The sequence below is a fragment of the Streptomyces sp. NBC_00029 genome (assembly GCF_045160505.1).
GTDB lineage: Bacteria > Actinomycetota > Actinomycetes > Streptomycetales > Streptomycetaceae > Streptomyces.
On sequence record NZ_CP108292.1, the window covers coordinates 8,708,562 to 8,802,311 of the forward strand.

74 protein-coding genes and 9 pseudogenes (1 of these 83 cut by a window edge) are annotated in these 93,750 nt (G+C 70.2%); 45 read left to right on the forward strand and 38 right to left on the reverse strand.

Translation table 11 applies throughout. The features are described 5' to 3' along the window. Positions 1-3, forward strand: the final stretch of a protein-coding gene (locus OG753_RS40110) for a hypothetical protein (RefSeq protein WP_327260086.1). 453 nt of this gene lie to the left of the window's left edge; only the last 3 of its 456 coding nucleotides appear in the window; the start codon falls outside the window, past its left edge; the stop codon is at positions 1-3. Between the two features lie 343 nt (positions 4-346). Here the strand turns inward: OG753_RS40110 and OG753_RS40115 are convergent, their stop codons facing one another. Further along, positions 347-574, reverse strand: coding sequence for a hypothetical protein (locus OG753_RS40115; RefSeq protein WP_405786615.1), 228 nt, complete (start codon positions 572-574; stop codon positions 347-349). Between the two features lie 158 nt (positions 575-732). On the opposite strand from OG753_RS40115, the gene OG753_RS40120 reads away from it, so the two are divergent. After that, positions 733-2,046, forward strand: a complete 1,314-nt coding sequence (locus OG753_RS40120; protein ID WP_405786614.1) for a hypothetical protein — start codon at positions 733-735, stop codon at positions 2,044-2,046. 361 nt (positions 2,047-2,407) lie between these two features. Here the strand turns inward: OG753_RS40120 and OG753_RS40125 are convergent, their stop codons facing one another. Continuing rightward, complete coding sequence (locus tag OG753_RS40125) at positions 2,408-2,863, reverse strand: hypothetical protein (protein ID WP_405786613.1); 456 nt, start codon at positions 2,861-2,863, stop codon at positions 2,408-2,410. A gap of 621 nt (positions 2,864-3,484) precedes the next feature. On the opposite strand from OG753_RS40125, the pseudogene OG753_RS40130 reads away from it, so the two are divergent. Next, a pseudogene (locus OG753_RS40130) lies at positions 3,485-4,056 on the forward strand (snapalysin family zinc-dependent metalloprotease). Between the two features lie 725 nt (positions 4,057-4,781). On the opposite strand, the gene OG753_RS40135 reads toward OG753_RS40130, so the two are convergent. The 4 genes from OG753_RS40135 to OG753_RS40150 form a co-directional block, all read right to left on the reverse strand. Beyond that, the gene (locus OG753_RS40135; RefSeq protein ID WP_405786612.1) at positions 4,782-6,539 is read right to left on the reverse strand and encodes an FG-GAP repeat domain-containing protein; all 1,758 of its coding nucleotides are present in this window, start codon (positions 6,537-6,539) and stop codon (positions 4,782-4,784) included. 1,078 nt (positions 6,540-7,617) lie between these two features. Beyond that, complete coding sequence (locus OG753_RS40140; protein WP_405786611.1) at positions 7,618-9,264, reverse strand: beta-1,3-glucanase family protein; 1,647 nt, start codon at positions 9,262-9,264, stop codon at positions 7,618-7,620. Between the two features lie 134 nt (positions 9,265-9,398). Next, complete coding sequence (locus OG753_RS40145; protein WP_405786610.1) at positions 9,399-10,658, reverse strand: family 16 glycosylhydrolase; 1,260 nt, start codon at positions 10,656-10,658, stop codon at positions 9,399-9,401. A gap of 574 nt (positions 10,659-11,232) precedes the next feature. After that, positions 11,233-12,399: a S1 family peptidase gene (locus OG753_RS40150; protein ID WP_405786609.1), complete on the reverse strand. Its 1,167-nt coding sequence runs from the start codon at positions 12,397-12,399 to the stop codon at positions 11,233-11,235. A gap of 454 nt (positions 12,400-12,853) precedes the next feature. Here OG753_RS40150 and OG753_RS40155 point away from each other — a divergent pair, with 454 nt between their 5' ends. After that, a complete protein-coding gene (locus OG753_RS40155) occupies positions 12,854-13,201 on the forward strand; it encodes a lamin tail domain-containing protein (RefSeq protein WP_405786608.1) in 348 nt (115 codons plus the stop codon). A 422-nt stretch (positions 13,202-13,623) separates the two neighbouring features. Here OG753_RS40155 and OG753_RS40160 read toward each other — a convergent pair whose 3' ends face one another. The 3 genes from OG753_RS40160 to OG753_RS40170 all read right to left on the reverse strand — a co-directional run bounded on the left by OG753_RS40160 (position 13,624) and on the right by OG753_RS40170 (position 17,637). Beyond that, positions 13,624-14,850 carry a PP2C family protein-serine/threonine phosphatase gene (locus OG753_RS40160; RefSeq protein ID WP_405786607.1) on the reverse strand — a complete coding sequence of 409 codons (1,227 nt, stop codon included), beginning with the start codon at positions 14,848-14,850 and terminating at the stop codon, positions 13,624-13,626. Between the two features lie 260 nt (positions 14,851-15,110). Next, positions 15,111-15,653: a hypothetical protein gene (locus tag OG753_RS40165; protein WP_405786606.1), complete on the reverse strand. Its 543-nt coding sequence runs from the start codon at positions 15,651-15,653 to the stop codon at positions 15,111-15,113. 1,252 nt (positions 15,654-16,905) lie between these two features. Beyond that, on the reverse strand, positions 16,906-17,637 hold the full coding sequence (locus tag OG753_RS40170) for a DUF4386 domain-containing protein (protein WP_405786604.1): 732 nt from the start codon (positions 17,635-17,637) through the stop codon (positions 16,906-16,908). 136 nt (positions 17,638-17,773) lie between these two features. Here OG753_RS40170 and OG753_RS40175 point away from each other — a divergent pair, with 136 nt between their 5' ends. Next, on the forward strand, positions 17,774-18,472 hold the full coding sequence (locus OG753_RS40175) for a TetR/AcrR family transcriptional regulator C-terminal domain-containing protein (RefSeq protein WP_405786603.1): 699 nt from the start codon (positions 17,774-17,776) through the stop codon (positions 18,470-18,472). Here OG753_RS40175 and OG753_RS40180 read toward each other — a convergent pair. Both OG753_RS40180 and OG753_RS40185 read right to left on the reverse strand, forming a co-directional pair. After that, the gene (locus OG753_RS40180) at positions 18,469-19,950 is read right to left on the reverse strand and encodes a UDP-N-acetylmuramoyl-L-alanyl-D-glutamate--2,6-diaminopimelate ligase (RefSeq protein WP_405786601.1); all 1,482 of its coding nucleotides are present in this window, start codon (positions 19,948-19,950) and stop codon (positions 18,469-18,471) included. The genes OG753_RS40175 and OG753_RS40180 overlap by 4 nt on opposite strands. Before the next feature lie 120 nt (positions 19,951-20,070). Further along, positions 20,071-20,223: a hypothetical protein gene (locus OG753_RS40185; RefSeq protein WP_327260068.1), complete on the reverse strand. Its 153-nt coding sequence runs from the start codon at positions 20,221-20,223 to the stop codon at positions 20,071-20,073. 181 nt (positions 20,224-20,404) lie between these two features. On the opposite strand from OG753_RS40185, the gene OG753_RS40190 reads away from it, so the two are divergent. Beyond that, positions 20,405-20,527 (forward strand): hypothetical protein, encoded by a 123-nt coding sequence (locus OG753_RS40190; protein ID WP_405786600.1) that lies wholly within the window; start codon positions 20,405-20,407, stop codon positions 20,525-20,527. A 232-nt stretch (positions 20,528-20,759) separates the two neighbouring features. Here OG753_RS40190 and OG753_RS40195 read toward each other — a convergent pair whose 3' ends face one another. Next, positions 20,760-21,497 (reverse strand): dienelactone hydrolase family protein, encoded by a 738-nt coding sequence (locus OG753_RS40195; RefSeq protein WP_405786599.1) that lies wholly within the window; start codon positions 21,495-21,497, stop codon positions 20,760-20,762. A gap of 597 nt (positions 21,498-22,094) precedes the next feature. Between OG753_RS40195 and OG753_RS40200 the strand changes: the two genes are divergently transcribed. The 5 genes from OG753_RS40200 (at position 22,095) to OG753_RS40220 (ending at position 25,929) form a co-directional block, all read left to right on the forward strand. Beyond that, complete coding sequence (locus OG753_RS40200) at positions 22,095-22,397, forward strand: hypothetical protein (RefSeq protein ID WP_405786598.1); 303 nt, start codon at positions 22,095-22,097, stop codon at positions 22,395-22,397. Between the two features lie 140 nt (positions 22,398-22,537). Then, complete coding sequence (locus OG753_RS40205; protein WP_215140860.1) at positions 22,538-22,978, forward strand: hypothetical protein; 441 nt, start codon at positions 22,538-22,540, stop codon at positions 22,976-22,978. A 480-nt stretch (positions 22,979-23,458) separates the two neighbouring features. Further along, positions 23,459-24,121, forward strand: a complete 663-nt coding sequence (locus tag OG753_RS40210; protein WP_405786597.1) for a DedA family protein — start codon at positions 23,459-23,461, stop codon at positions 24,119-24,121. 9 nt (positions 24,122-24,130) lie between these two features. Further along, the gene (locus OG753_RS40215) at positions 24,131-25,294 is read left to right on the forward strand and encodes a sensor histidine kinase (protein WP_405786596.1); all 1,164 of its coding nucleotides are present in this window, start codon (positions 24,131-24,133) and stop codon (positions 25,292-25,294) included. Further along, entirely contained in the window at positions 25,285-25,929 is a 645-nt protein-coding gene (locus OG753_RS40220) for a response regulator (protein ID WP_405786595.1), read from the forward strand. Before OG753_RS40215 ends, OG753_RS40220 begins: the two co-directional genes overlap by 10 nt. 194 nt (positions 25,930-26,123) lie before the next feature. On the opposite strand, the pseudogene OG753_RS40225 reads toward OG753_RS40220, so the two are convergent. Then, positions 26,124-26,732 (reverse strand): annotated as a pseudogene (locus tag OG753_RS40225) (protein kinase domain-containing protein); the annotation flags it as partial. Positions 26,733-27,033: 301 nt separating this feature from the next. On the opposite strand from OG753_RS40225, the gene OG753_RS40230 reads away from it, so the two are divergent. Then, entirely contained in the window at positions 27,034-27,864 is an 831-nt protein-coding gene (locus tag OG753_RS40230; protein ID WP_405786594.1) for a hypothetical protein, read from the forward strand. A gap of 330 nt (positions 27,865-28,194) precedes the next feature. On the opposite strand, the gene OG753_RS40235 is transcribed toward OG753_RS40230, so the two are convergent. The 3 genes and pseudogenes from OG753_RS40235 to OG753_RS40245 all read right to left on the reverse strand — a co-directional run. Then, positions 28,195-28,653 (reverse strand): hypothetical protein, encoded by a 459-nt coding sequence (locus OG753_RS40235; RefSeq protein ID WP_405786593.1) that lies wholly within the window; start codon positions 28,651-28,653, stop codon positions 28,195-28,197. Positions 28,654-28,655: 2 nt separating this feature from the next. Continuing rightward, positions 28,656-29,066, reverse strand: coding sequence for a hypothetical protein (locus OG753_RS40240; protein ID WP_405786592.1), 411 nt, complete (start codon positions 29,064-29,066; stop codon positions 28,656-28,658). Positions 29,067-29,320: 254 nt separating this feature from the next. Next, positions 29,321-29,466: pseudogene (locus tag OG753_RS40245) on the reverse strand (AAA family ATPase); the annotation flags it as partial. Between OG753_RS40245 and OG753_RS40250 the strand changes: the two are divergent. Next, positions 29,432-29,836, forward strand: a complete 405-nt coding sequence (locus OG753_RS40250; protein WP_405786591.1) for an AMP-binding enzyme — start codon at positions 29,432-29,434, stop codon at positions 29,834-29,836. The pseudogene OG753_RS40245 and the gene OG753_RS40250 overlap by 35 nt on opposite strands. A 186-nt stretch (positions 29,837-30,022) precedes the next feature. Here OG753_RS40250 and OG753_RS40255 read toward each other — a convergent pair whose 3' ends face one another. Beyond that, positions 30,023-30,775 carry an ASCH domain-containing protein gene (locus tag OG753_RS40255; protein ID WP_405786590.1) on the reverse strand — a complete coding sequence of 251 codons (753 nt, stop codon included), beginning with the start codon at positions 30,773-30,775 and terminating at the stop codon, positions 30,023-30,025. Positions 30,776-31,441: 666 nt separating this feature from the next. Between OG753_RS40255 and OG753_RS40260 the strand changes: the two genes are divergently transcribed. Further along, positions 31,442-31,834: a hypothetical protein gene (locus OG753_RS40260; protein ID WP_405786589.1), complete on the forward strand. Its 393-nt coding sequence runs from the start codon at positions 31,442-31,444 to the stop codon at positions 31,832-31,834. 280 nt (positions 31,835-32,114) lie between these two features. Here the strand turns inward: OG753_RS40260 and OG753_RS40265 are convergent, their stop codons facing one another. Both OG753_RS40265 and OG753_RS40270 read right to left on the reverse strand, forming a co-directional pair. Further along, on the reverse strand, positions 32,115-32,453 hold the full coding sequence (locus OG753_RS40265) for a hypothetical protein (protein WP_405786587.1): 339 nt from the start codon (positions 32,451-32,453) through the stop codon (positions 32,115-32,117). Between the two features lie 438 nt (positions 32,454-32,891). Then, complete coding sequence (locus OG753_RS40270) at positions 32,892-33,131, reverse strand: tetratricopeptide repeat protein (RefSeq protein ID WP_405786586.1); 240 nt, start codon at positions 33,129-33,131, stop codon at positions 32,892-32,894. Positions 33,132-33,168: 37 nt separating this feature from the next. On the opposite strand from OG753_RS40270, the gene OG753_RS40275 reads away from it, so the two are divergent. The 3 genes and pseudogenes from OG753_RS40275 to OG753_RS40285 form a co-directional block, all read left to right on the forward strand. Continuing rightward, on the forward strand, positions 33,169-33,609 hold the full coding sequence (locus OG753_RS40275; protein ID WP_405786584.1) for a hypothetical protein: 441 nt from the start codon (positions 33,169-33,171) through the stop codon (positions 33,607-33,609). Between the two features lie 108 nt (positions 33,610-33,717). Then, a complete protein-coding gene (locus OG753_RS40280) occupies positions 33,718-34,422 on the forward strand; it encodes a hypothetical protein (protein WP_405786583.1) in 705 nt (234 codons plus the stop codon). Positions 34,423-34,954: 532 nt separating this feature from the next. Then, positions 34,955-35,284 (forward strand): annotated as a pseudogene (locus OG753_RS40285) (serine/threonine-protein phosphatase); the annotation flags it as partial. Between the two features lie 30 nt (positions 35,285-35,314). Here OG753_RS40285 and OG753_RS40290 read toward each other — a convergent pair. Further along, on the reverse strand, positions 35,315-35,491 hold the full coding sequence (locus OG753_RS40290) for a hypothetical protein (RefSeq protein WP_405786582.1): 177 nt from the start codon (positions 35,489-35,491) through the stop codon (positions 35,315-35,317). Between the two features lie 463 nt (positions 35,492-35,954). On the opposite strand from OG753_RS40290, the gene OG753_RS40295 reads away from it, so the two are divergent. The 4 genes and pseudogenes from OG753_RS40295 to OG753_RS40310 all read left to right on the forward strand — a co-directional run. Then, positions 35,955-37,019 (forward strand): helix-turn-helix transcriptional regulator, encoded by a 1,065-nt coding sequence (locus OG753_RS40295; protein WP_405786581.1) that lies wholly within the window; start codon positions 35,955-35,957, stop codon positions 37,017-37,019. 182 nt (positions 37,020-37,201) lie between these two features. Then, positions 37,202-37,333 (forward strand): hypothetical protein, encoded by a 132-nt coding sequence (locus OG753_RS40300; RefSeq protein WP_405786580.1) that lies wholly within the window; start codon positions 37,202-37,204, stop codon positions 37,331-37,333. A gap of 56 nt (positions 37,334-37,389) precedes the next feature. Then, positions 37,390-37,782 (forward strand): hypothetical protein, encoded by a 393-nt coding sequence (locus OG753_RS40305; RefSeq protein ID WP_405786579.1) that lies wholly within the window; start codon positions 37,390-37,392, stop codon positions 37,780-37,782. Between the two features lie 125 nt (positions 37,783-37,907). Continuing rightward, positions 37,908-38,044, forward strand: a pseudogene (locus OG753_RS40310) (IS5/IS1182 family transposase); the annotation flags it as partial. A gap of 760 nt (positions 38,045-38,804) precedes the next feature. Here OG753_RS40310 and OG753_RS40315 read toward each other — a convergent pair. After that, on the reverse strand, positions 38,805-39,113 hold the full coding sequence (locus OG753_RS40315; RefSeq protein ID WP_405792472.1) for an STAS domain-containing protein: 309 nt from the start codon (positions 39,111-39,113) through the stop codon (positions 38,805-38,807). Positions 39,114-40,041: 928 nt separating this feature from the next. Here OG753_RS40315 and OG753_RS40320 point away from each other — a divergent pair. Continuing rightward, the gene (locus tag OG753_RS40320; protein WP_383204160.1) at positions 40,042-40,380 is read left to right on the forward strand and encodes a MerR family transcriptional regulator; all 339 of its coding nucleotides are present in this window, start codon (positions 40,042-40,044) and stop codon (positions 40,378-40,380) included. Positions 40,381-40,841: 461 nt separating this feature from the next. Here the strand turns inward: OG753_RS40320 and OG753_RS40325 are convergent. Further along, positions 40,842-41,359 (reverse strand): annotated as a pseudogene (locus tag OG753_RS40325) (PP2C family protein-serine/threonine phosphatase); the annotation flags it as partial. 565 nt (positions 41,360-41,924) lie between these two features. Between OG753_RS40325 and OG753_RS40330 the strand changes: the two are divergent. The 7 genes and pseudogenes from OG753_RS40330 to OG753_RS40360 form a co-directional block, all read left to right on the forward strand. Next, a complete protein-coding gene (locus OG753_RS40330) occupies positions 41,925-42,353 on the forward strand; it encodes a peptidase inhibitor family I36 protein (RefSeq protein ID WP_405786577.1) in 429 nt (142 codons plus the stop codon). Positions 42,354-42,439: 86 nt separating this feature from the next. Further along, positions 42,440-43,354, forward strand: coding sequence for a hypothetical protein (locus OG753_RS40335; RefSeq protein WP_405786576.1), 915 nt, complete (start codon positions 42,440-42,442; stop codon positions 43,352-43,354). 32 nt (positions 43,355-43,386) lie between these two features. Next, positions 43,387-44,880 carry a peptidoglycan-binding protein gene (locus OG753_RS40340; protein WP_405786574.1) on the forward strand — a complete coding sequence of 498 codons (1,494 nt, stop codon included), beginning with the start codon at positions 43,387-43,389 and terminating at the stop codon, positions 44,878-44,880. Between the two features lie 83 nt (positions 44,881-44,963). Beyond that, a complete protein-coding gene (locus OG753_RS40345) occupies positions 44,964-45,683 on the forward strand; it encodes an ABC transporter ATP-binding protein (protein ID WP_405786573.1) in 720 nt (239 codons plus the stop codon). Further along, the gene (locus tag OG753_RS40350; RefSeq protein ID WP_405786572.1) at positions 45,680-46,924 is read left to right on the forward strand and encodes an ABC transporter permease; all 1,245 of its coding nucleotides are present in this window, start codon (positions 45,680-45,682) and stop codon (positions 46,922-46,924) included. Before OG753_RS40345 ends, OG753_RS40350 begins: the two co-directional genes overlap by 4 nt. A gap of 1,066 nt (positions 46,925-47,990) precedes the next feature. Next, on the forward strand, positions 47,991-48,761 hold the full coding sequence (locus tag OG753_RS40355; protein WP_405786571.1) for a hypothetical protein: 771 nt from the start codon (positions 47,991-47,993) through the stop codon (positions 48,759-48,761). Between the two features lie 404 nt (positions 48,762-49,165). Beyond that, positions 49,166-49,453, forward strand: a pseudogene (locus OG753_RS40360) (HNH endonuclease); the annotation flags it as partial. A 69-nt stretch (positions 49,454-49,522) separates the two neighbouring features. On the opposite strand, the gene OG753_RS40365 reads toward OG753_RS40360, so the two are convergent. Then, the gene (locus OG753_RS40365; RefSeq protein WP_405786570.1) at positions 49,523-51,709 is read right to left on the reverse strand and encodes a HEAT repeat domain-containing protein; all 2,187 of its coding nucleotides are present in this window, start codon (positions 51,707-51,709) and stop codon (positions 49,523-49,525) included. Positions 51,710-51,830: 121 nt separating this feature from the next. Between OG753_RS40365 and OG753_RS40370 the strand changes: the two are divergent. From OG753_RS40370 to OG753_RS40395, 6 genes and pseudogenes are all read left to right on the forward strand, one after another. Continuing rightward, positions 51,831-52,127 (forward strand): annotated as a pseudogene (locus OG753_RS40370) (HNH endonuclease); the annotation flags it as partial. Between the two features lie 385 nt (positions 52,128-52,512). After that, a complete protein-coding gene (locus tag OG753_RS40375; protein ID WP_405786569.1) occupies positions 52,513-53,988 on the forward strand; it encodes an NAD(P)/FAD-dependent oxidoreductase in 1,476 nt (491 codons plus the stop codon). 289 nt (positions 53,989-54,277) lie between these two features. Beyond that, positions 54,278-54,901, forward strand: coding sequence for a TetR/AcrR family transcriptional regulator (locus OG753_RS40380; RefSeq protein WP_405786567.1), 624 nt, complete (start codon positions 54,278-54,280; stop codon positions 54,899-54,901). Positions 54,902-54,919: 18 nt separating this feature from the next. After that, positions 54,920-56,626 (forward strand): PEP-utilizing enzyme, encoded by a 1,707-nt coding sequence (locus OG753_RS40385; protein ID WP_405786565.1) that lies wholly within the window; start codon positions 54,920-54,922, stop codon positions 56,624-56,626. Next, positions 56,623-57,477, forward strand: a complete 855-nt coding sequence (locus OG753_RS40390) for a PEP/pyruvate-binding domain-containing protein (protein ID WP_405786564.1) — start codon at positions 56,623-56,625, stop codon at positions 57,475-57,477. Before OG753_RS40385 ends, OG753_RS40390 begins: the two co-directional genes overlap by 4 nt. Positions 57,478-57,859: 382 nt before the next feature. After that, positions 57,860-59,443, forward strand: coding sequence for an ISL3 family transposase (locus OG753_RS40395; RefSeq protein ID WP_405786562.1), 1,584 nt, complete (start codon positions 57,860-57,862; stop codon positions 59,441-59,443). A 90-nt stretch (positions 59,444-59,533) separates the two neighbouring features. On the opposite strand, the gene OG753_RS40400 is transcribed toward OG753_RS40395, so the two are convergent. Further along, the gene (locus OG753_RS40400) at positions 59,534-59,833 is read right to left on the reverse strand and encodes a hypothetical protein (RefSeq protein WP_405786560.1); all 300 of its coding nucleotides are present in this window, start codon (positions 59,831-59,833) and stop codon (positions 59,534-59,536) included. A 272-nt stretch (positions 59,834-60,105) separates the two neighbouring features. Here OG753_RS40400 and OG753_RS40405 point away from each other — a divergent pair, with 272 nt between their 5' ends. After that, on the forward strand, positions 60,106-60,837 hold the full coding sequence (locus tag OG753_RS40405; RefSeq protein WP_405786558.1) for a DUF6193 family natural product biosynthesis protein: 732 nt from the start codon (positions 60,106-60,108) through the stop codon (positions 60,835-60,837). A 111-nt stretch (positions 60,838-60,948) separates the two neighbouring features. Here OG753_RS40405 and OG753_RS40410 read toward each other — a convergent pair whose 3' ends face one another. The 3 genes from OG753_RS40410 to OG753_RS40420 form a co-directional block, all read right to left on the reverse strand. Next, positions 60,949-62,550, reverse strand: coding sequence for an ISL3 family transposase (locus tag OG753_RS40410; RefSeq protein ID WP_405786557.1), 1,602 nt, complete (start codon positions 62,548-62,550; stop codon positions 60,949-60,951). A gap of 470 nt (positions 62,551-63,020) precedes the next feature. Continuing rightward, a complete protein-coding gene (locus OG753_RS40415; RefSeq protein WP_405786555.1) occupies positions 63,021-67,124 on the reverse strand; it encodes a trypsin-like peptidase domain-containing protein in 4,104 nt (1,367 codons plus the stop codon). 4 nt (positions 67,125-67,128) lie between these two features. After that, positions 67,129-67,473, reverse strand: coding sequence for a CU044_2847 family protein (locus OG753_RS40420; protein WP_405786553.1), 345 nt, complete (start codon positions 67,471-67,473; stop codon positions 67,129-67,131). Between the two features lie 1,855 nt (positions 67,474-69,328). Here OG753_RS40420 and OG753_RS40425 point away from each other — a divergent pair. Continuing rightward, the gene (locus OG753_RS40425) at positions 69,329-70,462 is read left to right on the forward strand and encodes an AAA family ATPase (protein WP_405786552.1); all 1,134 of its coding nucleotides are present in this window, start codon (positions 69,329-69,331) and stop codon (positions 70,460-70,462) included. A gap of 148 nt (positions 70,463-70,610) precedes the next feature. On the opposite strand, the gene OG753_RS40430 is transcribed toward OG753_RS40425, so the two are convergent. Continuing rightward, positions 70,611-72,707, reverse strand: coding sequence for an ATP-dependent nuclease (locus tag OG753_RS40430; protein ID WP_405786551.1), 2,097 nt, complete (start codon positions 72,705-72,707; stop codon positions 70,611-70,613). Between the two features lie 604 nt (positions 72,708-73,311). Between OG753_RS40430 and OG753_RS40435 the strand changes: the two genes are divergently transcribed. From OG753_RS40435 to OG753_RS40450, 4 genes are all read left to right on the forward strand, one after another. Beyond that, positions 73,312-74,904: an acyltransferase gene (locus OG753_RS40435; protein WP_405786549.1), complete on the forward strand. Its 1,593-nt coding sequence runs from the start codon at positions 73,312-73,314 to the stop codon at positions 74,902-74,904. Continuing rightward, positions 74,904-75,500, forward strand: coding sequence for a hypothetical protein (locus OG753_RS40440; protein ID WP_405786548.1), 597 nt, complete (start codon positions 74,904-74,906; stop codon positions 75,498-75,500). Before OG753_RS40435 ends, OG753_RS40440 begins: the two co-directional genes overlap by 1 nt. Before the next feature lie 1,011 nt (positions 75,501-76,511). Next, on the forward strand, positions 76,512-77,858 hold the full coding sequence (locus OG753_RS40445) for a S1 family peptidase (protein ID WP_405786546.1): 1,347 nt from the start codon (positions 76,512-76,514) through the stop codon (positions 77,856-77,858). A gap of 31 nt (positions 77,859-77,889) precedes the next feature. Next, positions 77,890-78,357, forward strand: a complete 468-nt coding sequence (locus OG753_RS40450; RefSeq protein WP_405786545.1) for a hypothetical protein — start codon at positions 77,890-77,892, stop codon at positions 78,355-78,357. Positions 78,358-78,707: 350 nt separating this feature from the next. Here the strand turns inward: OG753_RS40450 and OG753_RS40455 are convergent, their stop codons facing one another. Then, on the reverse strand, positions 78,708-80,195 hold the full coding sequence (locus tag OG753_RS40455; protein ID WP_405786543.1) for a tetratricopeptide repeat protein: 1,488 nt from the start codon (positions 80,193-80,195) through the stop codon (positions 78,708-78,710). Positions 80,196-80,426: 231 nt separating this feature from the next. Here OG753_RS40455 and OG753_RS40460 point away from each other — a divergent pair, with 231 nt between their 5' ends. Further along, a complete protein-coding gene (locus OG753_RS40460; protein WP_328959675.1) occupies positions 80,427-80,567 on the forward strand; it encodes a hypothetical protein in 141 nt (46 codons plus the stop codon). Between the two features lie 224 nt (positions 80,568-80,791). Here the strand turns inward: OG753_RS40460 and OG753_RS40465 are convergent, their stop codons facing one another. After that, entirely contained in the window at positions 80,792-80,941 is a 150-nt protein-coding gene (locus OG753_RS40465; protein WP_405786541.1) for a hypothetical protein, read from the reverse strand. On the opposite strand from OG753_RS40465, the gene OG753_RS40470 reads away from it, so the two are divergent. Continuing rightward, on the forward strand, positions 80,940-81,188 hold the full coding sequence (locus OG753_RS40470; RefSeq protein ID WP_405786540.1) for a hypothetical protein: 249 nt from the start codon (positions 80,940-80,942) through the stop codon (positions 81,186-81,188). The two genes, OG753_RS40465 and OG753_RS40470, sit on opposite strands and share 2 nt — an antisense overlap. A gap of 86 nt (positions 81,189-81,274) precedes the next feature. Here the strand turns inward: OG753_RS40470 and OG753_RS40475 are convergent, their stop codons facing one another. Together OG753_RS40475 and OG753_RS40480 are read right to left on the reverse strand one after the other, a co-directional pair. Beyond that, positions 81,275-83,539 (reverse strand): NACHT domain-containing protein, encoded by a 2,265-nt coding sequence (locus OG753_RS40475; protein WP_405786538.1) that lies wholly within the window; start codon positions 83,537-83,539, stop codon positions 81,275-81,277. Between the two features lie 123 nt (positions 83,540-83,662). Beyond that, entirely contained in the window at positions 83,663-85,192 is a 1,530-nt protein-coding gene (locus OG753_RS40480; RefSeq protein WP_405792474.1) for a hypothetical protein, read from the reverse strand. On the opposite strand from OG753_RS40480, the gene OG753_RS40485 reads away from it, so the two are divergent. Continuing rightward, complete coding sequence (locus OG753_RS40485) at positions 85,181-85,792, forward strand: hypothetical protein (protein ID WP_405792476.1); 612 nt, start codon at positions 85,181-85,183, stop codon at positions 85,790-85,792. The genes OG753_RS40480 and OG753_RS40485 overlap by 12 nt on opposite strands. A gap of 31 nt (positions 85,793-85,823) precedes the next feature. Here OG753_RS40485 and OG753_RS40490 read toward each other — a convergent pair whose 3' ends face one another. Then, positions 85,824-86,081 (reverse strand): DUF6221 family protein, encoded by a 258-nt coding sequence (locus OG753_RS40490; RefSeq protein WP_405786533.1) that lies wholly within the window; start codon positions 86,079-86,081, stop codon positions 85,824-85,826. Positions 86,082-86,114: 33 nt separating this feature from the next. Beyond that, positions 86,115-86,972 (reverse strand): annotated as a pseudogene (locus OG753_RS40495) (IS5 family transposase). Between the two features lie 161 nt (positions 86,973-87,133). Between OG753_RS40495 and OG753_RS40500 the strand changes: the two are divergent. Then, entirely contained in the window at positions 87,134-87,361 is a 228-nt protein-coding gene (locus tag OG753_RS40500) for a hypothetical protein (protein WP_405786531.1), read from the forward strand. Between the two features lie 78 nt (positions 87,362-87,439). Here OG753_RS40500 and OG753_RS40505 read toward each other — a convergent pair whose 3' ends face one another. The 4 genes from OG753_RS40505 to OG753_RS40520 all read right to left on the reverse strand — a co-directional run bounded on the left by OG753_RS40505 (position 87,440) and on the right by OG753_RS40520 (position 93,063). Continuing rightward, entirely contained in the window at positions 87,440-87,829 is a 390-nt protein-coding gene (locus OG753_RS40505; protein WP_405786529.1) for a hypothetical protein, read from the reverse strand. Between the two features lie 1,306 nt (positions 87,830-89,135). After that, positions 89,136-89,840 (reverse strand): hypothetical protein, encoded by a 705-nt coding sequence (locus OG753_RS40510; protein ID WP_405786527.1) that lies wholly within the window; start codon positions 89,838-89,840, stop codon positions 89,136-89,138. A gap of 271 nt (positions 89,841-90,111) precedes the next feature. Continuing rightward, on the reverse strand, positions 90,112-90,579 hold the full coding sequence (locus OG753_RS40515; protein ID WP_405786525.1) for a hypothetical protein: 468 nt from the start codon (positions 90,577-90,579) through the stop codon (positions 90,112-90,114). A gap of 63 nt (positions 90,580-90,642) precedes the next feature. After that, a complete protein-coding gene (locus OG753_RS40520; protein ID WP_405786524.1) occupies positions 90,643-93,063 on the reverse strand; it encodes a hypothetical protein in 2,421 nt (806 codons plus the stop codon). Between the last annotated feature and the right edge of the window lie 687 nt (positions 93,064-93,750).

A 93,750-nucleotide genomic window follows, 5' to 3' on the forward strand; every position in this document is an offset into this window, starting at 1 on the left:
TGACCGGCCGGGCAGGTCAGCCTCGAACAGGTCTCCGGCCCGCCGCTGCCCACCTGTTCCAGAGCGTCACCCCTCACCGGCCGCAGGTCATTTCCCCCCACCCCGCGTGAGCCCGGACCATCCCCGCCGGTGTCGGGCTCGACTGGCGTCGACCCCGACACCGGCGAGTCGACATGGACCGCCACGGCCGGATCAACACCCCGCTGTGAAGGAGGCCGTGCGGTCCTCGTCGTTCATCCTGCCGTCCATGGAGACGGCGGTGCGCAGGATGCGGACGATCTCCTCCGCCGGGATCCCCCGGCTCGGTGGACCTCGTGCATGATCTCGCCGATGCAGGTGGCGGTCTCTACCGTTCGGGTGCGGGCGGGGCTTCGGAAGGGCTCTGCTCGGCGTGCCCGCTCCGGGGGCGGTGGTGCCAGGCCGCGTACAGGCCGGCCAGAGCGGAGGCGTAGCCGGCGAGAGCCTCGGGGGAGACACGGCCGACGAGGACGAGGACGACGCCGGTCACCAGGACCGCCAGGAACACGGCGAGATCTACGGGAAAGCTGCCACGCGGGGGACGACGGCTCGGCACGATGGTTCTCCTCAGTACATGGAAGGTCGCAGGACATCACCGCCGCCGCTCTGCCGCTGAGGCCGTGCCGCGGGGTGTGGTTCGAGCGTCACGTCCCGGCAATGGGTGCGCCAAGGGAAACGATCTTCTTTCCGCAACTGTCAACCGGGAGAACAGGCATGACGGGTGTTGCCGAGGAGGGAACCGGCGGCGAAGCCACCGCAGGCGCAGGGCCCCGGCCCGGCCGCCGACCACTCAACCCGCTGAAACCGGAGGTCTTCAGGAACCGTCCGCACAAGCTGGCGCTCGTCCGGCACCTCCGGTCCCTGATCGACGCCGCGGACCTGGCCAGCAAGAACGTCGCCCCGGGCGCGGCCATGAGCGCCTCGACCCTCTCTAAGAACCTCTCGGGCGACCGGCTTCCCCAGCGCTCCACGGTCGAGGCGATCGTCCAGCTCTGCGGGGCGAGCGACGAGGTCCGGTCCCTGTCGCTGCGCCTGCACACCGCGGCCCTCGGAGAGGTGCACCCGGCCTTCGCCGAGCGCCTGGCGATGGCCGACGCCTACGAGGAGACCGTCCTCCTCCATGACCGGGTCCAGGCCCGCCTGGAGGAGGTCATCGGCGAGCACCGCCGCCGGCAGGCCGCTTACGACGACCTCCTGGTCCGGCACGAAGCGACCGGCCAGGCCCTCACCGCAGCCGAGGACGAACTCCGTACCCGGCAGCATGACCATCAGCAGGAGACCGCCCGCCTGAACGCCCTGCTCCAGGAGGAACAAGAGGCTCGCCGACGGGACCGCACCGCCTTCGACGCCCGCCTCGACCGGGCGCGAGCCGACAGCGCGGAGCAGCTACGGGCCCGGGAAACGAAGGAAGCGCGCCTCGGCCAGGACCTGCTCGCACAGGAGAACGAGATCCAAATCGTCCGCGGGCTGCTGGAGGACTCGGCCGCCGAGGCGACAGCCCTCCGGCAGGAACGCGACCGCCTACGCGTCGAGTCCGCCCGGCTGCGCGAGGACCTGGTGAGCCTCCAGGCGGAACTCGCGGCAGCCGGAGCCGGCCAGGACGAACACGTCGAGGACCTGCCGCTCGCCCCGGCACAGCAGGCCGTCGGCCGGGTCCTCGACCGTCATCCCGCCCCGCGGGAGGACGGCGAAGAGACGGGGCGGCCGCCGGTTGCCCGGGACGCGACCCAGGCCGACGGCGGGGCCGGCATCCCGGTGGCCGCCCATCCGAAGCCGCAGCTGAGAGACCGCGTCGACAGGCTCCAGCTGGCATCCAGGGGCGCCTTCGTGGTCGGCGTGGTGCTCTTCGGCATCGGACTGTTCCAGTACACCGGGCCGGTGCTGGAAGCCCGCCTGACGGCTGCCGGAGGGTGGTTCGTCGGCAGCGGAGCCCTCGTGCTCTTCGTCGGGTTCATCCTCAAGGCTGTACGCGACGCGAGGTACTGCTCCGTCGACCCCACCGACTACGCATACATGTATGACCTATGACTTATGACCTCCTCGAAGGCGTGAGCGGCCCCGGGGTTGGGCCCCGCCCGGGGACGCTGGGGCCGCCCACGGCCGTCGGAGGCTGAGGGTGTTGTTCGGTCTGGTCCACGTCGTCGCGGCACGGGGTGCAGCAGCGGAATTGCCTGTGATCCTTCCCCGGTTCGCGGCTTACCGGTACATCGCCATCGCGGGTGTCGGCAAGCCGCTGGTTCCTGCTCATGCTGAGAGTCGTCCAACAGAAGAACCTCGCGGGCGGCCGGCCGTCGAGGGATCCCGCCCGGACATCGACGCTCGAAGCGCCCTGCCACCACTTCCGGCCCGCCCTGCCCGTACTGACGAACCGCGAAGCCAACCGCCGAGGTCAGTAGGTGTTCATGTACCAGATCGTGCCACCGAAAAAGATCGGAAGAGTGAACGCCATCTGCAGCACCCAGGGCACATCCGGCCCCTCGTCATCAGGCTTGGCCGGGTTCTCCGCACGCCACGTCATGAAGCTGCGCATGGCCTTCCAGTGCCCCACAACCCCCAGCGCGATCCCCAGGGTTATCCCGCAGTAGACGGGAAGTACCTCGCTCAGAGACCACTCTTGCTTGACGCTCGAGGCGGTGAGCACCACGAACCCTGCCACCGGGCCGCATGACACCCAGAGCTTTTGCCGCCAGTTCACCATCCCGGGCAACAGCGCGGCGAGATACACAACCACACTGATCGTGGCGAACAGCCACCACAGGGGAGAAGACTTATCCGGCATCAAAACCCTTTCATCTACCCTCGCGACCGTGGCCCGAAGGTTCCCCACCTCGCCCGCAACGGCCATCTGGCCAACCGGCCCAGCGGCGCAAGATCCACAGGACAACCCTAGTCGCCCGCTGATGACGAAGATCAGGAAACTGCCGGACGGTCTAACCCTTGACCTGCAGCTTCACGTTGGCGGAGCCCACTGGCCAGGCACCCGCCACCGCCTAGACCGCCTTTGATCAGGGCTGTGAGCGCGGCGGCCATGCCGGGCGCGGACCACGGGCGCCGGGCAGCGGAGCGTCGGCGGGCCGGAGGCCGCTCGTCCGGCAGCCCAACAGTGTGGGAGGTGGCCTCGTCCGTCGCGATGGGCTGCTCTTTCCCGGCTCCGCGTTCCCGCAATCGCGGCCCGCGTGCGCCACCGAGTTCACCCACGTCCTGGACAGCCCGGCGGGGCGGATCGGAGCGCCTGTTCGCATCTTGTTCTGGCGGCCGGGCCGCCCGCTGTCCGGGCATCGGCCGGAGGGCCCGCGGGAATTGGCTGGCAGGTGCATGACGGGATAGTGGGATTCGGGACTACCTTCTTAGGGCTCCGGAGGGGCGGCTGTCCGGACTCGCGGGCCACAGGCGGGCGGTGGCGGCGTCTCCAGTGCCCCGGCTCCGCCGAGGGGCCGGGTCCCCCCACGCATGAAGGAAGACGACCATGTCTCTGGGCACCTGGCTGAAAGTCGGCACCTCTGCCGCCGCGCTGGTCCTCGCGGCTGCAACCGCCGCGACCGCGGCACCCGCGCCCATACCGGACGCCACCGCAGCGATAGTGACACTCCGATACGACGACAGCCGAGCCGGCGGCTGGGAAGCGGCCATTGCGGCCGGGTCGCTTCCTGGAACGCGAACGTCAGCAACGTACGGCTGGTGGAGGCCGCGCCCGGGGCCCGGGCCGAGATCGTCATCGTGGCCACCACCGGCTGGCCGCAAGCCACCCTCGGTCCGGTCCGTCCGGGGCGACAGGTCCGAGTCGAACTCGGCGCGCAGGCCGTGAGCCAGGGGTACGACAAGACGCGCATCGCTGCGCACGAGCTGGGCCACAGCCTGGGCCTCCCGGACACCAAACCGGGACCGTGCTCGCAGCTGATGTCCGGGTCCAGCGCCGGGACGGCCTGCACCAACGCCGTGCCCAACGCGACGGAGCGGTCCCGCGTGCAGAACGCCTACGCGAACGGGTTCGCGGCAGCCGTGCCGACCGACGGCCGGGTACTCATCGACGCCCCCTGACCGGCGAGTCGGCGGGTGGGCCGGTGCGGGCTCCGGCTGGGACGGGACTCCCGTAGGGCGGCCGTGCCGGTCCACTGCCACGCCTTCCTCGGGAAGCAGTTTCGGGCGCGGGTACTGCTCAAGCGGTGAACTTCGTGGGCCCCTGCACCCACGGCTCGGAAGGCTCGTGGCCGAGCTGTCGAACTCTCCGGCGCCGGCTCGCTCGATCGCCTCGATCAGAAAGGAGCGGGCCCGACGGACCACCTCCCGTTCGCCCGCGCGCTCGCGCTGGAGCGCGCCGGCGGCGGCGAGGGTCTGCACCATGAACTTTCACCGACGGCAGGGGCGTGCCCCGTCGGTTCCTACCGTTGCCCGTCGCAGCCGCCCGCGAGCAGAAGCCGATGAGCGCCCAACCCGGCGTGAACTGATCCTCGGCGCGGAACAGCTCGGGGCCGGTGCGGACCGCGTCCACCTGGAAGGCCAGGTGGTCCGCGTCTGCCAGGACAGGCATGGCCGACCGTCCCATCGACACCACCGTCGGTCGTGGTGGCACATCACCGTGCGCACAGCCGTCCAACAGCACTGAGCGTCACCGCTCCACGGACGGGCCAGAACCCGGACTCGTGAAGTGCCCTGTTCGTCCCTGGGCGGCCGCACCGGCCGTAGGACACCGGTCCGGCCCGCCGGCTGGTGCCGGTGGACCGGACCCGTGCCGTCGCCGCTTCGCGACCGGGCAGCCTCGGGACTCAGACGATGTTCTTGTAGAGGTTCCAACCGGTACCGAACTTCACCCGGGCGGCGAAGGTCTCGGTACCGGCCTTGCCCGTCGAGGAGTACCGGTACACGACGCCGTTCGGAAGACGGCAGAGCAGGTCGCCCTTGCTGTCGCCGTCGATGTCACCCGGAACGAACAGCTTGTCGTACTGGTCGAAGCCGCTGCCCACCTGCTCCCGGGTGGCGAACGGCGCGGTGGCCGTGCCCGTGCCCTTGAAGAGGAACAGGCGGCCGGAGGCGTCCCGGGCGAGCAGGTCGGGCCGCCCGTCGCCGGAGTAATCGCCCGCGCCGACGAGCGCGTCGTAGCCGTTCCAGCCGGTGCCGACCTTGATGCGCGCGCCGAACCTGGTCACCAGCGCACCGTCGCCGGGATGGAGCCACAGAGTGCCGGCGGAGTCGCGACCGAGGAGGTCGCCCTTGCCGTCGCCGGTGAGGTCACCGGGGCCGACCGTCATGGTGTAGTTCCACGTCGTGCTGACCCGCTCGCCCTGGATGTACAGGTCGCTGCCGATGTTCTGCACGTAGGTCGCGTGGTTGCGGCTGTTGAGACCGGTGGCGTACGTGTTGCGGGAGCCGGGCGTCTCCTTGCCGGCCCAGACCGGTGGCGACCGGTAGTCGCCGTTGGCCAGGGCGCTGTACTTGGCGAGGTCGTCGTCCGCTTCGGTGCCGAGGTTCTGTCCCTTGCCGTAGAGCGGCGTGGTGCCCGCGCCGACGATGAACTTGTTGAATTCATAGCCACTGCCGAAGTACGCGGGTGCGGCGAACTTGCCGCCACCGACCGACTTGAACCAGTACTCCACGCCGTCCCGGTCGCGGGCGAGCAGGTCGCTCAGACCGTCGCCGTCACCGTCGTCCGAGCCGGTGATCACGTTGTACGCGTTCCAGCCGGTGCTGACCTTGACACGGGCCTTGAGCGGGGCGGTGGCGCTGCCGGCTCCCTTGTGGAACCACAACTCACCGCTCAGCGTACGGGTGAGGACGTCGCCCAGGCCGTCGCCGTCGACGTCGTCGGCTCCGACCAGTTGGTCGTAGATCCCCCAGCTGGAGCCGACCTTGACCCGCGTGTTGAAGGGTTTGCTCACGCTTCCGGTGCCGGTGTACAGCCACAGGTCGCCGGCGTGGTCCCGGGCCAGCAAGTCGGGATGGCGGTCTCCGGTCAGGTCGCCGGTGGCCATGACGCGGTTGTAGATCTGCCATCCGCGGCCCGACCAAAGGGGCGCCGACGTGCTCGTCAGGCCGGCTTCGTAGAGCGTGAGGACACCGTCGAAGGAGAGCGAGAGCAGCTCGGCCTTGCTGGTGCCGCCCACGTTGCCCACCGGCAGCAGGTCCTTGAACGAGGCGGAGGGGTCGGGGTCGGTCTTGTAGATCGTGTATTGGCTCCAGGTCGAGATCGACGACAGATAGACGGCCGTGGTCTGGTCGAACTCCATGACGATCATGTCGCTGATGCCGTCGCCGTCGACATCGTGCCGCGGCTTGGCGGCGGTCGGCGCCGCCGGCCGCACGGCGCGGTCGGGCATGACGACGCTCGGGTACTCGCGATCGCTGCCCGGTGCGGCCTCGGGGACCGAATCCGCCGCCGGGCCGGCCGATGGCCGGGCGGCGGCGGATTCGGGTATGCCGGGCTGCGGGGCGGCGCTGCTCGGGGCGGCGGCCAGGGCGCTGACGGCCAGGGCCAGTACGCCGCCGGCGGCCAGTGCACTCAGTCTTCCGCGGTGCGATGAAGTCAAGATCCCCCCTGAGGATCGAGCCGGGACCCGCCCGGACACGTCTCGCTGTTTGCCTGGAGACACACATCCACGCGTGAACGGTTCCCACTTCCAGTCGTGCCGCGCATGCCGTGCCATTGACCACGCCGGTGGACTTTTATGCGCCAATTCCTTTTCACCCAGGTGTAGTTGATGGGGTGAGGGACTCCGACCGGCGGGTCGGCCGCTGCGGCAGCGGCCGCTACCGCAGCGGCGGCTTCGCCGACGAGATCTCCCTGGTTGGCGCGCGCAAACGGACGGCGGGCAGGAATGCCAGGGTGGCCAGGAGGGGCAGAAGATGCCGATCGCGCCGACAGGGCCGAGGGCTACGGTGGCGGCGCTGGCTGTGACTGCCCCGGCGGAGCGTCGGACGGAGGCGGCGGCTGCCATGCGGTCGCCCGACTCAGGACCAGGACCCGCCCCCAGAACCCGTCCGGGCCGAACCGGTCCGCGCTCTGCACGCCGCCCACCGGGCCCTCGCGGCCGTCGTGGCCCCGCTGGAGGACGAGGACTCTTGGCAGCCCACCGGCTGTACGGGCTGGGCCGTCCGGACCTGCTCTTCCGCTGCCTCATGGACTGCCGGCGCGGCCTCGTGGCCCTGCACACCCAGGCCCCCGGACCGGTCGACCGGGACGCCGTCACCTACTGGATCGACTGGCGCCCCGGTACCGAGGGCGCGGCCAACGGCCGACGTCGGGCGCGGGTCAGCGCGGGCATGTTCCTGCGCTTCGACCAGTTGCGCGGGCTGCTCGGCCGCCCGCTCCCGCTCGACCCGCGTCCTTCTCCCTGTTCGGCTGACGGCACCGGTGTTCCTCAGGTCGCCCCGTCCTGTCCGGGAGGCCTGCGGCCGACGCTCGTGGGGCCGGCTTCGAGGAGACCGCGCCCGGTGAGGAACCCTAAGGGCTGTCCCGTAATCCCCGGCGGGCGCACGACGCCAGCTACGGCACCTCGCTGCGTTGTCGGATCGCCCGAATACGCCCGGTATGAGTACGACCCTCCGCCTTGCGATGCACCGCATCTGACGCCGTGCGCTGACCCACCGCGGATTACGGGACAGCCCTTAGGCGAAGGAGAACCAGTTGACGTTGACGAAGTCGGAGGGCTGGCCGCTGTCGAAGGTCAGATAGACGTCGTGGGTTCCGGTGGTGCGGCGGATGTCGGCGGGGACGGTGCGCCAGGCCTGCCAGCCGCCGGTATTGGCGACGGCGAAGCCGCCGACCGGGGTGGCTGTGGGGCTGTCGAGGCGGACCTGGACCAGGCCGCTGACTCCGCCGGCGGCCCCGGAAGCGACTCGGGCGTCGAAGCGGGTGGCGCCGGTGGAGCCGAAGGCGACGGCCGAGAACTTGAGCCAGTCGCCGTTGGACAGATGGCCGACGGCGGATCCGCCGCCGCCGTCGGAGCAGGCCTCGACCTGTGCTCCGGACTGGGCATTGAACGCTTCGGCCTGGATGGTGGTGAAGGCGCTGACCCCGCCGCCCGGGGCGGTGGCGGTGGCGGTCGGCGTCGGGGCCGGTGTGCCGCCGCCGGCCACACCGCCGACCGTGATGGTCCAGCGGCCGGGGGTGCCGGACTGCACCTTGCCCTCGAAGTCGACTCCGTCCGGGTGCACGTCGTCGTAGGGGAAGGCGTACCCGAGATGGTCGGGGGTGGTGTTGTGCAGGATGCGGGAGTAGTGGTTGGTGCGCGGCCGGGTGTAGAAGGCGGCGGGCTTCTCCGCGGTCGGCTGGTGGGGGTTGTCCAGCAGGGTGGTGCGGTTGAAGGCGGCGGCGAGCCGTGCGCTGATATTGCCCATCAGGTCGTTGCCCGTGGTGAAGGGCGCGTCGCTGCAGGAGAAGATCGAAAGGGTGGACGGCTTGGCGAAGCTGCCGACCCCGGGGAAGGCGAGGACGTCGCCGTTCACCCGGCCGGTGACGGTTCCCCAGGTGAACTGGGTGTCGATGCGCAGGTCGGTGGAGCGGTACTTGTTCCACACCTCGTCCACGTAGCCGTCGAAGTAGCCGCGGAACAAGTCGCTGTTGCCGCGTATCGCCAGGTTGGGACTGAGTACGCGCACGTCGCGGCCGCCCGCGGTGACGATCAGCCGGCTCCAGTCGCTGCCGTCGGCGGCGGACTGGGCCCGCAGCGCTGCGGCGACCCGGGACAGTCCGTCGGCGGGCAGCCCGCGCACCGTCTGGGTGCCCTGCCCGGTCTCCAGTTGGAAGGCGATCGGCAGCGAGACCATGTCGACGAACGTGATGTTGGCGTACAACTGGTCGCTGTTGAAGGTGAACTCGCAGAAGTCGTGAGCGATGTTCGCGTTGGGGTCGGTGGGGTTGCTCACCGACGGCAGGGCCAGACCGCCGCCGCGGTTCACCAGGAAGGTGAGCTTCGTGCCGACGGAGAAGTAGATACGGCCGCTGTCCAGGCGCGGCAGCGTCACCCTCCGCGCTCCGGCGCCGGACGCGTTGAGCGGGATGGCACAGTCGGCCCCGAGCGGGGTCTGATCGTTGGCCGGGGCCGGCGGGTGGTACAGGCTGGAGCCGTTGGCCTGGACAAAGGCCCAGGTGCCGCCGGCCGCGGGGTCACGGCCGAGCACATAGGCGTACACCGTGTTGTTGCCGGTGGTGTTCACCAGGTCCAGGGGGAGCGTGGCGGTGGTGGACGCGTTGGCGCTCATCTCGAGCCAGGCTGCCGCGGCGGGCACGGCCAGGGCCAGGCCCGCTGTCACGGCGAGGAGTTTTCTACGGGGCAGGGTTCGCTGGTGGCGAGCCGTCACGGTGGGGGTCCGTTCTTCTTCAGGTCGGGCGGGGGAGCGGTCGGACGCAGGGACGGGGGAGAGGGGAGGGCGGCGGGGCTGGTGGGTCAGCCGACCGTCCACTTCTGGTTGGCGGCGCCGGTGCAGGTCCAGGTCTGCAACCGGGTGCCGTCGGCGGAGGAGTTGCCCTTGGCGTCCAGGCACTTGCCCGCACCGGTGTTGGTGAGGTCACGGGCGGCGGTGTACGTCCACTTCTGGGCGTTGGTGCCGTTGCAGGTGTAGAGCTGGACGACGGCGCCGTCGGCGGTGGAGCCGCCCGCGACGTCCAGGCACTTGCCGAGGGCGCGGACGGTGCCGTCGCCGCCGATGGTCCACTGCTGGGCCGCGCTGCCGGTGCAGTCGTGCAGCTGGATGGGGGTGCGGTCGGCGTCGGAGCCGCCGGCGACGTCGACGCACATGCCGCCGATGCCACGGATCGGGCGTGCGGAGGGGGCGCCGGCGGAGGAGGCGCGGACGTAGTCGACGGTCATCGTCTGCGGGAAGGACGTGGAGGCGTCCGGGCTGCCGGGCCAGTCCCCACCGACCGCCAGGTTGAGGATGATGAAGAACGGGTGGTCGAAGACCCACTTGTTGCCGCCGGTGTCGGCCGGCGTGAGGGTCTTGTACGTGGTGCCGTCCACCGACCAGACGAGGGAGTTCGGGCTCCAGTCGACGGCGAACACGTGGAAGTCGTCGGCGAAGGCGCGGCCGCCGGGCAGGTTGTACGCGGCGCCGAGGCCGCCCGCTCCGGAGTAGCCGGGGCCGTGCACCGTACCGTGCACGGTGTTGGGTTCGCGGCCGATGTTCTCCATGACGTCGATCTCGCCGCTGCCCGGCCAGCCCACGCTGCCGAGGTCGTTGCCGAGCATCCAGAAGGCGGGCCAGATGCCCTGGCCGCGCGGGATTTTGATGCGGGCCTCGAAGCGGCCGTACGCCTGGGTGAAGGTTTTGGCGGTGTTCAGCCGGGCCGAGGTGTATTGGCACTGCCCGTACCAGCAGCCGAGGCCGGCGTCGGTGTTCTTCCGCGCGGTGATGACGAGGTTGCCCTGGCCGTCGAGCGCGGCGTTCGAGGTGCTGTTGGTGTAGTACTGCAGCTCGTGGTTGCCGAAGCCCGAACCGCCGGTCTCGAGCGTCCACTTGGCGGCGTCAGGAGCGCGGCCGGCCGCGCCGTCGAACTCGTCCGACCAGGTCTGCGCGACAACTGCGGCACCCGCGGGCGGGGCCATCGAACGGGTGAAGGACATGAGCACCGCCGCGACCAGGGCGGTGGTCACGAGGAGCACCACTCCGCCGAGAGAGCGGCGACGTGCGCGATGAGCAGCAGCCATGGGCATGGTTCCTTGTCTGAACGGGGGAGGAGGGGGGCGGGCCGGGCGAGCGGTGAAGAGTGACAGGAGGGGTACGAGAGCGCTCTCAAACGTGACGCAATGTCACCCGAGGCAGTGAGTATTACGGAGGGGTAACTGTCATGGCAACGTCAGGCGACACTCCTCGCACGCCTCTGACCTGGGGTTTTCTCTTGTGGCCTTCGGCTTAACGATCTCTTAAGGCTGGCTTGATGCAGAGAGGTGTGAATCGGAGCCTCACGTGATCGCCGGCCGGACGGCCGCCGCGGGTACTCCGTGCGGGCGTCCGGACCGCGTACTCCCGGCCCCGCACCCGGCCCCGGCCGACGGTTCCTCGTCCATGCGCCGGTGCCCGGCACCGCGCAGCCCGGCATTCGGTGCACCGGCGTGCGGTGCACCGGCGTCGGTCCGCGGCACACCGGACAGGTCGACGAGCAGCGCCGCCGGCCCCGTACCGGAAGCCGGGCGCCAGGCCCTTCCGGGTGGGGTGCTCGCGCCCGGAAGGACCTGGTGCCGCGCCGACCTCAGGCGTGCGCAGGGCCAGGCGTGTCCAGCGTCAGGCGGTGTGCAGGGTCAGGCCGTAGCGGCCGAGGATCTCGTTGATCGGCTGGAACCACGTCTGGCCGCCGGACGAGCAGTTGCCCCAGCCGCCGGAGGTGACGCCCTGGGCCTGGTCCCCGCTGAGGAACGAGCCGCCGGAGTCGCCTCCCTCGGCGCACACGCTGGTCTTCGTCATCTGGTGGACGGCGCCCTGGCTGTAGTTGACGGTCTCGTTCTTGGCGAGGACGGTGCCGCAGCGCCAGTGTGTCGTGGACCCCGACCGGCAGATCGAGGCGCCCACAGGTGCCTCGGCGGAGCCGCGTACCAGCTGGTCCGGGATGGTGCCCCAGCCGAGCACCACCGGTACGGTCCACCAGCCGCTGTGGATGCCGACGTACGCGTAGTCGTTGCCGGGGAACGAGGATCCCCGGAAGGTGCCCATCGCGGATCCGTCCCAGCCGCGCACGGCGGCCCCCGCCTGCCCGCAGTGCCCAGCCGTCACGAAGCCGCCGTACACGGAGAAGCCGATCGAACAGCGGACGTTGCCGGTGTAGTACGGGTCGCCGCCGACGGTGCCCGCGGCGTAGGTACGGGGCGCCTGCGCCGTCTCGGCGACGGTGACGGGGCCGCCGGCCCGGGCCCGGTCGACGAACGCCCGTACGGCGGGGGTTTCCCGCTCGGTACGTACGACCGTGACGACGACGCTGTTGGTCCGCGGGTCGACGTGCCAGCCGGCCACCCCGGTGGGGGCGCGCAGCGTGTCCAGGCGCGCTTTGGCGCGGTCCAGCGCGGCGGCGCTGTGCCGGACGAGGCGGGTGTCGGCGCCCAGTGCCCGCGCCTCGGACTCCTTCGCGCGGTCGGTCACCGCGACGACGAGCCGGCCGGTGGAAGGCTCGTACCACGAGCCGCCGTACGCACCCCCCGCGGCCTGCCGTGCGGCCTTCTCCACGGCCGCGGCGGCCTTTTCTGCGCTCAGCCGTTCCTCGGCCTGGGAAGCGGTGAGCCCGAGGTCCCGGCGCATCGCGTCGAGCAGTCCGGCCGAGGCGGACGGCGCTGCGGCGGACGATGCCGCGGCGGCCTCCGGAAGCGGGGCGGCGCTCGCCGCGCCGGCGTGGGCGGCGCCCAGGCCGACGGTCAGGAGCAGGGCGGCGACGGCGGCGCGTAAGGGGGTGGTGTGTTTCACGAGACCTCCTGGTGTGGGGGATTGAACGCTTGAGAGCGCTCTCAGAGAGTGTCGGGCGCTACGCTAGCCGACCCCATTTGTCAGGTCCATACCAAGTTCTGGTTCCGCCGCGGCGGGACCCGCGGGACCACTCGGTCACCGAGGACTGTCCCGGGCGCCGAGGGCCGACTTCGTCACCGGCCTGACCGACGTCGCGGTCGCGGTTGGGGTCCGGGGCCGCGCCGCGATCGCCCTCGGCCACGAAGGCACCGCCCTGCCGATCGCCGACGTCTTCGCCGGCCGGGCCATCGCCCTCAGCGGCAACCAGCCGTCCCTCGGTCTCCTGAACGCGGTGTTCGGCAAGGCCTACACGGCAGCCCTGCGCGGCGACCACCCCACCACCCGCCGGCTCCTCGCCGAAGGCCGGCGCACCCTTTTTCGCTGGTGGGGCACTGTTCTTGAGGGAGCGTCACCCATGTCTTCTGCTTCTTCCTCCGTACGCCGCATCGCCGCCATCGTCCTGGCGGCCGGCGCGATCGTCTCGGCCGCGGCGCTCCCGGCGGCCGCCGCGGACGGTGATGACCGTCACCACCAGCAGCGGCCGCGGGTGGAGATCAGCCGGGTCCAGGCCGACAGCCCCGGACGCGACGACCGCTCCAACCGTTCCCTGAACGGCGAGTGGGTGGAGATCACCAACACCACCCGCACCGACCTCTTCCAGGACCGCCGCGACTACGTCTGGGACAACCGCTCCGACACCGCCACCCTGCGCGACGACCGCGGCCGCACCGTCGACAGCGAAACCTGGGGCCGCCGCCGCTAGGTCGTCTCTTTTGGATCTTGTCGGCCGAGCCCGCGTCGTCCGGTGCCGTGCATCGCAAGGCGGAGGAGTGCCGTTGTACTGGACGTACTGCGGTGCTCCGACAACGCGGCGAGGTGCGGTGCCGGGCGACGCGGGCCTGGGGGCACCTCCCACCGGTAGCTGGGGGAGCAAGATCCGAAAGAGACGACCTAACCCCTCGTCACCCGCCGGGTCCCCCGCACCATGCCGGGGATCCTGCGTGACGGGGCCGCACGGGCCGTCGCCTCACCGGGCGGCGGCCCGCACTGCTGGCCGAGCTGCGGCACCGAAGGCGGATGCCGGTGGTGGCGGTGGCCATGGGGAGATGAGCGCCGGTATCGCTCCCGGGGGCCCGCTTGCCCGTGCCGGTTCGCTGCGAGGGCGGCGGCTCCGGGAGGGGGCGTTCAGTCGAGAACCGCGAGGTGGCCGGCGGCGCCTCCGCGCCATTCGATCATGAAGAGGGTGGCGTCGTCGCTGGTGTGTCCGCCTCGTGCGCTCTTCAGCGTGTGGGAGAGCCGGCGCAGATCTGCCCGCATCCCCTCCGACGGGTTTTCCCCGAGGCGGTTGACGCAGCGGATGAGGCGTTCCTCGCCGAACTGCTCCCCGCCGGCGACGTGTTCTTCGATGATTCCGTCGGTGTAGCAGAGCACGCGGTCGCCCTGCTGGAGGGTGTGCTCTGTGATCCGGGGCTCCTCGCCGCCGAAGCCGACGGGCAGCGTCGTCGCGCTGTCCAGCTGCCGCAGGACCTTGCCGTCGCGGATGAGCAGGGGCGCGGGGTGGCCCGCGTTGACCAGCTCCAGCTCGCCGGTGGTGATGTTCAGGTGCATCAGCTGGGCGGTGACGAAGTGGTCGGGGCCGAACTGCCCGGAGATCGCGTCGTCCATGTACGTGTACTTCTCGGCCAGGCTGACGAACACGCGCCGGGCATGCCGGTAGGCGCCGATCGCGACGGTCGCCATCACGGCGGCGTTCAGGCCATGGCCCATCGCGTCGATCACGGCCACATGCAGGATGTTGTCGTTGAGGGCGTAGTCGAAGCTGTCACCGGCGACGCGGTAGGCGGGCTCCAGCATGCCGGCCACCGCGACCTGAGGCACGGTCATCGTCAGCGGCGGCAGCAGGCCCCACTGGATCTCCGCGGACACGCTCATCGGCTCCCGGCGCCGGGCCAGGAAGAACTGGTCGGTGTAGGCGTTCTTGGTGACCAGCAGATCAGCGACCAGACCGGCGAGCCGGCGCAGCAGCCGCCGGTCGTCCTCGCCGACATCGTCCAGGGTGAGGACCATCACGCCCACCGTGTCACTGCCGTCCAGCAGCGGCAGGTACATCCGCACGCCGCCGCGGGCTTGCGGCACCTCGACAACCTCCCCGCGCAGGAAGGCCCGGCCGGCGGGAGAGTCGATCACCGGCTGGGGCTGGCTGACGTGCAGCTTCCTGCCCGGAAGCGGCACCAGCAGTTCCTGCGCGTAGTCCTGGAGCAGGATGGAGACGTCACGACCTCCGAACCTACCCACCTCCTCAGCGATCAGAGGGGCGATCAGCTGCGGCGGCAGATGCGGCGCCCGGTCCAGCAGCAGGCCGAGCAGCCGCTCACCGAAACCCTCCGACCGGTCCACGCTCGCCTCGTCCATGGCCCGCCTCGCCACCTCGTACGTACCCGCCCACGCCGGTCACCGCCTCGGCACACCGTGCCCCGGGATAGGGCCGGAGCGGCTCATTGCGCCATGCGCGGCATGTCGGCTCACGCCGAACGCGGGGAAGAGCCCTGCACCGTCCTCTCTCGCTGCGGTCTCTGGAAGAGCAGTCCCACAGGGCGAAGGGAGCGAAAGGAGCCGGCAAGCATGCCCCTGCGGCATTGATCGTCAGGCGAGTGCCCCGGTTTCGATGGGTGTCAGGAGCGAGTGCCGGCCTCGCTCCGCTTCATGTAGCCGTCAGGAGGACACCCCGCGTCCGGGTCCTCTGTAGGGCACATGCTGGGATCCTCTGTATCGCCGAAGTCCCCGTAGAGGTAGACCCAAACCGTGCACGTCGGATCCTCGGTGAAGGACAGCCGAAGATCATTGCCGTGTGTGGCGGTCGCGTCGGGGATGTTGAGGCCGTCGCCTTCGGGGCTGGCGTAGAAGGCCCATCGGCCGTTGGACAGCTTCTCGGGGTGGGCGCAGTCAGCCATCGCTTTGACCTTGTCGAATCCCGTTCCAGTGAAGGTGTGTTCCTCCGAGAAGGTCAGGGACGTCCCTGCTGGGCTGGTCCACGTCCCTACCAGCTGCTCCTGCGGAATGTCCGCCGCGTGGATGGCTGCGCCGTACCCGCAAGACGCTGTGAGAACTACCCCAGTCACCGCAAGAACCATCGCCCGCCATCCACGCATGTCCGCCGACCTCTCCCCAGAGATTGGATGTCCGGCCTGTGGCCGCACCTCAGCATATTTGAACATGCTCAAAAAATGCGGCTTCCCTCGGGGTAGCCGCAAGCGACACCTCCCAAACCGGCCGTACGGCGCGGCTTCGACCGGTGGTCAGCGCGGCGGGGCGGTCGGACGGGCTTCGAGGTAAGCCGGTCCAGTCGGTGGAGGCGCGTCGTCGCCAGTGGGCGGCGGTGACGGGGTGGAGGCCGAGCATCGGCCCGAGGTCCGCTGGGGGCAGGTCCTGGGCCAGGGCGACGAGGGCGGTGGCGCGGGCGGGCCGATCGGGGATGTGGTGGGCGGCCAGACGGCGGCCGATGACGGTGGCGGCCTCGGACGCGCAGGTAGTCGACGGTTCGCGGGGCGGCCCGGCCGTCCCCCGCCGTGGCGTCAAGGTCGAGGTGGGTGAGCGGCCGGCCCGTGGCTATGAGGTCGGCGAGCAGACGCGCGGAGCGGGAGTTGCGTAGCCAGTTCAGGACGGTGCCGGGTTCAGGGCACTCGATCAGAGCTGCCCGCATGTGCGCGTACGCACCGCAGCCGTCGTCCGGGACGGTGGAGAACAGCGTGCCAAGACGGTCGCGCACCGCGCATCGGTCGCAGACCCCTTTTACCTGGTAGGAGCGAGGCTCGGCGCAGAAGTACGCCTCGACGTCCTCCGGCGTCCAGTCTGCGGATACGTGCCCGTGAACTCGCCGAACCGACGTACCGGGCTCACGCGATCCACGAGCGTCTTCGTTGCCAGCAGCCGGCTCCGCTGCTGGTCCTGCCACCCGCGCAGCATGGCGTCGAACATGGCGGGCTCCGGGTCCAGCGCACGGACGTTGCCTGCACGGACCAGCCGGATCGCACCCGGCACATCTGCCACACCCACCCCACACCTCCGACGGTTGCACCTCATGCAACATCGGGCGCCGGATGCTCCACCCCAGGTCCAGAACCCCACCCCCTCACCTGGGCGAGTGACACCCCCGTTCTCAGACCGCACCGCGCAGCCTGCGGAAGCGGCGGAATGATGCGGCCAGCCCGACTCCGCCTCCTTCGAGTCCTGCGCTTCGGCCAGGGGCACCATGTGGTCGATGTCCGGCGCGGTGGCGGAGGTGACGTCTGCTCGTCGTCGTACGACCACCGGCCGCGCCCGGTCAGTGTGCACCGCGGGCCGACCGCCGGCGGTTCGACGGCTTCGGCGATCAGGTCCTCGCGGCGGGTGTCGCAGCCGTCGGTGCGGTTCTCGCCGGCCTTCCGGAGCCTGCCGCTGTGGAACGTGGCCCGGATGTCCTGAGAGCGGTCACCCGATGCGGGCACCTTCGCCAACGCGTGCGTCGGCGAAAGTGTCGGCGCGTTCGTCGGCGCCTTCGTCGAAGCCCTTGCGGAGCAGCCGGACGGCCAGGGTCACCTCCCAGGCGAACACGGGCAGGGCGGCCAGCGACCCCGCCACCGAGACCTGCTCGTAGATCCCGAACAGCACGGCCGTCGCCGAGGCGCAGATCATCGCCCCGCCGACCAGCCCGAGGGCCGCGATGTACCGCGGCACGAGCCGCGCGCTGTACATCAGGGCCGCCAGCACCAGGGTGTTGGCGCCCAGCACGAAGTTCGGACCGAACAGGAACGTCCAGTCGTGAAAGGCCACCAGAGCACGGCCGACCGTGACCAGGGAAGCGTCGTCGGCGCCCGCCGCGCCCTCGGCCTGCCTCCTGAGGGTCACGACCGACAGCACGCCGATGATGCCCATGACGATGACGGCGGCCTCCAGCAGGCGGCCGCAGACGTAGCCGACGGCGGCCCCTCCGTTCCGTTTCCGCAGGACGGGATACAGCACGGCCCCGGTGCCCGTGACCGCCAGGACGAGTACGAATTCGCACAACGCCCCCAGGAACACGCGGGTGTCGGCGCCGGGTCCTATGACATACCCGGCGTCGTGCAGGACGGGGCGGTAGAGCGCGAGGCCACCGATCGCGGCGACCTCGGTGACGAGGAACAGCACTCCCGCGACGACCGCGGTTCTCCTGGTTGAGCTCATGCGGAACAGACCCCCCTCAAAAGGTGTACGGCGTACACCTTGCAGCTGCCGCCCACCCTAGGTGTACGCCGTACACTCGTCAAGGCGGGATGCACCCGCGCCGCCGTCCCGGGAACGGATCGAGGGAGAAGCCCACATGCCCGAGCAGCCGCAGGAACCACGCCGGATCCCCTTGAGCCGGGACCGGGTGCTGCGCGCCGCCGTCGCCTTCGCCGACGGCTCCGGCATCGAGGCGCTGAGCATGCGCCGGCTCGCCCAGGAGCTGGGCGTCGTACCGATGGCGCTCTACAAGCACGTGGCCAACAAGGAGGAGTTGCTGGACGGCATGGTGGAGGTCGTCGTCGCCGGGATCGGGGGCCGGGCCCCCGGATCCGACTGGAAGAGCGCGGTCCGCGGGCGGATCCTCGGCGCGCGCGGCGCCCTCCTCGCCCATACCTGGGCGGCCCAGGTGATCCGTTCACGCACCGGCCCGACCCCGGCCGTACTCGCCTACCTGGACTCCGTGATCGCGATGTTCCGGGCCGGCGGCTTCTCCCTCGACCTCACCCACCACGTGATGCACGCCCTCGGCAGCCGGGTGCTGGGCTTCACCGAGGAGCTGTTCGACGACCCGGCGAGCACCGCACCGCAGGACGAGCGGGCGCAGGCGGCCGCGTACGAGGAGATGGCCCGGCGCTACCCCCACGTCACCGAACTGGCCCGGTCGGTGGCCCACGACCGGGGTTCCGTCATCGGCACGGGCTGCGACGACGGGTTCGAGTTCGAATTCGCGCTGGACCTCCTCCTCGAGGGATTCGCACGTCTCCACGCGCAGGGCTGGAGGTCGGCCCCTTAGATCTGGGCCAGCTCGCGCACCGTGGCCATGTCGCTGAAGGGGAGCAGCTTTTCGCCGACGATCTGGTGCGGTTCGCTGCCCTTGCCGGCGATCAGGACCGTGTCGTCGGGGCCCGCCTCGGACAGGGCGAAGGCGATTGCCCGGCGGCGGTCGGTATAGCGCCGGAAGGGGGTGCCGGTCGCCGTGAGGCCGGGGGCCACCTGGTCCAGGATGGCCTCGGGGTCCTCGTTGCGGGGGTTGTCCGAGGTCAGGACGCAGAGGTCGGAATGGGTCCCGGCGATCCGGCCCATCTCGACCCGCTTGGAGGTGTCGCGGTCCCCGCCGCAGCCGAAGACCGTGATCACCCGGGCGCGGGCGAAGCCCCTGATGGTGGTGAGGACCTTGTCCAGGGAGTCCGGCGAGTGGGCATAGTCCACGATCACCGACGTGCCCAGCGGGGTCCGGAAGCGTTCCAGCCGGCCCGGGACCGGCGGCATGCGGTCGAGCGCGTCGACCAGGGCGCCCAGCTCGTGCCCCAGCACGTGGCAGGCCGCCACGGTGGCCAGCGCATTGGCCACCGAGAAGCGGCCGGGGACGGGAATCGAGGCCGGGTAGGCGCGTCCGTCGTGATGGAGGGTGAACCGCGTGCCCGAGGCAGTCACCACGAGGTCGGTGGCCCGGTAGTCGGCCGGACGGTCCAGGGCGTACGTGGTCACCGCCCCCGGCATCATCGACACGATGCCCGCGCCCACCGGGTCGTCGGCATTGACCACCGCACGCCGGCACAGGCCCTGGAAGAGCCGCAGCTTGGCGTCCCGGTAGTTCGCCATCGTCCCGTGGTCGTCCAGATGGTCCTGCGTGAGGTTGGTGAAGACCCCGACGTCGATGAACGTCCGGTCGACCCGGTGCGTCAGCAGTGCCATCGAGGTGGCTTCCAGCACCACGCCGGCGGCCCCGCGGTCGCGCATGTACCCCAGCAGGTACTGCAGGTCGGGAGATTCCGGTGTGGTCAGCACCGATGGCGGCATGGGGATCGGCTCGTCGCCGATCCTGCTTCCGGCGGTTCCGATCACCCCCACGCTGGAGCCCTCGGCGATCCGCAGAACGGACTCGACCATGTACGAGATGGAGGTCTTCCCGTTGGTGCCGGTGATCGCCACCATGTCCATGTGCCGCCCAGGCTCGCCGAAGTAGCGGGAGCTCACCACCGCGGCGGCCGTACGCGTGTCGGGTACCCGGACGGTACAGGTGCCTGGGGGCCATGCCGCGGCCGGCAGGTCGGGTTCACGGCCGTCGACGAGCACGGCGGCGGCGCCCCGGGCCAGCGCGGGCGAGACGGCGCCGGGGCCGCCTTCCCGGTGCCCGGGTACGGCGATGAAGAGCGAGCCCGGCATCACCCGGTCGGCGTCGAAGGTGGTTCCCGCGGTGATCAGCGTCGTGTCCGGATCACCCTGGAGAACGTGGTGCTCCTGCTCGGCCAGCAATGCGCTCAGCTTCACAATGATCCCTTCGAGGGGGCTCGGGCCCGGGCGTGCGGCCGTAGCCAGGCGGCAGCGCCGGCGGCATGCCGGGAAGCTGCTGTGGTGATGTGGAGCGGGGGAGGGCGCAGGCGCGAAGCGCTAGCCGTGGCCGTGCAGGGCCGTACGGCGCGTCTTGGGCGCCACGGCGAGGGCCGTGCCGGCCGGGTCGACGAGGGCCGCAACCCCGGCGGCCGGGCGCATCCCGAAGGCGGCCTGCTGCAGGCACTGCCTCGAGGAACGTGTGCGACCCATGGGCCGAGTGTACGGCCCGCCGGGCGGCCCGGGGATCGCCGCCGGCTCGGCCGACAGGATCCGGAAGGGAAGGCGCGATCGACGGCATCGAGCTGCTGCCCCTGCCCTACGTTGAGCGCCGCCGACGCCTGGAGGTCCTTTCGCGGCCCGCGCACCGGCCGCCCCGTGGACCCTGTGCCCCATGACTACGGACCCGGCCAAGGCCAGGGAGTGGCTGGAGGACTGGACGGACGTCTCCGGGGGCGAGGGCCTGTCGTGGATACGGTTCGGAGTCCCACTGACCGCTGTGTGGCCGTCATGGTGAAGCCTGCTGCGGTGATTTCTGAGCCGGCCAACACGCGGGCCGGTTGAATTCAGCAGGACGCTGGTGCTGGCCTGGGCCTAGGCCTGCGAGCGGCAGAAGGGCACCGGCTGGGAAACCGCTCCGCCCGGCCCCCCCCCGCCGCCGGGTCGGGGCGAGGCCCGGACCAGCCCTGACCACGCGCCCTGTCGGTGCCCGACGCGGACCATGCCTGGCACCGGACTGTCTGCCTGGGTCATGCCCCCAGATCCTCCGTCACGGGCAGGCATTCGGCGAGCAGGCCGACGACGTCGCGCCAGGCTCGTTGTGCGTGCTGTGGGTGGTGGCCGACGCCGGGGACCGTGGGGTGGTCGACCGGCGGGTGGTGGAAGGCGTGCAGGGCGCCGCCGTAGACCGTGAGGCGCCAGTCGATGCCCGCGGCCTGCATCTCGGCGGTGAACGCGTCCCGTTGCGCGGGCGGCATGATCGGGTCTTCCGACCCGACCCCGGCCCACACCGGGCAGCGGATGCGCGCCGCCTCGCCGGGCCGGCCCGTGGTCAGCGCGTTGACTGTCCCGATCGCGCGCAGGCTGACGCCGCCGCGCCCGAGTTCCAGCCCGATGGCGCCCCCGGTGCCGTAACCGACGGCGGCGATCCGGTCGGGGTCGGTCCGCGGTTCGGTGCGCAGCACGTCGAGCGCCGCATGGCCGATGCCCCGCATCCGGTCGGGATCAGCGAGCAGCGGCAGGCAACGGGCCAGCATCTCCTCGGGGTCGCCCAAATAGCGCCCGCCGTGAAGATCGAAGGCCAGTGCTACGTATCCCAGCTCGGCGAGAGCATCGGCCCGGCGCCGCTCGACGTCGCTGAGCCCCATGCCCTCTGGTCCGAGCAGCACCGCGGGCCGGCGGTCGACACCGGCCGGGAGCGCGAGGTGCCCGGTCATCGTCAAACCGTCCGCCGGGTACTCGACCGTGCGCGTCGTAATCGTCGTCATGAGACTGGACCGTAGTGATCATCGAGTCCGGTCCGTCCGGTGTTCTGCCGCTGGCGGAACAGCGTGGGTGTCCCTCTGGAATACGGGGCCGGGCTCAGGGCTTCAAGATCATCCCATTGCCCCTCTGGCACGTATCCCGGTCACACCACGGCGTCAGGCGTCGGCCCGCGGGCCCCTTGGGGCGGGGAAGACTTCCTCGCCCCAAGGGGCGAGGCCGCGGGCGGCGGGCCCCCTTTGGGGAATCACGCGCCCGGCGGGCGCGCGTCCAAGCCTGCGGGCATGGTCCGGAACTGGTCGTGCGATACGCGACGAACGTGGAGCCGCCCCTGCGTTCGTGGTGGTCCGGCCGCCTCCGTCGGCGGGGGATTGTCCTGTGACCACCCCGCCGCCGGCGGACGCCGAGCGGCCGAAGGCCGGCGAGAGCGCCCGGATCCGCGGCTTCGAGGACGCCGTCCACGAGCCGCATTGAACGTGTTCAGAAAATCTGACAGCATGAGCTCCGCAAGGGCCTGCCGGACCGGCGGCTGACGTGAATCCGTCTGCCTTCGGCACGAGTTGGCCATGAGATCCGGAGGTCGGCACGACATGATCATCGCCTTGCTCGTTTTCTTGTTCCTGGGCCTGATAGTGGCCGTCGCGCCGGGTCTGCTCGTCGGGTATGTCTTCGTCGCGGTGAGCGGCAAGCTGCCGCTCACCGCGAGGGTCTTGTTGCTGGTGGTCCTGGCGATGGGTGCGGCGGCGCTGTGGCTCGGACTGGGGGAACCCGCCAACGTCCTGCTGCCGCTGGCCATGTTGGTGTCGTTCCTCGCGACCCTCGCCTCGGGAGCCGCGTTTCTCGGGCTCGAAGCCCGCAAGCGGCGTGCACCCCGCTACCCCGCCCCGACGTGGCAGAGCTGGTAGCCGACCGCCCCCCGTTTCCGTACAAGGAGGGGCCGGGCCGGCTGAGGCCGCCGGGTGAGCGGACGGCGGGGCCGGCCGGTGTTGAGGCCCTGCCGGGGTCCTGGTGCGCGGGTGGCGGCCGGGCAGGCTAGTTTGCTCGGATGAGTCTCCTTGATGATGTGGCCGAGCGCGACGGCTGGCGGTGCTGGGTGTGTGACGAACCGGTCGACCCCGACGAGTCGGTGAACGACCCGCGGGGGCCCAGCGTCGACAGCCGGACCGCCGACCGGAAGGCCAAGGTGGCCGAGCGGCTCGCGCACCGCGGGTGCAACACCCGCAAGGGTGCGGTCAAGGTGGTCATCGCCTGGCCGGAGCGCCTGTATGTAGTCGAACCCGCACCGCTGATCGCCGTCGCCGAGAGGCTGGAGCGCAAGGGTGGCCGCGAGATGGTGGGCCGTTGCCCGACCAGGAAGGACGCCCAAGAGGCGGCGGATTGGCTGGTGGACCGGTTCTCCCGACTGGTACCGGGAATGCCGGTGACCGCCGACATCCAGGCGGGCGGTGGCCAGTTCCTCGTCATCCTGGCCACCGGCCGCCGCTGATCGGGTCACAGGACAGGTTGTCCGATCAGGTCAACGCCCGGTACGGGACTGCCCTGACGCGGGAGTACGCCTCCCGGTGGGAGCAGGGCGCGCTCACGCCGGGCTCCTACCCTGTGGTGCCCCGAGCACGGGGGCGAGGTCACCCCGGTGCTGGAGTGGCACGCGGGCGGCGGCCTGCGCTGCGCGCAGCTCGCGCGCGGATCCTGCGGTCAGGCGCATGAACCGTTCACGATGGCCGGGCTCCGGGCCGCACAGCGGCGTCGGAGGTATGTCTGGGCGGCGGTCGGCCACAGCAGCCGACCGCCACGCGGTGTCCACGCCGGCAGGCCGACAGCTCGCGGCGCCCCGTCGCGCCCCTGCGGTTTTCCGCAGGGGCGCCGGGCGGGAACGCGCATACCGGCCGTGAGCTGCGCTTCCTAGGTTGGGGAGGGTCGTCCGGCGGGTCCGCCGGGGGACCTTCCCCTGAGACCTGGAGGGCTCATGACGCCGTTCTCGACCACTCTCGCCCAGGAGCCGGCCGGCGGCATCGCCGGCTGGGCGGCCGGCCTCGTCGACACGCTCGGCGGGCCGGGCGCGGGCCTCGCCATCGCCCTGGAGAATCTGTTCCCGCCGCTGCCGAGCGAGGTGATCCTGCCGCTGACCGGCTTCGCCGCCGGGCAGGGCGTGCTGAGCCTCACCTCCGCCCTGTTCTGGACGACGCTGGGTTCGGTGGTGGGCGCGCTGGCCCTGTACGGGTTCGGGGCGCTCTTCGGCCGGGAGCGGATGCACGCGCTGTGGGCGCGACTGCCACTGGTGAAGCTCTCGGACCTGGAGCGGACCGAGGCGTGGTTCCGGCGGCACGGCGCGAAGGCGGTGCTCCTGGGCCGGATGGTGCCGATCTTCCGCAGCCTGATCTCGGTGCCGGCCGGGGTGGAGCGGATGCCGGTCCCGCTCTTCCTCCTGCTCACCACCGTGGGCAGCCTGGCCTGGAACAGCGTCCTGGTCCTCGCCGGCTACGCCCTCGGAGACCGTTGGGAACTGGTCGAGTCGTACGTGGGCGTGGCCTCCAAGGCCGTCGTCGTCCTGGTCCTCGCGGCCGGCGCGACCTGGCTGACGGTACGGCTCCGGGCCCGCGGGGCGGCCGCCCGCCACCGGCGCGCATAGGGTGAGGGCGTGAGCGGGGGCGAACGGGGCGGCGCGAGAACGCGGTCGGCGGTCCGGCGGACGGTGGGGGTGCTCGCCGGATGCCTGACGGCGCCGGCCGGCCTGCTGTACCTGCTGCTCGCCGGGGTGCCGCTCGGCGCCTTCCTGCTGTGGCCGCGAACGCGGCCGTACGCCCTCGGGGTCTACGGCTCCGGCGCCCGGCGGCTCGTGGAGGTGGAGCGCAGGCGGCGGACCTGCTTCTTCGGCGACCGGTTCCCTGAGACGTACGGGGGCGAGGGCGTGGTCCGCCATCTGGCGGTCCGGTCCTGGTCGGGGCTCATGTGCGGGGTCGTCCTGGCGCTGCTCGGCTTTGGCCTGGTGCTTGCGGGACTGCTGGCAGGCGGGGTGGTGCGCGGGACCATCGGGACCGCGGAGCTGCTGACGCAGCTGGTCCTCGGGGGCGTCCTGCTGTTCCTCGGCCTCCAGGGACTGTTCGCGCTGACCGCGCTCGACGCCCGGCTGGCCCGGGAGTGCTTCGGGCCGTCCGAGCGGGAGCTGCTGCGGCGCCGGATCGACGAGCTCTCGGTCAGCAGGGCCGCCGTCGTGCGGGCCGTGGATGTGGAGCGGCGGCGGATCGAGCGCGACCTCCACGACGGGGTGCAGCAGCGGCTCGTGGCGCTCGCGATGCTCATCGGGCGGGCACGCCGGGGCGGTGGGCGGGATCCGGAGCGGGCGGCGCAGCTGCTGGGCCAGGCGCACCGGGAGGCCCAGGAGGTGCTGGCCGAACTGCGCGAGGTGGCCTGGCGGGTGTACCCGTCGGCGCTGGACAGCCTCGGCCTGGAGGAGGCGCTCGGCGGGGTGGCGCAGCGGTGCGGGCTGCCGCTGCGGATCTCGTACGAGGTGGCGGCGCCGCTCCCACGCCCGGTGGTGACAGCCGCGTACTTCGTCGTCTCCGAGGCCGTCACCAACGCGGCCAAGCACTCCGCCGCCTCGGCCGTCTCGGTGCGGGTCGCGGGGCCGCCCGGCGGCCCGCTCACCGTGCGGATCGAGGACGACGGCCGGGGCGGCGCGGATCCGGCGGGCAGCGGCCTGACCGGGCTGCGCGGACGGGTCTGCGCGCTCGACGGCGTCCTGCGGATCGACAGCCCCCTCGGGGGCCCCACCACCATCGTCGCGGAGCTGCCGTGCGTGTGATCCTGGCCGAGGACTCGACCCTGCTGCGGGAGGGCCTGGCCCGACTCCTGGTGGAAGAGGGGCACGAGGTCGTCGGGGCGTTCGGCGACGCGGTGACGCTGGTCGCCGAGACGGAGAGGCTCCGCCCCGACGTGGCCGTCGTGGACATCCGGATGCCGCCGACCCACACCGACGAGGGGCTACGGGCGGCCGTCGAGATCCGCGAAGGGCTGCCCGGGACCGGCGTCCTGGTCCTCTCCCAGCACGTCGAGCGGAGCTACGCGGCCCGGCTGCTCGCGGCCGGCGCGGAGCGGGTCGGCTATCTGCTGAAGGATCGGGTGGCGCAGGTCGAGGAGTTCCTCGACGCGCTGGAGCGGATCCACGCGGGCGGCGCGGCGATCGACCCGGAGGTCGTACGGCAGCTGGTGGTGCGCAGCGCGCACGCCGATCCGCTGGCCCGGCTGACCCCGCGCGAGCGGGAGGTGCTCCAGGTGCTCGCGGAGGGGTGCACGAACACGGCCATCGCGCGGCGGCTGCACCTTTCGCTGAGCGCGGTGGAGAAGCACCTCAACTCGGTCTTCGACAAGCTGGAGCTGCGCGGGACCGAGGGCCACAGCCCACGGATCCTCGCGGTGCTGCGGTATCTGGAGGCCTGAGGGCCGTCCCGTATCGGTCCGGGGCGGCGGCAGGCCGGCGCGAGCGGGGCCGTGCTCTTCGCTCGGTGACCGGGCGCGCTCCGGTCGATTGGCCGGGATCGACTCTCGCCGATGGAGTGCCCGCTCCATCGCGGACCTGCGCAAGCCGCGGCCTCACCGTGCGCCGGCCTCGCCCCGCTCGCGCACCGGGCCAGCAGCTCGGCCAGGTCGTGGCCCTCCAGGAACTCCCTCACCATGAACAGCCGGCCGACATCACGCCCGACGTCATGCACCGTGGTGATCCCGGCGTGCCGCAGCCTCGCCCCGATGGTGGCTTCCCGGCGGAAGCGGGCCACGGCCTGGGTGCTGTCGATGTCCTCGCGCAGGACCTTCACCGCTACGGGGCGCTGGAGTTCCTCGTCCAGGCCCTGCCAGACCTCGCCCATGCCGCCCCGGCCGATGCGCTCGACCAGCCGGTACAGGCCGGCCAGACGGTTCCCTGCTTTCCACAAGCACCCCCGCGTGATCACGTCCCCGTGCCCGCGTTCTGCCCGGCCGCCACCTTCCGGTCCGGGGCGGTTGGTCGCGGGGTGTGGCCGGCGCCGTCCGCGGTCGCGCTGTGCCGGTACGGCGCCGAGTGGACCGCGACCAGGCTCCGCCGGGGCCTCGCGGCCGACGAAGCGGAGCACGAGCGGCTGCTCGGCATCGCGGGCCGGCTGCGGCGGCCCCGACGTGGAGTTCACCGCCCCGTAGAGCGAACGAGGACAGGGTTGTCGAAAGGCCGCCGCCTCGACGGGCGCAGGCCCTTCGCCATGCCGAGTCACGTGCCGCCGAGCCGGATGGACTTGCCGGTGGGGCAGAAGGCGACGTGCTCCTGTCTCATCCCGGTCGGTTGTCCCTCGCGGGCATTCATGCTGCCCCCAGCAGTGGCGTTGTGCCTCTCCTGTGCCCCTGGCCGTACCAGTAGCGTCCTTTGGGCAGACTGTCTAACCGCGGGGAGTGGGCGCCGTGCCATTGCGCAAGGATCGGGAAGAGGCCGAGGCCGCGACGAAGGCGAACCGACGCGCACCGGATCCAGACAGGGGCCAGCGGGTCGCGCCGGGACTCCGACCGGTCAATCCGGCCATGGCCGCGGCCATGCAGCGCTCGGTGGGCAACGCGACACTCGGGCGGATGATCGCGCAGGGCCCGGCCGGGTCCAAGGTGCCGCACGCCGCTCCCGGTACGCGCGGCAAAAAGCGCACCCAGGACGAGGTCGTCGAGCGCGGCGACAGCCCCCCGGCCAACCAGCAGAAGACCGAGGCAGGAGCGGCCACCCGGGCCACCCGCAGCGGCAAGGCCGGCGCGACACCCTCGGTGAAGGGCAAGGAACAGAGGGCCGAGGAAGAGATCGGCAATCCGACCCTTGTCTTCACCTCCCGCTACGACGGAGACGAGGAGCAGTCGCTGAACGGCAACAACAACATCGGCTTCGAACAGACGGCAACGCTGCGCCGCGCGGACGGGATGCAGACGCCCGCGGCAGACGCGTACGACTTCTGGCAGGAGGTCTCCGACGAAAGCCGCCAGATCGTTCCGACGTCGGTGAACTACCAGCCCAAGAAGGCCCCCCGCCGCGCCTGGGGCGTGGACGGCCCCTTCCGCCCCCCGTACAACGATGAGGACGGCAACATCGTCAACGCCGCCGACCGGATCACCTTCGTCGACAACCCCGGCTTCTCCACCACCACACGCATGTCGGCCGGCTACTTCCTCGTCGACTACACCGTCCGGTTCCGCTGGAAGGTCCGCAAGAAGCAGGGCGGACGCTTCACCAAGGCCGAGCCGTTCTGGGAGAGCGACGAGATGGTGCACCGCGTCACGTCCGCCTTCGACGCGGCGAACCCGGAGGAGGCCGTGCAGGTCAACCACCACGCGGCGGGCAACCGCACCTGGAACGTACAGCTGCCCAACTGACCCCGCCGACGCGGCAGCGCGCTCACGCCCCCACATGATCCGAGCCCGGAGCAGGCCCTGCCTTGATCCTTAAGTTGTGCGGCGGGGGCGTGAAGTGGTCGATTTCCTGTACGCACCGCACCGCACCGCCCCGCCGCGACCACCAGACGCACGACCCGGAAAGCCGGGCGACACGGCCCACCGCGTGCTGGAGTGCCCTGCCTGTCGACCCGGCGGGTACGCGAACCGGGTCCCGAGCAGGGTGAACCCAGAGGCGAGGCCGCGGTCCCGGAACCCTGGGAGGATCGGTTCCACGGTGGACAAGGGCTATGACACGGCCGGACCGGCCGGTCAGTACCGGAACAGCACTCCGCGCCAGGTCCATCCCGCGTTGAGGACCATGGTGCGCAGTGGATCCCTCACATCCCGTGTGTCGAAGCGCAGCGTCTCGACCTTGTGCCGACGGCCGTCGGCACCACGCCGGTACTCCCACTGCCGGTACACCTTGAAGCCCCCACGGCCGTACTGCTGACCGGAGTCGTGCGACGGCTCCCACCGCTCCTCCAGGACGAGCACCTCGCACTTCGCCGGCACCAGGCGCATGCGGGTCTTGAGCGTCAGCTTCGCCTTCGGGATCTTGCACTCCGCCACCAGGTCGGCCTTCTCCTTGGGCAGGGCATGGCGCACGATGAACGGTACGTTCCGGCTGTTGAGCGCGAGCAGTGCTTCCCGGAGCTCCATGGCGGGCAGGGAGGCGACACCGCTGTCGGGGTACTTGGTGCCGGTCCACTTGTCCCAGAGGCGGCCCATCGTCAGACCCCCGCCCTGGAGTCCGAGCGCACCGTGCGCACGAAGTCCTGGAACTCGCCCAGGACGCTGTCGTGCTGGGCCTCGGTGGCGGTCAGAGCCAGCCGGATCATTGCCCGCCTGTGCGGGTCCTCGGTGTCCAGGACGGCCAGATAGACCTGGGACTGGACGAGGTTCCGCCGGGCGTCGCCGGCGACGGCCGAGAAGCTCAGCCGCTGGGTCAGAGCAGGTGCGTCGGCGGAGCCGACCTCGTGGCGCTGGACCACCACGACCGGCTCGGCGACCTCGCGCAGGCGCTCCGCCGAGGCGTCGGCGACCTCGACGAGCGTCACCGAGTCCTTCAAGAATCCGCCGTCGATGGTGATGTTGGCGTTGAACCCGGCGTCCGCCTGCGGATGCACCGCGGCGAACGCCACGTCCGAGGCGCCCCGTCCGGAGGGGCAGCGACGAACCAGCCCTCCGGCAGGCGGAATTCGATCGGCACCGGCAGTGTCGTGGGCATCTCGGGCCCTCCTTCCACGGAAACGCGCATCAGTCGAGCAGCCAGTCCTTGAAATCGCCGGCGGCGTCGCCGACCGCGTCGGCCGCGTCACCGGCGGCGTCAGTGAACTTCTCCGGATCGAAGGTGAACTCGAGCCCCAGTTTGACCGTCGAGTAGCGCCCCGGGCGGTCAGTCGGCCTTGGCGGGTTCCTCGGCTCGCGCCCGGGTGGAGGCGAGCGGGTAGGGAGGGAGTCGGTGCCGATTTCGGCGATCGTGCCGCCCAAAGTGAGACGGTAGACGATGGCAGCGCAGAGACAGGGATCGGTGAACGTCTCGTACGTGGTGGAAGGAGAACCGGCCAACCACCCGCAGGTCGCCGAAGCCGCCATCGTCGGCGTACCCGACGCCGACGGCCATGAGATCGCCTGCGTCGTCGTTGTCCCCCGCAAAACCCCGCCTTCCCTCGCCACCGTCCAACGACTTGTGGCCGACGACATCCCTTTGCCCCAGGCAGCGACGATCCGGCGCGGGACCCGGCTCCTGTCCGACATCGGCCGACACCGGCGCATGGGCCACCCGGAGCCGGATACCTTCCGTCTCGACGTCTCGACACGTCCCGCACACTCCACGAGCAGGAAACCCAAGCCGACGCCCCGGGCCACGCTTCTTGAAACTCCCCACTTCGCTGAACACCGGAGCGAGTGATGCGAGGAGCGGAGCGTCCCTGGCCGTTTCCAAGGCTGTGGCGGACATTTCGTGACGGTCATGACGGCTGGGCGAGGACGAGGGTCCGCAAGAGAGCGAAGGAAGCTCGGGCCGTTTGGTGCGGGTGTCGGAGGAGACCTGCTCGTCGTCACCTTGCAGCCCGGTCGTCGCTGGTGCCTCCGCGGTCTAGGAGGTGCCTGTCTTGTCGTTGATCTGGAAGGTGATGACGTCGACTTCGTCGGTTCCCGCCAGATCCGGGTAGTGGCCCTTGAGGCCTTCCCGGAGTTCGGTTGCGGTTGTCAGCCCCCCGGCTTGGGCGTCCTGGTTGGTGAGGTCGCTGACCAGGCAGTGCCTGATGCCGGTCACCTCGGCCGGCAGGACGACTTCGGGGTCGCTTTCGAACACCAGCCGTGCCGGCCCGAGCTGGGCCGGGTCCCGGAAGCGGATGGTCTTGGTCTTGGCGCCCGAGCGGACGTCTTCAAGGTAGCGGGGGTTGAACCGGATGATCGGGGGACCGGCCGTCTCGGGATCTTGGTAGAGCGACGGGTCGAGACCGTTCATGCCTTCCGGGGTCCATCGCTGAGTCAGCGGCATCAAGTCGGCGGCGAGAACGGACCTGGGGCCCGCGGGCGTGGGCACGATGACGCGCATGGTGGGGTAGTAGTCCACGAAGACCTGCCGATCGCGCCCGCACGGGCCGATGACGCCGCGCCCGTGGTTTCCCACGGCAACGATGCAGCGCATCTGGCGGGCGCCCTGGGCTCGTGCGGCTCCCAGAGCCACGAGTTCGGCACAGGGTCCGCCGGTGAAGTGGTAGAGGTTCACGCCAGCGAACATCCGGTAGTCGGCGGCCATGACCGCGGCACCCATCGTGTGGATCCCGTCTTCGTCGGGCCCGGCGTCGGTATGCGCGTCTATGGTGCGGCGTGCCAGCTCCACGAGCTCACGCTCGTCATCATTGAGAGCTCGTGCAGATGACGGTACGTACACGTTGTCAGCCTTCCCTTTTGTCAGCAGTCGCCGAAGATCATTCCACGCCACGCAGGTGGGTTCCACGGCATTTCGGCTTGCCTTGACCGGGCCCCTACGGTGGTCCCGTGGGCAGGGACGGAGGGGCCCGGCTGAGGCTGGTCGTGGTCACGGACGGGCGCCCCTGAACCCCGCCCCTGAACCCGCCGCAGAGCCCTGGCACCGGAGCCGGCCGCCTGTCCCGGCGCCGGGGCCAGGGCTGAGCCGTCTACGGGGCAGGACATCCGGACCGGCACACCGGGCGGCGCCCGCGTCACCGAGGGGGACGTGGCCAGGCCCCCCGGGGCAGATCTGCCGGCCGGTCGTGCACCGGATCTCGGCGACCGGACCCGGTCACCCACCAGCTGCGCGGGCGGCACCCCGCCTTCATGGACGGGAGCCTGCCCGAACCCGCCGGCCGCGGACGTTTGCGATCACTCGTCCGGCCGCGTTCGGCCGGGTCCTGCGCGGCCCCGGCCGGCCTCCCACCCCAGATTCGGAGGCATCCGTACCCAACCGCGCGCGAGGGCGGTCTCCAACCGCCCGATCCACCCGCCGGCGTGCGGCGTGCGGCGTGCGGCGAGCGAAGGGCAGGTCATGACCGAGCGCCCCAACATCCTGCTGATCGTCACCGACGAGGAGCGCGCCTCCCTGCCCCGGCCGCCCGGGTTCTCCCTGCCCGCCCGGGAGCGCATCGCGGCCCGGGGAACCACCTTCGAGCGCTACTACACCGCGTTGGCGCAGTGCAGCTCCGCGCGATCGGTCATCTACACGGGGCAGCACCTGCCGCTCACCGAGATCTACGACAACGACAACATGCCGTACATCCGCCCGCTCAACCCCGAGCTGGGCAGGCTGAGGCATCGAAGCGGGGTGTCGGCAGCGGCTGTGACCCATGGAGAGATGGGCGCCGGTATCACTCCCGAAGACCCGCAGCGCGGAGGGGTTGTCCGCCTGCCCTTCGCAGGCTTGCCCAGGCCGGTCCGTTAGCTGCGGAGTCCGTCCCCCAGCCGCCGACGCCCCGACGAGGCGGAGATCCCCGAATCGGAGACGGACGGGCGAAACTCGTCCTGCCCGGCCCGCTCCGCGGCAGTCCGCCGGGGGGCTGTTGGCAACTCCTGGCAGGCAACGACGGCGGGGACCGGTCCGTGCCCGAGCGGGCGGCGCATGGTGCTCATTGCCACAGTTTCGCAGGGAGGCTGACGCCCCGTCCGAGGCGGGCAGCTACATAGGGCGCGGGGTACTGACCGGTTGGATCACTTCCGACGGCCTATGGGATGCGGCGAGCCATCGTCAGCGCCTGAATCTGGAGCTTGCAGTCGAAGAGGGCCTTTCGCTGAGGTCCCGTCAGCTCAGGCGGCAGCTGCTTCACACGCTCCCAAGCGACAGCGCGCAGTGACCGGGCCAGCTCCAACTCCCTGTGCTGGAGAGCGACGCGTAGGCCCTGGATGCTGGCGTCCAGCCGCTGCAGGGCGGCTCGGTGCTTCTTGGCGAGCTTCTTCCTCCGATGCTGTTCCTGCGCGGTCTTGGCCTGCTGCAGAGATCGGCGCTCTTCCCAGGTCGGCCCACCAGCGAACAGGTGGACTCGCGGCCGACCACGGTTTGTCATGCGGACTCCTCGTCGGGTGGAGGCGTGGGCGGCACGCGTAGTGCTGTTCAGCGTGTCGGCGTGCGGTCCTGCGCTGAGCGTTGCCTGCCACAGCTTGCCAACGTCCCCGGCGATGGGGAACTGGGGGTGAAACGGCATCCCTCGTGCTTCCAGACCCCCTTGCGCCTACAAGTAGGGGTGCCGAGAGGAAGTCTGTCACCAGCCGCCGACGGCGGTACCCCTACGGTGCGCCCGGCGGTATGCGTCTGCTCCGCTGAATCGATACGGGTGCTCGCCATGGAGGTGTGGGTGTGCCATCTGGGTCCAGGCCATATGGCCACAGCCTGCTGAAGATTCCAGGCTCCTCGGCCAGGCGGTACAAGGCGTTGGGATTGCTGTGGTCGGCGGCCTGCCGGGCCAGGGCTTCGAGGCCGTCCCGGTCCCCGGCCTCCTCCCGCATCAGGGTGCCAGGCGGAAATGGGCGTCGGCGTTGCCGCGGTCGGCGGCCTGCCGGACCACGACTTCGACGCCGTCCCAGTCCCCGGCCCGCTCCATCATCACGGCCAGGTGAACCAGGGCGAGGGGGTGGTCGGAGGCCTGCCGGTAGAGGGCCTCGGCGCCGTCCCGATCCCCGGCCTCCTCCCGCATCTCGGCCAGGCGCAGCAGGGCGTGGGGGCAGCCGTGGTCGGCAGGGGCCACTGGACAACACCTTCCGGACGCCGGATAGAGTCACGGTGTGATTACGGTCCGCCCCGCTCTCGGCACGGCACGGACCCGCCACCAGGCGGGCCCGCTGCGACTGCTGTGGCTGGCCGCGCTGCTGTTCGCGTTCCTCTACACCCACGCCGCCGGAGCCGACAGCGCCTCCGCGCACGTCACCGGCGGCGCCGTCGCCGTGCCCCACCTGGCGTCCGCCGGCGATGACGGCGTCTCTCACCACGACGACCAGCGGCCCGACCGCCAGGACGATGCCGGTGACGGTCACCCGCATCCCGCGGAGGCGTGCGCCTCCGGGCACCCGCAGCAGGGTTGTGACCTGCCCGGGCCGCACCCGACCGCCGTGGCCGTGGAGTCGTCCTCCTTCGCCGCGATGACGCCGCAGCGGTGGACCCAGACCCGTCCCTGCGGCCTTCCTCCGTCACACAGTTCCCTCGGTTCCGTGGTGCAGCAGGTATAGATCCGGGCCCTTTGCCCCGATCTGCCCGGACTCTCGTCGCCAACCCCGGACCGCCGCCACCGCGGCCGACCGGGCGTTGAGCCACGCACGCACCCAAGGAACCCGCACATGACCTCCGTCCAGCTCCTCGACGCCCGCACCCCGCAGGCCACACCGGACACTCCCGCCGCGGGGCGGGCCGCCCGGCGCAAGGCCCAGTCCCGCAAGCGGTCACTGGCCGCCCGCTACCTCGGCTACGTCGGCTACTTCGTCGGCGCCGGCCTCATCAGCGGCGCCGTCGTCCACCACCCCCTCGACCCCGACCGCTACACCCGCATCGCCGCCTACGGTGCGCTCGTCTTCCTCGCCGCGACCGTCCTCAACGAGTTCCTCCTCACCCGCGAGCGGCCCGGCCTGCCACGCATGCTCGTGGTGATCGGCTCCTCGCTGCTTCTGTCTTTCGGCATCGGCATGCTCAGCGGCGGCCTCCAGCACTTCGACGACTTCCCCGCCCGCGGCGCCGTCCTCGTCCCCGCCGGCATCGTCGTCTCCTTCGTCGCCTACGTCATCAAGGACGCCGACACCCCCACCCGCCGCATCTTCAGCCTCCTGGGCCTGGCCGTTCTCGCGGTCGCGGCTCTCGCCTTCTTCGGCCTGCGTGAAGTCGCGGCGTCCATGGAGGCCACCCCCGGCGGTGGTCACAGCCACGGCACCGCCGAGGAACCCGCCGCAGACGACCACACCCCGGCCACCACTCCGGCACCGGGCATCTCCGGCCAGCCCAACACCGCTTCCACGGCCCCGGCTCACAACGACGGACACGCCGGCCACTGACCAGCCAGAGTCCTCCGTCGAAGGGCTGTCCATACCCGCTCCCCGCTGGCCACCTGCGTGGAGGCGAGAGCGGTGACGCAGCCTCGTGGGCTGGTCAGCCCCCATGCCCTTGTCTTCGAGGACGACCGTCAGCTCGCGAAAGGGGAGGCCGGGCAGGGCCCCTGGCCGCGATGTTGCAAGGTTCGTCGGCAGCGTGCAGTAGAGCCCGCGCCCGGTTGATCGCCGATGTCAGCCGGGCGCGGTCATCCGCGTTGGTTGAGGGCGCGGGTCCGATCACGGTTTGCAGCTCGTGTGGCGTCGAGTTCGGCCTGCCGTTCCTCCAGTGCCCGGGTCAGCTCAAAGGACCGTCCAGTACCACGGCGGGCTGACGTCCGTCCGCGTCGTGCGTCACGTGTGCTGGGCGCGTTCGCCGGCCGGCGTAGGACGGCGTCGCCGTGGTGCATCCGATCGGCCTTCGGCGGACGAAGGTGTCCCACAGGTGATGGCGTCGTTCCGCCGGGAATAAGATTCTTGTAACCCCGTGGAGGCTGATGTGGCGGATGATCGGATCGGGTCGGCCGAGGTGCTGGCGGCGGCGGAGGCTGCCGCGCCGGTGGACTCTCTCGATGTCGTGGCGCGTAATCTGCGGGACCGGTTCGGTGCGCGGTACGTGTCGTTCCTGTTCGCCGATGTGGTCGGCCGGCGTCTGCTGCGCGTTCATGACACGGCAGCCGAGTATCACGAGGACCGAGCACAGGTCGCCTTCTCCGGCCGCAGCGTCTACGACGAGGTGCTGCGTGGCCAGCGCCTGGTGCTGGCCGCGGACGGTGGGCAGGGGCAGCGGGTTCTGGCCCCGGTCACCAATCGCGGGGACACCGTCGGTCGCGGGTGCCGGTGGCGTTGAGGAACCGGCTCACCTGGGGCGTGACGGGTCCGGTGAGGGTAGTTCGTGGTGGGGCAGGGCGTGGACGAGGGCGGTGTCGGCGAACGTGACGAGGCTGAGGTCGAGCTCACCGCGGACGTGAAAACGGGTGTAGCCGACCCGCTGTTCGGATTCCGTCTCCGCCTGCGCGTCCTCGTCCCCGCACACGAGGGAGGGAGAGCCGGTGACGGGGTGCCAGGGCCCACATGGAACATGCCGGGGGTGCACGGGTGCGGTCGCATGGTGGGCCGTCCTGGGTGGGAGCGGAGCCCCTCCCTTTCCGCACGCAGTCCGCGCGGCGAGCGGTCGCCACGCGGTCGAGGAGGCCCGGACCAGGAACACCCCTCTCCAGGGTGGCTCCTGGGGGAGAGGACGCGGCGGCACGGATATCGCCAACGGCTACTGCGCGTCTACCCCCGAAGCCGCCGGAACGCCCGGCCGCTCACCCGGTTCAGGAAGGAGATCATCGGGCCTCATGGCTCGCGGGTGGCTGTTGAACCAGCACGCGTTTGGGGGTGGCGCCTTCCCCAGACCGGGCATCCGGCCGGGCGGGTACCGGCCCCGTGCGGGAATCGACCCTTCCAGGTCCTTGGAATCGTCGACCCCGCGCATGCGGGGATAATGGCGTGATATGGGTCTTATGTTCTTCGACGACAAACGTCTGGCGGGTGACCTTTACGCGGCGGCGAGCCAGAGCACCGGCCCCGAGCAGGTCGGAGCGGGGATCTCGCGGGTGCTTGCCCCCATCGTGGCCCACGACGGGCTGAGCCTGGTGGGAACTGACCCCGCGACCGGTCCCGGACTCGGCAGTTTCAGCTTCTGGCACGAGTACGACCCCGAGCTGGTCAGGGAGCTCGTCATGCACCGGCATCTGGGAGGCGGCCCGCAGCGTCCTGCGATCCCGACGCTCCTGCGGACCCCGGCCGTCGTCGTGGGGGCCGGGACGGACGGCTCGCCAGTGCCGGACCCGCGCATGCGGGAGATTCTCACCGCCCACGGGGCGAGTTCCGAGCTGCGTCTGCTGCTGCGGGACAGGCGGGGCGTGTGGGGAGCGCTCGGGCTGCTCCGCTGCGCGGGTGCAGTGCCATTCGGCCAGGACGACGCCGAGCGGGCGGCCCGGCTCGTACCGGCGCTGCTGGCCGCCCTGCGCCGGTACGCGACCACCGGCCCGCTCTGCCCCGAGGTTCCGCCCCTGTCGGCGGGCGTGATCACCATCGGCCCCGACCACCGGGTCAAGGCGGTCAGCCCGCAGGCGCAGCTATGGCTAGACCAGTGGGCGGCGCACGCCATCCCCCCGTGGGTACCGGAAGCCTTCCTCCTGTCATTCTCCCTTGTCACCCGGGCGGAAGCCCGCCGTCAGGGCGGAGCGCTCCCTCTGGTGTGCGCGCCCCCGGCGGCCTGCGGCCGCTGGACCACTTGCCAGGGCCAGGTGCTCGACGCGGGCGCCACAGGCGATGTCGCCCTCGTCGTCCAGGGGGCCACCTGGGACCTCGTCCTGCCGTCCCTGTGCGCGTGGTACTCCCTTACCCCCCGGGAACGCGACGTGGTCACACAGCTCCGCACGGGAGCCTCCGTCAAGCAGATCGCCCGCCGCCTCGACCTGTCCGCGTACACGGTCAACGACCACCTCAAGGCAGTCTTCCGCAAGACCGGAGCGGACGGACGCGACGAACTCAGCGCGGCGCTGACCCGCTGATCCGGTCAGCGCCGGGCGGCGCCTGCCCCGGTCAACCCCGGGGCCGTCCCTGATCCGTTCAGCCTCGCGGTGTCCCCGATGCGTTCCGTGCGGGGGGCCGACCCGCTGATCCGCTGCCCCCTGGTCCGCCGTCCGTCCATCCCTGACATCAGGGGGTCGCAGCAACGTGGATCCGGCCCACCATGAGAAGGAAGACCGGTACCCACCCGGTCGGCTCGTACAGCGAGGCCGAGACGTTCTCCCTCGTCGAGCCGCCGGCGCACACGGTCCGGTCCGTCGGAGATCCCCGTACGGGCATGGCGCGTATGACGTGAGGGCACAGTCATGCCGCTGCCCTGTCGGGATCCCTCCTCACCGAAGGGACAAGGACATGACGCACAACACTCTTCGTGAACCCGCCACCGGGGACACGGCAAGCGACAGCATGGTGCAGGCTCGGACCGAGGAAGCGATCCCGTCCGTGGACGGGATCGCAGGCAAGGCCCTGCTGAATCCGGAGATGGCCTCCCAATCCTTCGAGATTAGGGGCCACGGCATCTTCGAGCGGATCCTGGACGTCCCCGCTTTCAAAGGCGCCTACGCCATGGTGCTCGGCTCCGTCACGGAATACAGCCGTGCCACCGACAAGCCCGTCATGGGAACCGCGGTCGTCACCCTCCACAACCTGGTGGCCAAGGACCGGGGGCAGGTGGGGGTCCGCGTGGGAGTGAACTGGCACGAGGACCTCGACATCAGGGTCACGCTGCTGTGGTTCATCACCTGAACCCGCTCACCTGACGGCACGACAGAAGGGGGCGCGGGTGACCGCGCCCCCGACGCCCGAGCACGGGCTCATTCCCGGGCTGCGGATCTCACGGCCGATCCACCCCGTTCGAGGCCGGCCAGCAGCCAGGCGAGCAGCGGCGGCGCCGCTATCCCGGGCGGTTGCGTGTTCCTGACCGAGTGGCCCTCGCCGGCGTCCAGTTCATGCTGCGGACGGTGTCGCGTGGCGTGTTCCCGCGGAGACGGTGGGCTGCTCCGGTCTGCTGGACCTGGACGACTGCGCGTGGACGGCTCGCTCTCCTCGGGGCCGGGGGTGCGTGGTCTTGACTGGCTGCTGATGGCTCGGCAGCTCGTGGGCCTGCAGCAGGCCGGTGTCGACCGCGGCGCCTTTCAGCCACAGATGGGCCGGATGACCGCTGGGGTCCGCCAGGCCGTCACTGAGAACGCGGCTCGCATCAAGGCCGCATGCACCGACCGGAGGGCCGACCTCCTGCGCACGTCGATGCCGGAGAGCCTGGTCCGCGACGCGATCCTCTCCTCCCCCGGTGTGGCCGGACATCGCGGCCGCGATGGGCCGCCTCGATGGCGCGAGGATCGGGTCTGGCTGCCTCAGATCTCGATACGCCGGAGCCACCAATGCAGATGTTCTGCGGCGAAAGGGTCGTTAACTGTCCGCTTGAGGACGCGTGCGTCGACAGGGTCCAGCGCGGCTCGCAGCTCTCGTCGAGCCCGGGCCCGCAGGTGCCATGCCGCCACTTCGAGCAGTGTGCGGATATGCCCGGTTGGGACGTCTGAGTATCCGTAGTGCCATTCTTCAGCGCTACGGGGTCGGCCGGCCCCGTAGAGTCCAGCGTCGGAACGCGAGCGCGACATCACCCGTAGCGGGGCCCGGCCGGGGTGGCGTCAACCGGCCGGGCCCTGCCGTGCGTGGACCCTCTCATCGCCTTGCCACCGTGCCACGGCCGATCGTGGGCCGCCCGGTGTGCGATCCGTGTGGGGGACTCCGGCCGGGTGCTGCCCCGGTCAGCTGTCGGTGACCGGGAAGAGCGTGTCGGCGCCGGTCATCTCCAGCAGGCGCCGGAGCTGAGGCGGCGGGGTGCGCAGGATGATACGCCGGCCGTGTTCTGCGGCTGTCTGCCGTGCGTGGATGAGGGCGTTGAGGCCGGAGGAGTCGCAGAACGACAGGTCGGACAGGTCGACGAAGATCTCCTCGGCGCCGCCAGGCTGGGTGATCGCCGCGTGCAGGGCGTCGTACAGCATCGGCGCCCGGTCGATGTCCATCTCGCCACCCACATGCACGACACGGCACCGATCATCACCGTTCACCCACACGCCCTGCTCACCTTCTCTCAAGATCTTTTACCCCGCCCATGATTGAGGCAGCCCGGGCGGGGAGCGGGGCACAGGCCCTCAGCGCATGAGGACTCAGGCGGCGGCGCCGCCCAGTCGCTGTGTCCCCCCGCCCGCAGCCGCTAAATCCGGCGGCACCCGATTATCTTAGGGATACGCATCCAAAAATCTATGTCGGCCGGAGTAGACATTGGGTGGTGGTGTGGTTATGGTTTCTCTCGTAGCCCAGTCAAGAAGGGCCCGGCAGAGACGAACTGCCGGGCAGTAGTACCCGCAGTTGCAGTTGTTGGACGGTACGGCGGTGGAGTTCCGAAGCCAGGCTTGTGCAGGACGGCGACGGGACTGACGGCCGGACCGGGTGGCCCGCAGTCATCAGGGGCCGCCGCAGGCAGTACCGCGGTGATGGCAGTACCCAGCAGTGAAGTGAAGTGAGCAGCACCTCGGTGAAGGCGTCGGCTGCGGGCGCGCGCACCGGGACGTTCGGCAGTGGGGTTCTGAGCCAGAGCAGATGAAGGATGGGCGACGGGGCTGGCTGCCGGAGCGTGGCGCTCGGTCAGGCCACGAGCAGTAAAGAAATACGAAGTACCAGCAGTACGAGTGCAGCAGTACACGCAGTTCGCAGTTCCCCGCTTGGTAAGCAATTGATCATCCGAGGGATGAACGGAGGAGTTGAGGCGCCATCAGGATCGCCCGGGCGGCAGGCTGAGCCCGGGTACCGCAGGACATCGACAGTGAGGTGGTCTCCGGTCAAGCAACCGCGATCCCCGCATCTCCCGTCCCCGTTCGGGCGGGTCAGCGGATACAGAAGGTCGGCGCAGTATCAGGGCCGGCAGATGGTGTAACAGTTCCTTCGGGGCCCTGGTGCCGTACGGCACCAGGGCCCCTCCACATGTTCCACGAGAGAGGTTCCATGACAGCAGACGACTCGTTCGGCCGTCTCGACGACGACGATTACCCCGCCTACACGATGGGCCGGGCCGCCGAGATGCTCGGCACCACACAGGGCTTCCTCCGAGCCATCGGCGAAGCCCGCCTGATCACCCCGCTCCGCTCCGCGGGCGGCCACCGCCGCTACTCCCGCTACCAGCTGCGCATCGCCGCCCGCGCCCGGGAACTCGTCGACCAGGGCACCCCGATCGAGGCCGCCTGCCGCATCGTCATCCTCGAGGACCAGCTGGAAGAAGCTCAGCGGATCAACGCCGAGTATCGCCGTGCCGCCGGATCGACGAACCCACCGGCCTCGGCATGACACCGACCCGCGTCCGCCGGGTCACCGGCGAGCCCCGGGACCCGCGGAGAGAGTGCGCCCACGGCCGTTCCCTCTCCCGCAAGCCGCACGAGCTGCCCCGCGGGACTGCGGCCCGGGGCCGGTCGAACCGGCCGTCCTAGGCGTGCCACTCGGTCGACGACCGCACGATCGGACCGCTGCCCACGTCGAAGTAGCCCGGCTCACTCCCGTCGGCCAACAGCACCCCCAGGGCCCCTCGTGCGCGGCCCCCAACGCCAGCAGCACGCTGTCCACGACGACCAACCCCTCCTTGCGGGGTGCGTTCGAGCTGTCCTACCGGCTGGCCCTGCGGCTTCCAGGCTGCCCGGACCGGGCCGCCCACGCACCGGGATCCACCGAAAGCGGTATGGCAGCGCCGGACGCCACTATGTCGATTCCGCCCAGCGGGGGAAAAGAGTCGGCCGGGGCCAGTGCCCGCGGTCTCAAGCAATTGGGCGGCCGCCTGCGGTGTGGGGGCCGTGCCAGTCGAGGCAGAGGACGGTGGCGTCGTCTTTGGGTGGCCGGCCGTTGTAGGCGCCGGTGACTGCGCCGACCAGGGTGCGTACGACCTCGCGTGGATGCTCGGCTGCGGTCTTGCGGAGGAGGGCGGGCAGGTCGACTGTTTCGGCGTCGCGTTCTTGCATGCCGTCGGTGTGGAGCAGGAAGGCGGTCGCCGGGGCGCAGGTCGAGTTGTTGCACCTGGTACAGGCCCTGAGTGGTGATGCCGAAGGGCAGGTCCACGTCCAGGTGCAGCACGTCGACCGCGCCGTCGCACAGGCGCAGCAGGGGCCAGGGGTGGCCTGCGTTGACGAGCTGGGCGCCGGTCCCGTCCAGGGCGATGCAGCAGCTGGCCGGTGGCGAAGGTCCGTCGGCCGTGGTCGAGGAGGGCCCGGTGGATCTGGCGGGCCTGTTCGGCCAAGTCCGTCCCTGCGCGGCGGGCGCCGCGGGAGGCGTTGACCATATCCATTGGTCGGCGACTTCGTCGGCGCCCAGCGGGGGCGCCGGCGGCGCTGGGTCCCGGTCGAGGGGGGACGACCGGCGCGAAGTGGGCTCCCTGGAGGGGCAGTGGAGCGCTGGACGCGCTCGGCGAGAGGGTGCTCCTCGCGACCGGGCGGATGGGGCTCGCCGCCTTCGCGGACTGCCCGCAGTCGTTCCGGATGCGGTCGGCGGACCCGCCGTCGAGGCTCGCAGCGGACCGCGAGGGCCGGAGCCCGGTCGTCGTGGCCGCAGCCCGCCGGCGCCGGTGGGCGTGGCGGTGGTGGCGACCGCCGAGGAGGCCGCCGACCGAGTGCGTGACCTGCCGCTTTCCTGAAACGCGGGGCGGATAAGGACCACAGAGTGATCACCACTTGTCGGTCGAGTTCAACAGAGTGTAGAAATCAGCCTGCCCCACCAAGTGGCTTGAGGAGGACGGTTCTGACGAACCGTCCGTCTTCAGCCTGCCCCCGCATCTCCATTCCGGATTCCCGTCCCCGGAGCCGCGTCCACGGGGCTCTTCCGAGCACTCCACGTAAAGGATTTCGTTCATGAACAAGACGGTGCACGCTCTTCGTCTGACAGCGGTCGTTGCGGCCTCCATGGCCATGGTCTTCACCGCCGCCGGGTCGTCCAGCGCGAGCCAGTTCAACTCCTTCTGCGAGGCGAAGGAGGTCTGCATCTACAGAGACAGCAACCTGAATGGCGCGTGGATCGACCACCAGTACGCGGACCCCAACTACTGGAACAACACGTGGACGGTCATATACCCGGAGGAGTCCACGAATGACCGGGCCTCCTCGCTGGACAGCTGGGACCCCAACTGGAAGGTCCGCTTCTTCACCAACTCCAACTACGGCGGCTCCTGGCAGACGCTCCCCGAGTACGGGCGCGCCAACTCGGTGAGCTACAACGACCAGTACAGCTCGCACTGCTGGAACGACGGCGGTGTCGGCGGCTACTCGCAGTGTGACTTCTGAGGGTGACCCCCTCCGGCCGTCGCCGCCACGCGTCTCGGCGCGGGGCGGCGACGGCTCTGCAGTTCCCGCCCTCCCCCATCCTCCGAATGGACGTCACCACCGTGCCCGACGCACCCCGCCGCTCCGTACGATCCTCCCTCGCGCCGTACGCGGGACTTCTCGCCTCGACCGCTGTTCTGCTGACCGGGTGCTCTGCCGCGGAGGCCGGCGGAGCGGACCCGGACACGCCGGGCAAGCCGATAGCCATCGGCCAGGTGCCGAAGATCACTGACGCCGAACAGCTGACCTTGCCTCTGGACGCCTACCAGTTGAGCCCCCGCGACGCCCGGAAGGTGCAGGACGCCCTGGACACCCTCGTCACCGACTGCATGACGAAGCAGGGCTTCGCGTGGGCTCCGCCGCAGCGTCCCCCGGTGCGTGAGGGCAGCCGGAACGGCCGCCGCTACGGCCTGCTCGACCCGGAGGAGGGATCCCAGACCGGCTACCACGTCACCGGGACCACCGGTCAGGGCGCGAAGGGTAAGGAGCAGGGACAGGACGGCTCCGCCACCGCACAGGAGGCCGCCGGGCAGTGCGTGCTCACCCAGCGGGCCAAGCTGAACGGGCAGCAGAAGGCCGACAAGGCCGCGTCCGGCCCCGACGAACTGGTCGAGCGGCTCGTCGTGGAGAACGCGAGCCGGGCCGAGCGGGACCCGCAGGTCCGCGCCGTCTGGTCCCAGTGGAGCGACTGCATGGACCAGGCGGGCTACTCGTACGACGGGCCGTGGGACTCCAACAACGACCGTGAGTTCGCCACGCCGGAGCCGACCGACAAGGAGCGGGCGGTGGCCTCCGCCGACGCGAAGTGCAAGCAGAAGCACAACGTCGCGGGCGTATGGATGGCCGTGGAGACCGCCTACCAGAAGCGCGCGATCGAGACGAACGCTGAGGCCCTCGAAGAGGCGAGGAAGGCCAACGAGACCCGGCTCCGCAACGCGGCCGACGCGCTCGGCCAGGGCTGATGCAGGAGTCGGACGGCGCGAAGGAGAGGGCCGTGTCCTCGGAACTCATGGCGGGCGGACCGGGCGCGGACGACCCGCACGATGCCGCCGGGGAACCCGGCGCCGGGAGCGGACTGTCGCGGCGGCGGCGCTGGGTGGCGGCGATGGCGGTGGGCGCGGTGCTGGCCGCGGCGGCCGGCGTCGGCGCGTCCACGGTGATCAAGTCACCCGCGCAGGCGGCGGCGGAGGCGGGGCCGCCGCCCGCCGACGTGCTCACCGCGGTGGTCGAGCGGCGGGTGCTGACGGAGACCCTCGTCCTGCGGGGCAAGGTGACCGCCGACCAGACGATTCCGGTCACGCCGGCGGTCAACGCCGGAGCGGGCGCCGCCCGGCCGGTCGTGACCAAGGTGGCGGTGGCGGCTGGGGACACGGTCGCCGCGGGCCGGGTGCTCCTGGAGGTGTCGGGCCGCCCCGTCTTCGCCCTGGAGGGCGGACTTCCGGTGTACCGGGACCTCAAGCCGGGCGCAGAGGGCGACGACGTGGCCCAGCTGCAGCATGCGCTGGGCCGGACGGGGCACGGCACCGGCTCGGACCGGCGCGGCGTGTTCGGCGCCGGGACGAAGGCGGCTCTCACCGCGTTCTACGCATCGATCGGCTACGACCCACTGCCGGCCCAGGCAGACGGCGGCGGCGCCGCCGTGAAGGCGGCGGAGGAGACCGTCACCGGCGCACGGAGGGCCCTGGAGGATGCCCGGGAGGCGCTGCAGAGGAACTCCGGGACTACCGCGGGAACCGAACCGGCCGGCGGCAAGGCGACCACCGGCGGCTCCACGAGCGATCTCCGCAAGGCGGTGACCCGCGCGCAGGAGGATCTGGACGACGCGCAGAAAGCACTGTCCGAGGCCCGGGCGGCGGACGGGCCGATGCTGCCGGCCGGCGAAGTGGTGTTCCTGAAGGCGTTCCCCGCCCGTGTGGCCTCGGTGACGGTGAAGGTCGGCTCGACGGTGTCGGGACCAGTGCTGACGATGTCGGCGGGCGAGCTCGTCGTCGAAGGGCGGCTCCGGCCGCACCAGAAGGGCATGGTCCGCGCCCAGCAGAAGGTCCGGATCCTCGCGGAGCTCAGCGGGACCACCGTCACCGGGAAGGTCCTGTCGGTCGCGGACACCATGCAGTCCGGGCAGAGCGAAGCCACGGACAAGAACACGGAGGGCGAGGGCGCCGCTCCCGCGGGGCGGGAGGGCTATCTCGTCGTGGTCCGGCCGGACAGCCCGCTGGATCCGGGCCTGTCGGGCCAGGACGTGCGGCTGACGGTCGAGGCGGCGTCCACCGAGGGCGCGGCCCTGGTGGTTCCGGGCTCCGCGATCTCGGCGGGCGCCGACGGCCGGACCACGGTCACCGTCGTCGCGGCGAACGGTTCCGAGCGACGGGTGGAGGTGCGTCCGGGAACCACGGGCGACGGCTTCGTGGAGGTCGTTCCGGTGGAGCCCGGTGCGCTGCACGAGGGCGAGGCCGTGGTGACGGGCGTCGACGTACGGACAGCGCAGTGACCGCCCGCCGGCCGGCCGGGACGGAGTCACCGGGGGCACCGGGGGCACCGCCCGCGGACTCCGGGACCGGCCCGCTTCCGCCGGTGATCGAGCTGCGGGGCACCGGTCTGGTCTACCCGGGCCCGCCGCCGGTGGAGGCGCTGAAGCCGTGCGACCTCACTGTCCGGCGCGGCGAGTTCGTCACCGTGGTCGGCCCCTCCGGGTCGGGGAAGTCGACGTTCCTGAACATCGTGGGCCTGCTGGACGCGCCGACGACGGGCTCGTACCTCCTCGACGGGATCGACACCGGAAGCCTCGGGGACGCCGACCGCACGAGCCTGCGGGGCAGGCGCATCGGCTTCGTCTTCCAGTCCTTCCATCTCCTCCCGCTGCGCAGCTCGCTGGAGAACGTCGTCCTCGCCATGGTGTACGCCGGAGTGCCCCGCTCCGAGCGGCGCGCCCGCGCCCTCGAGGCGCTGGACCACGTGGGCCTCGCGCACCGCGTCGACGCCGTACCGGCCCGGCTGTCGGGCGGCGAACGCCAGCGCGTGGCGATAGCCCGGGCCCTGGTGGCCCGGCCGTCGCTGCTTCTCTGCGACGAACCCACGGGCAACCTCGACACGCACAACGCGCGGACGGTCCTGGCGCTCCTGGACGAGCTGAACGCGGACGGGATGACCGTGGTCGTCATCACCCATGACCCGCAGACCGCCGGGCACGGGAGCCGTATGGTGACGATCCGCGACGGCGTCCTCGGAGACTCGCCCGGCGGCTCCCTCGGTGGTTCCCTCGGTGGTTCCCTCGAAGACCGGGTGATCGCGTGAGAGCCTTCCGCCGGCGTCACCGCGGCCGCCTCGTCGAACCCTCCACCTTCGCCTGGCGCGACCTGCTCTCGGAGTCCGTGGCCGGGATGCTGCAGCGCCCGGCCCGTTCGGCCCTGACAGCGCTCGGCACCGTCCTCGGGGTGGGCACGTTCGTGGCCGTCCTCGGCCTGACCGCCACCACGTCCTCGCAGATCGACGCACGGTTCACCGTCCTGTCCGCGACGGAGGTGACCGTCGTGGACATCGCCCGCGAGGTGGACAACCTTGCAGGGCCGGCCTTCCCCAAAGACGCCGACGAACGCGTCGACAGGCTCAACGGAGTAGAGGCTGCAGGGGTGTTCTGGACCGTGCGGCTGAACGGCGCCACCGCCGTGCGCTCGTCCCCGGTCGGCGCCGGCGCGGCCGCGCAGGTCGACGTGATCGCCCTGTCGCCCGGGGCCCTCCGGGCGGCGGGGCCCCGGCTCTCCCAGGGCCGCGCCTACGACGCGTACCTGTCCGACTCGGCCCAGCCCGTGGCCGTCATCGGATCGGGCATCGCCGCCCGTCTCGGCATCACGACGCTGCGGACCCATCCGGCGATCTTCATCGGCGACGAGCCGTTCACCGTCGTCGGCATCCTCGACGACGTCGACCGCAAGCCCGACCTGCTGCTCTCCGTCATGGTTCCGAGCACCACCGCGGAACGGATCTGGGGGCCGCCGACCGACACGCCCGCCTCCATGCTGATCTCCACGAAGGTGGGCGCGGCGCAGCAGATCGCCCGCGAGGTGCCCATGGCACTGCGCCCCGACCACCCCGAGTACCTCAAGGCCGTTCCTCCGCCCGACCCGAAGTCCCTGCGCAAGAGCGTCACGTCGGACCTGGACCAGCTGTTCCTGCTGCTGGCGGGGATCTGTCTGGTCATCGGCGCGGTGGGCATCGCCAACACGACCCTCGTGGCCGTCATGGAGCGCACCGGCGAGATCGGACTGCGCCGGGCGCTCGGCGCCCGCAGCCGGCACATCACCGCCCAGTTCCTCGCGGAGTCGGGGGCCCTGGGCGGGTTGGGGGGTCTGCTGGGCACGTCCCTGGGCACCCTTACCGTGGTCGCGGTCTCCCTCGCCCGCGACTGGACGCCCGTCGTCCATCCGGGCACGGTCGCCGCCGCTCCTGTGGTCGGCCTGGCCACGGGTTTGGCCGCGGGCCTCTATCCGGCCTGGCGGGCCAGCCGGATCCAGCCGGCCGAGGCGCTGCGCCGCTGACGCGAACGGCCGCCTCCCTTCAGGAGGCGGCCGAGGTGCCGGGCCCAGCAGCGGTGTGAACAGGCACGCCCATGGCAGCCGGCCATCCTCGCGATGGGCGTCCCGCGACACGCCCCGCAGGGCGCCTCCGACGGGCCCGCTGCGCCCCTCAGATGGATGATGCGACGGCCGTCCTGCAGAGCCGCCTCCGGCGTGGATGGCGGACCCTGGAAGAGGGGGCCCGACAAGCCGCGAGGGAGGCCCCGTGACGCTCAGACCGCCGGTGGAGCCGATGCTGGCGCAGGCGGCGGAAGCCGTGCCGGGCCCGGCGGCACTGCGGGCGGGGGTGGCGTACGAGCAGAAGCTGGACGGTCATCGGGCGCTGCTGTTCACCGCTGCCGGCCCGGGCGGCAGCGTGCTGGTGCAGACCCGTCGCGGGGCGCTGGTGTACGACCGGTGGCCGGACCTGGTGGGCGGCCGCCGAGGCGCAGTCGCCGCACGGCCTGGTCCTCAACGGCGAACTCGTCGTCTGGTACGCCGAGGCGGGCCGGTTGTCGTTCGAGGCGTCGCAGCGCCGGCCGCCACCCGCGCCTGCGGCGCCGCAGGTCTCGTCACTCGGTGGCCGGCCACGGCGCGGCCCAGTTCCGTCGTCTTCGACACCACCCTCGTCTGCCCCGTCCTTGTCGCCGAGGTCAGCGCGGACCGGGCCGTCGACCACGGCGCTCTCCGCCGCCGCTGCGGGTCCAGCGGCTGCGCCTGGGCGTGGGCTTCGAGGACGTACCCGGGTCCGGCGGCGGCCGCCAGCGCGCTGCAGACGGACCTGGTGCGCTACGACTGTGCCCCGCCCACGTCTTGCAGCGCGGCCCCGGCTTGGAGGACCGACCTACGCCTGCACCGCCCCACTGCGCCGGCGAGCCTAGTGTCCGGACTCAGGAGCGGTGGGGAGGCCGCGCCCAAGGCGCACCGAATGTACTGCTGGCAGCGGTCTTGGGCTCGCGGCCGGGGGCCGGGGGGCCGGGGTCCCGTACCATGCACCCTGGAATTGAACGTGCTCAAATGTGGGGGGGCTGGGGTGGGGAGAGAAGTGGTGACAGCGGTGGGGGACGGAACGGCCAGCCGACGGTTCGCCGTCGTCCTGTGGTCGGCGCTCGCGGTGGAGGTCGTGGGGCTGTCGGGGGCCTTCGCCCTGGCGGACACCACCGTGCTGGTGCCGGAATATGAAGGCACCTTCGCCAAGGAGTGCGCGGTGCTGCTCGGCCTGGCGCTGGCGGTCCTGCCCGTCGTGGTCGCGGTGCTGGCGCTGCGTCTTCCGCGGAACACCACGGCCCTGTGGCGGGCGGCCGCCTCGTGGATCCTCGCGCTGGCCCTTCTGATCGTGCTGGGCGCGGCGGGATCGGGACCGTGGGTCGGCTGGTGTGTCGTCGCTATGGTCGCCTCGTGTGTGGCCACCGTCATCTGCGCCGACCACAGAGCCGAGCTGCCGAGCGGGCCGTCCCGCGTCGTGGCCGCGGTCGCCCTCGCCGCGCTGGTCGTGGCGGCCTGCGGCTCCTGCGCCGGGCCGTACACCGACTATCCGGGGGTCTGGACCGCTCCGCACGACGCCGCCTCCCTGACCCTGACCGAGGAGACGCAGCCCGGGCGGGGCGGCCAGTACACCTTGCGGATCGGGACGTGCACGGAACGGGGCCAATGGGTCTTTGACTACCCCCAGATGTCGACCTCGGTCCAGATGTGGCTGCATGGTGACAACGTGAACGCGTGCCTGCCGGGCCATCCGGACGTCCAGGTCCGTATCGTCGGCGGTGACCGGAGGGCTCCAGTCATCGCGCTCTACGGGCTGCACCTGACCAAGCAGTGAGCGGGACGTCCGGGCGGTCGCCCGCAGAAAGTATGGGTCTGCCGCCGATGCGGCCCCGCACCGGAGGGACCAGTCCCCTCACCCGCCCTGGCCTTGTGCCCAGCGCACCATCCATCATCCGTCCCGGGCCGAACAGGCCTCGTAGTAACGGGGAAAGCCCCGTTCAGCGCGACCCCGTGACCCCCGCGCCCCGCCTGCCCGGAGGCGACCACAGCGCCTCATGTGAAATCCATACGCGTCCCTAACGCCGCTCAAGGGAGCGTAGAACTCCTTCCCCCAGCCTGCCGCTGGCCCCCGCCCAGTCCGATAGAAACACCTGGCACAGCCCCCTGCGCACCACCCGCCACAGCACCGTGAACCACACGCACAGGAACACCGCTCGATCCGAATGACGCACCCCGCCAGCTGGCGCTTCCGCCTGGACGGCGGCGCGCCGGGAGGCGTACGCGAACGACCAGGGCCAGCCGGCCTCCCTGGTCGCGGTGACGGCCCGCTCCAACCGGAGCAAGGCCGACCAGGACCCGGCGGAGTGGCTCCCGCTGGCCGCGGACGCGCTGTGCCGCTACGGAGCCGAGTGGACCGCGACGAAGCTCCGCTGGGGCCTCGCGGTCGACGAGGCGGAGCGCGACCGGCTGCTGGACATTGCGGCCGGCTGCGGCGGCACGGATGTGGAGTTCACCCCCGCCCCGTAGGTCGAGGGCTGGCGGAGAAGGGGCCGTCACCGCGTTGGGCCTGGCCTTGCGGTGGCGGTGCTACTGCGGTCAGGAGGTGGCCCGGGAGGCTTGCGTACGCGTCAGGATGGACTGGCAGGCGCGCTGGATTTCGAGGTCGACGGAGATGTTCCATCCCCAGGGGTCACCTCCGCGGCGGGGCTGCGCGAGCGCGGACTGGATCTGGGGGAGGGCGGGGTGCGCTGCTGGGCCCATGCGGTTGAGGCAGGCAACGACATGGCGTGCGGTGGAGTTGTTGTCCTTCCAGGCGGCCAGCAGCGCCAGCACGACGGCGGGGTCTTCCCCATCTCTGCTGATGTCCCAGAGCGCGGACGCCACATGGACCAGGGTCCAGGAGTCGTTCAGCACGGTTGAACCGTCCTGCTCGTTGCGTGCGTTCTGTTCGAGTTGGTCGTTCAGTATCTGGCGCAGGCGGGGCAGCACGGCCGCGGCGGGAGGGCCGATCCGGCCGGCAAGGTTGACCGCGTCGAAGTTCCGCCTGTCGTCGAGGAGGTGTTGCAGCAGCGGAACGACCTGCTCGGGGCGGCGCTCAAGTTCCCAGACGGCGCCGGTCGCGGCCGTACGGGTTCCTTGGTCTTCCACCTCGGTCAGGGAGCGGACGGTCTCCAGGGCGGTGACGGCGCGGGGGCCGAACGAGGCGAGCGACTTCAAGATGGGCGCGGCCGTGCGCCACTGCCCCCGCTGGACGGCGGCCTTGATGGCATCGGCGAGTGCGGGCACGGCGGCCGGGTCGCCGAGTGCGGCGAGCGCGGACGCGAGAGAGGTGGGACTGACATCGGGCCATTCGCGGGAGTGGTCGATGTCGGCGAGGAGACGGATGAGGCGGGGCGTGAGTTCCGCAGCGGCCTGGGGCAGTTGGCCGGTCGCGTTCACGGCGCGCCAGGCGTCGATGCCGGTGTCCAGCGCGGTCAGCATTCCGGGCAGGGCTCGCTCGTCTCCGAGCTCGGCGAGTGCCAGGACCGCCTGCTGGTGGGCGCGGCGAAGTTCGGCGTGTGGGCTGGCCCAGGCATCAGGTCGATGTGTGGTGCGCTGGGTGGTGACGTAGGCGGCGAGGGCTTCCCGGGCCGGTTCGGCAAGCTCGGCCAGGTCCCCGAGCGCCTCGGCTGCAGCCGCCGACGTGTAGGAGTCGCGTGGCAGCAGGCACGCCGCGAGGAGCCGCACCAGGGGAGTGTGGTCTCCTCGCCAGGAGATGATCAGTTTGCGTGCCATGTCGATCGCGTCGTACCGGGTGGCCGCATCCGGGCTGCGCAGCTGCTCGCAGAGCAGCGCGGTCCGGTCCTCGACACGCGCGTCGAGGACCTCGTGGAAGGTCACCAGCATGGACGTCGTGGGCGCGTGGACCCGGCCGCGGCGGTCGAGGTCGGCGAAGGCGGCAGCAACGTGCCCAGGAACACCAGGGTCGGGCTCGGACTCAAGAGCACACGTGCACAGCTCCGTCGACCCTGGGCTCTCGCTTGCTTCCGTGCTCTCCTCGGGCAGGGGTATCGGCGTGATCCGGCGGAGGAGCGCGATCGCGGCGGGCACCGTGGTGTCGTCGATGGACTCGGGGACGCAGCGAGCCCGCTGCACGAGCGCCGCAAGACGGACGTCGGCATCCACCGCCGAGCCGTCGGCGAGGAGGTCGAACCATGCCCGCGCTGGTTTCCCAGCCGCCGGGAGCCGCAGCGCCAGATCGCCCATCGTCCGGATCACCAGCAGCCGCTCCATGGTGCCGTTTTCGGCGTCGAGCCGGTCCCGAAGGACCCCTACCGCCCGCTCGGCGTCGTCCAGGAACAGCCCCAGTCCCGCGATCGCGGCCGAACGCACCCGCGCGTCCGGATCACAGGCGTAGCCGACGAATACCTCGCCGCGTCCACGTATCAGGGCTGCGGCGTCCTGGTAGGCAGTGGTCTCTTCACCGTCGATGCCGATCCATACACCGCCGGCCTCGTCCCGATCGACGGCTTCACGGCCGATGCTCACGATCAGCGCAACCACTGACGCCCGATCAGGTGTGGAAGGGCTGTCGGCCATGCCGAACAGGAACGGCAGGCTGGCCACCGTGCACGGATACACGTCTCCCTGATGGTGGGCCGCGCCGTAGAAGCTGCTGAATGCCTTCTCCCGGATCTCGTCGTCGGATGAAGCCATGTCGTGCAGCCATTGCGGAACATCACCGGCCGGCCCGTAGGCGTGTCCCAGGGAGGCCCAGTTGATGCTTTCCAAGTCGTTGATCATGCCCGGCACTATGCCGCGCAGCACTGACACCCTGCGATAGCAGTCGCGGGGGCACCCAGATCTCGCCCGCCAGAGCCGTTGCCGCTGAGGCGGCTGCAATACCGCTCATTTGGAATGACGCGCCCTGCCAGCTGGGGCGTCCGCGTGGACGGCGGCGCGGCGCGAGGCGTATGCGAACGACCAGGGCCAGCTGGCGTCCCTGGTGGCGGTGACGGCCCGCTCGAACCGGTCGAAGGTGGACCAGGACCCGGCGGAGTGGCTGCCGCCGTCCGCGGATGCGCTGTGCCGGTACGGCGCCGAGTGGACCGCGACCAAGCTCCGCTGGGGCCTCGCGGTCGCCGCGGCGGAGCAGGACCGGCTGTGGGACATCGCGGCTGGCTGCGGTGGCACGGACGTGGAGTTCACCCCCGCCCCGTAGGCCTTGTCCGCCGGCCGAGTCTGTACGGCCCGCACGCGGGTACCTGTGGCGCGGAGCCGGCCGACTGCCTGTAGGCCGTCCGGGGAGGAGCGGGGGCCGCGATGGCGGCCCCCGATTGAGGTCTCCTCGACGTTGAGCTGCAGTCACCACACACCGCCCTCCACGCTCGTGCAGACCGGGCGGAGAGCACTCGGGGGCGGTCGGGTATCGGCTCAGGGGCTGAGTCGGGTGATCTTTCAGGGGTGGCCGGGAGTCGTCTTGATCTTGATGTGCCGGGGGTGGGTGGATGGAGGGTTCAGGGCCTGGTTCGCGAGGCCGCCCTGCGGCGGGTGAGGGCGAGCCCGACCGGAGCCGGGTTCTGGGCTGTGACGCGGGGAGTAGGGGCATGGCGGTGCAGGGTGCGGATGTGCTGGTGGTCGGCGCGGGAGTGGTGGGCCGTTCCCTGGCGTTCGCGCTCGCGGTGGCGGAGCCCTCGGTCCGGGTGGTGCTGGCCGGCGATACGGGCGGGGCGGCGGCGAACGCCGCGGCGTCGGGTGCGGCGGGGGCGATGCTCGGCGCGCTGGGTGAGGTCACCGAGTGCGGGCTGCGGACCCGGCACGGTCGGCTGCGGACCGACCTCGCGGTCGAGGCGGCCGGGCTCTGGCCGTCCTGGCGGGCCCGCGTCCGCACCGCTGCGGGCGCCGCCGCCCCCGACCGCGACGGATACGGCACCGGCACATTCATGATCTTGAACGCGGTCTCCTCCGCCCTGGACGACGCCTCGTTCACCGCTGTGGCCCAGGCGGCGGCCGAGTACGGTCTGGGCTGCGAGGAGACCACGCCGGCGGGCATCCCGGGGTATCGGCCGCTGGACAACGACCGTGCCCTGCGCGCCTGGTACCTCCCCGGGGAAGGCTTCCTCGACGCGCGGGCCTGGCTCGCCACCCTGGACACGGCCCTGGCCGCGCTGCCCCACACGATCCGCACCCCGGCCGGCACTCTCACCGCAGCCCCGGAGGGCGGCTACCTCCTCGACACACCTGCCGGCGTCTTCCGCGCTCCGCGCGCGGTGGTAGCGGCGGGCGCCTGGACCACCCCGATCCTCGAAGCCCTCGACCCGGACCTGCCCGTCGTCCCGGTCCTTGCCGCGGCGGGCACCGCGGTGACCGTCACAGGGCCCGAGACATGGCCCGCCGTGATCCGCACACCCAACCGCGCCTACGCCTGCGGCCTCCACGCCGTCCCACAGGCCGACGGCTCCCTCTACCTCGGCGCCAGCGCCCACCCCGCCCTCACCCCCCCCCGGCCCACCGCCGGAGCACTGCGCTTCCTCCTCGACGCCGCACTCAGCCAGCTCGACCACCGCCTCGCCGGCGCCGGCATCACCCACACCCATCACGGGAACCGTCCCCTGAGCCTGGACGGCCACCCCGTCATCGGCCCCACCCTCCGCGAGGGCCTGTGGGTCGCGTCGGGCACGCACCGCGACGGCCTGCACGCCTCCCCGCTGATCGCCGCCGCCCTCGCCGACGCCCTCCTGGCACCCACTCCCACCGACGATCCGCTCCCCGGAGTACTGGCCGCCTTCGACCCGGGCCGGGAGCTGATCTCCGATCTCACGGTGAAGGAGGCAGCCGCGGAGGCAGCCGCGCATCACGCCGCGCTCGCCGCCGAGGCCCGCATGCGTCCCCCGCTGACCGGCGCATGGCCCCAGACCCTGGCCGACGGCTACGCCGACCTGCTGGACCGCGCGTATGCGGCCATGCCCGAGGGCTACATCCCGCCCCCGGACCTGGCCCCCCTCGCCTACGAGAGCACCGGCCCGGCTCTCGCCGAGATCGCCGCCGCCCACCTGGCCCGCCACGACCGCGCCCACGCCTGAAGGGCCCGGCGGGTGCGCCCGGGAGATACCGGGGTCGCATGGATTTTCTTGGCGCCGTCGTGGCCGCGTGAGGCGGTCGGCACTGACGTGGCGGCCCGCACCGACTGCGTGCGCGTCGATGATCCTCGCGCTCGGTTCCACCTCCCGGCCCTCGCGCTCACCGACCTTCCCAGGCAGCCGATGAGAGCCGGATGTCCGTCCAGCATCCCCCTCAGCCTCCATCCCTCCTTGGGAATATTTATACCGTTTCTCGACAGTTTGGCATGAATTGGAGTACTGTCGACGTGCCATGAAAGAGAAGCGCGCGTACGAGAGTCCGCTGCGTGCCGGGCAGCTTGAGCAGACCCGGCAGCTGATCCTCGCCGCGCTCACCGAGGCCATCGCCGACGAAAGCGTCCAGGAGCTGACCATCCCGCTCGTGGCGGAGCGCGCAGGCGTCGCCGTCCGCACCGTCTACCGGCACTTCCCGACCAGGGAGGCACTCTTCGCGGACTGGAGCGGGTGGGCCCAGGAGAATCTGCACGTGCTCACGCAGTCCTACCCGGACACCTTGGGCGGGCTGCGCCGCGTGGCGCCGGAGCTCTACCGCTCGTACGACGAGCACGCGCCACTGATCCTCGCCATGCTGAACTCCAAGGCGGCCCGGCCGCTGCGGGAGCAGGGCCGCGGGGACCGGTTCCACTCGGTGGAGGCGGCGCTGGCCGAGCTCACGGCGGACGCCGACCCGGTAGCCCGCCGCCGCGCGGTCGCCGTGCTGTACCTGCTGGTGAGCGCCCCGGCCTGGCAGGCCATGCGGCTGCAGGCGGGGCTCGACGGGGCGGAGGCCGGCATGGCCGCCGCCTGGGCGGTGCGGGTGCTCACGGACGAGCTGCGGCGAGACCCGGACGGCCCGCTACGCCACCCGAGCGGATGACCGGCGAGGAGGAGAGCCATGAGCATCGCCACGGAACGCACTTTCGCTCCGCCGGGGCCGGGTACCTGGTTCCTGGACCCGACCCACTTCACCCGCCCGGTGACCAGGTTCCACGCCGAGATCTTCATCGAGGAGATGCATCGCGGCTTCGGAGAGAGCCTCCGCCGGTACGGGTCGCTGCTGGAACGGCTGGACTGGGCCTTCGTCAACGGCTTCTGCTACTACCATCCGCAGCCGCTGGGAGCCCCGCCGGACGCCACGGACCACCCGCCGAGGGAGGTCTGGGAACGCCTTGTCGCCGATCATCCCGAGATCCGCACCAGGCTCGCGACCAGCGTGACCGTCTTCGAGCGCAAGCTGTGGCGCGAGGACCTGCGCCGATGGGACGAGGAGGTCAGACCCGGGCTACAGCGCGAGCGGCGCGAACTGCAGCAGGTCGAGCCCGGTCTCCTCGACACCGGCAGTCTGCTCGCCTACCTCGACCGATGCCGGGAGCACCAGCGCCGAGCCGGCTACCTGCACCACCTGTTCAACATGCCGGCACTGCTGCCGATGGGCGATCTGCTCGCACACTGTCAGGAGTGGACCGGGCGTACCACCGGCGAGATCCTGGCCCCGCTGGCAGGATCGAGCCCCGACCCGCTGGCGGACCGGGAGGAACTGGCCGAGCTGGCCGCCGCCGTGGCAGCGGACCCCCGGGCGAGCGAGCTGCTCGCCTCCCCGGCGCGACCCCAGGAGCTGCTGGCGGCGCTGGGGGCCGTCGCGGGACGTACGAGTACCGCCCTTGCCGACTACCTGGAGACAGCGGGCTGGCGCCCCGTCAATGGCGAGGACGTGGGCGATCCCTGCGTGGCGGAGTTGCCCGCCGTCGTGCTCGCGGCCATTCGCTCGGCGGTCTCCTCCTCGACGAGGCCCCAGGCGGACGCCCGCCCCGACCAGCGCGCCGACGCGGCGGCCGACCTTCGCGACGCCGTACCCGCGCCGCACCGCTCCCGCTTCGACGAGCTGCTCGCCGAGGCGCGGTTGGTCTCCCGGCTGCGCGACGAGCGCGGGTCGTGCGCGGACCTGCCGGCCATCGGCCTCACCCGGCGCGCCATCCTGGCGGCCGGCCGACGGCTCACCGAGCAGGGCCGGATCTACGCACCCGCCCACCTGGCCGAGGCGGGCTACGCCGAGCTGCGTGCCCTGGTCCGTACGGGCTCCGGGCCCGACGCCGCAGAACTCGCCGCCCGGGCGCACTACCGCGACCACGCCCGGTACGCGGACGCGCCGCCGATGCTGGGTCCACCCCCGGGCGACCCACTGCCGCCTGATTGGCTGCCGCCCGCCGCGGCACGCCTGGAACGCGCCCTCGGGGCCATCGTCCTTGCCATGTTCAGTAACCCGGCAGCGCGGACCGAGGGGCGGACCGTGCACGGGCTCGGCGCAAGCCCAGGCGTGTACGAGGGCACTGCACGGGTGATCAGCGGCGTGCCCGAGTTCGAGCGCATCCAGCCCGGGGACGTCCTGGTCACCGGCGCGACCACCACGGCCTTCAACATCGTCCTGCCGCTGCTCGGCGCGATCGTCACCGATCGCGGTGGGGCGCTCTCCCACGCCGCCATCGTCGCCCGGGAGTTCGCCATCCCCGGAGTCGTCGGATGCACGGATGCCACGGCGGTGATACCCGACGGCGCCCGGGTGCGGGTCGACGGCCGGGCCGGAGAGGCGGCGGTGGTCCGATGACCGGTCCGCTGTCGCCGAGCACGTGGTCCGCCCCGGTGCCGCTCCGCCTGGCCACCGACGAGAGCCGGTACGGCGGCAAGGCCTCACAACTCGCGGCTGCCGCCCGGGCCGGTCTACCGGTACCGGAAGGAATCGCTCTGGAATGGCTGTTTGTCGACGTCGTCGCAGCAGGCGACGACGAGGCGCTCGCCGCCCTGCACGTGTCGACCACCGACTTGCAGGGCGGCGGGCTGGCCGTACGTTCATCCGCGCTGGGCGAGGACTCGGCCGGGGCGAGCTTCGCCGGACAGCACCTCACCTGCCTCAACGTACGGGGTTCGGACGGGCTGACCGAGGCGGTCCGAACGGTCAGAGATTCGGCGCACTCGGCCGCCGCGCTCGCCTACCGTGAGCGGCTCGGGCTGCCCGGCCGGCCCAGAGTGGCAGTGGTGGTACAGGAGTTGGTGGTACCCGAGTGCGCCGGAGTCCTGTTCTCCCGAGACCCCCTCGACGGCTCCGACGTCCTGGTGATCGAGGCGAGTTGGGGCCTGGGTGAAGCCGTGGTCAGCGGCCTGGTCGTACCGGATCACTACCGGGTCCGCCGCGACGGCAGGGTGATCGAGCGCACGGCGGGCATGAAGGACCTGGCCGTGGAGCCCGCGCTGGCCGGCGGAACGAGCCAGGTCCCGGTCCCCGCCGACCGAATTCACCGACTCTGCCTCGACGAGACGCGGTTGGAGAGCCTGCGGGAACTCACCGCCCGCTGCGAGCAGGTCTTCGGCGGGACGCAGGACCTGGAGTGGGCCTTCGTCGCCGACCGTCTCCGTCTGCTCCAGCGCCGGCCGATGACCGGGGCCGTGCCCCCCCACTGACCCCTGTGTAGCCGCCCACCTCAACTCACGACGAGCATGGACTGCTTGTGGTTGAAACAGATCGAAGCCCGACGTGCCACCTGGCCGGTAGCGCAAGTCGGCCTGCAGGTCATCGGCGAGTTGCAGACGGCACCCGGCTCCGGTATCCAACCGCGCTGGTTGTTGAGGGCCGCCGCGGTGTGGGCGGGTGCGCGGGCGGGGCAGGGTGGCTGGCGTGATCCGGCCGGTCTGCCGACGGGGGCCTGCTAGAGGGTGGTGTGCGCTGGTGAAGTGGGACTGGTGGACGGTGGATTTCGGGGACGCGCACGCGGGCGCGGTAGGTGTCCTCATCGGTGGTGTTGAGCCGGGTCCGGTGTGTTTCGATGTCGGGAGTGGTCCGGACGTGCCGTCGACCAGGCACTGGTCGGCGTACGACGGCCGGTACCGCCGCCCGCGCGCCGACGCCCTCAGGGCGGTGTGTGCGTGCGGACGGCGCGGCGCCGCCGAATACCCCCTGGACTGGGCGACGATCGGCGACCGGCCCCTGTACGAGGCTAAGCCTCGGCGCGTCGACTTGTCCGTACGCCGTCTGTACTGCGAAAACACGACGTGCCCGAAGGTGACCTTCGCCGAGCAAGTACCGGGGCTAACCGTGCGCTACCAGCGGCGGACGCCACGACTGCAGCGCCTGGTGGAGGACGTCGGCGTGGTGCTGGCCGGCCGGGGCGGCTCTCGGATGCTGCGGATCCTGAACATCAGGCTCTCGCGGGTCGCACTCCTGTCCCAGCTGATGCGGGTGCCACTTCCGCCACTGGTCACGCCCCGGGTGCTGGGGTTGGACGACTTCGCACTCTACGGCGGCACCTACGGAACTCTCCTGGTCGACGCCACCACCCGGCTCCCGCTCACACTCTGGGAAGGACGCGACGCCGAACAGCTCGGCCGCTGGCTCCGTGAACACCCGGGCGTCAAGGTCGCCTGCCGCGACGGCTCCCTCACCTACCGACAGGGCATCACCGCAGGCGCCCCCGAAGCCGTGCAGGTCAGCGACCGATTTCACCTCTGGCAGGGCCTTTCCCGCCGCGTCCAGGACATCGCCTCCACCCACCGCAGCTGTCTACCCGCAGCCCTGCCCGCAGTCAGTGAAGACGATCCCCCACCGGCCGGCGAGACCGGCAAGGGCACCGCGGCGGACACCCGGGCCGGGCGTCACGCCCAGAGTCTGTTCGGGGCTGTCCAGGCCCTGACCCGCACCGGCCGGAGCCACAGCTCCGTGGCTCGCGAGCTCGGCCTGGACCGCCGCACCGTCGGCAAGTACGCCCGAGCCCGCACCTGGCAGGAAGTAATGCGCCGGCCGCCCCGCAAGCCCTCCACGCTGGACCCCTACCTCGACTACCTGCGGCAACGCTGGGACGAAGGACAGCACAGCGCGAAGATCCTGCACGAAGAACTGCAGACCAAGGGCTACCTCGGCCACTACCAGCGCGTGAAAATGGCCGTCGCAACCCTCCGTCGGGGCCTGCCCATCGACGAGCCACGCGAACGACCGCCCTCACCTCGCGAAGCGGCCCGCTGGATCACCACCCACCCACACCGCCGCAGCCCGCACATCAATGAGCGCCTGCCCCGGCTCCTCGACCACTGCCCCGAACTCAAGCTCACCCACGACCTGGTCCGCCGCTTCGCCACCATGGTCGACAACCAGGACGCGGCACCCTTGCCGGACTGGCTGAGCGAGCTTGCAAACAGCGGACTGGCCCCTCTCGCGGGCCTCGCCGGAGCCCTACGCGAAGCCCGGCATGCCGTCGCTCAGGGAATCACAACCCCTTACAACTCCGGGGTCAACGAAGGCCGCATCACCGACGTCAAGCTGCAGAAACGGATCATGGCAGGCCGCGCCGGTGTCCTCCTTCTCCGCCACCGAGTCGTCCTGATCGCCCACCTCCGCCGCCGCTATGCGGACCAACCGACCGTGTCACCGAGATGATCTCCGCCTACGAAAATCTTGCCAGAGCCACATTCGGGTGTACGCCGACATCACGGGCGGCGGGCTGCGGACTCAGCGGGCGGAGCTGCCTCAGTGCTCGTCGAGGCCACCGCTCTGCTCCAGGTCATCCATGAACTGATCGTGCCACCTCAGCTCGCGCCCCCTGCCCGGACTCGTCAGGACGATCGTCTTCGCCTCACCAAGTGCCGTGGGACCCGCCCCAAGCAGCTCGCGCGTGATCACCACCGCATCGAGCACCTCGACACGACGCTCACTCAGCAGCCGCTGCACTGCGACCATCCCGCCGTCACCCGTCAACAACGGCCGGCACTCGTTGACGAGCACCTCCAGCCTGGCCGTCCTCTCCGGATGCAGCGCACTGATCGCCATCACGCCGTCCCTTCCCCTCGCGAGCCCAGACTCTTTTTCGATCATCCCTGACGCAGCGACTTCCGATCACCCGCATGAGCAGGAGGAGCCGCGAAGGCCAGAGTGACGTCAATTGTCGGGTTCTGGCTCACTTTCCGTGGGGGCTGACTGAGTGTGATGTCAATGGCTCCCCGGGCCGTGAGCAACGGACAGTTGGAGTTACGTGTCCACGGCTCTCGCTGCGACGCCTGATCGCCGTTCTCTTGGTGGCGTCACGACGGCAGAATATAGAGGTGGACTCTGACCTTTACCCTGATCTGGCTGCTGCGGGCAGCCTGGCCGCAGCGCTGGAACAGCTGGCGGCCGAACTCGGTGCCGACCTCACAGTGGTTCCCGGCGACTGGGGCCCGCTCGTTTCGGCCGGCATCGCCTCGTCGGTCCCTGAGCGCAAGCCGCTATCCGTTCACATCGGGGCCGAGAGCCGCTGGTTCGGTGTCTCCGGCTGGAGTCACGGAGTCGAACTCATCACCGGAGCCACGCCCAACTTGGCGGATGTCGTCAGGGCAGGAGCGGCATGGGGGCAGGGCAGGAGCCTACGGGAGCTGCGGGCGGAGCTGTCGTTTCTGCGCTCCAGCAAGCGCGCCGAAGCTCACGAACACGGGCCGGCCGCGGTGGTGGAGCTGCAGTGGCGCACGATGCGGGAGCAGGCGGCCGAGGAACCGGATTTCTCAGGGTTCGACGAACTCGTGGAAGCGGCTCATGCCGAACCGCGGCTGCGACGGCTCTATGTATATTCCAGCCACTGGACGCTCGGCTTCAGCTCCTGCACTGGATACCCGTTCCGCGATGAGGTGGCCATCGTCCCGTCACACAGTGGCAGCCCATTCCGCGTGAAGAGGCATCCGCTATCCGACGACGTTCTCGGCGAGGCTGCCACAGCCGGGGAAGCCGTCGCCCTGGCAGTGCGCCACCTCCCCACCGATCTCGGTCCGGCCGTCGCGGGAACCGCCGAACAAAATGGATGACGAGCGCGAACCCAGTCACTGACCGTCACCTATCCTGTGGCCAATTGGCTCCCCATCAGACGACTGCGGACGGGAAATCCAACTGGCCCCCACCGCGGTCTGCCCTGCGCTTCACGAGTAGAGCAGGACGCGCTTGCGGAGGAGATGAAAGCCGGCCCGGCCGAACATCTGGCGTTTAAGCATCTTGATTCGGTTGACGTGGCCCTCGACGACGCCTGAGCTCCAGGGCAGGGTGAGGCCGGCGATGACCGCATCGCGGTCACGGTCGATGCCTGCGGCGAGCGTATGGAGGCTGGGGAGATTGTCTCGCCGAACGGCATCGAGCCACTGTGGCAGCCGTTCGCCCTGGCGCTCTGTGAGCATCTGGCCGAAGGAGCGGACGTGGCCGGTGAGGGCTTCGAGTTCAGGGCAGTGGACCAGAACGGCCTTGAGCCGCAGATGCTCCGTCTCGGTGAGGGTCTCCGGCCGGCGGAGGATCCATCCGGCGACGACTCGAGGAGACGGTGGCCGAGGCGTGACGGAGCCTGGCGAGAGCCGCTTCTCCCGGAAATAGGCGCGAACCCGCTGGTAGCTGCCCTGATAACCGAGCGGCACGATCTCCTCCCACACCCTCCAGGCGTTCGTGCAGCCCTGGTTCCAGCGGTCATCTAGGTAGGGCTTGAAAACGTCGAGTTTGGATGGCCGGCCCTGCCACTGCCCCTGGAACAGGTCCTCCGGGGTGGCTGCGTCCGCGAGGAGCTTGACGGTGCGAGAGGTCATCCGGAGTCGGCGGCCGATCGCCCTCCGACTGAGCCCGGTGGCCAGCAGTTCGTGGACGGTCGCATGGTTGACACGGGTGCGGTCAGCGAAGCGGTGTCCCCTCGGCCAGGGCGAGCCGAAGGGATCTTCGAACTTCTCCGGCTCGGGGGCAGGCTGGACTGGATCTGGCGCCAGGACGTGCAGGCATCCTCGGTGGTCTGCGACGCATCGCTCCGCAGCCTCACTCAGGTTGCGCCAAAGATGCCACCTGTCAGCGACCTGCACCGCTTGGGGCGCCCCGGCCGCGGCACCTTCGGCGAAGAACGGTGCCCGATCGCGGCAGACCACCTCCACCCCTGGTCGTTTCGCGAGCCAATCGGCCAGGCTGGACGCCTCCCGGTCGGGCAGCAGGTCCACCGGACGCCGGCTTTCGACGTCGACCAGGACAGTCCCGTAGTGACGCCCTTTGCGGGTCGCGTACTCATCGACGCCGACCACCCGCAGGGCCGGAACTTCAGGGTCGGGCAACGCTTCGACCAGCCGCAGCACCGTGCTGCGGCTCACGGACACACCGAACACACTCGCCATGCGGGCACCGGCGCGACCGGCGAGCGCGAGGCCAACCGCGGCCAGCGTCGCCCGCAGGCGCTCGGTCCGCCGACCGTACCGACGGGTCAAACCCGGCAGCTGTTCGGCAAAGGTCCGCCGCTCGCACGAGATCACCGGGCAGAGGAACCTGCGGACGCGCAAACAGAGAGCGACCCGTCTGCCTCCACTGGGCACATCAACAGGAAACCGCAGGTAGGAGCTGTGAACCCGCCGTGACCAGATCCCGCATCCGGGACAGATGGCCCCAGCCGCTGTGCTTCGGGCCTCTATGCGTACCGCCTCGTCGTTCACGGCTACGGACAGTACCGCCACGTCGGCGATCGACGGGAACAGCAACTCCTCCAGCTGGAGCACTACTTCTTCCACGGGCCGTACTGTCGGCCACACCGCACCCGGTACGGGCCAATTCCGGGCAACTTCCCCAAGGCCGACTCGTCCGAGACCCGTCACTCAGCGTGCACGGTCCACGGAAAGTGAGCCAGAACCACAACCCGTGAATAAAGCCAAGTGAGAAATCGGTGGGGATCGCTGTCCTGGGGGTTTATCGCGTGTGGGGTGACGCTGTCTTAGTTTCGTGAGTTCTGATCCACCGGCCAGCGGTGGGTGGGTGTGATCGACGGGTGGATCAGGAAGAGCGGGACCCGGCTTCTGCGGGAACGGGTGCTGGTTCGGGGCGCCGCTTTGCCGGCTGTGGCAGCTGGCGGGTGTGCCCTGTGCGAAGAGCGGCGTTGGTGGTTCGAGGAGCTGGGCGGCGAGGGCCTTCTTCCGTCGGGGATGGGGAGGCGGGGCTGCATTGGCGGAGCTGCTGCTGGGGCATTGACCTCGCGGTCATTTCCCTAGTTGGGGCACAGCGGGCCGACGGACTGGTGGGGAAGGTAGGCCTTCTGTTCCCCGGGAGTCAGATTGCGGTTGACGGCCTGGCAGATCTTTTTGATCGCGTCGGCGGGTTTGCGGAGGACGACGTCCAGCAGTCGCACGCTGCCGTCGGCGCTGCCTACGGCCAGGGTGGTTCCGTCCGGGTTGAACGCCACTGAATTGACCTCACTGGGTTGGGGCAGTCTCTCGCGGATCTCGCGGGTCTTCATGTCCCACAGCCGCACGGTGCTGTCGTCGCTGCCTGTGGCGATGATGTTTCCATCAGGGCTGAACGCCACCGAATTCACCGGCCCTGTGTGGCCGGGCAAGGTGAAGCGGTGGGTGCCGGTGGCCGCGTTCCACAGCCATACGGTTCCGTCGGAGCTGGCGGTGGCGAGGGTTTCGCCGTCGGGGCTGAACCTCACCGAGTTCACCGGTCCTTTGTGGCCGGACAGCGTGACGAATTTTTCGTCGGCGAAGTTCCAGAGCACTACGTCGTTGTCGACGGTGCCGGTGGCGAGAGTTCTCCCGTCGGGGCTGAACGCCATGTCGGACACGGTGTTGCTCAGAGTGAGTTCCCAGTAAACCTCGCCGGTGGTCGCGTCCCGCACGAACACGGCGCTGTCCACGCCTCCGGTGGCGAGGTTGTGCCCGTCGCGGCTGAACGCCACCGCGGTTGCCTCGTCGGTGTGGTCCTTCAGGACGGCGCGTTCCTTGCTGGTGGCCGTGTTCCAGAGCCGTACGATGTGGTCGGAGCCAGCGGCTGCGACGGTTTTCCCGTCGGGGCTGAATGCCACCGACCACACCTTGGCGTTGGGGTGTTTCAGGGTGGCGCGTTCCTTGTCGGTGGCCATGTCCCAGAGCCGTACGGTGTGGTCGAAGCTGGCGGTGGCGAGTGTTTTCCCGTCGGGGCTGAATGCCACCGACCACACGGCGTCGTCGTGGCCGTTCAGGGTGACACGGTTTTCTCTGACGGCTACGTCCCAGAGCCTCACTGCCTCGTCGTGGCTGGCGGTGGCAAGGGTCTTTCCGTCGGGGCTGAAGGAGAGGGAACTCACCCCGTTGGTGTGGCCTGTCAGGGTGATGCGCTCGCTGTTGGTGGCCAGGTCCCAGACGCGTACGGAGTTGTCGCCGCTGCCGGTGGCGAGTGTTTTCCCGTCGGGGCTGAATGCCATCGACCACACGGCGTCGTCGTGGCCGCTCAGGGTGAGGCGTTCTTTGCCAGTGGCCAGGTCCCAGACGCGTACGGTGTAGTCGGCGGCGTCGGTGGCGAGTGCTTTCCCGTCGGGGCTGAACGCCACCGAGAGCCCAGAAGCGTTATGGGTCAAGGTGGTGCGTTCTTTGCCGGTGGCTGTGTCCCAGATGCGTACCGTCTTGTCGCCGCTGCCGGTGGCGAGTGTTTTCCCGTCGGGGCTGAATGCCACCGACCACACGGCGTCGTCGTGGCCGGTCAGGGTGACGCCTTCTTTGCCGGTGGCTGTGTCCCAGATGCGTACCGTCTTGTCGCCGCTGCCGGTGGCGAGTGTTTTCCCGTCGGGGCTGAATGCCACCGACCACACGGCGTCGTCGTGGCCGGTCAGGGTGACGCCTTCTTTGCCAGTGGCCAGATCGAGGATGCGTACGGTGTTGTCGTCGACGTCGGTGGCCAAGGTCTTTCCGTCGGGGCTGAATGCAACCAGTCCGCCGGAGGCATTGCGAGTCAAGGTAGTGCGTTGCGTGCCGGTGGCCGGGTCCCACAGCCGCACGGTCTTGTCGCTGCTGGCGGTGGCGATGGTGCGCCCGTCGGGGCTGAACGCCACTCCGTTCACCCATTCGGTGTGGCCGGCCAAGCGTAGACGGAGCGGGAGAGCGGCTGCGTTCTCCAGGCTTTCGACGGCCTCGGAGGTGGGGCTGGTGCGGTAGGCGCGGATGGCCAGAAGTGCAGCCAGATCGGGGTTCGAGTCGATCAGCGTGCCGGACCGTGCTGCGAGCTCGCGGGACAGAGCCGTCTGCCGCTCCTCGCTGACCGTCCGCCATTGCCAGATCGCTCCTCCGGCGGCGAACAGTGCGAGCACCAGCAGCACGGCCAGAACCGCGTTGAGGCGTCTGCTGCGCCGGATGCCGGCCTGCTGGTGGTCCCTGCTTGCAGTGAGGAAGGCGTCGATATCGGCCGGCAGGCGGCGCTGCTGTGCCCAGTCGAGGCCCTCCGCGAGCGCTGTGCCCGCGAGAAGGTCTCCGGTGTCGTTCCCTTCAGCCCAGCGGTCCCGACGTGTATCAGTTTGGTCAAGCCACCTCTTGAAGCGGTGGTCCTGCCTGACCCACTCACGCAGGGTGCCCCAGTCCCGGATGAGGGCGTCGTGGATCAATTCGGCCACCGGAAGGGCCGGAGGGGCGTTGCGGAACAGGGAGACGCTCGGCGTGTGGGTGGTGATCAGGCGGTGACGGATGAGGGTGTCGAGGACTTCGTCGACGGCCTTGCCGTTGTCCGGGCCCTCGGCGAGGTCGGCCGCCAGCTCCCGTAGCTCCTGCAGGGTGACCTGCTTACGGATGGCGGGGATGTTGTGGCGGGGGTCGGCGGAGCGGACCAGGGAGGTCAGAATGCGTTGCGCGATGGGCAGGTGATCCGGGGGCAGTTGGTCGAGGGCGGTGTCACACCAGGTGGTGAGGCTGCCGGTGACGCCGCCGATGCGCCGATAGGCGTCGTGGGTGAGGTATCCCTCGTGGCGTCGCTGCCACAGCTGGCTAAGAGTCAGCTCCAGCAGAGGCAGCACCGTGACCGGTGCCTGGCGGGTGGTCTTCCCCTCGGGGGTACTGGCCAGGACGTCGGCGATGATGTGCTCGGGCAGGCCCGGCTCGAAATGGGCGCCGGCCCTCAGGGCGGGCAGCGTGATGATGTCGTGCAGGTCCTCCTGGCTGAGCGTGCCTGGCATGTTGAGCAGGCCCGGCATCGCGGCTTCGAGCAGCTTGGGGGCGAGGGCGGCCTGCTGGGGGTAGAAGTCGTCGCGCATGACCAGGATCACGAAGAGCGCGGCGTTTGATTTGACCGCCGTGGTGATCTCGTTCGTGGCAGCCAGGCGCAGGTCCCGGTCCCGGCCGATGGCTGGCAGGGTGAGGAGTTCTTCGAACTGGTCGATGACCAAGATGACGCGTCGGCGCCCGGGTTCGTCCTCGAGCCTGCGCGTGACGGCCGCGGCGATTCCGCCGCTGACCGCGCCGGGCAGTCCGGAACGTTCGAGTTCGAGAAGGAGGTTCTGCCTGGGACGGGCGATCACGGGCAGCCAGTGGTCGCTGCCCGGTACCTCGCCCGCCGCCAGCGCCGGCACTACACCCGCCTGGACCAGTGAGGACTTACCCGAGCCAGAGGGGCCGAGGAGCAGGATCACCCGCTGCTGCTCGGAGAGGCTGGCCAGGACTTGCCGGACGGCGTCCTTGCGGCCCTCGAACCACTGGGCCTGTTCCGCGGTGAAGGACTCCAGTCCCCGGTAGGGGCATACGTCCTGCTCGGTCAGGTCAGGCCAGATCTCCCGCAGGACCTCGGTCGGGGTGACGTAGGCGATGCCCTGGCCGCGCTCGTGTTCGTCGGGGGCGGTGATCTCGGTGAGCATGCCGATGACCAGGCCGGTCACCTCGTCGACTACCGGGCCGCCGCTGAATCCGGTGGTGAGGTCGTTGGCACCGGTCAGCTGGAGGTGGGCGCTGCGGCCCCCGGTAGCGGGCAGCAGGCCGCCGGCCTTGCCGTAGCCGAAGTGGCCGCCGACGGGGGCCTGGGCCGGGAAGCCGAAAGAGTGCACTCTGTGGCCACGGGAGCCGGACGCTGAGCCCAGGGGCAGGGGGGTGATGCCCGCCGTTGTGTCGTTGCTCAGCTGTACGACAGCCACGTCCTCGTTCTCCAGGGCGCGCCACGCGTCCGTCAGGACAAGGCCCTCGACCTCGGGGGTGCCGTCCGCGTGCGGGAAGACCAGGCGCAGGTTCTCACCGGGGCCGCCGCCGGCGGCGCGTACGACGTGCGCGCACGTCATCAGGATCCCCTCGGCGACGAGGAAGCCGACGCCAGCCACCCGGTCGTCCGGTCCGAGGACCTGGGCCACGGCCCCGCTGATGTCCATGGGGTCAGCCCGCCTTCGGGCCCGTGCCGGGGTCGTCGGACTTCTTCTCCCACGCCATCGTCACGCGCAGATGGCAGTTGGCACTGCTCTTGGTGATCACGGCCCCGGCCTCGAAGGCGAGGTCCACGCCGAACTCGAACGTGATCGCGTCGGGGCCGGCCTTGCGCAGCTGGGCGAGTACGGCGCTCGCTGCCTCTGTCACCGGCCCCAGGGCCGACTGCAGGCTGATCGGGAGTTCGTGGATGGCCTCTCCGAGCCGGCCCGCCTTCACCGGCCCTTCTGTGGTCGTCGGAGCCTCGACCAGCAGGGAGCCGCCGTCCGCCAGGGAGATTCGCGCCAGGTGGGTCATCGCTCCTCCTCCGCCGCCGCACACATGCCTCTGGTTGTGATCGTCGCCGGACCCGCGGGGTGTGGCACCCGGGGTGGGCCGGACGCATGAAGCCGAGTCCCGCCCGTCCGGGCCCGGCCAACGCGCACGTAGGGCTGTGACCGGGAACCTTCGGCGGGTACAGGGGGCTGATACCGGTGGGCTCTCGTATTCAACTGTCACCGGCTCTCCGAGGAACCCAACCAGCCGGTGACCGTTTGTGATCACCAGCGGCGTATCGGCTCCACGTGCGATCTCTCGGTTTCGGGGCGGTGGTGTGAGAGGCAGCCGGGTTGTTGCTGGTTGAGGGCTGTTTTCAGGGGCGGTGCCACTGTCTGGGGGGTGAGAGATCGGTTCGGGATCGCTGTCCGGGGGTTTACCGCATGTGGGGTGACGCTGTCTCGGTTTCGTGAGTTCTGATCCGCTGGCCGCTGGCCGCTGGCCGCTGGCCGCTGGCCGCTGGCCGCTGGCCGCTGGCCGCTGGCCGCTGGCCGCTGGCCGCTGGCCGCTGGCCGCTGGCCGCTGGCCGGTGGGTGGTCGGTGTGATCGGGGGTGGATGAGGGGACTCACCCGCCGGGGTCGGGCGGGGATACGGACGCGGTTTTGCCGGCCGTGTCGGTGCGGGCGTTGCGGGGGCCCGCGGTGCGTAGTCTGCTGGCTTTGCGTGGGGAGGGGAAGCTCACCACCCGGCATGTCCGAGTGGCTGCGGATGCTCTGGGTGTGCGGGAGCGGGCGGCGTGGCGGTGGCTGGCTGCGGCCGAGGAGGACACGGACGCGGCTGCCGCGCCGGGGGAGCGGGCCCGGTATCACGGGCGGTTCACGGTCACTGCGGAGGTTCGGGCTCTGCTAGGGCTGTGGAAGGGGAACGTCGCCGCTGTCCACCGTGAGTTGACCGCCCGTGCGGCCCGGGGCGAGGGTGATCCGCCTCCGTCGGTTCCGACGCTGCACCGTGCGATCCGGCGTGATCTGACGCCTGGGGAGCGGGCGGGGCTTGCCGGTGGTGAGCGTGAGGCCCGCAAGCATGATGTGTTCCTGGCCCGGCCGCGGGGCTGGCGGAACCAGGTGTGGGAGGCCGATCACGTCCAGGCCCCGGTCCTGGTCGACGTCGAGGGCGCTGCGCGTCGGCCGTGGGTCACCTGGTTCGTGGACTGCGCGTCGAACACGATCATGGGTGTGGCGGTCACCCCGGGGCATCCGTCGGGGGAGTCGGTCCTGGCCGCGCTCCGGGCGGCCGTGGTGCGCGAGGAGCCGTTCGGGCCGCAGGGCGGGCTCCCGGAGAAGGTACGCGTGGACCGGGGCAAGGACTTCCTGTCGAGGACGGTGATCGCCGCGTTCGACGCCCTGGCCGTGGAGGTGGAGGACCTGCCCGCCTACACCCCGCACCTCAAGGGCACGGTGGAGGGCTTGAACCGGGCCGTTGAGTCGATGTTCCTGGCCGCGCTGCCCGGCTACGTACGTCAGCCGCGCCCGGGCCGGCGCCGGGCGCGGCCGAAGGACGAGGTGCTCTTGGACTTCGAGGACTTTACCGCCCGCCTGTTGGACTGGGTGGCCTGGTGGAACACCTCCCACCACCCGGGGCCGTTGAAGGGCCGGTCCCCGCTTCAGGTGTGGGAGGCGGATCCGACGCCGTCGCGCGAGATCCGCGCGGACGCATTGTGGACGTTCACCCTGGAGGACGACGGCCGTGTCCGGGTGCTCTCCACCAAGGGCGTCCGCTTCAGGAACCGCGACTACCTGGCGGCGTGGATACTGCGGGCAGCGTGCGCGAGCCTGCACGCTCCCGACCTCTGGCCGCCGCGACGGCGCTGGCCTCCTTCGTCTGGTGAGGGGCTGACGGATGGCGCAGGTGATCCGGGACGGCATGCTGTCCCATGCGGTGCTGGTCGAGCGGTTGCTCGCGATCGACGAGGCAGGTCGGCTGCTGGGCCCGCACCGTCACGCCGCGGCCAGCCTTGCCCGGGTGCCGGTGAAGACGGTGACACGCTGGCTGTGGCAGGCACGCGACGAACCCCCGCCCCGAACCCCGCCCGCCCGCGCGGGATGGTTGTTGAAGGCCCCCGCCTGGGACGAGACGACGTGGGCCCGGATGGACACCCTGCTGGCAGCCGAACACGACCTGAGGCAGAGCCGGAAGCCGGGTCCCCGCCCTGCCGCCGACCTGTCCACGCCCCTGTACCGGGCCCGCCGTTGCCCCTGCGAGGGCGACCACCCCTTCGTGGCCGGCCCCCACTGCGCCGCAGCGGGCGTGGACACGCTGATCCCCGAAGCGGACGTGGTGGTCACCGACGCCCTGGAACAGACCGCCTCAGCCCTGCGGCACGTCGTGGCCGCCGGCGGCGTCATGAACATCGACGGCGCCCCGGGGACCGGCAAGACCATCGCCCTGCAATACGCCCTCGCCCGCCTGCCGCCCGGCCCGGCCATCCGCCGCGTCCCGATACCCGTGGGCGCCACGATCTCCCAGCTACGCCACGCGATCGCCGAAGCACTCGCACTCAAGGTGCGCCCCGACAACCGGCGCAACACCACCGACCAGGCCCTGGCCACCGCGCTGCGCAGCCCGCACGTGCTGGTGTGCGACGACATCCAACGGCTTTCCCCACCCGCCCTGGAATACCTCTGCCGCCTGGCAGTCGACCCCGGCGCACCCACCACCCTCATCCTGGCCGGAACCGGAAGCACCCAAGCCCTCCAGCGGCTACCAGAACTCGCCTCCCGCATCCTGACCCGCCAGCACATCCCGCCACTCACCCCCGCTCAGGCCCAGGCCCTCCTGCCCGCCTTCCACCCGCTGTGGGGCAGGGTGCCGCCACAGCACATCGCCCGAGCCGACGAACGCTGCGCACGGGGCAACTTCCGCGCCTTCGCCCAGATCACCGCCCACGTCATCGACGCCGTCCTGACGAACCCCCTCGCGCACTCCGGCAGCGCCCTGGTCGAGGCGGCATGCCGCCGACTCGGAGGCATCTGAGGGGCCCCGGCGCCTCTGGAGAGTCCACGAGGTGCAGTGTCACTGGCGTGGGGCGACGCACCTGAGCAGCTGTGAAGGGGTGAGCTGGTGGAAATCGGTGGCGGCGCCCCGCACGTCATGCTTATCGACGAGGTGGGGTGATGGCCGGCTACTGCGGCTCGAGGTCGGGTTCGGAAGGGCCGGAGGGCAGCCGGGTGGGAGGCTTGTCGCCGATGCGTTCCCACCACAGGCCGGCACGGTCACGAAAGTGAACCATGAGCTCCTGGTCCGCGGAGCCCTGCGGGAGAAACTCCTCATATCCCTCGCCGTCGCTCATCAGGAAGAGCGGCACGGAGAACTCGTCTCCCGCCGGCAGGACACCGGAGGTCTTGTTTTCGGGTGTGCCCCATAGCGGTTGGATGTGGTGGCGGCCGCCGTGGGTATAGGTGGCGCGAATGACCCGTACTTCCGTTAGGGGGGCGTCGCTGCTGTTGGTGACGACAGCGTGTTCGCGGTCGAGGCGGGAGCTGACCTGGAGGGCCTGTGCTGCGGCTCTGGCGTAGTCCGCCGCTCCGTCCCTGAGGTACGCGCGGATGCTGCTGCAGAAGGCTTTCAGCTCGTCGGTCGGCTTTGCGTGCCATCCGTCATTGAAGACCTTCTGAGACCAGAGCCCCTTGTCGCCTCGGGGCACCTGACGTACCCAGGACTCCAGCTCGCCGCAGGGTACGACGAAGAGGCCGAGGTCGGCGGCCGCCTGCAGCAGGCGCTCCGCAGCGTTGTACGGATCGCCCTGAAGGCCGGCCAGGCCGGACTTCTTGAGGTCCCCCCACCGGTCACCGCCCTTGGCCAGCTTGGTGAGCTCACCGAGGACCCGATCCGGAAGCGGGTCACTGGCCTTGACGCCCTTCAGGAGCGCGTTCATCTCGGTTTTGAAGCCGCCTGCGGAGGTCTCGCTCCGGGATCCGGCCGCATGTTCTCGGAGGCATTTGAGGTCCGGGTCCAGGTGCTCGGTGACGTCGGCGAGACTCGTGACGGCCGCGGCGAGACCAGACCGGAGGTAGTCGAAGTCGGCGATGACTGCGGTGGGGATACCGCACTGCCGTAGCCGCCGCGCGGTGTCGCCCAGAGGCGCTTTGCCACTGGTGTGGAGGAAGAGGGTGTTGTCGTGTGCGGCCGATGCATCCTTGGTGGCGTCAAAGGCCGCGGCGTAGAACTGGCAGTCACCGGCGGCTTCGCAGAGCACGACCCGGTCGTAGAACAGACCCGAGGACAGGTTCGAGTACCGGAGCAGGGGAGTGCGCAGCAGGCCCTGCACGGCGTCCGGGTTCAGCAGCCGGGCGGCAGGGGCCCCGGATGACCGGTCGAGACGGACGATCGACACCGGGCGAGCCTGTTCCGCTTCAAGGACTCCGGCGAGGAAGTCGGCGCTATGCGTCGCGACGAACAACTGCGTCTGCCCTCGGATGCCGGCCAGAAGACGGCCGAGAAGGCGGGCTTGCGGCGGGTGCAGAAACGCCTCGGGCTCGTCGATGATGACAATGGGAGCGGGCCGCACCATCACCTGAAGCAGGATCTGCACGAAGCTGCGGAACCCATCGCCCTGCGCCGACACCAAGGGCAGGTTTCGGTACGCTGCGGCGACTTCTCGCGCCGCCCCCGGGAGGGCGTCCCGCAGGTCGGGGTGAGGCCGACCAACGCGGAGTCGGATCCGCTCGTCGTACCGGTCTACACAGACGTGGTGGCGAAACGCCTGATGCACCAATTCAGAGAAGCGCGACTCTGCTGCGCGGTCCTCGTACAGGTACTGGAGCTTGGACTGCGGCGGCAACAAGAAGTCCCAGTGCTCCACCTCTGATTCGACCTGCAGGCGGTCTTCGGTCCACAGCGTTTGCTTGAGGAAGGGGGTCAGCTCCGCGAGCGAGAAGGACGTCCAGCGATGCGGCATGGAGTCCTTGAGGAGCACCGCCCCGCTCGGAGAGACGTAGTGCTCAGCCGTGCTGGGTGTCCAAGTCCGGTATCCGCCCTCCTCCAGCCAGGCCGTGAACTCCTCGCTGCTCCCGCTGTGCCGTGGGAGGGCTTGTCGGATCCACCGGGTGGTCCTGCCAGCTGTTGTACCGGGGAGCTCGATCTGCGCGTCGAGTTCACGGAGCAGGAGCGACTTGCCACTGTTGTTGGACCCGATGAAGAGCGTCATGCCATCCTGCGGCGGCTCCACTATGAGGCCTGTATTGAGCATGATCTCGGCGACAGCGAAGGTGATCGCCATGTTGCCCCCCGGAACGGTGTGCACATCGCCCCAAGAGCGACGTTGGTGATCTGCGAAGCGTATCGATCAGCCGATACTCCACTGGAGGTTTCGTCTCACTTACTCGGTCGGTACGGGCTGAGGATCGCCCCGGTGGCCGTCGCATTGCGGGGGCCTCTTGGACGCCCCGTGCTCGCCCCGAGCGGCGCCCGCCCGGCCCGTGCGGGCACGTCTATTGCGCCCGGCGACCACATACTGCCGGACGCCCAAGGTCGAGCCGCCGCTCAAGCTCGTCCTCGTCGAGGGCGAGGCCGGCGAGGACACCCGCCTGACCACCTCGGCGTCGAGGCCGTCTCCACCGCGCCACTAACCGCCTCAAGGACGCGGCTCTGGCCAGGGGAACGACACCTTCTGCTGCTACGCCTTTCTCGGCGGCCCACGGTCCGCGATAGGGGCGGGTGCCCGCGCACCCGATGGGTGCCGAAGCGGGGGACCTGCGACCGGAACCGCCCAAATCGACGAGGCAATCAACGCATCGTTGATGCGTTTTCCGCATCAAATAGTCTAGGGTCGCATCATGGTGATGGGTACGGAAGAACTTCTCAGGCTCACGGTCGCTGCGTTGATGTCGCGCTCTGGTGAGCGTCAGCACGTCCTCGCTGATGGGCTCGGACTGTCGCAGGCCCAGATTTCCCGGAAACAAGGGGGCCGTCAGCACTGGTCGCTCGAAGACGTTGACGGCCTCGCCGCGCATTTCGGCCTGCACGTCCTGGACCTCCTGGCTGGCCCCACGCATGCGGTGGGCGTCCTGCACGGCTCGATCCCCGCCCTGCGCCCTGCCGACCTCGCAACCCCCGCCCCGCCCGCGGCCGCGCAACTCCCCTTCCCCGCCGTCCAGCTCCCCGCCCAGCCCCCACAGGCACCTGCCCAGCCCCCGCAGGCGCCTGCCCCGCGGCCGCCGGTTCAGCCGGCTGACGCGCCCGCGCTGCGGTGTGTGCTGTGCGGGCAGCCGTGCGACGAGGAGGTGGACGGGTTCGCGCAGCACTTGAGCGCCGAGGAGTGCGCGGCCGCCATCGCCTCAGCGACCCCCGCCCCTGCGGCGCCCGTGCCCGCGCCTGCCCCCGTCCCGCCGCAACTTCCCGCCGCACCCCCGACACCGGAGCCCACACCCGCGCCCGAGGCAGGGGCGGATCCGGTCGTGCCGGAGGTCGAGTCCGTGCCTGTGCCGGCGGCGGGGCCGGCGGTGGTGCGCGGTCCGCGGGCGTACGCCTCCGGGTCGCTGATCGACCAGATCACGAGCCGGGTGCACGAGGCTCTGCAGGGGTGCTCTGGAGACCTGGAGGCCGCTCAGGTCATGCTCCTGAAGTCCGCGATCCCGGATGTCATGAAGTTTTTCAAGGCCTCGCGGGTCGGTGGCCGGTACGAGCACTCGGAGTTCCCGCCGACCGCCGACGTCCTCAAGAAGCGGTCCCAGAAGGGCGCGGACGAGATCTGGGAGGGCCGGCCGAAGTGGCGCAACCCCCACGTGTTCAAGGCGGCCAAGCAGGGCGAGGAGTTCGAGGTGACGGCCCTGGACATGAACGCCGCCTACCTCTCGGCCTTCAAGTGCTGGCTCCCGATCGGACAGCTCCGCGAAGACACCAGCGGCGTCCACGACCGGAAGAAGTCCGGGGTCCACCTGATCACTCCGGCCGAGTGGGAGCACACCGACCTGCCCAACCCGCTGGGCAACCGGATGGAGCCGGGCGAGTTGTGGGTCACCGAATCCACCCTCCGCCTCCTCCTCGACTGCGCCCGAGACGGCCTCGCCGACGCCCCGACCATCCACCGCTCACTCGTCTCCGGCGGCACAGAAGTCCTGTTGGAAAAACTGCGCCGCGCCCTTGCGGAAGTCCGGAAATCAGCTCTCGCCGATGGCGACGAACTGACCGTCAACTACGTGAAATCCATGTATTCTAAGCTGGTCTCCACCCTGGGTGAGTCCACCGCGAACCGTGATATGCGACGCCCGGACTGGATGCACATTATGCGAGCGAAAGCATTCGCGAATCTGTGGATGAAAGCCAACAAAATCCACAAGGCAGGAATCCAGGTCGTGGAAATCTCCGGCACCGACGAACTGCATGTCATCGGCGACTGGCGGACAGTTTTCGCCGAGGGCCGGGACCTGAACCAGGTGAAGGAAAAGCAGACTTACACGCTGGGGGGTAAGCGCTGATGGCAGGATCCGAGGACCTGTGGTCCCGCTGGGGCGAATGGCAAAGGCACGACGCCCGCGGCATGAAGGGCGGCGAAGCCCTCATCCTGGAACTCAACCGGATCGTCCACACCTCCGGCATCGTCTCGCCCGTCACCTCCCACCGAGGCCTGACCGCCCGCCTGCGCTACCTCGACAGCCCCGCCGGCCGCCAGGCCCTCGCCGAACAGGGCGTCAGCACCTGCACCCTGCGCTCCTGGACCCGCGGCAAGGCCACACCCTCCCCGGCGTCCAGGGAGCGGATCGACGCCGCGTACTGGTGGCGCCGACGGGAGAACCTGATCCGCTCCGGCTGGCTCGCCCGCCACCTCGACAACAACGGCCAAGGCCGCCGCATGGAGATCTACCCCGTCGACCAGACCCACGTCGACACCAAGTACAGCCGCCCCCTGAGCGACCGCTCGATTACCGTTCGGTACATCTGGCCCGACCTCGTCCAGGCGTGGGCGGATCGCGACGAGGCGATGGTGGACGAGATCTGGGACGACGTCATCACCGACCTCGACTCCGACTATGCCGCCTACGCTTACGTCTCGTCCGTCGGCATCGGAGCCTGACCCCCGCCCACAGCCGTGTCGACAGTTCGCGAGTAGCTCTCGTGAACGTCACGAGATCCCGTTCCGCCGCAAGGCGGGGCGGGATCTCGGCGTTTCCGGGGTCTGTTCGACGTGGTGTCCGATTGCTCGGCCTGCCGCGGTCACTGACCAGGCGTCGGCCGGAGGGGGTTGCTTGGGGTGGTTTGCATCAATGCGGCGCTTCCGGCCGTCTGTGGGCATGGCGGAGCGTGGCCTGGCTGCTGGTCGGTGTAGGCGCGGTCGGCGGCCAGGAACCCGGTGGGGAACCCGAACGGGACGAGCCTGGTGAGGCTGTGGATGGCATTTCGGGCCGATCCGGTTCTCGGGGGTGTCGAGGCCGGCGCCGAAGGCGAGTTGCGGATGCCGGCTGACGCGCTTCTCTTCCAGGGGATGTCTTGCGGGGTGCCGCCGGCCCGCCGTGATCTCGATCGACGACAGGTCCTTCCAGCCCGGGTGGGGCTGGTGCCATGCGGGGAACGGGGTCGTGTCGACAGCGAGGTCGCCTCGCCATCCCCGGAAGAGCCCGCGCTGGTGAGCGAAGCGGACAGTGACCAGGACCAGCCGGTCACTGATCTCCTGCAGCACTCGCCGACGGCGGACCTGCTCGACTCCTGCCCCTTCCTCCCAGGCCACGATCACGCGGTGGAGTCGGCTCTGCCGACGGCCTGGAAAGCAGTTGATCCAACTGCCCCGTGGACTCGGGGGCGGCGGTCGGGGTTATTGAGACAACTTCAGGAACGGTTTCAGCTGTAAAGCTCCATGGGCGGCCGATCGAGGCGCTGCTCATCTATGCTGCGCGCGAAATCTCCCCGAGTCGCGGAATGGAAGTGTCCGGTTCGCGGTGCTCTTGCAACAGCCGGAAGCAAGTTCTATTGTCTCAGCAGATTTTGGCCATGCCTCAGGGCTCAGAGGTTCCGTAGTAGCCCCGAGGGGCGTCCCTGTGTCAGTGGCGCCAATCATTTCCGGGGGGATTCAATGAAGCTCAGATCCATAATGCTGGCCATTCTGACGGTAACCGGAATGGCCGTCCCTACCGCTGCCGCTGCCCCTGCAGTCGCACGCCCCGCGTCAGCCCCTGCACCCAATGTGCTGCTTCAGCAGATGGAAGGCGGCGTTGTCAACGATTCTCTGCGGTTGCGCAGGGAGCTTGGTTTCGAGGCCACGGAGAGCAAGCTGGCCGAAATCCTCCGGGGCCGGGAGGCCCTGACCCCTTCGGTAGGCATCCGTGAGGAGGGGCTCGTCAACGAGTGGGGTTTCATTGGAACGGCTGCCGAGGCGTCGGAGATGAAGCGTCGTGACGCGCTTGTGTCCGCGGTTGAGCCCGTCGTGCGCGAATTCTCCCAGCAGGAGAAATTTGCCGGGCATTTCCTCGACAACCGCCGCGATGGACGCCTGGTCGTCCAGTTTGCCGGAGCCCTGCCGGCATCGGATCGGCAGGACGCGCTCATGAAATCAGCTCTCAATTCGGGCAGCACGGTCTCCGACGTCGAATTCCGTGTCGTCGAGCACTCCACTACCGAGCTCACCGGTGCCATGGAAGCCGTGTGGAAGTGGGCCGCCAAGGCGGGTGGCAGCGATATACCCGTCATCTCCGTCGAGGAAGACGTGACCACCAACGGGCTCAAGGTAGTCCTCCGCCCGGGAGTCGAGCAGGCCGGCGTACGAGATGTCCTGGCCCGGCTCGATGTCCCCGCGATCATCACCGAGGGTGACGGGGCTGACGAGGCGTGTACGTCCCGCAACGCCTGTGACTCGCCCCGCCGCGGTGGTGTCGGCATCAGCAAGTCAAACTCGCTCTGCAGCATCGGCTGGGTCGTGAACCGGAGCGGTGTGCGCGGGGCGCTGACCGCCGGACACTGCTGGTGGGGCACAAACAGCGGCTCGGTCGCCTCGGGGAGTGCCACCTACGGCTCCCTGACCGGCACCAATGCCCTCACGAACGGCACCCACGCCGATATGCGCTTCATCTCGATCCCGAGCGGCGGCCAGCCTTGGTTGTATCAGAATGCCGCGAACAAGGCCCGGGTGGTGACGGGATCATCGCTGGGGTCTGTCGGCTCCACCGCCTGCCTGTTCGGCCGTAACTCGGAGAATGCGCGCTGCGGGACGATCTCGTCTACCAACGCGAGCCACACCAGCAGCACTTGCGGCTGTGTCGTATACGGGCAGTCCGCGGCCTCATACTCCAGCGCGGGTGGTGACAGCGGCGGTGCCGTTGCCAGTAGCTCCACGGGCAACGTCGCACGAGGTGTGCACTCCGGAACGTTCGGAGGAGCGAAACACTACAGTTGGATCGGGTACACCTCTACGTACAACATGGGAACGCTCGCCACCGGATGACTCCGGAGCCTGCGGGAACAGGACGCCCACCATGAAGGCACGACTCTTGCTGGTCCCACTTCTTCTCGGTGGCCTGATGGCCTGCTCCTCGGCCTCCGGTGCCGAAGGTGATGCATGCCCCGAGTGGCCCGTCTACTCCAATCCGCAGGAAGCCCTCAAGGATGCGGATTACGTCGTTACCGCAGACGTCACGGAGCGGGTGGGGAACGAGGCGGTCTTCGGTACCGAAGCGCACGCCTATTCGGTCAGTACCAAGGGGCTTCCTGTTCTGAAGGGAGATGACATCGGTTACAGCAACCTCAAGGTCATTTCCACACCTCAGAAGTGTTCGGGCGGCGACCCCTACCCGGACGGGGATCCGCTGCGCGAGGGCCAGCGCGTCATCCTCTTCCTGACACGGGAAGACCCGAAGGGCACCTGGAGGACGATCACACCTGACCACGGGGTACTCCCGGTTGGCAGTAGCAGTGACAGCCTTCCGAGCCGCTGGCCTTCGTAGCCGCCGACAGAACGAAGCGACATGAAGCCTGCCCTCACCTTTCGAATCGGTGAGGGCAGGCTTCGCGTGCCCGTCGCCCAGCCGTCCTAGGTGCTGTCCGGAACGGGAAGCGATCACCCTTCACTTGGGAAGCGATCTTCAACGGGCCGGGACATTGGCTGGTCAGGTCCACTCGTGAACACCCCCGTGTGGACATCCTTCGGCCACCTGTGTCGCCCGTGGTTCGTCAGAGCGATGCCTACAGCGGTGGCGAGGGCGGCGCCGACGCCGCCGACGGCCGCGACCGGGGCGGTCAGGGCGGGGTGGCTTCACGAACCGTGAACAGAGCCAAGCCACCCATGCTGTGCACGTCATGAGCCCGGCATATCCGCCCTACGGGTCCAGTTAGCGAGAGATCGGCCGGACAAGAGGGTGTCGGGGTGGTCGGGTCCGAGGACGCGGCCGCGGTCGGCGGTCAGCTCGGTGAAGAGGTCGCGCGCCCTAGCAGCATCCCCCGCTTGTCCGCTCCAGTGAGCGTGGTTGTGGCGTGAGATGAGGGTGTGGGGGTGGTCGGGTCCCAGGACGCGGGTGAACTCTGTGATCAGTACAGTGCCGAGGTCGCGCGCCGTAGCGGCGTCTCCTGCTATTCCGGTCCAGCGTGCGTGGTTGTGGCGTGAGGCGAGGGTGTGGGGGTGGTCGGGTCCCAGGACGCGGGTGTAGTCCGCGATGAGTACGGCGTTGAGGTCGCGCGCCGTAGGGGCGTCTCCAGAATCTCCGATCCAGAGCGCGTGATGCTGGCGGGCAGCAAGGGCGCCCGGGTGGTCGAAACCGAAACTGCGGGCGTAGTCGGCGACGATTCCTGCATACAGGTCGCGCGCCGTGGCGGGGTCTCCAGACGTTCCGGTGCCTTCCGCCTCGAAGATCCGGGAGGTGAGGTCTTGTTCCGTAAAGCTGTTGTCCGGGACGTCCATGCTGGTGGAGGGGTTGTTCGGCACGGTCGGATTGTTGATGGGGACGGCGTCGTCGAGTTGCGTGGTGATGCGGTCGACCGTATTGGCGTCGGTTTCGTTGATCGCTGACGCGCGGGCGAGGGCGGTATCGATGTCGTCGCCTTCGGGGTCCTCGGAGACCGGGCCGGGCGCGAGCGGCGGCAGGGCAGAGGCGAGGCCTGGCAGGTGGTCGTGAGGCGAGGGTTCGTCGCCGCGGAGTCGGTCGAGGTCGTCGGTCAGCTCGTCGATCCTCTGCTGGAGCCGGGCGGAGAGTTCCTCGGCTTGACGCCTTTTCTCCTCCGCCCGCTCCAGTTCCTCTCTGGCCTTCTCCGTCTGAGCCTCGGCCCGGCCAAGCTTGCGCTGCGCCGTCTCCAGAGCAGTGCCGTGATCGGTGTGGGCGAGCTGGTCGCGCTCCGCGGTCAGCCCGGTGACCCGGTTCTGGAGTTTGTGAATCATGCCGAGGAGGACCATGACGAGCTTCGCGGAGTTGTCCGCAGCCAGCCGCAGGTCGGCCTGTTGTTCCAGGGAACGGGTGAGCCGGTCGTAGATGTCGATCTGCCTGGCCTGGATGTGTGCCAGCTCCACTGCACCCACGGAAGGCGCGGCGATTCCGGGGGCGGGCCTGGGCGGATTATGTGCGTCTCGCAGCAGTGCGTTGGCCTCCTGGTGCCGGCGTTCGCGTAAGGGGGCGGGGACCGTCGCGTCGACGATGGCGGTCACGAACCTCTGCGTCGGGATCTTCCCGCCGAGATAGACGCTGATCTGAGCCTTGGACATGGCGATGTCGGTGGCCAGGGTGGCGAGTGTTCTTTGGGATTCGTCGACCCGGGCACGGAGGAAGACCGCGAGCCGGTGGGCCTGCGGGTTCACTGCCCGGATCGGCCCCCAGGGTCGGCCGCCTCCACCGTTTCGTCCTGCTGTCGGCATGCTGCCCCCGCCTGCGTCTTCGTTCTGAAGCGTCCGGTCTCTCCCGGACAACCACCTCTCCGTCCGGAACCTACCTGCGGTGTCCTGTCCAGGGGGTCCGGACAACCCAACTCCCCTCCATCGTCTGCCTCACGCCGCAGATCGCGGGACCAGCAGACCGTAGGAGCAAACTTCATGAACGACACCATCGCCATCGCGGCGGACCTTCTTTCCATCGCCGCCGCCCTCCTGTCCGTGGGCCTGGAGATCTACCGCGACCGCAAGGACAAGGACAAGGAACAGGAGCACCGGAACGAGGAGGGGACCGGGCGCTGAGAGGACGCGGGACGCGCCTCTGACCGGAGAGCAGCCGCAGGAAGGGGGTCTGCGCCCAAGACGCGTCGAGTGTTCACCAGGACACTGCCCCTGAGCAGGACTCAGGGGCAGCTGGCCGGGGCCCGTCCCGCGCGCGGACCGCCCCGACTGCAGCGCTCGGCTGGGTCGGGGCGACGCTGTCCGCGGCCTTCGATGTCGCGGTCGCGCTCCGCAGGCGCGACCGATCAGCGGTCCGTCCGCCAGGATCCCGCGCCCAGACGGCGATGGGCCGACACGGGCGGCCCCTGCTCGGCGGAGGACGTCGGGGGATTCCACTGTTTGGCGTGCGCCAGTTCGGCGGCGAGACGGCCGCGCAGGCCCGGCACGGGCGGCATGGAGGAAAGTTCTGCTCCCGCACTGCCCGCGGACCCGCCCCGTCTCATCTACCCCGTCGACCAGAGCCACGTCGACGCCAAGTACAGCCGCCCCCTCAGCGACCGCTCCATCTGGCCCGACCTCGTCCACGCCTGGGCCACCCGCAATGAGGCTCTCGTGGACGAGATCTGGGACGACGTCATCACCGACCTCGACTCCGACTACGCCGCCTACGCCTACGTCTCCTCCGTCGGCATCGGAGCCTGATCCACCCCTTGCTCGAACGGCATCCCGTTTGGCCTTCGCTCCTCTGTCCGCTGAAGCGCGCAGCCCCTGTGACAGAGGCGCGCCTGTCAGGAGCGCCCCGCCAGATGGCGTTGCAGTTCACGGTGGCGGAACTGGTACGCCGTACCTGCCTGGCGCAACACCCCCCGGCGGTGGGCATCGGCCAGAAAAGCCTGAAGGTGCCAGGGCACGTGGCCCCTGAGCGCGAGGAGTGAGGTGGCCGCGGCGTAGGGCGCCCAGGACGTGGAGGCCAGCCCGGTCGTGAGCCCCGCAATCGCACCGACGGCGAGGGCCGAGAACACTCCGAAGAGGATGGATAGCGGGTATCCCTCAGCCGCACCCACGCTGACCCCGACCAGGAGGCCGGTGACCACGGCCGTGGCAAGTCCTATCCGGAGCACGGTGGCACGGAGCGTCCGGCGGTGCAGCGTTACGAGCGATGCGGGACCAGCGGCTTGGTCTGGTGCTACGGGGCGCGGGACCAAGGCGCTCGCGGCCACGAGGGGCACAATCAGCACGGCGATGACTGCGGTGTCGGAGAACCAGGCGGCAGGTTCATCAGAGATCGCGGCCATCACACCGCTGGTCACGACCGCACCCGCTGCCATCGCCAGGAAAACGAGCCCCAAGCCGTCCAACCTGAGTTGCTGCCAGGACCAGCGAACTCCGACTGCTGGCAGATCATCCTCCCACCGTCTGGTGGTGATCCATCCGGTGACCGCGGTGATCACCGCGGTCAGCACACCCCAGTTCATGGCCTTGGATACCGCGAGGAGGTCGGACACCTTCGCGGTGTAGCGAAACGCGGCCCATGTGACGCGGCCGATCTCCTGCTCGCCGGGTATCGCGAGCGTGGTGACGAAGAAGTACAGCGCGAATCCGATTCCGGTCAGCAGCAGGGACCCGACGAACACCGTGCCGCCGGCGAGGAGACCAGCGAGTGCGCCCACAAGAGACCGGACCGCCATGTGCGGATAGAGTCGCCGCAGCTGCCACCAGCGCAGCTGGTCGTCGTTCGGTGTTCGTTCGAGGTGGCCGGCCAGGAAACGCAGGGTCCGTTCCACGCGCTCTCGCGTCCAACGGCACGGCCTCTGCGGATCGCTGCGGTAGGCGGCTGGTAGGAACGATCGGAACAGGAAGGCCAGAAGGTCTTCCCTGCTCGTATGGTCAAGCATGCTCCTCGGGTGGGGTACCGCGTTGAGCGGCTCACCCGTGCGGGGATTGAAGACCGTCTTCGCCAGGAACACTCCCAGCGGCGTCGCCAGTGCTTGCGTCACGGGCGAGCCGGCGGGCACCGAGTCGACCTCGTCCCACCGCGCATGGGCGGCGCCGGCGTCGCTCCGCAGGTACTCCATAGCGATCTGCCGTGTCAGGGGAATCAGTCGTATGCCGCCCGCCGCCAGCAGGGGGCCCGTTACTTCTCGCTCGCTCCTGAGCGCCTCGCGGTACTCCGCCGTTCGGCTCGTCAGGACCAGCGGCCATTGGGACGGCAGCAAGTCGTTGATACCGGCGAGTGCTCGGGGCTGCAACGAGCGAGGCAGCTCATCGAACCCATCCAACAGCGGCAAGATGCGCTTCTCGTCGATCAACTTCTCGGCGTGGATCCTCGCCCGGGAGTTCATCTCCCGGCGGCCCACCACGGAGACCGAGGCGGAGAGCAGGGCAGGTCCGTGGTCTTGCACCAGCTGTTCCGTCATCCACGCCCGAAACGTCTGTCGACTCACGTCCCATGACGCGAGCGGAAAGACGACCGGCACGCGTCCGCCGTTCGCGCGTTCGCTCAGCAACTCGCCCTGGAGCCGTGTCAACAACACGCTCTTACCGGCTCCGGGTTCCCCGAGCACCACCAGACGGCGGGTGGGCACACGCCGGAGGAAGATGTCGCCGATCTCGCCGTCCACCCCGCATAAGCTCGTGGCTGCCGCCGGCCACTGCGAGGGTTCCCCGGGAGGCCCGCCCGGCCACCCGGTGGCAATGGAAGCCAGCCGGCCCCAGTCCTCAACCAAGTCACCCTCAACCTCCTGCCAGGCGACAGGCAGGAGGTAGGGGCGCTCGAGCTCACGCACCCGCCACTCCTCGTCCCACTGACTCGCCACCCTGACGGCTAGAACATCCGCGACCTGCGAAGAGTCAAGAGCCGAGGGAAGCTGGACGCCCTGCTGGCGGTACTGGAGAAGCGCCAGTACGAGCGCGATGACGCCCACGAAGGAGGCCACGACGCTGGCCATCTGGTCGTTCTCTTGCAGAGTGTGCAACGCGTAGTAGCCGGCGAGCGCGAGCATGGCGCCGACACCGAGGATGATGACCGTCTGTTTGAATCGCCACCCACCCATGCGGACATCATGGAGCACGGCTGCGGTGTCGCGGCGGAGCTTTCCGGATCCCAGGCCAGATCACCGTTCGAAGGGCGTCGGTCCGGAGCCCAGACGACGACGAGACCTGCCCGACCGCCGTTCTCAGTGGATGACGAATGAGGACCGTGCCGGTTCGGTGACCTGGTTATGGGAGGCCTCTGCGATGTAGACGCCTGGAGGTACGGAGGGTGCGGCCGTGGGGCAGGCGGGGCTGCTGGTGTGCTGGTCCCAGGTGAAGGTGGCGTCGATGGATTTTTCGTCGAGTCGGGCCCAGCGCGCTGATGGTTGTACGGGGGCGCAGTGGGCGGAGTTCCACACGGTGTCGCCGGCCGTGTTCTTGATGGTGAGGACGAGGGCCTGGGGGCTGATGTTGAGGCGGCAGGGATTCCCGGCAGGGGAGGGCTGCATGAGACGCACCTCGATGCGGGCGTCTTTACCGGTGTCGACTTCGTTGGGAGCGGCGACGTTGAGGAGGATCCGGTCGTCGGCGCAGGCGGGCAGCGCGAGCACCTGGGTCGTGCCGAGTTCTGGGGTGTTGGTGTCGAACGCCGAGGCCTCAGGTGACGGGGAGGGGGACGGTGAGGTTGAGGGGGTGGGGGAGGGGCTGGGTTTGGGTGAGGTGGTGGTCGCGGGTCGGTCGGTCCAGGGCAGGAGGTCGCCGACGGTGTTGTCTCCGAGCCACCAGGCCAGGAACCCGGTACAGGCGAGGACCGCGACGAGCCCGATCTGCCCACGTCGGGCACGTGGCCCGGCCGCCGGGGCATGGCGTGCAGGCGTCGGCGTGCGCTGCGGGGGCGGCGTGCGCTGCGCCTGGGTGGCCCGCTGCGCGGGCCGACTCGGGGGAGGCGCCGTTGTGTCCCCGGTGGCGGAGACGGATTCCGCCTGGCGCGGCCACGCTGCAGGACCCTGCCCCTTGAGGATTTCCTCGGCTGCCGCGATCTGCTCACTCTTGGACATGGCGGAATAATCAGGAGCTACCGGCTTGGGAACGGGCGTGCGAATGGCGAAAGTACCGGGGTCTTCCGCTCGCGCGTCGACGCTGCGCCAGATTGCGGCCCGTTCTCCTTCCGCCGGGGGAGCGGGTGAGGTGCGGTGGTGTTGACCTGCTTTTTCCTGTGTTGCATCGGCTGCATCGCTGGTGAGTGGGGGTGAGGGGTCGTGCCAGTCGTACGGTGGTTCGCCTGGGTCGGCCTGCGTTGCGTCGTCCGCATCGGCCGGCTGGGCCACGCTGGCGGGGCGGGTCTCCTCCATCAGGCGCTCGACCTGGCGCCGCAGGACCACCATTTCCCGTTCCATGGCCTCCACGGCGGCGCGCGCGGAAGCGAGCTTGGCTTCAAGGTCACGGGTATACCCAGCGGCGTGCACGAGCTGTCCCTGCTGCCGCACCACCAGCTCGGCCAACCCGGCCCGCCCAGACTCCTTCTCCTCAGGGCGGGCGGTGACGGCTTCCAGCCCCTTCTTCAACGCGCCGATCTCTTTCGCGGCGGCGGCCAGCTTGAGGGACAGCTCCTTAGCACGCTTCCGCTCCGACCCCGTCGCGGCCACCGCATCCGCATGCTGCTCCCCGCTCAGTCTGAGCGCGTCCCGCAGCTGCGGCTGCTCCTCGATGAACTGCGCCCGGTGCCGTTCCATCTGCCCGCGCAGAGCAGCGATGTGTTCCTCGAGGTACCGGAGGGGTGCGACCGGATCATCAACCGCAACTCCTGGTTGGCCGCAGCGATCCTGCAACAGGACTGCCCCGACCCGGGATGCGAGGACGGCGTGATCATCGGCGGTGAGGACTGCCGCGCCTGCCAGGTTCGCGCCCAAGAACGGCGGGCTGCGGCCCGGGCTGGTGCGCAGGCAGAAGAGCGGTTGCGGGCCGAGGCTGCTGCGCGCGAGGCCACCGCGGCCTCGGTGACAGGCTGGGCGGAGGCGAAGGCCTCGGAGGAGCTCCGGTTCCGGATGCTGCTCGAGCGCAGTGGGAGGTACGGCGCGATGCTCGACCATCAGGTGGAGCAGCACATGACCGCGTGGCGGGAGCGGAACCCGGATCCGGCTGGCCCGGCGCTCGACCTTGACGCCGCCCAGCAGGGGCAGTTCGCCGATGAGGCCCCCGACTGCCTCGGACCGGCCGAGGAACCTGGCCCCGAGGAGGACAGCTCGTGGGGGCTGGCGTCGTCGCCGAGCGCGGAGTACCAGGCGTGGCGTGAGCAGCAGGCACAGGCCCGTCTCGCCTCGCTCGGCCGGTAGAACCTCGACTAGGGCCTGTCTCCTTGACAGGCTATGGGCGCCATTCCTGCTGGTAGGCGGGGTGTTCGGCGTATGACTGGGCAAGGATTCGCAGCGCGTATGCCAGGCCGGCCGAGCGGGAGTCCGAGGGGTCCATGGCCTTGTAGTCGTGCGCCAGTTGCTCGGTCAGGTCGAGCATGGGGAGATGGCTGTCGAGAAGAGCCTCACCGCCCAGGGTGTCGGCCACGTAGGCATAGGCGTGGTTGTCGTCCATGATGCGTGCGACGAGGAACTTCACAAGATCGTCCATGTGGTCATCTTCTCGGGAAACGTGCTTCGGCGGTCAAGCGGCTGTCCAGATGAGGATTGCGGCGAGGTGGAGTGCGGCCTGATAGGCGATGGCGAGCTTGTCCGTTCGCATGGCCAGTCCGCGCCACTGCTTGAGTCGGTTGATGCACCGTTCGACGGCGTTGCGCTGCTTGTACGTCGGCGTCGAAGGCCGGTGGTCGGCCTCCGTCGCGGCCTCGCCGCAGACGGTGGCCGACCTGGTCGGACGGCTGGGGGATGACGGCGCGGATTCCGCGTCGCCGGAGGTGATTGCGGATCGCGCGGGATGAATACGCACGGTCCGCCAGGACGGCATCGGGTCGGGTCCTCGGTCGTCCGAGTCCGCTTCGCGGAACACGGATGCCTGCCATGACGGTCTCGAAGGCCGGGGCGTCGCCCGCCTGGCCTGCGGTTATACGGAGGGCCAGGGGCCGTGCACGGCTATCGCTGGCAAGGTGGACTTTCGTGCTCAGGCCGCCGCGGGAGCGTCCGAGGCCATGATCGTCAGGTTCGGCCCGACTTGGCGCCCCTTTTTCCTGGCACCGGCGGCGTGCTGGTGGGCTCGGCAGACGGTGGAGTCCACCGAGACGGTCCAGCCGATATCGGCATCAGCGTCGGCCGCTGCCAGAACTGCGGCGAGGATGCGTTCCCAGGTGCCGTCTACGGCCCACCTGATCAGGCGTTTGTGAGCGGTCTGGAACGAGCCGAGCTCGTCCGGCAGGTCCCGCCAGGGCGAGCAGGTGCGGTACTTCCACGCGATGGCTTCCAGAGTTCGGCGGTGATCGGCCCATCGCCGACCACGGACCGGATCGGCCGGCATCAGCGGCTCGATCCGGTCCCACATCGCATCAGTGATCACTAATCGGACGGACACATCCGATCAACTGACCAACCCATCAAAGAGACACGCCCTAACCCCCGTGTTCCGCACTGTGCTGTCTGCCCCTCACCGGAGTGCGCGGACTGCAACCCCCGGAGAGGTGGGCAGCGCCATGCCGCGGATCGTCCGCGGCCGCTCTTTCGGGAGGGAACCTCATGTCCACTGCTACCGACCCGCAGCCCCAGACCCCGCAGCAGCAGCCCCCGCAGCCGCCGGCCACGGACCCGCTCCTGACGCTGTGCCTGGTCATCGTCGGCGCCCTGGTCCTCGCAACGGCTGGCTACATGTGCCTCGCTCACCCGTCGCTCACCGGGCCGATTGCGACGGTGGCCGGGGCGCTGGCCGCGGCGGTCGGCGTCGCGTTCGCCGTCCGCCGGCGCTGACCGTGGCCCGGCAACGGGCCTGCTCGTGAACGACAAACGCCCCGCCCGGACTCCGGGCGGGGCGTACGAGTGTGCAGGTCAGGACCGGTCCTCGGCGTCGAGGATGTCGAGTGCGCGCGGGACGCCGTCCCCGCTGCTCCAACTGGGGTGCGGGAAGGCGGGAGGGGCTTCTTCCGTCCACGCGCCGGCGCTGGAGACGGCGGCAGGGTCCTCGCCGGCCGCGAGGGCGTCGAGCTGCGCGGTGATGGCGTCCAGGTCCAGGAGACCGGCGGCGTACGCCTCGAGGAACAGCCCGACGGCGTGGGAGATCGAGACCTCGTCCTGACCAGCGCGTTTCTTGCCCGCCTCCCACACGGTCCCGGCCACGTTCACCGCCCTGACGACCTTCTCGTCGGTGAGTTTCCGTTCGGTGGGCCGGCCGGTCCCGGCGGGATACGTCTTGGGGACCTGGCGGGGTGCGGTGGCCATGGGGGCGTCGCCTCTCGTCTCGGGCGCGGACCGTATCAGGCCCGCGCCCCCACCCTACCCTTTACTTATATAACTTCATGCTCTTTCGGGAATGCGTGGCGGGCCGAGGCGGCCAGGGTGGCAATGGGGCCGCCCCTACCGAGGTCTTCTCTGTCCGCCTGTCCGCCGGAGGGCCTCGGCGGCGGCGTGCTCGCACGCGTCCGCGAGGAGCGCGGCACGTGGGCGGGTATCGGTGGCGGATGTCCTGGGCCGGAACTCCCGCCCCGACTGAGGGCGGGGCGTAGCGTTGCAACCTTCTCTGAAATTCGCTGTTTTGGGGTCCATCGTCAGCGCATGACGTGGTGGCAGGCAGCATTGTGGTTTAGCCAGCGGCGGGGCTGCCTCGGTGGTGACCCTGTCTTTGGAGATCCGGGCGGCGCAGTATCTGCCCCACGGTGCAAAGTAGCTGCCGCTGACCTTCGACCTCCCGTTGCGCTCCAGCAGTTGCTCCGCGAGGCCACCCGCATTGCCGTGCCGACAGCCGATCACGCGGTGACCGGGGTCCGGCCGACTAATCGGGCGGCGGAGGCGCCTGCCCGACCTGAACAAGCTGGGGTGCAGGTTGTGGCTGTTCCGGTTCGTGATCCTCAGAGGGAAGCTGCGGCGGTGAACACCGCCCTGCGCCAGGCGGATGCGCACGCCCGCTCGCTTCAGGACCTGCCCGAGTGGCAGCGGCTCCAGACCCTCCGCGGTGCCTTCGGGAACGTCTGGCGCGTCCTCAAGGACCGGGCCGGGGAGCACCTCGACCGCCTCATGGGAGACAGCCGCGTCGCGGACTTCATCCGCAAGGTCTCCGTACGCGCCTGCGAGAAGGTCGCCGGGCTGGCGCAGGCGGGCGCCGACAGGCTCCGCCGGGACGACGGACGGGCGCCCGGGAAGAAGCGAGACCTGCCGAGTGCCGAGGCGCTCCTTCGCCTCGGCAATGCGGCGTTCTCCTACAGCGCCCCGCCCTCGCCCCGGGGCAGGCACCGGACGCGGTGGACATCCCGGACATGCGGAAGATGGGGGAAGCCCTGGCCCGCCCGATGCCGGGAACCCGGCCCCGGGTTTCTCCCTCGGCTGCCCGCGGCCGGTCGACCACGGCCAAGCGGCCCGTGGAAAGGCCCGCCCCGGACAGCAGGACACCTGCGGCGTGGCGGCAGTCCCGAACAGAAGCAGTCCCGCAAGCCGCAGCGATAGGCTGCCTGATCCCGGCGACCGGAACGGTCGCCGGGATCAGGACCGGCAAAAGAAAGCCTATTGGGACTGCCTTCGCTTTTCGGTCGGGTTAGTCGGCGGGCTTGCTTTGTTCTCCACAGGACTTGAGGGGCTGTGGGGACACAGTTGATACGAACCCCGGCATGCCCAGTTGCGGGACAGATTTCTCAGGGTCGCGGCTCAGGAGGCCTTTTGCGCGGCGCCAGCGGACACCGTCGCGATCGTCGAAGTCGGCCACGAACACGTAGATCGGCGGATGGCTCTTTCTGAAGTCCCGCCAGCCTGTTGCTCTGGGTGGCAGTTTGTCGAACGGTGTGGCCCATGGGTCTCTCGGTCCCGTGTTGCCGTAGTACTTCATGTTGTCTGTTGTGAACACCATGTCGGAGCATGGGGGCACGCTGGGCAGCCTGACAGAGAATGAGGCCTGTTCAATATCCCAGCGGTTGTCGACGGTCCTCTCCAGGGGCACGACAAACGTCATGGCGACGTTGGAGATGGGGTCCGGTGACCTGTTCATGAGGTGCAGCCGGGACATCCCGCCAGGTTCGATGTCCACCCAGTAGGAGACCCGGGCGGCTTGGGCCTGCTTCTTCTCCTCAGCAGCTTGTCGTGATTGTTTCAGCTGGTCGTCCGCCACCCTGGCGCTGTAGAACGTCGCCACACCGGTGGTGATGAGGCCGGCGACGCTCGCGACGATGGTGGCGATCACTCCGACCTTCACGATCCGGGACGTGGAGTGTCCTTCTCCGCCCCCGTGTCCGGCTGCCTCTGTCATCTCTTGAGCATGCGAGTTCTTGCGGCCGCCGGGTAATCGAGGCGGCCATCTGGCGTGGGTGCCACCGGCTGTCCGCTGGCGCTGGGCGCCGAGGGGTTACCACGAGCAGCGCTCGCGCCGTCCTGGCGGCTTCGTGATAACCGGCGCCCGGGAAGCCGATCCAGCCCTGCCGGGAGCCACTGCGTCGGCTGGCCTGGGCCGAGGCCCCTGTCCGGGAGGCCGAACAGGTCGGGCGGCGGCCGATCGCACGCGGGGTCGCCAGCCCGTCAGGCTACGGGGTCACGGCGAAGGATCCTTCGCAGAAGGCGTCGTCGGCGGCCCATGCGCGGTAGGCGACGCCTTTCCAATCGTTGGGGTCGTCGTGCAGGTGGCTTGCGGCGAGGTCTTCCAGGTGGGTCCGGAGGTCGGCCGGGCTGGTGGAGTGAAGCTGCTGGGTGAGGTGGTGACGCATGCCTATGAGGGGCTGGTTGGCCCGGATGCTGTAGGGCTTGCCCAGGTCCAGGAAGTCGAACTGGTACTGGACGCGGTCGGCGAAGACCTCGTCCCAGTGCGGTGGCGCGGTGACGAAATACCTGAGCCGTCCGTAGCTGTCGGGGGTGACTGCCGCGTGCAGCCAGCGGGCTGTGCCGGTGTGCTCGAAGTACGGGTGCAGGAGCACCTTGCCGGCCTCGGTCGAGGCCTGGTTGCTCTTGGTGTGGTTGCAGAGGTTGCAGACCGGCACGGGACTCGGCGGCGGCACGGAAGGCCTCTGCCGCCGTCTCGGCAGTGCGGGCGGCTTCCCGGAGCCCTGGTGCCGAGCTTCTCACGGTGTACGCGGTGTCCGCCGTGGCCCGTCTCGTGGCCATGTTCGGCGTGGACGCCACCATGGAGCGCCTGGACCGCATCCGGGCGGTTGTTGCTGATCCCTGCGGGTAGCGGCCGGTCGGGCTCGCGCGTCCTGCAGCCGGCTCGTCCGGCCTAACGAACAGCCGGAACGCGCAGCAACGGGAGAGTGGAGGTCAGCCGCAGCTACTTTGCACCGTGGGTCAGGGATAGGACGCCGGGGCCGTATCAGGCCACGCCCCCACCCTACCCTTTGACTTATATAACTTCTCGGTTTCGATGCCCCTCGGGAATGCGCGGTGCTCCGGGGTGGCCGGGATCGGCCCCGGGGTGGCGACACCCCCGCCCCCGGCGAGGCGTCCGACGCGACCGAACATGAGGCGAACGCACTTCTATAACTTCTCTGTTCGGAGGCCGCTGGACGCTGCACGGGTGTGGCCAGTGCTGCGGCCTCGGCTGCGGCGTGCTCGCACGCGTCCGCTAGGAACGCGGTGCGGTGGGCGAGTTCCGCCGCGCGGCGGGCCGGGAGGGCTCCGCCGGCCTCGGCGGCCTCCCACGCCTCCCACCCGATGCGCATCCACAGCTCCTGAGCCACTGCGCCGCGGCGCAGGGCGGTCCGGGCGAGGTCCCGGATCCGGGGGAGGACCGGCGCGGCCCACCCGGGGACGCTGGTGTCGGGTGTGTCGGTCCACGGGACGGCCGGCCCCTCAACCGCGACTCGTACGGCCTGGATGGCCCGTCCGGCGCGCACTGCACGCAACGCGTGTCCGTCCGCTACGTCTTTCCACTCGGCGACGGTCCGACCGTGGTGACGGTCCGGGACCGTCACGGGCGCGATGCCGACCGCGTACCGGGCCGCGGGTACCGCGGTGGGGCGGTGGGCGGCGGCTGCGGCGCGCTCTGCCCGGACGCGGTTACGAGTCTCGGCCGCGCGCTGGTCCGCGCACCGTACGAGGTGGGCGGCCGCGGAATCCCGGTCCGCATGCTCGGCCGGCCGAGCATCCCGTCCGGGGGTGATCGCGTACCAGTGGCGCCCCGACTCCCGGACGCGTCCGGCCATGTGTCCGTTGACGTGCACGATGCGGCCGCCGAGTTCACCGGTGGGCAGACCAAAGCTGCATCGGTCGCTCGCCCCGGACGTCGTGGCCACGGCGGCCGGAGCGTCCAGCACGGACTCCTCCGCGCGCACCGCTTCCTCCGCGGCGTGGTCCGCGGCCGAGGCCGCAACCATGGCGTGCGCGGTGTGCAGCCGCTCCAAAGCCTCGCGCATCGCGGTTTCTCCGCCGTAGCGCTGCGAGGAGACGTGCAGGGCCTGCGCGGTCGCCAGCTGGCCGCGCGCGGCCTCCAGCCGCACCTCGGCCTGCTGCACCCGGTCAACCGGCCCCGTGATGGCCCACGCGTGGACGGGGTCCGCGGCGTGGCCGGTGGTGTGCAGCCACGCGACGTACGCCGCGGCGAAGTCGTCACCCGTCCAGTTCTTCTCCGCCCACCCCTCGAACGCGTGCGAGATCGTACGACCCTCCCTCTCGCGCGCCTCCGCCCACTCCTCCGCCCCGCGCAGCACCCGGTGCTGACGGTTGTCCTCGATGCAGTCCGCGGCGTACTGCCGCTCCTCGGCATCCATTTCGAGCACGGGCAGCGCGCTGACCGGAACTCCGGCGCGCTGCGCGGCGTGTTCGGCGCACATGAGCCGACCGTCCCGACGGGTGCCCACCAGGTACAGGCGGACCCCGTACGCGTCGCAGAAGCCGTTGAAGCCGTCCGCCACCGGGACGCAGCAGTCGCCGACGTCGACAGGTTCCGGCATCCCCGGGATGACCGCCGTCCGCACCGCGGCAGGGATCACGTCCGCCAGCGTGAGCTCCACCTGACCCTCAACGGGCTCCACCCGGAGGCTGTACTGGCCACCAGTACCGCCGTCCTCGCCCCACCCTGCAAGCTCGTAGTTCCGGGTCACCTCCGAGCCCCACCCACACCGCGCGTCGAACCGCGCCGGGCAGTAAGCGTGTTCGATGCACACCCGCGGGTTGTCGACCTCCTCAGGGTCCTCGCACCCGCACTCGCCGTACTCGAACGGGTCCGTGACCTCGGCCTCCGTCACCAGCGTCGTCACGGCCTTGAGCTGCATGTCCTCCAGCCGCACGCCGTCCTGCACACCCCGGGACTCCTTGGCCACGTACCGGAAGCCCGAGCGACCGCGCTCCCAGTACAGGAGCAGGGACACCTCCCCTGCGGTGGTGTACGCCTCCAGCCCAACGACCCACGCGTCCGCGGTCCGGCCCTTCGAGCCGGCCGCGCCGAACACGGCGGAGGCCTGCCAGTCGTTCTCCTCGGCCGTGCGGATCAGCCGCTCGGCACTGCTGGGGATGACCGCCGCCGTACCGGACGTCAGAGCAGACATTCGAACCTCCAAGGGATTGGACCGGGCGGCCTGTTCGGCCGGCCCGTTGAGAACAACCCTAGCTGAAGTTATATAACTTTGAGGGGTTCGCAGCCCCCAATTCACCCGTTTGAGCTTTTGGTATGTGGGCGGTTTTGGCGGGCGGTTGTGGGGTTGTGTTTTTGGTATTCGGTCAGGGGGTGTTTCGGTTTTGGTATTTGACGTTGGGTCGGTTTGGGTGGGTCGGGAATTGGTGGTTTCCCTTTTGTTGGCGATCTTTCTGGTGTAGACCACTCGCTGATGCTGGTCCGGGGTAGTTGTTACGTTGTGTAGCGTGTCGGGGGAGGGGCCGGCGGGGTGGACACTGCGCGGGACCGTGTGCATACTGCTACTGAGAGGGAGCGCGCAGCGCGAGCGGAACGACCTCGGCCCCGCAGGGGCCACACCCCGATATCCGGTCCTGAGACACCGTTACAGACAACCTGACACACCATCAAAACCCCTTCTGACCTGCTACAATTAAGCCGAAGAACCCCGCGGCAGGCCCTCCCTCCGTTGCCAGCCTGCCACCGCGGACCCGCGGTTCCCGAACAACCGGGACCACCCCGCCGTCACCGCAGGTGACGGCCCATCGGGCCACACTCCGCCCGGCGTCGCGCAGCGACGCAGCCCCCTTGGGAGTGACGCAGTCACTCCGCGTCGTGTCTC

Coding starts and splice junctions, on each gene's coding strand:
- OG753_RS40120 (WP_405786614.1), top strand. CDS start 733: ATGACGGGTGTTGCCGAGGAGGGAACCGGCGGCGAAGCCACCGCAGGC.
- OG753_RS40125 (WP_405786613.1), bottom strand. CDS start 2,863: ATGGCCGTTGCGGGCGAGGTGGGGAACCTTCGGGCCACGGTCGCGAGG.
- OG753_RS40145 (WP_405786610.1), bottom strand. CDS start 10,658: ATGGCTGCTGCTCATCGCGCACGTCGCCGCTCTCTCGGCGGAGTGGTG.
- OG753_RS40155 (WP_405786608.1), top strand. CDS start 12,854: ATGTCTTCTGCTTCTTCCTCCGTACGCCGCATCGCCGCCATCGTCCTG.
- OG753_RS40160 (WP_405786607.1), bottom strand. CDS start 14,850: ATGGACGAGGCGAGCGTGGACCGGTCGGAGGGTTTCGGTGAGCGGCTG.
- OG753_RS40165 (WP_405786606.1), bottom strand. CDS start 15,653: ATGTTCAAATATGCTGAGGTGCGGCCACAGGCCGGACATCCAATCTCT.
- OG753_RS40170 (WP_405786604.1), bottom strand. CDS start 17,637: ATGAGCTCAACCAGGAGAACCGCGGTCGTCGCGGGAGTGCTGTTCCTC.
- OG753_RS40175 (WP_405786603.1), top strand. CDS start 17,774: ATGCCCGAGCAGCCGCAGGAACCACGCCGGATCCCCTTGAGCCGGGAC.
- OG753_RS40185 (WP_327260068.1), bottom strand. CDS start 20,223: ATGGGTCGCACACGTTCCTCGAGGCAGTGCCTGCAGCAGGCCGCCTTC.
- OG753_RS40190 (WP_405786600.1), top strand. CDS start 20,405: ATGACTACGGACCCGGCCAAGGCCAGGGAGTGGCTGGAGGACTGGACG.
- OG753_RS40195 (WP_405786599.1), bottom strand. CDS start 21,497: ATGACGACGATTACGACGCGCACGGTCGAGTACCCGGCGGACGGTTTG.
- OG753_RS40205 (WP_215140860.1), top strand. CDS start 22,538: ATGAGTCTCCTTGATGATGTGGCCGAGCGCGACGGCTGGCGGTGCTGG.
- OG753_RS40210 (WP_405786597.1), top strand. CDS start 23,459: ATGACGCCGTTCTCGACCACTCTCGCCCAGGAGCCGGCCGGCGGCATC.
- OG753_RS40230 (WP_405786594.1), top strand. CDS start 27,034: ATGGCCGCGGCCATGCAGCGCTCGGTGGGCAACGCGACACTCGGGCGG.
- OG753_RS40235 (WP_405786593.1), bottom strand. CDS start 28,653: ATGGGCCGCCTCTGGGACAAGTGGACCGGCACCAAGTACCCCGACAGC.
- OG753_RS40250 (WP_405786591.1), top strand. CDS start 29,432: ATGGCAGCGCAGAGACAGGGATCGGTGAACGTCTCGTACGTGGTGGAA.
- OG753_RS40260 (WP_405786589.1), top strand. CDS start 31,442: ATGACCGAGCGCCCCAACATCCTGCTGATCGTCACCGACGAGGAGCGC.
- OG753_RS40265 (WP_405786587.1), bottom strand. CDS start 32,453: ATGACAAACCGTGGTCGGCCGCGAGTCCACCTGTTCGCTGGTGGGCCG.
- OG753_RS40280 (WP_405786583.1), top strand. CDS start 33,718: ATGACCTCCGTCCAGCTCCTCGACGCCCGCACCCCGCAGGCCACACCG.
- OG753_RS40295 (WP_405786581.1), top strand. CDS start 35,955: ATGGGTCTTATGTTCTTCGACGACAAACGTCTGGCGGGTGACCTTTAC.
- OG753_RS40300 (WP_405786580.1), top strand. CDS start 37,202: ATGAGAAGGAAGACCGGTACCCACCCGGTCGGCTCGTACAGCGAGGCC.
- OG753_RS40305 (WP_405786579.1), top strand. CDS start 37,390: ATGACGCACAACACTCTTCGTGAACCCGCCACCGGGGACACGGCAAGC.
- OG753_RS40320 (WP_383204160.1), top strand. CDS start 40,042: ATGACAGCAGACGACTCGTTCGGCCGTCTCGACGACGACGATTACCCC.
- OG753_RS40330 (WP_405786577.1), top strand. CDS start 41,925: ATGAACAAGACGGTGCACGCTCTTCGTCTGACAGCGGTCGTTGCGGCC.
- OG753_RS40335 (WP_405786576.1), top strand. CDS start 42,440: ATGGACGTCACCACCGTGCCCGACGCACCCCGCCGCTCCGTACGATCC.
- OG753_RS40365 (WP_405786570.1), bottom strand. CDS start 51,709: ATGATCAACGACTTGGAAAGCATCAACTGGGCCTCCCTGGGACACGCC.
- OG753_RS40375 (WP_405786569.1), top strand. CDS start 52,513: ATGGCGGTGCAGGGTGCGGATGTGCTGGTGGTCGGCGCGGGAGTGGTG.
- OG753_RS40380 (WP_405786567.1), top strand. CDS start 54,278: ATGAAAGAGAAGCGCGCGTACGAGAGTCCGCTGCGTGCCGGGCAGCTT.
- OG753_RS40385 (WP_405786565.1), top strand. CDS start 54,920: ATGAGCATCGCCACGGAACGCACTTTCGCTCCGCCGGGGCCGGGTACC.
- OG753_RS40390 (WP_405786564.1), top strand. CDS start 56,623: ATGACCGGTCCGCTGTCGCCGAGCACGTGGTCCGCCCCGGTGCCGCTC.
- OG753_RS40400 (WP_405786560.1), bottom strand. CDS start 59,833: ATGGCGATCAGTGCGCTGCATCCGGAGAGGACGGCCAGGCTGGAGGTG.
- OG753_RS40415 (WP_405786555.1), bottom strand. CDS start 67,124: ATGGACATCAGCGGGGCCGTGGCCCAGGTCCTCGGACCGGACGACCGG.
- OG753_RS40420 (WP_405786553.1), bottom strand. CDS start 67,473: ATGACCCACCTGGCGCGAATCTCCCTGGCGGACGGCGGCTCCCTGCTG.
- OG753_RS40425 (WP_405786552.1), top strand. CDS start 69,329: ATGGCGCAGGTGATCCGGGACGGCATGCTGTCCCATGCGGTGCTGGTC.
- OG753_RS40430 (WP_405786551.1), bottom strand. CDS start 72,707: ATGGCGATCACCTTCGCTGTCGCCGAGATCATGCTCAATACAGGCCTC.
- OG753_RS40435 (WP_405786549.1), top strand. CDS start 73,312: ATGTCGCGCTCTGGTGAGCGTCAGCACGTCCTCGCTGATGGGCTCGGA.
- OG753_RS40440 (WP_405786548.1), top strand. CDS start 74,904: ATGGCAGGATCCGAGGACCTGTGGTCCCGCTGGGGCGAATGGCAAAGG.
- OG753_RS40445 (WP_405786546.1), top strand. CDS start 76,512: ATGCTGGCCATTCTGACGGTAACCGGAATGGCCGTCCCTACCGCTGCC.
- OG753_RS40450 (WP_405786545.1), top strand. CDS start 77,890: ATGAAGGCACGACTCTTGCTGGTCCCACTTCTTCTCGGTGGCCTGATG.
- OG753_RS40460 (WP_328959675.1), top strand. CDS start 80,427: ATGAACGACACCATCGCCATCGCGGCGGACCTTCTTTCCATCGCCGCC.
- OG753_RS40470 (WP_405786540.1), top strand. CDS start 80,940: ATGGAGGAAAGTTCTGCTCCCGCACTGCCCGCGGACCCGCCCCGTCTC.
- OG753_RS40465 (WP_405786541.1), bottom strand. CDS start 80,941: ATGCCGCCCGTGCCGGGCCTGCGCGGCCGTCTCGCCGCCGAACTGGCG.
- OG753_RS40475 (WP_405786538.1), bottom strand. CDS start 83,539: ATGGGTGGGTGGCGATTCAAACAGACGGTCATCATCCTCGGTGTCGGC.
- OG753_RS40480 (WP_405792474.1), bottom strand. CDS start 85,192: ATGGAACGGCACCGGGCGCAGTTCATCGAGGAGCAGCCGCAGCTGCGG.
- OG753_RS40490 (WP_405786533.1), bottom strand. CDS start 86,081: ATGGACGATCTTGTGAAGTTCCTCGTCGCACGCATCATGGACGACAAC.
- OG753_RS40500 (WP_405786531.1), top strand. CDS start 87,134: ATGTCCACTGCTACCGACCCGCAGCCCCAGACCCCGCAGCAGCAGCCC.
- OG753_RS40505 (WP_405786529.1), bottom strand. CDS start 87,829: ATGGCCACCGCACCCCGCCAGGTCCCCAAGACGTATCCCGCCGGGACC.
- OG753_RS40510 (WP_405786527.1), bottom strand. CDS start 89,840: ATGACAGAGGCAGCCGGACACGGGGGCGGAGAAGGACACTCCACGTCC.
- OG753_RS40520 (WP_405786524.1), bottom strand. CDS start 93,063: ATGTCTGCTCTGACGTCCGGTACGGCGGCGGTCATCCCCAGCAGTGCC.